The sequence below is a fragment of the Aquirufa lenticrescens genome (assembly GCF_019916085.1).
GTDB lineage: Bacteria > Bacteroidota > Bacteroidia > Cytophagales > Spirosomataceae > Aquirufa > Aquirufa lenticrescens.
In genome coordinates, this window is sequence record NZ_CP049834.1 from 1 (window position 1) to 115,343 (window position 115,343).

At 41.1% G+C, this 115,343-nt stretch carries 101 protein-coding genes, 1 tRNA gene and 1 other RNA gene (1 of these 103 running past the window's edge); 46 read left to right on the top strand and 57 right to left on the bottom strand.

The window, feature by feature from the left end; genetic code table 11:
- The first annotated feature begins 40 nt into the window (after positions 1-40).
- Entirely contained in the window at positions 41-1,471 is a 1,431-nt protein-coding gene (gene dnaA, locus G9X62_RS00005) for a chromosomal replication initiator protein DnaA (RefSeq protein ID WP_223130795.1), read from the top strand.
- A gap of 52 nt (positions 1,472-1,523) precedes the next feature.
- Here dnaA and recA read toward each other — a convergent pair whose 3' ends face one another.
- A complete protein-coding gene (gene recA / locus G9X62_RS00010; protein WP_223130796.1) occupies positions 1,524-2,582 on the bottom strand; it encodes a recombinase RecA in 1,059 nt (352 codons plus the stop codon).
- A gap of 126 nt (positions 2,583-2,708) precedes the next feature.
- Between recA and G9X62_RS00015 the strand changes: the two genes are divergently transcribed.
- Positions 2,709-3,500, top strand: coding sequence for a DUF3108 domain-containing protein (locus G9X62_RS00015; protein ID WP_223130797.1), 792 nt, complete (start codon positions 2,709-2,711; stop codon positions 3,498-3,500).
- Here the strand turns inward: G9X62_RS00015 and G9X62_RS00020 are convergent.
- Positions 3,476-4,765 carry a cryptochrome/photolyase family protein gene (locus tag G9X62_RS00020; protein ID WP_223130798.1) on the bottom strand — a complete coding sequence of 430 codons (1,290 nt, stop codon included), beginning with the start codon at positions 4,763-4,765 and terminating at the stop codon, positions 3,476-3,478. The genes G9X62_RS00015 and G9X62_RS00020 overlap by 25 nt on opposite strands.
- 120 nt (positions 4,766-4,885) lie before the next feature.
- Between G9X62_RS00020 and queA the strand changes: the two genes are divergently transcribed.
- The 6 genes from queA to G9X62_RS00050 all read left to right on the top strand — a co-directional run bounded on the left by queA (position 4,886) and on the right by G9X62_RS00050 (position 12,108).
- Positions 4,886-5,938, top strand: coding sequence for a tRNA preQ1(34) S-adenosylmethionine ribosyltransferase-isomerase QueA (gene queA / locus G9X62_RS00025; protein WP_223130799.1), 1,053 nt, complete (start codon positions 4,886-4,888; stop codon positions 5,936-5,938).
- A gap of 20 nt (positions 5,939-5,958) precedes the next feature.
- Positions 5,959-6,624: a 2-C-methyl-D-erythritol 4-phosphate cytidylyltransferase gene (locus G9X62_RS00030; protein WP_223130800.1), complete on the top strand. Its 666-nt coding sequence runs from the start codon at positions 5,959-5,961 to the stop codon at positions 6,622-6,624.
- A gap of 3 nt (positions 6,625-6,627) precedes the next feature.
- Positions 6,628-9,003, top strand: a complete 2,376-nt coding sequence (locus G9X62_RS00035; protein ID WP_223130801.1) for an efflux RND transporter permease subunit — start codon at positions 6,628-6,630, stop codon at positions 9,001-9,003.
- On the top strand, positions 9,004-10,185 hold the full coding sequence (locus tag G9X62_RS00040) for an MFS transporter (protein WP_223130802.1): 1,182 nt from the start codon (positions 9,004-9,006) through the stop codon (positions 10,183-10,185).
- On the top strand, positions 10,175-10,357 hold the full coding sequence (locus G9X62_RS00045; RefSeq protein WP_223130803.1) for a hypothetical protein: 183 nt from the start codon (positions 10,175-10,177) through the stop codon (positions 10,355-10,357). Before G9X62_RS00040 ends, G9X62_RS00045 begins: the two co-directional genes overlap by 11 nt.
- 128 nt (positions 10,358-10,485) lie before the next feature.
- Positions 10,486-12,108 (top strand): NADP-dependent glyceraldehyde-3-phosphate dehydrogenase, encoded by a 1,623-nt coding sequence (locus G9X62_RS00050; protein ID WP_223130804.1) that lies wholly within the window; start codon positions 10,486-10,488, stop codon positions 12,106-12,108.
- A 55-nt stretch (positions 12,109-12,163) separates the two neighbouring features.
- Here the strand turns inward: G9X62_RS00050 and G9X62_RS00055 are convergent, their stop codons facing one another.
- Positions 12,164-13,780: an ABC-F family ATP-binding cassette domain-containing protein gene (locus G9X62_RS00055; RefSeq protein WP_223130805.1), complete on the bottom strand. Its 1,617-nt coding sequence runs from the start codon at positions 13,778-13,780 to the stop codon at positions 12,164-12,166.
- 87 nt (positions 13,781-13,867) lie between these two features.
- On the opposite strand from G9X62_RS00055, the gene G9X62_RS00060 reads away from it, so the two are divergent.
- Both G9X62_RS00060 and coaD read left to right on the top strand, forming a co-directional pair.
- Positions 13,868-14,473: a DUF3822 family protein gene (locus G9X62_RS00060; protein WP_223130806.1), complete on the top strand. Its 606-nt coding sequence runs from the start codon at positions 13,868-13,870 to the stop codon at positions 14,471-14,473.
- On the top strand, positions 14,460-14,918 hold the full coding sequence (gene coaD / locus G9X62_RS00065) for a pantetheine-phosphate adenylyltransferase (RefSeq protein ID WP_223130807.1): 459 nt from the start codon (positions 14,460-14,462) through the stop codon (positions 14,916-14,918). Before G9X62_RS00060 ends, coaD begins: the two co-directional genes overlap by 14 nt.
- Here the strand turns inward: coaD and G9X62_RS00070 are convergent.
- On the bottom strand, positions 14,910-15,590 hold the full coding sequence (locus G9X62_RS00070; protein ID WP_223130808.1) for an NUDIX hydrolase: 681 nt from the start codon (positions 15,588-15,590) through the stop codon (positions 14,910-14,912). The two genes, coaD and G9X62_RS00070, sit on opposite strands and share 9 nt — an antisense overlap.
- A 92-nt stretch (positions 15,591-15,682) precedes the next feature.
- Here G9X62_RS00070 and pyrE point away from each other — a divergent pair, with 92 nt between their 5' ends.
- Positions 15,683-16,321, top strand: coding sequence for an orotate phosphoribosyltransferase (pyrE, locus tag G9X62_RS00075; RefSeq protein WP_315857619.1), 639 nt, complete (start codon positions 15,683-15,685; stop codon positions 16,319-16,321).
- Here the strand turns inward: pyrE and dprA are convergent, their stop codons facing one another.
- Both dprA and G9X62_RS00085 read right to left on the bottom strand, forming a co-directional pair.
- Entirely contained in the window at positions 16,322-17,389 is a 1,068-nt protein-coding gene (dprA, locus tag G9X62_RS00080) for a DNA-processing protein DprA (protein ID WP_223130809.1), read from the bottom strand. It abuts the gene before it with no gap.
- 25 nt (positions 17,390-17,414) lie between these two features.
- Positions 17,415-17,777, bottom strand: coding sequence for a MerR family transcriptional regulator (locus tag G9X62_RS00085; RefSeq protein WP_130896854.1), 363 nt, complete (start codon positions 17,775-17,777; stop codon positions 17,415-17,417).
- Positions 17,778-17,861: 84 nt separating this feature from the next.
- Between G9X62_RS00085 and alaS the strand changes: the two genes are divergently transcribed.
- The 4 genes from alaS to G9X62_RS00105 are packed head-to-tail and all read left to right on the top strand — an operon-like array spanning position 17,862 to position 23,500.
- Positions 17,862-20,486 carry an alanine--tRNA ligase gene (alaS, locus tag G9X62_RS00090; RefSeq protein WP_223130810.1) on the top strand — a complete coding sequence of 875 codons (2,625 nt, stop codon included), beginning with the start codon at positions 17,862-17,864 and terminating at the stop codon, positions 20,484-20,486.
- Between the two features lie 5 nt (positions 20,487-20,491).
- On the top strand, positions 20,492-21,460 hold the full coding sequence (locus G9X62_RS00095) for an aminodeoxychorismate synthase component I (protein WP_223130811.1): 969 nt from the start codon (positions 20,492-20,494) through the stop codon (positions 21,458-21,460).
- A 1-nt stretch (position 21,461) separates the two neighbouring features.
- The gene (locus tag G9X62_RS00100; RefSeq protein ID WP_223130812.1) at positions 21,462-22,061 is read left to right on the top strand and encodes an aminotransferase class IV; all 600 of its coding nucleotides are present in this window, start codon (positions 21,462-21,464) and stop codon (positions 22,059-22,061) included.
- 8 nt (positions 22,062-22,069) lie between these two features.
- The gene (locus tag G9X62_RS00105) at positions 22,070-23,500 is read left to right on the top strand and encodes an ATP-dependent DNA helicase (protein ID WP_223130813.1); all 1,431 of its coding nucleotides are present in this window, start codon (positions 22,070-22,072) and stop codon (positions 23,498-23,500) included.
- Here the strand turns inward: G9X62_RS00105 and G9X62_RS00110 are convergent.
- On the bottom strand, positions 23,497-23,988 hold the full coding sequence (locus G9X62_RS00110; RefSeq protein WP_223130814.1) for a MarR family winged helix-turn-helix transcriptional regulator: 492 nt from the start codon (positions 23,986-23,988) through the stop codon (positions 23,497-23,499). The two genes, G9X62_RS00105 and G9X62_RS00110, sit on opposite strands and share 4 nt — an antisense overlap.
- An 83-nt stretch (positions 23,989-24,071) precedes the next feature.
- Here G9X62_RS00110 and G9X62_RS00115 point away from each other — a divergent pair, with 83 nt between their 5' ends.
- From G9X62_RS00115 to G9X62_RS00125, 3 genes are read left to right on the top strand one after another with little or no spacing between them, the layout of a single operon-like run.
- Positions 24,072-25,109 carry an HlyD family secretion protein gene (locus tag G9X62_RS00115; protein ID WP_223130815.1) on the top strand — a complete coding sequence of 346 codons (1,038 nt, stop codon included), beginning with the start codon at positions 24,072-24,074 and terminating at the stop codon, positions 25,107-25,109.
- 4 nt (positions 25,110-25,113) lie between these two features.
- The gene (locus G9X62_RS00120) at positions 25,114-26,697 is read left to right on the top strand and encodes a DHA2 family efflux MFS transporter permease subunit (RefSeq protein WP_223130816.1); all 1,584 of its coding nucleotides are present in this window, start codon (positions 25,114-25,116) and stop codon (positions 26,695-26,697) included.
- A gap of 4 nt (positions 26,698-26,701) precedes the next feature.
- A complete protein-coding gene (locus tag G9X62_RS00125) occupies positions 26,702-27,994 on the top strand; it encodes a TolC family protein (RefSeq protein ID WP_223130817.1) in 1,293 nt (430 codons plus the stop codon).
- Here the strand turns inward: G9X62_RS00125 and ald are convergent.
- Positions 27,989-29,074: an alanine dehydrogenase gene (ald, locus tag G9X62_RS00130; RefSeq protein WP_223130818.1), complete on the bottom strand. Its 1,086-nt coding sequence runs from the start codon at positions 29,072-29,074 to the stop codon at positions 27,989-27,991. The genes G9X62_RS00125 and ald overlap by 6 nt on opposite strands.
- A 204-nt stretch (positions 29,075-29,278) precedes the next feature.
- Between ald and G9X62_RS00135 the strand changes: the two genes are divergently transcribed.
- The 3 genes from G9X62_RS00135 to G9X62_RS00145 all read left to right on the top strand — a co-directional run bounded on the left by G9X62_RS00135 (position 29,279) and on the right by G9X62_RS00145 (position 31,295).
- Positions 29,279-29,749 (top strand): Lrp/AsnC family transcriptional regulator, encoded by a 471-nt coding sequence (locus tag G9X62_RS00135; RefSeq protein WP_223130819.1) that lies wholly within the window; start codon positions 29,279-29,281, stop codon positions 29,747-29,749.
- A gap of 25 nt (positions 29,750-29,774) precedes the next feature.
- Positions 29,775-30,143, top strand: a transfer-messenger RNA (tmRNA) gene (gene ssrA, locus G9X62_RS00140).
- Positions 30,144-30,272: 129 nt separating this feature from the next.
- The gene (locus G9X62_RS00145; RefSeq protein WP_223130820.1) at positions 30,273-31,295 is read left to right on the top strand and encodes a DUF6268 family outer membrane beta-barrel protein; all 1,023 of its coding nucleotides are present in this window, start codon (positions 30,273-30,275) and stop codon (positions 31,293-31,295) included.
- 39 nt (positions 31,296-31,334) lie between these two features.
- On the opposite strand, the gene G9X62_RS00150 is transcribed toward G9X62_RS00145, so the two are convergent.
- From G9X62_RS00150 to G9X62_RS00210, 13 genes are all read right to left on the bottom strand, one after another.
- The gene (locus G9X62_RS00150) at positions 31,335-31,796 is read right to left on the bottom strand and encodes a DUF2147 domain-containing protein (RefSeq protein WP_223130821.1); all 462 of its coding nucleotides are present in this window, start codon (positions 31,794-31,796) and stop codon (positions 31,335-31,337) included.
- Positions 31,797-31,814: 18 nt separating this feature from the next.
- On the bottom strand, positions 31,815-33,200 hold the full coding sequence (locus tag G9X62_RS00155; RefSeq protein WP_223130822.1) for an aminopeptidase P N-terminal domain-containing protein: 1,386 nt from the start codon (positions 33,198-33,200) through the stop codon (positions 31,815-31,817).
- A gap of 60 nt (positions 33,201-33,260) precedes the next feature.
- Positions 33,261-33,809, bottom strand: a complete 549-nt coding sequence (locus G9X62_RS00160) for a hypothetical protein (RefSeq protein ID WP_223130823.1) — start codon at positions 33,807-33,809, stop codon at positions 33,261-33,263.
- 65 nt (positions 33,810-33,874) lie between these two features.
- Entirely contained in the window at positions 33,875-35,956 is a 2,082-nt protein-coding gene (locus tag G9X62_RS00165; protein ID WP_223130824.1) for a hypothetical protein, read from the bottom strand.
- Positions 35,957-37,048: a glycoside hydrolase family 88/105 protein gene (locus G9X62_RS00170; protein ID WP_223130825.1), complete on the bottom strand. Its 1,092-nt coding sequence runs from the start codon at positions 37,046-37,048 to the stop codon at positions 35,957-35,959.
- Positions 37,048-37,362, bottom strand: a complete 315-nt coding sequence (gene rhaM, locus G9X62_RS00175; protein WP_223130826.1) for an L-rhamnose mutarotase — start codon at positions 37,360-37,362, stop codon at positions 37,048-37,050. The genes G9X62_RS00170 and rhaM overlap by 1 nt, the downstream gene beginning before the upstream one ends.
- Before the next feature lie 39 nt (positions 37,363-37,401).
- On the bottom strand, positions 37,402-38,415 hold the full coding sequence (locus G9X62_RS00180; protein WP_223130827.1) for a threonine aldolase family protein: 1,014 nt from the start codon (positions 38,413-38,415) through the stop codon (positions 37,402-37,404).
- A gap of 1 nt (position 38,416) precedes the next feature.
- Positions 38,417-40,609 carry a carbohydrate binding family 9 domain-containing protein gene (locus G9X62_RS00185; RefSeq protein WP_223130828.1) on the bottom strand — a complete coding sequence of 731 codons (2,193 nt, stop codon included), beginning with the start codon at positions 40,607-40,609 and terminating at the stop codon, positions 38,417-38,419.
- Complete coding sequence (locus G9X62_RS00190) at positions 40,610-41,713, bottom strand: Lnb N-terminal periplasmic domain-containing protein (RefSeq protein ID WP_223130829.1); 1,104 nt, start codon at positions 41,711-41,713, stop codon at positions 40,610-40,612. It lies immediately after the preceding gene.
- The gene (rsmI, locus tag G9X62_RS00195; protein WP_223130830.1) at positions 41,714-42,385 is read right to left on the bottom strand and encodes a 16S rRNA (cytidine(1402)-2'-O)-methyltransferase; all 672 of its coding nucleotides are present in this window, start codon (positions 42,383-42,385) and stop codon (positions 41,714-41,716) included.
- A 62-nt stretch (positions 42,386-42,447) separates the two neighbouring features.
- Positions 42,448-42,535 (bottom strand) — tRNA-Ser (locus tag G9X62_RS00200).
- Between the two features lie 65 nt (positions 42,536-42,600).
- Entirely contained in the window at positions 42,601-43,350 is a 750-nt protein-coding gene (locus G9X62_RS00205) for a tRNA (adenosine(37)-N6)-dimethylallyltransferase (RefSeq protein WP_223130831.1), read from the bottom strand.
- The gene (locus tag G9X62_RS00210; protein ID WP_223130832.1) at positions 43,340-44,047 is read right to left on the bottom strand and encodes a hypothetical protein; all 708 of its coding nucleotides are present in this window, start codon (positions 44,045-44,047) and stop codon (positions 43,340-43,342) included. The genes G9X62_RS00205 and G9X62_RS00210 overlap by 11 nt, the downstream gene beginning before the upstream one ends.
- Positions 44,048-44,112: 65 nt before the next feature.
- On the opposite strand from G9X62_RS00210, the gene kduI reads away from it, so the two are divergent.
- Entirely contained in the window at positions 44,113-44,943 is an 831-nt protein-coding gene (kduI, locus tag G9X62_RS00215) for a 5-dehydro-4-deoxy-D-glucuronate isomerase (protein ID WP_223130833.1), read from the top strand.
- A 1-nt stretch (position 44,944) separates the two neighbouring features.
- Positions 44,945-46,810, top strand: a complete 1,866-nt coding sequence (locus G9X62_RS00220; protein WP_261345520.1) for a glycoside hydrolase family 88/105 protein — start codon at positions 44,945-44,947, stop codon at positions 46,808-46,810.
- Here G9X62_RS00220 and G9X62_RS00225 read toward each other — a convergent pair.
- Together G9X62_RS00225 and G9X62_RS00230 are read right to left on the bottom strand one after the other, a co-directional pair.
- A complete protein-coding gene (locus G9X62_RS00225) occupies positions 46,787-47,461 on the bottom strand; it encodes a DNA/RNA non-specific endonuclease (RefSeq protein ID WP_223130834.1) in 675 nt (224 codons plus the stop codon). The genes G9X62_RS00220 and G9X62_RS00225 overlap by 24 nt on opposite strands.
- Positions 47,461-49,350: a beta-N-acetylhexosaminidase gene (locus G9X62_RS00230; protein ID WP_223130835.1), complete on the bottom strand. Its 1,890-nt coding sequence runs from the start codon at positions 49,348-49,350 to the stop codon at positions 47,461-47,463. Before G9X62_RS00230 ends, G9X62_RS00225 begins: the two co-directional genes overlap by 1 nt.
- 103 nt (positions 49,351-49,453) lie before the next feature.
- Between G9X62_RS00230 and G9X62_RS00235 the strand changes: the two genes are divergently transcribed.
- On the top strand, positions 49,454-50,707 hold the full coding sequence (locus G9X62_RS00235; protein WP_223130836.1) for an ammonium transporter: 1,254 nt from the start codon (positions 49,454-49,456) through the stop codon (positions 50,705-50,707).
- Positions 50,708-50,725: 18 nt separating this feature from the next.
- Positions 50,726-51,067 carry a P-II family nitrogen regulator gene (locus tag G9X62_RS00240; RefSeq protein WP_223130837.1) on the top strand — a complete coding sequence of 114 codons (342 nt, stop codon included), beginning with the start codon at positions 50,726-50,728 and terminating at the stop codon, positions 51,065-51,067.
- Between the two features lie 129 nt (positions 51,068-51,196).
- Here G9X62_RS00240 and G9X62_RS00245 read toward each other — a convergent pair whose 3' ends face one another.
- A complete protein-coding gene (locus G9X62_RS00245) occupies positions 51,197-51,865 on the bottom strand; it encodes a hypothetical protein (protein ID WP_223130838.1) in 669 nt (222 codons plus the stop codon).
- Positions 51,866-51,922: 57 nt separating this feature from the next.
- Here G9X62_RS00245 and G9X62_RS00250 point away from each other — a divergent pair, with 57 nt between their 5' ends.
- The gene (locus G9X62_RS00250) at positions 51,923-53,032 is read left to right on the top strand and encodes a vWA domain-containing protein (protein ID WP_223130839.1); all 1,110 of its coding nucleotides are present in this window, start codon (positions 51,923-51,925) and stop codon (positions 53,030-53,032) included.
- 1 nt (position 53,033) lies between these two features.
- Entirely contained in the window at positions 53,034-54,464 is a 1,431-nt protein-coding gene (locus G9X62_RS00255; protein WP_223130840.1) for a sigma 54-interacting transcriptional regulator, read from the top strand.
- 190 nt (positions 54,465-54,654) lie between these two features.
- Here the strand turns inward: G9X62_RS00255 and mnmE are convergent, their stop codons facing one another.
- The 7 genes from mnmE to lpxK are packed head-to-tail and all read right to left on the bottom strand — an operon-like array spanning position 54,655 to position 64,357.
- Entirely contained in the window at positions 54,655-56,016 is a 1,362-nt protein-coding gene (gene mnmE / locus G9X62_RS00260) for a tRNA uridine-5-carboxymethylaminomethyl(34) synthesis GTPase MnmE (protein ID WP_223130841.1), read from the bottom strand.
- 3 nt (positions 56,017-56,019) lie between these two features.
- A complete protein-coding gene (locus G9X62_RS00265; RefSeq protein WP_223130842.1) occupies positions 56,020-56,304 on the bottom strand; it encodes an SCP2 sterol-binding domain-containing protein in 285 nt (94 codons plus the stop codon).
- A gap of 43 nt (positions 56,305-56,347) precedes the next feature.
- Positions 56,348-59,170: a PD-(D/E)XK nuclease family protein gene (locus G9X62_RS00270; RefSeq protein WP_223130843.1), complete on the bottom strand. Its 2,823-nt coding sequence runs from the start codon at positions 59,168-59,170 to the stop codon at positions 56,348-56,350.
- Positions 59,170-60,876 (bottom strand): GMC oxidoreductase, encoded by a 1,707-nt coding sequence (locus G9X62_RS00275; protein ID WP_223130844.1) that lies wholly within the window; start codon positions 60,874-60,876, stop codon positions 59,170-59,172. Before G9X62_RS00275 ends, G9X62_RS00270 begins: the two co-directional genes overlap by 1 nt.
- Positions 60,877-60,884: 8 nt before the next feature.
- Positions 60,885-61,373 carry a gluconate 2-dehydrogenase subunit 3 family protein gene (locus G9X62_RS00280; RefSeq protein ID WP_223130845.1) on the bottom strand — a complete coding sequence of 163 codons (489 nt, stop codon included), beginning with the start codon at positions 61,371-61,373 and terminating at the stop codon, positions 60,885-60,887.
- Positions 61,374-61,396: 23 nt separating this feature from the next.
- The gene (locus tag G9X62_RS00285; RefSeq protein ID WP_223130846.1) at positions 61,397-63,343 is read right to left on the bottom strand and encodes a putative porin; all 1,947 of its coding nucleotides are present in this window, start codon (positions 63,341-63,343) and stop codon (positions 61,397-61,399) included.
- A gap of 9 nt (positions 63,344-63,352) precedes the next feature.
- A complete protein-coding gene (gene lpxK, locus G9X62_RS00290; RefSeq protein WP_223130847.1) occupies positions 63,353-64,357 on the bottom strand; it encodes a tetraacyldisaccharide 4'-kinase in 1,005 nt (334 codons plus the stop codon).
- Positions 64,358-64,425: 68 nt separating this feature from the next.
- Here lpxK and G9X62_RS00295 point away from each other — a divergent pair, with 68 nt between their 5' ends.
- Both G9X62_RS00295 and G9X62_RS00300 read left to right on the top strand, forming a co-directional pair.
- Positions 64,426-65,475 (top strand): o-succinylbenzoate synthase, encoded by a 1,050-nt coding sequence (locus tag G9X62_RS00295; RefSeq protein WP_223130848.1) that lies wholly within the window; start codon positions 64,426-64,428, stop codon positions 65,473-65,475.
- 17 nt (positions 65,476-65,492) lie between these two features.
- Positions 65,493-65,891: a hypothetical protein gene (locus G9X62_RS00300; RefSeq protein ID WP_261345521.1), complete on the top strand. Its 399-nt coding sequence runs from the start codon at positions 65,493-65,495 to the stop codon at positions 65,889-65,891.
- A gap of 29 nt (positions 65,892-65,920) precedes the next feature.
- On the opposite strand, the gene hemF is transcribed toward G9X62_RS00300, so the two are convergent.
- From hemF to G9X62_RS00315, 3 genes are read right to left on the bottom strand one after another with little or no spacing between them, the layout of a single operon-like run.
- Entirely contained in the window at positions 65,921-66,802 is an 882-nt protein-coding gene (hemF, locus tag G9X62_RS00305) for an oxygen-dependent coproporphyrinogen oxidase (protein ID WP_223130849.1), read from the bottom strand.
- A gap of 1 nt (position 66,803) precedes the next feature.
- Positions 66,804-69,416, bottom strand: a complete 2,613-nt coding sequence (locus G9X62_RS00310; RefSeq protein WP_223130850.1) for a transglycosylase domain-containing protein — start codon at positions 69,414-69,416, stop codon at positions 66,804-66,806.
- 1 nt (position 69,417) lies between these two features.
- The gene (locus tag G9X62_RS00315; RefSeq protein ID WP_223130851.1) at positions 69,418-70,005 is read right to left on the bottom strand and encodes a beta/alpha barrel domain-containing protein; all 588 of its coding nucleotides are present in this window, start codon (positions 70,003-70,005) and stop codon (positions 69,418-69,420) included.
- A gap of 107 nt (positions 70,006-70,112) precedes the next feature.
- Here G9X62_RS00315 and mnmA point away from each other — a divergent pair, with 107 nt between their 5' ends.
- On the top strand, positions 70,113-71,255 hold the full coding sequence (mnmA, locus tag G9X62_RS00320) for a tRNA 2-thiouridine(34) synthase MnmA (RefSeq protein ID WP_223130852.1): 1,143 nt from the start codon (positions 70,113-70,115) through the stop codon (positions 71,253-71,255).
- Here mnmA and G9X62_RS00325 read toward each other — a convergent pair.
- The 3 genes from G9X62_RS00325 to G9X62_RS00335 are packed head-to-tail and all read right to left on the bottom strand — an operon-like array spanning position 71,248 to position 76,770.
- The gene (locus tag G9X62_RS00325) at positions 71,248-71,763 is read right to left on the bottom strand and encodes a metallophosphoesterase family protein (protein ID WP_223130853.1); all 516 of its coding nucleotides are present in this window, start codon (positions 71,761-71,763) and stop codon (positions 71,248-71,250) included. The genes mnmA and G9X62_RS00325 overlap by 8 nt on opposite strands.
- On the bottom strand, positions 71,763-72,728 hold the full coding sequence (locus G9X62_RS00330; protein WP_223130854.1) for a zinc dependent phospholipase C family protein: 966 nt from the start codon (positions 72,726-72,728) through the stop codon (positions 71,763-71,765). Before G9X62_RS00330 ends, G9X62_RS00325 begins: the two co-directional genes overlap by 1 nt.
- Position 72,729: 1 nt before the next feature.
- Positions 72,730-76,770 carry a hybrid sensor histidine kinase/response regulator transcription factor gene (locus G9X62_RS00335; protein WP_223130855.1) on the bottom strand — a complete coding sequence of 1,347 codons (4,041 nt, stop codon included), beginning with the start codon at positions 76,768-76,770 and terminating at the stop codon, positions 72,730-72,732.
- A 150-nt stretch (positions 76,771-76,920) separates the two neighbouring features.
- On the opposite strand from G9X62_RS00335, the gene G9X62_RS00340 reads away from it, so the two are divergent.
- A complete protein-coding gene (locus G9X62_RS00340; protein ID WP_223130856.1) occupies positions 76,921-77,943 on the top strand; it encodes a GntR family transcriptional regulator in 1,023 nt (340 codons plus the stop codon).
- A 31-nt stretch (positions 77,944-77,974) separates the two neighbouring features.
- On the opposite strand, the gene queG is transcribed toward G9X62_RS00340, so the two are convergent.
- Positions 77,975-78,892 carry a tRNA epoxyqueuosine(34) reductase QueG gene (gene queG, locus G9X62_RS00345; RefSeq protein ID WP_223130857.1) on the bottom strand — a complete coding sequence of 306 codons (918 nt, stop codon included), beginning with the start codon at positions 78,890-78,892 and terminating at the stop codon, positions 77,975-77,977.
- 102 nt (positions 78,893-78,994) lie between these two features.
- On the opposite strand from queG, the gene G9X62_RS00350 reads away from it, so the two are divergent.
- Entirely contained in the window at positions 78,995-79,504 is a 510-nt protein-coding gene (locus tag G9X62_RS00350; protein WP_223130858.1) for a nucleotide exchange factor GrpE, read from the top strand.
- A gap of 6 nt (positions 79,505-79,510) precedes the next feature.
- Positions 79,511-80,671: a molecular chaperone DnaJ gene (dnaJ, locus tag G9X62_RS00355; RefSeq protein ID WP_223130859.1), complete on the top strand. Its 1,161-nt coding sequence runs from the start codon at positions 79,511-79,513 to the stop codon at positions 80,669-80,671.
- A 122-nt stretch (positions 80,672-80,793) separates the two neighbouring features.
- On the opposite strand, the gene G9X62_RS00360 is transcribed toward dnaJ, so the two are convergent.
- From G9X62_RS00360 to G9X62_RS00370, 3 genes are read right to left on the bottom strand one after another with little or no spacing between them, the layout of a single operon-like run.
- The gene (locus tag G9X62_RS00360; protein ID WP_223130860.1) at positions 80,794-83,772 is read right to left on the bottom strand and encodes a DUF2723 domain-containing protein; all 2,979 of its coding nucleotides are present in this window, start codon (positions 83,770-83,772) and stop codon (positions 80,794-80,796) included.
- An 8-nt stretch (positions 83,773-83,780) separates the two neighbouring features.
- A complete protein-coding gene (gene pheS, locus G9X62_RS00365; RefSeq protein WP_223130861.1) occupies positions 83,781-84,806 on the bottom strand; it encodes a phenylalanine--tRNA ligase subunit alpha in 1,026 nt (341 codons plus the stop codon).
- A gap of 8 nt (positions 84,807-84,814) precedes the next feature.
- Complete coding sequence (locus tag G9X62_RS00370; RefSeq protein ID WP_223130862.1) at positions 84,815-85,453, bottom strand: porin family protein; 639 nt, start codon at positions 85,451-85,453, stop codon at positions 84,815-84,817.
- Between the two features lie 103 nt (positions 85,454-85,556).
- Here G9X62_RS00370 and radA point away from each other — a divergent pair, with 103 nt between their 5' ends.
- Positions 85,557-86,936: a DNA repair protein RadA gene (radA, locus tag G9X62_RS00375; RefSeq protein ID WP_223130863.1), complete on the top strand. Its 1,380-nt coding sequence runs from the start codon at positions 85,557-85,559 to the stop codon at positions 86,934-86,936.
- On the opposite strand, the gene truA is transcribed toward radA, so the two are convergent.
- The 3 genes from truA to G9X62_RS00390 all read right to left on the bottom strand — a co-directional run bounded on the left by truA (position 86,908) and on the right by G9X62_RS00390 (position 90,626).
- On the bottom strand, positions 86,908-87,672 hold the full coding sequence (gene truA / locus G9X62_RS00380; protein ID WP_223130864.1) for a tRNA pseudouridine(38-40) synthase TruA: 765 nt from the start codon (positions 87,670-87,672) through the stop codon (positions 86,908-86,910). The two genes, radA and truA, sit on opposite strands and share 29 nt — an antisense overlap.
- Positions 87,673-87,676: 4 nt before the next feature.
- A complete protein-coding gene (gene purL, locus G9X62_RS00385) occupies positions 87,677-89,908 on the bottom strand; it encodes a phosphoribosylformylglycinamidine synthase subunit PurL (RefSeq protein WP_223130865.1) in 2,232 nt (743 codons plus the stop codon).
- A 145-nt stretch (positions 89,909-90,053) separates the two neighbouring features.
- The gene (locus G9X62_RS00390; protein WP_223130866.1) at positions 90,054-90,626 is read right to left on the bottom strand and encodes a nucleotidyltransferase family protein; all 573 of its coding nucleotides are present in this window, start codon (positions 90,624-90,626) and stop codon (positions 90,054-90,056) included.
- A 64-nt stretch (positions 90,627-90,690) separates the two neighbouring features.
- Here G9X62_RS00390 and G9X62_RS00395 point away from each other — a divergent pair, with 64 nt between their 5' ends.
- The 5 genes from G9X62_RS00395 to G9X62_RS00415 are packed head-to-tail and all read left to right on the top strand — an operon-like array spanning position 90,691 to position 94,508.
- A complete protein-coding gene (locus tag G9X62_RS00395) occupies positions 90,691-91,854 on the top strand; it encodes a class I SAM-dependent methyltransferase (RefSeq protein ID WP_223130867.1) in 1,164 nt (387 codons plus the stop codon).
- 21 nt (positions 91,855-91,875) lie between these two features.
- Complete coding sequence (locus G9X62_RS00400) at positions 91,876-92,547, top strand: coiled-coil domain-containing protein (protein WP_223130868.1); 672 nt, start codon at positions 91,876-91,878, stop codon at positions 92,545-92,547.
- Positions 92,544-92,816 carry a hypothetical protein gene (locus tag G9X62_RS00405; RefSeq protein WP_223130869.1) on the top strand — a complete coding sequence of 91 codons (273 nt, stop codon included), beginning with the start codon at positions 92,544-92,546 and terminating at the stop codon, positions 92,814-92,816. The genes G9X62_RS00400 and G9X62_RS00405 overlap by 4 nt, the downstream gene beginning before the upstream one ends.
- A gap of 1 nt (position 92,817) precedes the next feature.
- The gene (locus tag G9X62_RS00410; RefSeq protein WP_223130870.1) at positions 92,818-93,273 is read left to right on the top strand and encodes a hypothetical protein; all 456 of its coding nucleotides are present in this window, start codon (positions 92,818-92,820) and stop codon (positions 93,271-93,273) included.
- Complete coding sequence (locus G9X62_RS00415; RefSeq protein ID WP_223130871.1) at positions 93,270-94,508, top strand: dicarboxylate/amino acid:cation symporter; 1,239 nt, start codon at positions 93,270-93,272, stop codon at positions 94,506-94,508. The genes G9X62_RS00410 and G9X62_RS00415 overlap by 4 nt, the downstream gene beginning before the upstream one ends.
- Here the strand turns inward: G9X62_RS00415 and G9X62_RS00420 are convergent.
- Together G9X62_RS00420 and rbfA are read right to left on the bottom strand one after the other, a co-directional pair.
- Positions 94,486-95,733, bottom strand: a complete 1,248-nt coding sequence (locus G9X62_RS00420; RefSeq protein WP_223130872.1) for an ABC transporter permease — start codon at positions 95,731-95,733, stop codon at positions 94,486-94,488. The two genes, G9X62_RS00415 and G9X62_RS00420, sit on opposite strands and share 23 nt — an antisense overlap.
- Before the next feature lie 5 nt (positions 95,734-95,738).
- A complete protein-coding gene (gene rbfA, locus G9X62_RS00425) occupies positions 95,739-96,134 on the bottom strand; it encodes a 30S ribosome-binding factor RbfA (protein WP_223130873.1) in 396 nt (131 codons plus the stop codon).
- A gap of 101 nt (positions 96,135-96,235) precedes the next feature.
- On the opposite strand from rbfA, the gene G9X62_RS00430 reads away from it, so the two are divergent.
- Positions 96,236-97,591 (top strand): DUF6427 family protein, encoded by a 1,356-nt coding sequence (locus G9X62_RS00430; RefSeq protein WP_223130874.1) that lies wholly within the window; start codon positions 96,236-96,238, stop codon positions 97,589-97,591.
- Between the two features lies 1 nt (position 97,592).
- Here G9X62_RS00430 and rpiB read toward each other — a convergent pair whose 3' ends face one another.
- Complete coding sequence (gene rpiB / locus G9X62_RS00435; protein WP_223130875.1) at positions 97,593-98,036, bottom strand: ribose 5-phosphate isomerase B; 444 nt, start codon at positions 98,034-98,036, stop codon at positions 97,593-97,595.
- A 68-nt stretch (positions 98,037-98,104) separates the two neighbouring features.
- On the opposite strand from rpiB, the gene G9X62_RS00440 reads away from it, so the two are divergent.
- Positions 98,105-98,827, top strand: a complete 723-nt coding sequence (locus G9X62_RS00440) for an LOG family protein (protein WP_223130876.1) — start codon at positions 98,105-98,107, stop codon at positions 98,825-98,827.
- Here the strand turns inward: G9X62_RS00440 and G9X62_RS00445 are convergent.
- Entirely contained in the window at positions 98,824-100,491 is a 1,668-nt protein-coding gene (locus G9X62_RS00445) for a DNA polymerase/3'-5' exonuclease PolX (RefSeq protein WP_223130877.1), read from the bottom strand. The genes G9X62_RS00440 and G9X62_RS00445 overlap by 4 nt on opposite strands.
- An 11-nt stretch (positions 100,492-100,502) precedes the next feature.
- Complete coding sequence (locus G9X62_RS00450) at positions 100,503-100,970, bottom strand: methylated-DNA--[protein]-cysteine S-methyltransferase (RefSeq protein ID WP_223130878.1); 468 nt, start codon at positions 100,968-100,970, stop codon at positions 100,503-100,505.
- A gap of 149 nt (positions 100,971-101,119) precedes the next feature.
- Here G9X62_RS00450 and G9X62_RS00455 point away from each other — a divergent pair, with 149 nt between their 5' ends.
- Positions 101,120-102,550, top strand: coding sequence for a circularly permuted type 2 ATP-grasp protein (locus tag G9X62_RS00455; RefSeq protein WP_223130879.1), 1,431 nt, complete (start codon positions 101,120-101,122; stop codon positions 102,548-102,550).
- Between the two features lie 327 nt (positions 102,551-102,877).
- Here the strand turns inward: G9X62_RS00455 and G9X62_RS00460 are convergent, their stop codons facing one another.
- Complete coding sequence (locus G9X62_RS00460) at positions 102,878-103,384, bottom strand: hypothetical protein (RefSeq protein ID WP_223130880.1); 507 nt, start codon at positions 103,382-103,384, stop codon at positions 102,878-102,880.
- Between the two features lie 162 nt (positions 103,385-103,546).
- Here G9X62_RS00460 and G9X62_RS00465 point away from each other — a divergent pair, with 162 nt between their 5' ends.
- Entirely contained in the window at positions 103,547-104,737 is a 1,191-nt protein-coding gene (locus G9X62_RS00465; protein WP_223130881.1) for a helix-turn-helix domain-containing protein, read from the top strand.
- 78 nt (positions 104,738-104,815) lie between these two features.
- Here G9X62_RS00465 and lysA read toward each other — a convergent pair whose 3' ends face one another.
- Positions 104,816-106,048, bottom strand: coding sequence for a diaminopimelate decarboxylase (gene lysA, locus G9X62_RS00470; RefSeq protein WP_223130882.1), 1,233 nt, complete (start codon positions 106,046-106,048; stop codon positions 104,816-104,818).
- Between the two features lie 40 nt (positions 106,049-106,088).
- Here lysA and G9X62_RS00475 point away from each other — a divergent pair, with 40 nt between their 5' ends.
- From G9X62_RS00475 to G9X62_RS00485, 3 genes are read left to right on the top strand one after another with little or no spacing between them, the layout of a single operon-like run.
- The gene (locus tag G9X62_RS00475) at positions 106,089-107,393 is read left to right on the top strand and encodes an alkaline phosphatase D family protein (RefSeq protein ID WP_223130883.1); all 1,305 of its coding nucleotides are present in this window, start codon (positions 106,089-106,091) and stop codon (positions 107,391-107,393) included.
- Between the two features lie 3 nt (positions 107,394-107,396).
- Entirely contained in the window at positions 107,397-107,834 is a 438-nt protein-coding gene (locus G9X62_RS00480) for an OsmC family protein (RefSeq protein ID WP_223130884.1), read from the top strand.
- A gap of 1 nt (position 107,835) precedes the next feature.
- Positions 107,836-108,630, top strand: a complete 795-nt coding sequence (locus G9X62_RS00485) for a thymidylate synthase (protein ID WP_223130885.1) — start codon at positions 107,836-107,838, stop codon at positions 108,628-108,630.
- A 189-nt stretch (positions 108,631-108,819) separates the two neighbouring features.
- On the opposite strand, the gene G9X62_RS00490 is transcribed toward G9X62_RS00485, so the two are convergent.
- The 6 genes in view from G9X62_RS00490 to nadE are tightly spaced (at most 48 nt apart) and all read right to left on the bottom strand, a layout consistent with a single transcriptional unit that may run on beyond the window.
- A complete protein-coding gene (locus tag G9X62_RS00490; RefSeq protein WP_223130886.1) occupies positions 108,820-110,178 on the bottom strand; it encodes a peptidylprolyl isomerase in 1,359 nt (452 codons plus the stop codon).
- Between the two features lie 7 nt (positions 110,179-110,185).
- Entirely contained in the window at positions 110,186-112,435 is a 2,250-nt protein-coding gene (locus G9X62_RS00495; protein WP_223130887.1) for a peptidylprolyl isomerase, read from the bottom strand.
- A gap of 48 nt (positions 112,436-112,483) precedes the next feature.
- Positions 112,484-113,125, bottom strand: coding sequence for a hypothetical protein (locus tag G9X62_RS00500; protein WP_223130888.1), 642 nt, complete (start codon positions 113,123-113,125; stop codon positions 112,484-112,486).
- Positions 113,116-114,159: an agmatine deiminase family protein gene (locus tag G9X62_RS00505; protein WP_223130889.1), complete on the bottom strand. Its 1,044-nt coding sequence runs from the start codon at positions 114,157-114,159 to the stop codon at positions 113,116-113,118. The genes G9X62_RS00500 and G9X62_RS00505 overlap by 10 nt, the downstream gene beginning before the upstream one ends.
- Before the next feature lie 4 nt (positions 114,160-114,163).
- Positions 114,164-114,931, bottom strand: a complete 768-nt coding sequence (locus tag G9X62_RS00510) for a type III pantothenate kinase (RefSeq protein WP_223130890.1) — start codon at positions 114,929-114,931, stop codon at positions 114,164-114,166.
- A 19-nt stretch (positions 114,932-114,950) separates the two neighbouring features.
- A protein-coding gene (nadE, locus tag G9X62_RS00515; protein ID WP_223130891.1) for an NAD(+) synthase crosses the window boundary here: on the bottom strand, positions 114,951-115,343 show its end. It continues 1,491 nt past the right edge of the window; the window shows 393 of its 1,884 coding nt (coding positions 1,492-1,884); its start codon lies off the right edge, out of view; the stop codon is at positions 114,951-114,953.

Below are 115,343 nucleotides of genomic sequence, written 5' to 3' on the forward strand. Positions count from 1 at the left end.
TTAAAAATTCACCCTAAGAACTGTTTTACCCATAAAATTAATGCAACTCGAAGTAAGAGACTTGTGGAATAAATGTCTGAATATCATCAAAAATGATATCTCAGAGCAAAGTTTCGCTACTTGGTTTGCCCCTATCGTTCCGCTTAAATTCCAAAACAATACATTAACCATCCAAGTCCCTTCACAATTCTTCTATGAATGGTTAGAAGAGAAGCACGTGTCGGACTTAAGAAAGGCAATCGATTTAACGATTGGTCGCCAAGGAATGTTGGAGTATTCAATCGTTGTAGACAAAGGAGATCGCAAGAATCCACCGATCACTTTCAATCTTCCTCCTACTAATCAAGCTCAAAATCAGCAGAATAAGCCTAGCAACTTCCCTAACCCAGCGAAGAGTCCTTTTGAGTTAAAAAACTTAGATTCTTTAGAATTAGATTCTTATTTAATTCCAAAATATACCTTTGATAAATTCATCGAAGGAGATTGCAATCGCTTAGGTCGTGCTGCGGGCATGGCTGTAGCTAACAAACCTGGATTAACAGCCTTCAATCCATTGATGATTTACGGTGGTGTAGGTTTAGGTAAAACGCACTTAATCCAAGCCATTGGTAATCAGATTAAAGATTCCTACCCAGATAAGTTTGTCCTTTACGTTTCAACAGAGAAATTCACTAACCAGTTTGTGAATGCTATTCGGAATAATTCTATCGAAGCCTTCACTAATTTCTACCTACAAGTAGATGTTTTAATTATTGATGATGTTCAGTTCTTGTCTGGTAAAGAGAAAACACAAGAGACTTTCTTTAATATCTTTAATCACCTTCACCAATCAGGCAAGCAAATTATTCTTTCTTCAGACAGGGCTCCTAGAGATCTGGCTGGAATGGAAGATCGTTTGCTATCAAGATTCAAATGGGGACTAACCGCTGATTTACAGCAGCCCGATTTTGAGACCAGAATTGCCATTATTCAAAAGAAATTGCAAGAAGACGGTATTCAAATCGACTTTGATGTGTTAGAATACTTAGCTCATTCGATTCAAACCAACGTTCGTGAATTAGAAGGCGTGATCATTTCATTAATGGCTCAAGCTTCTTTAACGCGTAAGGAGATTGATTTAGAATTAGCTAAATCTACTTTAAAGAGCATCGTTAACGAACAAGAGAAGGAATTAAGTGTTGAAAGTATCTTAGATGTAGTAACAAATCATTTTGATGTGGATTTAGATACCTTACGTGGCAAATGTCGTAAGAAGGAAAATGTATTCCCTCGTCAAATAGCGATGTACATGCTCAAAGAATTAACGAATTTACCTTTGAAATCGATTGGTTACCATTTTGGAGGAAGAGATCATAGCACCGTTATTCACGCAGTGCAGGCGGTTTCTGAAGCAATGGAAACCGATCAAAGTGTCGAAAAGACCATTCGAAATCTTTTCACCCGATTTAATCTCAAAGGAGTTCAATCATAAAAAAAGCGACTAATCTACATTAGCCGCTTTTTTATTGAATTTGGATTATTGCTTATTCAGCCACAGCTTCCATATCTAATAAGGCACTATCATCCACTTTTACTTTATCCTTTATTTTCGCCTCAAGTTCTTCCATTAATTCTGGATTATCCTTAATCAAGTCTTTCACTGCATCGCGACCTTGACCTAAACGATTTCCATTGTAGGAGAACCATGAGCCTGATTTATCGATGACGTTTAAATCCACTCCTAAATCAAGAATTTCGCCAGCTTTCGAAATACCTTCGCCATACATAATGTCGAATTCAACTACTTTAAATGGAGGCGCTAATTTATTCTTCACCACTTTCACACGTGTTCTATTACCTGTGATCGAATCTGCACTTTCCTTGATTTGACCTGCACGACGGATATCCAGACGAACAGAGGCATAGAATTTTAAAGCATTACCACCGGTAGTTGTTTCAGGAGAACCGAACATCACACCAATCTTATCACGTAACTGATTAATGAAAACACAGCAACAGCCTGTTTTATTAATAGTACCTGTTAGTTTACGAAGTGCTTGAGACATCAAACGAGCTTGAAGACCCATCTTCGAATCCCCCATCTCCCCTTCAATCTCCGCTTTAGGAACTAAAGCGGCTACGGAGTCAATGACAATAATGTCAATAGCTCCAGATGAAATCAAATGTTCTGCTATTTCTAAAGCTTGCTCCCCATTGTCTGGTTGAGAGATTAACAGGTTCTCACAGTCGATACCTAATTTCTCTGCATAGGAACGATCAAAAGCGTGCTCCGCATCGACGAAGGCGGCTAAACCACCTGCCTTCTGCGCTTCCGCAATCATATGCAAAGTCAAGGTTGTTTTTCCAGACGATTCTGGGCCATAGATTTCTACTACACGACCTCTAGGTACACCGCCAATTCCTAAGGCTAAGTCTAATCCCAATGAGCCCGTTGAAATAACTGGCACATCCATCACTTTACTATCTGATAAACGCATAACGGTACCTTTCCCGTACGCTTTATCTAATTTCTCTAACGTAGTTTGTAAAGCTTTTAACTTTTCAGCCGCTAGGCCTTGCGCATCACTAGCTTGTTTCGCCATTTTCGTATTTTATCTAAAAATTTATGGGGCAATCGACTATATTTGTTTTATCGTTTGGCCTATACAAAAATAGAAAATTGCCTCTAATTTTTTATACAATCAATTGATAATAAATTGTGCTTTGTCGTGAAAAATCAGACTCTTGTTATTTTTCTATTCTTATGTTCTTACTTGAGCCTTTTCGCTCAAGAAAATAATGCATTAGTCTCTGGCGAAAATCTAAAATACCGAATCCATTTAGGGTTTATTAATGCAGCAGAGGCAACGATTAAAAGCAGCCCAAACACTTTCACCATTGATGATCAAATCGTGCGTAAGGTAGAAATAGAAGGAAAGACTACTGGCGTTTTAGAGTTATTCAGTCCGTTAAGGGATTATTGGTCTGCTCAAATCGATACAAAAACCCTTCTTCCTATAAAGACTGAAATGCGCAAACGTGAAGGGCGCTACCGCAAGGAGGAAACCGTTCTGTATCAAATGGACAAAGGTTTTGCGAAAATAACCTCTCCACAAAACAAACCGGTAACCAGTACGATGGCGGGGCCTAAAGATTTATTAGATCTCATCTCTGCTTATTATTTCTTGCGAAGTAAACCCGTGGCAGACAAGAAACCAGGTTCTAAATGGTCCGCGCAGGTATTAGTAGATAGTAAAATTTATGAACTGGTATTAGTGGTGAAAGCGAAAGAAACCATTGAAACGGAAGCAGGGAAACGATCAAGCATCAAAACCAATATTCTTTTGCCTAAAAATAATTTATTTAAAGAGGAGGATGCGATACGTTTGTGGATCAGTGACGACGAATACCAGGTGCCGTTGAAAGTCCAAGTCAACTTAAAAATCGGTTTTTTAACCATCGACTTAGTCGATTATAGTATTCAAGGCAAGAAAATCTATTTTCCTAAGGCCTCCTTATAAGCGGCTAATACTCGGCCGCGCGCAAACTCGTGATTGACGATAGGTGCAGGATAGGTCAATTCTTGTAATTCAGGGACCCATTTTTTGATGTAGGCCAAAGATTGATCGAATTTTTGCGTCTGTAGAGTGGGATTAAAGACTCTAAAATAAGGAGCCGCATCACAACCCGAACCTGCTGCCCATTGCCATCCCCCATTATTTGCTGCAAAATCAAAATCCAATAATTTCTCTGCAAAATAAGCTTCTCCCCAGCGCCAATCGATTAATAGATGCTTCACTAAAAAGCTCGCCACAATCATTCTCACTCGATTGTGCATAAAACCAGTGGCATTCAATTCTCGCATCCCTGCATCAACAATCGGGTAACCTGTTTTCCCTTCACACCAGGCCTTGAATTCCTCTTCGTTATTGCGCCAGTTCATACGATCGTATTCTTTTCTAAATGAATGTCGTTCAGATATATGTGGAAAATGATGCAGAATATTAAAATAAAAATCACGCCAAATCAATTCATTCAACCAAACTTCGGACTTTCCTAATGCCTGACGAACTAAAGAACGAATTGACACCGTTCCAAAACGCAGATGCACCGAGAGTCTGGATGTTCCTGGTTTGGCAGGAAAATCACGGTCCTGAGCATAGGATTTAATCAACTCATCCGCCACAATGGCCTGAGGGAAAAGTAAACCAGATGGCTGAAAACCAATATCAGATAATGAGGGAATGCTAAACGTCGCAGAAACATAATTTCTACTAGCAGAGGAAGGAAAATTAGGCAGAACAATTTCGGCTAATAAGGCTTTCCACTTGCGGGAATAAGGCGTAAAAACGGTATAGGGCGTACCAGCACCTGACAAAACCTCGTCTTTCTCAAAAACGACTTGATCCTTAAACGTTTTGAATTCTACCCCTTTTTCTTTGGCGAACGAGCTTACTGCTACATCGCGATCCAAACCATACCGTTCGTAATCGTGATTGGTATAGATACGGGCCACATCCCATTCGTTCAATAACTCTTTGAAGATATCAATAGGATTACCGTGTTTGACACAAAGATGACCTCCTATCGCCTCACTTAACTGTGTGATTGATTGATGAATAAACTCCACTCGGCCATCTTTTTTAGAAGGTAGTCGATCTAGGATGTTTGTGTCAAAAATAAAGAGAGGAAGGACGGGATCTTTTTCAGACAAGGCTTGGAATAATCCTGCATTGTCTTCAATTCTTAAATCACGTCTAAACCAAAATATGGAAACTTTTTTCATCCTCTATGTATCTTAAAGGGGTAAACTACGCAGATTCTAGATTGTTTCAAAAATTTACCTTGACAAGCCCCCCTTCAATATGGTATATTTGTAGATTATAAATATTCAAACCCGCTGAGAATGAAATTATCTGAATTCAGATTTGATTTACCCCAAAACTTAATTGCTCTTAACCCTACCGAGAATCGCGAAGATGCGCGTATGATGGTGGTTAATCGTAAGAATAAGACGATTGAACATAAGAAATTCACGGATATCATCGACTATTTTGGCGAAGGTGATGTCTTAGTTACAAACAATACAAAAGTTTTCCCTGCTCGTCTTTACGGTAACAAGGAGAAAACAGGAGCTCAAATCGAGGTCTTTTTATTAAGAGAATTAAATAGAGAACACCGTCTTTGGGACGTATTAGTAGATCCAGCTCGTAAAATCCGTGTGGGTAATAAATTGTATTTCGGTGATTCTGACCTAGTGGCTGAGGTTATCGACAATACCACTTCTCGGGGACGTACGATTCGTTTCCTTTACGATGGAGATCATGATGCATTAATGCAGGCCATCCATGAATTAGGCGAAACACCACTTCCGGACGAGATTCGCTTTAAAAGAGCAGCGACTGAAGATGACCGCGATCGTTTCCAAACTATATATGCAGAGCACGTAGGTGCGGTGGCGGCTCCTACAGCGGGTTTACACTTTTCGAAGATTGTTATGAAGCGTATGGAATTAAACGGCGCTCAGTTCACTCCTATTACTTTGCACGTCGGTTTAGGTACTTTCCGTCAGGTGGATGTAGAGGATTTGACCAAACACAAAACAGATTCAGAACACTTTATGATCGACGATTCGACTTGCAACTTTGTGAACGAAGCAATCGACAATAAAAAACAAGTATTAGCAGTAGGAACAACCGTTATGAAGGCTTTAGAGTCTTCTGTATCAGCTAGCGGCCACTTAAAGCCTATTAATAGCTGGACAGATAAATTCATCTTCCCTCCCTACGAATTTAAAATCCCTACAGCTTTATTAACGAATTTCCACCTTCCAGAATCGATTCTATTAATGATGGCATCGGCATTTGGTGGTCACGAGTTAATCACGGAAGCGTACAAACAAGCCATCAAAGAGAAATACCGTTTCTTCTCGTATGGTGACGTGATGTTAATCATCTAATTGAAATAATCGGGTTTGCTTTGAAAAAATATGCCATTATTGTCGCAGGGGGTTCCGGTCAGCGTATGCAGAGTGCGGTCCCGAAGCAATTTTTGCTTTTGCAGGGCAAACCCGTTTTATACCATACCCTCGCTGCCTTTTACCAGGCAGATGCTACCACAGAAATAATTCTGGTATTACCAGTTGATCAATTTTCCTACTGGGAAACGCTAGTTGCAGGATTACCACCTATTCCACATCGTTTGGTCGCTGGAGGCAATTCCCGGTTCCAAAGTAGTCAACATGCGATTCAAACCTTGACGGAAGACGGAATGGTAGCCATCCACGATGGAGTAAGACCCTTAATTGATCCTGACTTGATTACTGCTAGTTTTAAAGCGGCTTCTGAAAAAGGGAATGCGGTTTTAGCTGTAGCTTCTAAGGATTCTGTTCGGTTTTATTCATCTGATATGGATGCCTTTAAACACTTAAATCGTGAATCAATTCGTTTGATACAAACTCCCCAAATCTTCTCCGTTAAAGACTTACAAGAAGCCTTTCAACAAAGTTATTCGGAGGATTTCACCGATGATGCACGTGTAGTAGAAGCTTTAGGAATACAAATTAACCTAGTAGAAGGATCTTATAAAAATATCAAAATCACCACACCGGAGGATTTGTTATTAGCTGAGGTCTTAATGAAATAATCTATGAAAAACGCTTGGAATTGGATTGGAAAGAGCATCCTACAGTTTAAATTTACCCTATTAGGATTCATTCTTTTACTGACGATTGGCTTAGGATTTAAGGCAAGCCAAATCCAACTTAGCTATGAATTAGCCAAGATCCTTCCTGCTTCAGATGAGCGTTTTCAACTCTACGAAGGATTCAAGAAGAAATATGGAGAGGATGGTGCTGTCATGGTTATCGCAGTCGAAAATCCTCAAATATTTAGCCCAGTCGAATTTAAGGCTTGGCGTGATTTGAGTAATGATGTCAAAAAGCAAGCAGGTATCAAGAATGTACTTTCCCTGGCGACATTGCCAGAATTATACATTGATTCCGTTGAGAAGAAATTCAAAACGCGTCCTTTATTAGATAGTACATTAACTTTAAATGAGAGCAACTTAGTTGCCTTTAAATCAAAATTAGACCAACTACCTATCTACAAAAACTTCCTTTACACGGAAGACCTGAAGACGCATTTACTGTTGATTACCTTAGATCAAAAGGTCATCAATGATAAAGGACGCATTACTTTGGTCAGAAAAATCAAAGCGTTAGGCGAGCAATACCAAGCAAAAATGAAGCATTCGGTGCATATGACAGGTATGCCTTTCATCCGCACCGAATATACATCGCAAGTAACGAAGGAATTAAGCTTGTTTTTGGGTTTAGCCATCCTGGTAACTTCATTAATCTTGTTGTTCTTCTTCCGCTCTTTTCAAGTCGTGTTCTTTGCGAATATCGTGGTCTTGGTGGGCATCGTGGCTTCATTAGCGACTATTGTGTTCTTTGGATTTAAGATCACGCTTCTATCTGGTTTAATACCTCCACTTATTGTCGTGATCGGAATTCCGAATGTGATTTTCTTATTGAATAAGTACCACGAGACCTATTTAGCAGGCAAAAGCAAGGAAGAATCCTTAATCGAAAGTGCATCAAAAGTGGGGAGAACGTTATTCTTAGCTAATTTGACTACTTCGATTGGTTTTGGGGTTTTTGCCTTTACGGGATCAGCTTTGTTAGTTGAGTTTGGGATTGTGGCCGCGTTGAATGTGATGATCACCTTCTTTGTTTCGCTAGTATTGATTCCTATTTTCTTTAGTTTTTTAGCTCCTCCACAGCAGAAAGATTTAGCGCATTTCGAGTCAGTGAGAGTGAACAAATTCTTAAACCGAGTGGATATTTGGGTGCTACATCACCGGAAGTTTATCTATGGGTTCATTTCGATCGTGTTAGTTATCTCTTTCTATGGCCTGAGTAAAATTCAAGCCGTGGGTTATATTGTGGACGATTTGCCACGGGATAATGCCATTTTTACGGATTTAAAGTTTGTAGAAGATCGCTTTAAGGGCGTCATGCCTTTTGAGGTGAATATCGATGCGTTTGAAAAAGGGAGAGCGTTGACGCCGGAGCTTTTGGCCAAAATAAAACGAACTGAAAAATTAGTTGCTAAGTATCCAGAATTCACCCAAGGCCTTTCCATTCTGACGGCCACTAAATACTTGTATCAAGTATACCGCGGCGGAGATCCTAAATACTTCACTTTACCGGGAATCGATGAATTAGCTAAGCTAAAAGACTTTCAATCGAGTCTTGATGGCAAAAACAACAATTTATTTGCTGGGTTCATCGATAAAGACAAACGTTTCACGCGCATCAGTTTCCAAATGCAGGATGCCGGAACGGTACGTACAAAACAATTATTTGATGAGATCCAGCCTAAAATCGACAGTATTTTTAGAACCGATATCGAATCGGGCGAATTACTCCCGAAAGGTGATAAAAGAGGTTACCAAGCCGATGTGACAGGTAATTCTGTGATTTATGCATTCCAAACAGAATACTTGCAAGTCAACCTCATCGAAAGTACCATTACAGCTATCATTTTGATTTGCATCCTGATGGCACTCTTATTCCGTTCATGGAAAATGGTATTAATTTCTACCCTACCGAGCTTAATTCCATTGATTATAACAGCTGGTCTGATGGGGTACTTCGGAATCGCATTAAAGCCTAGCACGATTTTAATTTTCTCCATTGCTTTCGGTATTTCCAGTGATGGTACCATCTATTTCTTGACTCGCTACAAAGAAGAGTGGGGTAAAAACAATCAAAACGTTCAAAGAGCCGTTCAAACGACTATTTTAAAAACAGGGGTTTCGATGTTCTACACAGCCATGATCCTGTTCTTTGGCTTCTTTATATTTACGGCATCTACTTTTAAAGGAACGCAGGCCTTAGGTATTTTGGTTTCAGTCACTCTATTGATGGCGATGATTTGTAACTTGATTTTATTACCAGCCTTCTTATTAGGATTAAATAAAAAAGAGATTTCCACCATTTTAGAGGAGGATTTGTAAATGGCTGAGACTAAACCTTCCTTATATACACTATCCTTCTTTTTGCTTTGCTTGAGCAACTTTTTGTTTTCAGCTAGTTTTTCGATGATAATTCCTGAATTACCGGATTATTTAGCGAGCCTCGGTGGAAAAGAATACATAGGCTATACCATTGCCTTATTCACGCTAGCTGCGGGATTATCTCGTCCCTTTTCAGGTAAATTAACCGATCATATTGGACGTATACCCATCATGGCCTTCGGTTCGCTTGTTTGTTTTATCTGCGGCGGACTTTACCCGCTATTGCATACTGTCCAGGGGTTTTTATTTCTACGTTTTATTCATGGAATGTCTACTGGGACTAAACCCACTGCAACGGCAGCTTATGTAGCAGATGTCATCCCGGAAGACCGCAGAGGAGAAGCTCAAGGTAGTTTAGGCATCTTTACAGCGACTGGAATGTCCATTGGGCCTGCGATAGGCAGTTTCTTAGCCTCAACATATGGTTTAGACCAAATGTTTTACATCTCATCCGTCTTTGCCCTAGCCTCCATCCTCATTTTAAGTCGAATGAAAGAGACGCTGCCAAAGGCTATGAAATCACGATTCAGTCTCTCCCTATTTCGGATTGGTTGGAAAGATGTGTTTGAACCCAAAGTCATTCCCGTTTTTTGGGTAATGCTGTTCGTGTCCTTTTCTGCTGGGGCGATGATTACCTTGATTCCTGATACTTCAAAGGTGGTAGGATGGTCAAATAAAGGCTTATATTTTACGATATACACCATTTCTTCTATTGTAATTCGGTTCTTTTTTTCCAAAGCGTCGGATCAATATGGACGAATTCCGGTGTTGATTTTTGGCTGCTTTATGCTAAGTCTTTCGATGTTCTTACTCGTATTTTCAGCCAATTCTTATCTTCTAATTGCTTCTGCTGTCATTTATGGAATCGCCTGGGGATTCAACACGCCTACTTTAGCAGCCTGGACCAATGACCTAGGCGACAAAAATCACATGGGTCGCGCTATGGCCACGATGTATATCGCCTTAGAGGCAGGAATAGGCATAGGCGCCTATGTTTCAGGCGAAATTTACCAAGGAGTGGCGAGCCAAATTCCTATTCCCTTTTTACTTGCCGCCTTATTATCTTTATTAGCTTTTCTCTTATTGTGGACAAAAAAACGAAATTGGACCTATGGAATTTAGCGAATACTTAATTCAAAAAAACATCTGTTCCGCTAGTTTTTCAGCGGCAGAACCAGCTCTCTTTCAAAACTGGTCAGAGGCATTTAATCTTCTTCACCCTGCTAGCTTCACCGAACAAAATAAGTTCATCATCAATAAAATCAGAAGAAAATATCCATTGAAAAAGGAGTAATTATTAACATTTATTGCCTTTATATTAGTAAATAACCGGAAAAACGTTGTACTATTCAAATAATAGATTCAGTCAAATATTTGAAATGTACTAAATCCGGAAATTTGTAAAAATTAATATCAAAGACAATGCCAGAAAGCAATTTGCAAAACCTATTCCCTGTTGCGGGGGAAATCCCTAAAGAATACGATCTTACGCAACCTATTGAACAAAAAGAATATTTGGTCAATGGCGAGATGCGTCAATGGAAAGGCAAGACGCAAGACGTTTGGTCTCCTATCTACGTGAAAACAGACAAAGGTTTCGAGCAAAAACGTATTGGCTCCTATCCAATCACGGATGCGGCAGATGCGATGGAAGTTTTGTATGCTGGTGTTAAGGCTTATTCCAATGGCCGTGGCGAGTGGCCGTCTATGACGGTAGCACAACGAATCGAATGCGTGGAGAAATTCACTCAAAAAATGATTCAAAAGCGTGACGAGGTAGTCAAATTGTTAATGTGGGAAATCGGTAAATCACTAGGTGACTCTCAAAAAGAATTCGACCGTACGGTTCAATATATTTACGATACGATTGGTGCCTTAAAAGATATCGATCGTACTTCTTCTACTTTCTTAATCGAAGAAGGAATTATCGGGCAAGTAAGACGTTCCCCATTAGGCGTGGTACTTTGTATGGGACCATTTAACTATCCGTTGAATGAAACCTTTACTACGTTGATCCCAGCATTAATTATGGGAAATATCGTCTTATTCAAACCACCGAAACACGGTACTTTATTACATTACCCATTACTTGAGGCGTTTAAAGATTCATTCCCTGCAGGTGTTATCAACACACTTTACGGACGAGGAAATTCGATTATCCCTCAGTTAATGGAATCAGGTAAGATCGATGTATTAACTTTAATTGGTTCTTCTAAAGTAGCGGATAAATTAAAGAAAATGCACCCGAAAGTAAATCGTCTACGTGCTATTTTAGGCCTCGACGCTAAGAATGCGGCGATCGTAACAGAAAGTGCTGATTTAGAATCGGCAATTAACGAATGTTTACTAGGATCACTATCTTTCAATGGACAGCGTTGTACAGCCGTGAAAATCATTTTCGTTCACAAATCGTTAGTTGACAAGTTTAATGAAGGTTTAGCGAAACGAATTAAAGCGCTTAAATTAGGTATGATGTGGGAGTCAGGCGTTCAAATCACTCCACTTCCGGAGCCAAACAAGCCAGCTTATTTAACTGAATTAATTGAAGATGCGAAGTTGCACGGAGCTAAAGTAATCAACGAACATGGTGGAGAAAACTTCAAATCCATCTTCTTCCCTGCGTTGTTGTATCCAGTTAACAGCAAAATGAAGGTATGGCATGAAGAGCAATTTGGCCCAGTGGTACCGGTTGTTCCATTCGAAAGCCTAGATGAGCCAATTGATTATATCCACGAATCCTCTCACGGGCAACAAGTGGCCATTTTTGGAACGGATGTTAATCAAATTTCCGAATTAATCGATGCGACAGTAAACCAAGTTTCGCGCGTGAACATTAACGCTCAATGCCAACGCGGACCAGACTCCTTCCCTTTCACAGGTCGTAAGGATTCTGCTGAAGGAACGCTTTCCGTTACAGCGGCTTTACGTTCATTCTCGATTCGTACTGTGGTCGCTACAAAAGCTACCCAATCGAACAAAGATATCGTAAATGCGATCGTAGAGAACCAACAATCGAATTTCCTATCGACAAGATTTATTTTGTAATCAGGTGATAAGTATGTAAAAAAAGGCCAGTGCTTTCGCGCTGGCCTTTTTTTTGTTATTTTAAAGCTGCTCTTTGTGCCTTCACAGCAGGATCAGTAATGAACTCATCATAGGTCATTAATTTGTCCAAATGACCTTTAGAACCAATTTCAATCACACGATTCGCGACGGTATCTGTCAATTGATGATCATGACACGTGAACAACATTGTTCCTGGGAATTCAATCATCCCATTATTCAAGGCTGTAATCGACTCTAAGTCTAAGTGATTCGTAGGCTCATCAAATAAGAGCACGTTCGCACCCGATAACATCATACGAGAGAACATACAACGTTGTTTCTCTCCCCCTGAGATAACTGTACACTTTTTCAATGCCTCATCACCTGAAAATAACATACGACCTAAGAAACCACGAATGAAACTTTCGTCTTTCTCTGTAGAGTATTGACGTAACCAATCCACTAGATTCATCGAATCATCTTCAAAGTATTTGGCATTGTCATTAGGCAAATAAGTCTGAGTAGTGGTTACTCCCCATTTATACTCACCCGTAAATTTCGTGTTTTCGCCGGCTAGAATATCCAATAAAGCGGTGATTGCCAATGAATCCTTAGCTAATAATGCCACTTTATCTCCTTTATTAATAGTGAAGGAAAGGTTCGTAAACAAAGGTACCCCATCTTCCGTGGTAGCCGATAAATTTTCCACACTCAATAATTGATCCCCTGCCTCTCTTTCTGGTTTGAAATTAATGAAAGGATACTTACGAGAGGACGGCTTAATATCATCCACTTGCAATTTATCCAACATTTTCTGACGAGAGGTAGCTTGTTTAGACTTCGCCACGTTCGCAGAGAATCGACGAATAAACTCTTCTAATTCCTTTCGTTTCTCGTCTGTCTTCTTGTTTTGATCTGTGCGTTGACGCGCAGCTAATTGAGAGGACTCATACCAGAAGGTATAAGTACCACCGTATAATTGAATTTTGCCAAAATCTAAGTCAGCTATGTGTGTACACACATTATCTAAGAAGTGACGATCGTGAGAAACCACAATCACCGTGTTTTTGAAGTTCATCAAATAACCTTCTAACCATAAAATGGAATCAATATCCAAGTTATTGGTAGGTTCATCCAGTAATAAAATATCAGGATTACCAAATAAAGCTTGTGCTAATAACACTTTCACTTTATCAGAACCATTTAAATCCTTCAATAAAGTATAATGTAGATCAGCTGAAATACCTAAACCACCCAATAAAGAACCAGCTTCCGATTCTGCTTCCCAACCATTTAATTCTGCAAATTCAGCTTCTAAATCCGCTGCTTTATTTCCATCCTCCTCGGTGAAGTCTTCTTTTAAGTAAATAGCGTCCTTTTCTAACATAATATCATAAAGACGCTTATTCCCCATAATCACTGTTTGCAATACCTCTACTTCCTCATATTCGAAGTGATTTTGCTTCAAAATCGACATACGCTCACCTGGGTTCATAGAAACAGAACCCGTTTGAGATTCAATTTCGCCCGATAATATTTTCAAGAAGGTCGATTTACCTGCGCCATTCGCGCCAATTAAACCATAACAATTACCTTCTGTAAATTTGATGTTAACTTCTTCAAAAAGGACTCTTTTCCCAAAACGAAGGGACACATTAGATACTTGCAACATAGGAGCTGGATTAAATAGGGTGCAAAATTACTAATTTTGGCACCGATTATCATATTTTTTTTGCAATTTCGAAACGAAATAGAGACTATGGAACCCACAAATTCGGCTGAAACTTTGCATCTGCGCCTAAACGCTGAGAATTTCCGGGAGCAATTATTAGCTCACCCGAAAAAGGATATCCGAATTAAAACGGTACAGATTGAAATCTCTAATGAATATTTCCTTTTAATTCCCAATACCTTTGATTCACCTACGTACCGCTTAGGCTTTCTTGAAAAAGCATTAGGTGAACACGCATTAGTAGGAAAAGAAATACAACAACAAGCCATTTCAGCAGAAGATGCCAACTTAGTCTTTTTAGTTCCTAGTGATTGGAAAGATCATATATCAGCACATTTCCCCTATGCAAAAATTAGCTACACTCACACGTTAGCCACGTGCTTACAACGAAACGATCAACAATTAACGCTTTATATAGAAGGGAAATTTGCTTTTGCTAGCCTTTACCAAGGAAACAAATTACAATTAGCGAATGTATATCCTTTCGAATCAGCCATTGAATTAGCCTTTTACTTGCAATCCATCAGAGATGCATTTTCTTTAAATTGGACCTTATACCCACCCTTATTGGTATCTGGATCAGAGGAAATTGCTGACGCATCACTCTATCAAATACCTTATGTCCAATCCTAAAAAAGCATTTTTTCCAGGTTCTTTTGATCCTTTTACGAAAGGACACGAAGATATTGTACTTAGAGCTTTGGCTTTATTTGATGAAGTGATCATAGGTATAGGCCAAAACTCCTCCAAGTCACGCTATTTTCCATTAGAGAAGATGGAAGATTACATTCGCAAGACATTTGAAGGAAAGCCAGTTTCAGTGGTGACTTATCAAAACCTAACAGCGAATGTGGCCCACGAATATGGTGCCAAATTTATCATCAGAGGATTACGTAATACAACGGATTTCGAGTATGAAAACTCGATATCGCAAGTGAATAGACACATTCACAACGAGTTAGAGACGGTATTCTTAATCACTTCGCCTCATTTAGCACCTATAAGTTCCACCATTATCCGCGATTTGCATCGCTACGGAAGTCCAGTGGATCAATACTTGCCTTATACCTTAGACTAATTTCTTGAATTTTTCGATGACGTAACGAATCGAAGAGTAGGTATTGGTTAAAGCCTGTATTTGCTTCTTCTCATTCAACCACTCTACTTTCTCAATACCTTCTTCCGTTTGCGGGATAAGTTTTCCAGTGAAGTTAGTATTCATCGAATACCAACGTGTTTTCTTTAAAACCAACTTGTTCTTGTGCGTATAAGTATGGTAGGTAGTACAAATTTTATAGCCTAAAATTGCCTTTACATTACACTCTTCTTCTACTTCTCTAACTGCCGCTGTTTCAAATTTCTCATTCTTCTCCAATTTACCTTTAGGCAAATCCCATTTTCCTAAACGATACATCCATAAAACGTCTTGATCCTGATTAACTACCACTCCACCAGCAGCTTCCACTAGCTGATATAGCTTCACAATCTTTTGCTTAAACAGCTTACGGTCTTCCACAATAAGGTATAGCGCGTGAAAATGAATACCCGATTTAGCGTGCAAATTCATCAGAATTTTCTCTACTTGGTCTGTGCTTGCATTGATGATGCAGGTATGACCGCTGAAGTTCTCCACCTTCAAAGGAGATAAACGAGCGTCTAGGACTAGATCAAAATCCTCTTTAGATGGCATTTCTCCCAACTCCTTCTTCTTCACAATTCTGATCGGTCGATCATCAATAAAAATTACCATCTTTTCAATTTTGTGTGGCAAAATTAGAATTAAATAGTGAAAGATAGACTGAATAAATTATTTTTGTAAATATAAATTCAGAAACAACCCTCATGCAAAATTTGACGATTCCTCAAGAAGTAGCCCAACACCTATTAAAGATTCAAGCGATTCAATTACGTCCGGATCAACCTTTCACTTGGGCATCTGGCTGGAATTCTCCCATTTATTGCGATAACCGCGTTTCCTTGTCTTTTCCTGAGGTACGTACTTATATCAAAAATTGCTTGTCCGCAGCTGTAAAAGCCTACTTCCCGCAAGCAGACATCATTGCTGGGGTAGCAACCGCTGGAATTGCGCAAGGTGCTTTAGTAGCTGATTTTTTAGACTTACCCTTTTGTTACGTTCGTCCTGAGCCTAAAAAACATGGAATGGGAAATCAAATCGAAGGTAAAGTGGAAAAAGGCCAAAAAGTCGTTTTAATCGAAGACCTTATCTCCACAGGTGGAAGTTCATTAAAGGCAGCCGATGCTCTGAAAGAAGCCGGTGTTGAAGTATTAGGTATGGTTGCCATCTTCACCTATGGTTTTGAAATTGCTTCAGATAATTTCAAAAATGCAAATATTCCCTTGTATACATTAAGCGACTATAATGCACTAATCGAAGAGGCCGTAAAATTAGATTACGTAACGGAGACTCAATTATTAACCTTACAAGACTGGAGAATTTCACCAAGCACTTGGCGAAAATAATTAAGCAAGCATATAGCCATCGCCATCTGTCGATTGTATCATCCCTTTTAATTCTAAATTCAACAGAATAAGTGCTAGTTCGTCTTGTAGAATTTCGGAGCGTTGCAATAGTTCATTGGAAGATAATTGTCCTTCCCGGTGTAACAAGGAAATGATGGTGGTTTCATTCAACGTGAAAAGCTTTTGACTAAGTTCAGGGTGAAATGCCAAACGATCTTTTGCTTGCTCCCAATTCAACTCCTGCATAAAATCATCCCACGAAGTATAAATCGTAGCTTTATTGTTGCGAATCAGTAGATTACAACCTTTCGAAAATGGTCGATTTAAACTGCCGGGCACAGCGAAAACGGTTCGATGGTAATTAAGCGCATAATCAGCGGTTATGAGTGCCCCTCCTTTTTCTGCCGCTTCCACAATCACAGTGGCATCTGAAAGACCTGCAATAATACGATTTCTAACCGGAAAATGATAGGATGCTGGAGGTATGTGTGGGGCGTATTCTGAAAGTAAAGCACCGGTAGCTAAAATTTGATCTACATACATGGCATTTTCATGCGGGTAAATGTGACGAAAACCGCCAGCTAATACGGCGATAGTAGGAACATCAAATTTCAAACAAGCTTTGTGCAGTGCGATGTCGATACCTCTGGCAAAACCACTCACCAGAATAACCTCATCTTTGATGGCAGACTGTACTAGTTCTTCTGTTACCTTTTTACCAACATCACTCGCGTGACGCGTCCCTACCACTGCCACGATACGGTGTGCATTCAAATCTGTCTTCCCTTTTTTAAAAAGAATTAAAGGGGCATCATAGACATCTTTTATTCTCTGTGGATATTCTGAATCTTCGAAATAAAGAATTTGAATTTGATCTTCTGCACAAATTTGAACCGTCTTTTCAGCTTCTCGCAAGGCTTCCGCTGCAAATGATTGATAGGAAGCTAATCGGAAAATATCGGATAAATCAGGATATAGGGAAGCTAGTTTTTTACCTTTTACAGGTCCAACCTCAGGAAGATAGGTTAAGGCGATTTGGTAAACGGATAAGGAATAAGTGGTTTTCATCGGAGTAATTTTCCGAAACCTACGCTTATTCCATGTCTAAATCGGCCTTCATCCCTTGTAAAAAATCACGAATATCAGTTAGTTGATTAATGATGTTTTGATTAGGATTTTTTTCCTTGCCTTTGAAATTCAATGCTTGCTTAGCTCCTTCAATGGTCAAGCCTCTTTCATCGATCAAACTAACCAAAACCTTGATTTTTTCAATATCTGCAGGGGTATATTTACGGATACCAGAACCTGCGCGTTTGGGTGACAAATGAGGAAATTGAGTCTCCCAATAGCGAATCTTAGAGGTGTTCACCTTGAAAATGGCCGCTACCTCCGAAATTGAATAATATTGCTTGCTTAATTCCATCAATAATTTTAAACCCAAAATGGGCTTCTTCAAAAAATAGACTTAATTTTGTGATTCCATTTATCAGGACTCCTTTAGTAAAAATACAAAGGTTCCATTCATTTTACAATAAAACGCATGACCTCTTCTCAGATACGTCAACAATTTTTGGATTTCTTTCAATCTAAAGGCCATTTAATTGTTCCTTCTGCTCCTTTGGTGGCTAAAAATGACCCTACCCTTTTGTTTAACAACTCGGGGATGGCGCAATTCAAAGATTTCTTTTTAGGCAACGGTACTCCGCCCTCAAAAAGAATCGCGGATACGCAAAAATGCCTTCGAGTGTCAGGAAAGCACAATGACTTAGAGGATGTGGGGTTTGATACCTACCACCACACGATGTTTGAGATGTTAGGTAACTGGTCTTTTGGCGATTATTTTAAACAAGAGGCACTTACTTGGTCATGGGAATTATTAACGGAGGTATTTAAATTACCGAAAGACCGCATCTATGTATCGGTTTTCGAAGGTGATAAAAAAGATGGGGTTCCGTTTGATCAAGAGGCATTCGATATTTGGAAGGCCATTGTGGGCGAGGATCGCATCATTTATGGTAATAAAAAAGATAATTTCTGGGAGATGGGCGAAACAGGACCTTGTGGACCTTGTTCTGAAATCCATATTGACTTAAGAAATCAAGACGAAGTAGATTCGATTCCAGGAAAAAGCCTAGTGAATGCGGACCACCCGCAAGTAGTAGAGATTTGGAATAACGTATTTATGCAGTTTGAAAGAATGGCAGATGGTTCTTTGGTACCGCTTCCGAACAAACACGTAGATACAGGAATGGGCTTTGAACGTCTTTGTATGGCGATTCAAGGAAAGCAATCGAATTATGATACGGATGTTTTCCAAGGTACTATTCAATATATCGCTTCGAAAAGTGGAAAGAAATACGGAGACGAAAAATGGGCTGACATCGCGATGCGCGTTATTGCTGACCATATTCGTGCCATCGCCTTTACGATTGCAGATGGACAATTGCCTTCTAACAATAAAGCAGGCTATGTCATCCGTCGAATCTTACGTCGTGCAGTGCGTTATGGCTATACGTATTTGGACTTCAAAGAGCCTTTCTTGCACTTATTAATCCCTGGATTAGCGAAACAATTCGAAGGAGTCTTTGATGAATTAATCTCACAAGAAGCCTTTGTAGCTAAAGTGATATATGAAGAGGAAGTATCCTTCTTACGCACTTTGTCTTCCGGATTAGTTCGTCTAGACAAATTAATGGAAGATTGTTCTGGCAAAGTATTATCAGGCGATGACGTGTTCGAATTAAATGACACCTACGGTTTTCCAGTTGACTTAACGGCTCTAATTGCTCGTGAGAAAGGTTTGGATATCGATGAGTCTGGATTTAATGCAGCATTGAAGGCTCAAAAAGAGCGTTCGCGCAAAGATGCAGGCGCTAGTGCTGAAGATTGGGTAATCGTGAACGAAGGTGATGAAGTAAGCTTTATCGGATACGATTCAAATGAGACAGATACCCAAGTTTTAAAATACCAAAAGATTCAAAATAAGGCTGGTGTTCAATACAAAGTTGTTTTAGAAACGACTCCTTTCTATGCTGAATCCGGTGGACAAGTGGGCGATACAGGTGTTTTTGTTTTCGCTACATCAGGTATTTCTCTTCCAGTGATTGATACGAAGAAGGAGAATGATTTGATTGTACATATCTTATCAGATGCGCGCATTGAGACTCTAGCGAGCGAACCAGTGAAAGCGAGCATTGCTACGTTACGTCGTCGTGCTATTACACACCACCACAGTTCTACTCACTTGATGCAAGCCGCTTTACAAGAAGTGTTAGGTAAGCACGTGGCGCAAAAAGGTAGCTTAGTGAACGAGGATTTATTGCGATTTGACTTCTCTCACTTCCAAAAAGTAACGGATGAAGAGATTAAGCAAATCGAGCAGATTGTGAATGCCAAAATCGCAGAGAACATTCCTTTGTTAGAAGAACGAAACGTTCCTATTGCAGAAGCGAAAGAAAAAGGGGCTATGGCCTTATTTGGCGAAAAATACGGGGATTTTGTGCGCGTGATTACTTTTGACAAGAACTTCTCGGTTGAGCTTTGTGGAGGAACACACGTTCCGTCTACAGGTGAAATTGGCTTATTTAAAATCACTGCAGAAAGTTCTGTTGCTACGGGCGTTCGTCGTATTGAAGCCATCACTTCTCAAAAGGCTTATGAATTATTAAGCGAGCAAGAAGCTTTATTGAGTGAGATCAACGACTTATTGAAAGCGCCAAAAGATCTGGTTAAGGCGGTGGCTAACTTAATTGAGAGTAATTCTTCACTACAAAAAACGGTTGCAGCTTACCAACAGAAAGAAATTTCAGGTTTAAAAAATAGCCTAGTAAAAGAAATCGTGGCTGGACCTATTAATTCCATCATTAAACAAGTATCTGCTCCTACGGCAGATGCATTGAAGAATTTAGCTTTCGATTTACAAGAAAACCAAGAGAACTTATTCGTGCTATTGGCGGCTGAAATCGAAGGAAAAGCTAGTTTAGCGATTTCCATTTCGAAAGGCTTAGTAGATAGCAAAGGATTAGATGCGGGTAAAATCATTCGTGATTTAGCCAAAGAAGTACAAGGTGGTGGAGGTGGACAGCCATTCTTGGCTACGGCAGGTGGTCAAAATCCAGCAGGTATCCCTAAGTTATTAAGTTTAGCGCCTTCTTATATCGTCTAAACTCCATGAACTCTATCCCCTTTTCTCCCTTTACAGAGGTGGCTAAACAGCTGGACCAATGGGGCGAAAAGGGGATTCCTTTTGTCTTTTTAGTCGATTATTCACTGGAAAATGCCTGGGCAGGATCTGAAGAAGAGGCGAAAGACTTAGGAATACTTTTTGAATTTGATGGATCTGGCATCCTGTCTGAACAGGTATCCTTTCAGAAAACTCCCCTTTCATTCGAATCGTATGCTGAGAAATTCAAACAAGTTCAAGCTGGTTTAAAAAGGGGCGATTCGTTTCTCTTGAATTTAACTGCCGAAACACCCATAGAGACATCTCTTCACCTCTCTGAGATTTTTCAAAGAGCGGACGCTCCCTACAAAATACGGTGTAGAGATCAATTCACTTCTTTTTCTCCGGAGACCTTCGTGCGAGTTCAAGGAAATAAAATTTCTTCTTTTCCGATGAAGGGTACGTTAGAGGTTACTGCGAATTCAGATGCACGTCAACTTCAAAACGATCCTAAAGAAAAGGCGGAGCATGCCACCATCGTGGATTTAATCCGCAATGATTTAAGTAAAGTAGCTTTTCCTATTCGTGTAGAAAAATACCAATACATCGAACGGGTGAAAACAAATTCGGGGGAACTTTGGCAGATGTCCTCTAAAATTAGCGGAGAATTAATACCAGAATTACGCAATAAATATGGTTCCATTTTACTTGAATTATTACCCGCTGGATCCATTACCGGAGCACCTAAAAAAGCGACAATGCAACTTATTAAAGAGGCCGAACAATATGACCGCGGATTTTATACCGGAATTATGGGTAAATTTGATGGAAAATCATTCAATTCTGGCGTGATGATTCGATTTATCGAAAAACAAAATGAGGGACTTGTTTTCAAAAGTGGCGGCGGCATCACCGTATTTTCTGATGTCAAAAAAGAATACGACGAATTAATCCAAAAAGTTTATCTCCCCTTTTAACATGTTCTCTTTCTTAGAAACCATCTGCATACAAGACGGAAAAGCGCAACATCTGGATTTCCACCAGATGCGGGTCAATGAGACTTTTGACCAATTTTTTCCGGAATGGGAACCGTTCGATGTGGAAGACCTTGTCTCAGAACAGTCATTGCCTACAGAAGGAACACATCGACTTCGTATAACGTACCAAGAGGATCCAGAAACCATTGAAATTCTACCTTATACTAAAAAGGATATTAAACGATTCGCTTTAGTGGATACAGGAGAAATCGATTATGGCTTTAAATGGAGCGAGAGAGGTTTTTTTCAAACCTTTTTAGAGGCTCACCCAGAAGCAGATGAGGTGATTTTTGTGAAAGATGGAAAAGTGCAAGATTGCAGTATGGCGAATTTAGCGTTTTTGAAAGAGGGGATTTGGTACACGCCGGAAGATCCTTTGCATTGGGGAACAACAAGAGCACGATTGATTATTGAGGAAGAGATAGAAGAAACTGATATTTTAGTTGAAGAATTATCCTCGTATGAACGCGTTTGTTTAATTAACGTATTTCGACCACTTTCGTTGGAAAATTCCCTTTCGGTAGCCGAATCTATTTTGTAAATTGATCTATGTCTACCGATAAAAGTCCCAGCTTTTTATTGCACCAAAAGTTTCCTTTTGAACCCACGCCCTCTCAGGCGTCCTTGTTCCAAAAGTTAAGCACTTTTGTACTCAATAAAGACGAATGGGCTCCTTTGACCTTCATTATCAAAGGCTATGCCGGTACAGGAAAGACGACTGTTATTTCGACCTTAATTAAAATCTTACCTGCCTTTGGCTATAAGACACAATTAATGGCCCCTACTGGCCGTGCTGCCAAGGTGATGGCTAATTATGCCAAGAAAAAAGCGAGCACTATTCATAAAAAGATTTATCGCCAAGTAAGTAACCCGCATTCTGGGGCACTGAGTTTTCAGCGAATGAATAATTATGCCACGAACACCGTATTTATCGTGGATGAGGCGTCGATGATTACGGATGAATCAGATTTTGGTACCAATAGCTTATTAACCGATTTAATCGAATACGTATTTACGAATCCGGAGAATGGCCATACGGGTAATAAATTAATCTTCGTGGGGGATACAGCTCAATTGCCTCCCGTAGGTAAAAGCCTCTCTCCTGCTCTTTCTAGAGATTATATTTCCTCTGAATTCCACATGGAAGTGCTGGATCATGAGTTAATTGATGTCATGCGTCAAGACCTGGATTCCGGTATTTTATACAATGCAACCGCTTTAAGGCAATTGCTCTTAGCGAATTCGACAGCCATTCAATTTAATACCAAATCCTTCAAAGATATCTTCCGAATGACGGGAGAAAAGATGGAGGATGGGATGCATTATGCTTACAAGAAGTTTGGGAAAGAAGAAACGATTTTACTGACACGATCAAACAAGAGTGCCGTTCAGCTGAATGAATTCGTCCGAAGAACGATTCTGTACCAAGAAGATGAAATATCCAGTGGTGATTTGCTCATGATCGTTCGCAATAATTACCATTGGCTTGATGAGGATTCTCCTGCAGGATTTTTAGCGAATGGGGATTTTGTGGAGATCATGAAGATCAAAAGAGAAGAAGAAATGCATGGACAACGGTTCCTAGATGTTTCTTTGCGACTTTGTGACTATGAAGACCATCCGCCCATTGAGGCTAAAATCTTATTAGAGACCTTGCATTCCACGGAATCTGCACTAGGAAGAGAGGCAAACAAAAAGCTATATGATTCTGTTTGTGAGGATTATGCACATATTCCTAAGAAAAAGGAACGCACCGAGGCCATTCGTAAAGATCCCTATTTGAATGCTTTACAAGTGAAATTCGCCTACGCTTTGACTGTTCACAAATCACAGGGTGGACAATGGGCTGCGGTATTTGTAGATCAGGGCTATCTTAAGGAAGATCAAATTGATGCCGAATACCTACGCTGGCTATATACCGCTATTACCCGTGCGAGTCACGAAATATTCTTGGTCAACTTCCACAAACGCTTCTTCTAGAGTTTCGAGTTTGCAAAAGACTCACTCTCTGAGTCTAAGTAAGCATTCGATTCATAATGAAGCAACATAGATTCCATGGCTGACCTGATTTGGTCTAATTTATCTGTCCCAATCACTTGGGATAATTCTTTATCTACTTTTATCCGACATTCATTTAAGGCCGCTAAAAACTGTTCTCCTGAAACAGTCGTTTGAATTAAAGTCGCCCGTAAATCCTCTGGGTGTTTGAGATTCATCAAAAAGCCTTTCTCCGCTAATTCGTGCACTAATTTGCTAATCGCTTGTTTAGAAACGTGCACCTTTTTGGAAATCTCTGCCGCCGTTATTCCCTCTTCTTTCAAATTCATCATGACCATCACGTGACCTACTTTAAAGTCTTGGTAACCCATTTCAGCTAAATAATGGGCATTCAACGACTTGATAACGCGATAAGACTTCGCAAAAAGTCGAGTTAGAAACAATTCTGATTCCTCGCGGTGTTTATTCATAACACAAACTTAATACAAGTAATTTAGTCAACCAAATTGACTTTATTGAAAAATAAGCTAGCTTTGTAATCAAATCCATTCTTATGACAGATACGCATAAACCTAAAAAGAATTTACCTAAGATCATTCTAGCCCTAGTAGTCCTTTTAGGAGGCTATTATGGAATTAGTAAATACCGATACGCGACCACGCACGAAGACACAGACAACGCACAAATTGAAACCTATTTTGTTCCTGTATTGCCACGCGTTTCTGGTTTTGTGAAATCGGTAAGCGTTCATGATTATGAAATGGTGAAAGCGGGTACCGTTTTAGTCGAAATCGATAAGGAAGAGGCTAAACTTGCCTTATCTGAAATGGAAGTTGATTTAGATCAAGCAAATATCGATGTGACAGCTGCTAAAGCTAATTTGACTAGTCTTCAAAAAGCGATTCAAGCACAACAAGCGCAAGTAAAAACGGCTGAATATTTGAAAAATAAAGCGGAAAGAGATTTGAATCGCAATAGTGAATTAGAAAAAGCGAAGGCGATTACGCACCAACAATGGGTCGATACGAAAGATCAACTAGAGTTAGCTAATATCAAGTATTTTGGCTCGATTGATGAGTTGAATAGTACTAAGTCAAAATTAGCTATCCAAGAATCTGCGGTTAAGCGTGCAGAGAACTTAGTAAAAAACAAAGAGGTGAAGATTGCACAACAAAAATTGAAATTAAATTACTACACCATTTCAGCTCCTGTATCGGGAAGAATCGGAAAGAAATCCATAGAACCAGGTCAATTTATTCAGGTTTCTCAACCCTTAATGACGATTGTGGATAATAATACGTTTTGGGTAGTGGCTAACTTTAAGGAAACACAAGTTCAAAAATTACATGCTGGAATGGAGGCTGAGTTAACCATTGACGCTTTCCCTAAAGAGAAAATCAAAGGTAAAATCGTTTCTATTTCTGAATCAACTGGGGCGAAAACGTCTCTTTTGCCTCCGGATAATTCATCAGGTAACTTCGTTAAAGTAACCCAACGCATTCCTGTTAAAATTGAAATTTCAGATCTAGCTAAGTACAAATCCATGCTTCGCGCAGGTATGTCTTTAGAAGTATCTATCCCCTTGAACTAATTTCATGGAGCGCCCGCAAGGATTTGCCAAATTTATTATTGTTATAACGACCATCACGGCTGCTGTGATGGAGTTATTGGACACGACCATTGTCAATGTGGCCCTGAACCAGATTTCTGGTGCTTTGGGAGCTACGATTGAGGATATCGCGTGGGTTATTACTAGCTATGCCATAGCAAACGTGGTGATTATCCCGATGACAGGATTTTTAGGCGAGTATTTTGGCCGAAAAAATTACTACCTCGGATCGATGATTCTGTTTGGTATTGCGTCCTATTTCTGTGGGATGAGTGAAACGCTATGGGAATTAGTCTTTTGGCGATTTATACAAGGAATTGGTGGAGGAGCCCTCCTATCCACGTCACAAGCCATTTTATTTGATGCCTTTGAACCAGAAGATCGGCCCATGGCCTCTGGATTTTTTGGGATGGGTATCATCTTAGGACCGTCTTTAGGACCCGTTTTGGGTGGATATTTAGTAGATAATTTTCACTGGTCTGATATCTTCTTAGTCAACATTCCTATTTGCGTGATTGCGGTAATCCTAACCCTAGTTTATATCGACCGAAAGGAAGGCGAAGGGGCCAATCGAAAGAATATGGCGATCGATTATCTGGGAATATTGTTGTTAATGGTAACCGTAGGGGGTTTACAGTTCATGTTAGAAAAGGGAGAATCAGAAGACTGGTTTGATTCTCGCTTAATTAATATTTGCGCCTTTTTATTTGTGGGTGGCCTTGCTGCCTTTATTTACCGCGAATTACATACAAAATCTCCGGTCGTCAATATTCGTATTTTCCAAAACCAAACATTCACCATGAGTTCCATCTTCACGTTAGTGGGTGGATTCGGCTTGTTTACCTCTGTTTTCGTGTATCCGATTATGGTACAACGAATAAATGGTTTGACACCTACGGAAACGGGATTATCTTTAATGGTTCCCACCTTTTTAGGGGTCTTTTTGTTCCCAGTTATTGGTCGTGCACTTTCCAAAGGAGCAAAGCCACTTCCCTTCATGGTATTTGGCATTTTGATCTATATTGTATTCGGTTTTATCGGTGGTGAATCAACGAGCGATATGGGCCGTTGGGATTTCTTTCCTATGCAGATGCTTCGCGTCATCGGAGTTTCTTGTCTACAAATGCCCCTAATTAATCAGGCGGTAGCTGGTTTAAAGCCCCAAGAATATGCTTCAGGTATCTCCTTGACCAATATGATTCGTCAGCTGGGTGGTGCTTTTGGTATTGCAGTGGCTAATAATTATGCGACAACTCGTGCTGCACAACATCGTTCCGATTTACTAGCGAATGTAACGGCTGAAAATCCATTATTCCAGCAGCGATTCCAAGGAATTGCGCAATCGATGGCCCAGAAAACAGGCGAGATTGCTCGTGCCGGCGAAATGGCCTACAAGCAGATTGATATGGCGGTAACTAAGCAAGCCTATTACTTAGCTTATTTGGACACATTCCGATTAGTTTCCATCATTTTCATCCTAATATTTCCTTTCGTTTTCTTAATCAGAACTCCCAAGAAGGATAAAAAAGACATCGAGAAAATTTTAAAGGCCAGTGAAGAGGCCCATTAATCATATGAGAAAAATTGCCCTATTAACACTTTTAGCCTTGACAGCTCAAGCTCAGACGAATAGAGAGTTGAATACGCTTGTTCAGCAGGTATTGACCTACTCTCCTTCTATAAAGGCGCAAAAAACACAATTACAAGCGGGAGAAATCAAGACGCAAATACAAGGCTCTTATGCAAAACCAATAGTCGCATATGAGGCGGGCATAACGCGTATTGATCCTGTCTCGAAAGTCACCTTTGCCACTGGAGGAGTACCATCTGTATTGCAATTTCAGCCAAACATGAATTATAATACGAATTTCGTGGCGAGCCAAACGCTATATGATTGGGGAAAGAACAAATCAACCATTGACAAAATTCTTTTAGAGACGCGTCTTTCACAAACGCAGATTGATCAAACGGCTTTTGGATTAGCCTTCCAGATCGCGACAGTATATCACCAAATTCTTTTTTTACAAAACGTTGTCACGATTCAAAAGGCTGAATTAGGCCGAATCAATTCGCACAAAGCGATTGTAGAGAACCAAATCAAATTAGGTGAGGCTTTGGAATTAGATGTGATGGGACTGCGCATTCGCGTGCAAAATCAGGAAACAAAAATCACCGAGACCGAAACGCAAATCGATAAATTGATCGACTTCTTGCAAACGCAAAGCGGTCAAAAAGGGCTCAAAGACCAAATAAAAGCTATATTACTAGCGAATACGGCAAAAGGTGCCATAGATCAACATCCTACTATCCTAAGTTTAGAAGCAGAGAAATCGGTTTTCGAGCAAGAGATTGCTATCCAAAGTAAAGCGAGCACTCCTACCCTGGCGGGTTCAGCCTCACTTGGGGTGCGAAACGGTTATTTGCCCCGCATTAATGGAGAGGTGCCTGCGTTTGAGGATGACTTTAAATTGAATTCTTTGGTAGGCATTAAACTAACTGTACCTATCTATTCAGGAAAAAGGGCGAGCATGCAACAGAGTTTGGCCAAAATCCAACAAGAACGCATCACCTTTCAAAAAGAAGATACACAAACCAAACTTGCCTACGAATTACGTCAAGGACAAGCGAACTTAAGTCTAATTCAGGACAAATTAGCTACGCAGAAAAAAGTGATTGATCAGGCGAAATATGCCTATCAGCTAGGAGAAGCTCGTTATAAAGAGGGAACGATTAAGCAATTGGAATTAGACCAAATCCAAAACTTATTAGAAGAAGCCCAATTGCAGGAGGAGAATTTTAAATTTCAATTCAATCTCCAACAATTGGACTTGTTAAAAACGCAGGGCGTTAAATTTTGGGAACTATAAATTAAAGGTTGCCGCGACACCAGGATGGAAAAGTTTGCCATCATAAATCGTCAATCCTTTATTTAAGGCTTCATTTTGGATACAAGCCTCTGTCCAACCCAAATTAGCTAACAGATGCACATAGGGCAATGTCGCTTGAGTTAAAGCCATTGTAGAGGTTTGTGGAACCGCTCCAGGCATATTTGCCACGCAATAATGAACGATTCCATCGATTTCATATATTGGATTCTCGTGTGTGGTAGGTTTACAAGTCTCAATACATCCACCTTGATCCACCGCAACATCCACTAAAACCGTACCAGGAGCCATCTTCTTTAGGTCATCGCGTTTGATTAAATGAGGCGCTTTGGCCCCATGTAATAAAACGGCTCCTACCACTAAATCTACAGATGGTAAAGCTTCTTGAATCGCATAAGAAGTAGAAAACTGAGTGGAAACATTAGCTGGCATCACTTCATCCAAATAACGAAGACGCGCTAAATTCGTGTCCATAATCGTCACATTCGCGCCTAATCCCGCCGCCATCTTCGCCGCTTGCGTTCCTACTACTCCACCACCAAGTACTAACACATTAGCTGGTTTCACCCCAGGAACACCGCCTAATAACTTTCCTTTACCACCTTGAGGTTTACCTAAATAAAAAGCTCCCACTTGAATCGCCATGCGACCTGCCACTTCTGACATCGGAGTTAATAGCGGTAAACTACGATCCGCTAATTCCACTGTTTCGTACGCAATACATACCGCATCTGAACTTAGCATGGCGGAAGTTAATTCACGAGACGCAGCGAAATGGAAATAGGTAAATAGGATTTGATTCTTTTTAATCAGCGGAAATTCTGCTGCCAAAGGTTCTTTCACTTTCACAATCATATCAGCTATTGCATACACTTCAGCAGCTGTAGCTAAAATATGGGCACCTGCTTCTTTGTATTGCGCATCAGAAAGGCCTGAACCTTCTCCTGCACTGGCTTGGACATATACTTGATGTCCTTTAGCAGTTAAACCTTGAACACCTGCCGGAGTTAAGCCTACCCGAAACTCCTGAATTTTAATTTCTTTAGGTACACCAATGATCATAACATAAATGTTTAAAAAGAAAGGCCACCGAAAAAAATCCGCTGGCCTTTACCTTTGATGAAGTATAATACACTACAAATATAGACAGGACAATAAATTATCTTGCATAATGATAAATAATAAGTAATATTTACTGCACAAATTCAATTATGCAATAAAAAATAAGATTACTGTCGCGTTTCGAACCGGAAAACCGAAAACTTTATGGCAAAAAATACAAACCTCGATGAATTAGATCACAAAATCTTACAAATCATCCAAAACGATAGCCAAAAAACCCTCAAGGAGATCTCTGAGCAAGTGAACTTATCATTGAGCCCTACACACGATCGAATCAAGCGAATGGAATCAGATGGATATATTCAAGGCTATGTGGCGCTTTTAAACAGAAAGAAACTAAACCTGGGCCTACTCGTACACTGCCAGGTTACACTAGAGAAACAAAACCGTAAGAACTTTAGTGAATTTGAAGCAGCCATCTTGAACTTTCCGGAAGTGACCTCTTGCCATTTAGTATCTGGAAACTTTGATTATTATTTAAATGTGGTCAGTGCTGATGTAGAAAGCTACAATCAGTTTTACCAAGAAAAGTTAGCCGTATTGCCTTCTGTCGCTCACATAAGTACTTTATTTGTAATGGATGAAATCAAACAAACTACTGCTTTACCTGTGTAAATTATGTATCTTTGCATTTCTATTTGGGATCGACCGGTTTTGACAGCTTATGTAGTCCGGTTGTAAGCACGTCGGGAGTTGTAGGCATTTCCTGTTAAAAAAACCTTCGAATTATAGCTGGCAATACTTCGTATGCCATGGCTGCTTAGTCTGATAGACTAACCAATTGCCATCGTTCAGCCCTGTCCAAACTCTGCCGACGGGGGATTCTGAGCGTCGACATGCAGAGTCGCTGAATCCGATTTCTCTAACGGTTCAGTAGTATCCAGAGGATAAGTGTTAGGTAAGGTCTGATCTGAACCTATCTAACATCGAAAATTAATCAAATCTAAACGTGTAGAAAGCAGCAGTTCTCTAGGTTTGGACGAGGGTTCGAGTCCCTCCGATTCCACTTATGAACGTTAAGTTCAGTATTTGAAGCATTCATTAGTTCGAAAGAATAAATGAATGCTTTTTTATTTGCCCGTTTAATTTTCATAAAACATTTTGGAATATATTTACGCAATTTTAAAACCCACTCTACATGAAAATTTTATATTCTATTTGTTTCACTCTTATCTCCTTTTTATCTATTTCCCAAACAGATAGCACCGAAGTCCTAGAGGATTACAGCAACTACGGTGAGCCTGAAGGTGTAAAAAGATACACCACGCAGAAAGTGCTTAACCAAACACCTCAAAAAATCATTAGTGTTGGTTATGAATACAACGGTGAATTTCACATGCCGGGCATTCGAATTGCGGAATCCTTTTCTATTCTAGAAGACAAACATGTAAGCCAAGTAAATGTATTTAAGGCGCAAGTGAATGTTCCAGTTGTCGCAACTAACAAAATCATTTGGCAATTGGGAGCTAATTATTGGGGATCAAAATTTGCCGTTGAAAACCCTGGTAGTAATGCATTTGCAAAACAATTAAATCAAACTTCACTCATCAGCGCTGGATTAAATACAACAATATTCAAACCTCTGAATGAGACCAATTTTATGATTTTTCAAGCAAGCGCAGATGTCAATGGCTTATTTAATGAAAATGCTAAGGTTACGTCAAATGCCCTGACCATCAGTGCAACAGCCATTTATGGATGGAAAAAATCAGAGAAAAATATGATTGGTACAGGTATCGCTAGATCATATAGAGCTGGCAGGTTGATGTATTTTCCGGTATTGTTTTGGAACAAAACGTTCAATGATAAATGGGGTATGGAATTATTACTTCCTGCTAAAGGATTTATCAGATATAATATCAACACCTCGAACATGATTCAGGCAGGATTTGAATTAGAAGGAAACCAATTCTCTATGCCAATTCCTTCTACTCAACGAGATTTATTTTATATACAACGAGGGGAGTTAAAACCAAGAATCATGTGGGATAAGAAAATCACTGGATTTTTATGGTTTAGTGCACAAGTCGGATTACGCTATAACTACCGATTTGATGTAATGAATAAATATGACGGAAAAGAAGATAATGACAGCTATTTTTCAAGTAAGCTAGGGAATCCTCTCTACTTTAATATCAGTTTAAACTTAGTTTCTCCCTAACAAAAAAAGGCTCCTGATGGAGCCTTTTTTTTATTAAAGTTATTTAGCCACTTGCCTTGTCCAAGTATCTGTTCGTCCAATAATTGAGACACCGATATATCCACGTACCTCAAGTGAATTATTATTTATCAACTTCATTGTAGAGGAATACGTATTCCCATTCTTAGGGTCATAAATATTGCCATCCTCCCAAACATTTTCACCTTTAGAAACAAATCCCCAAATATTAATTAATCCTAACACCGGTTTTGTTTTAGCGGAAGGATCGGCATTATTCTTATCTAATTTGGGCTTACCTGTTTCTGGATCAATCGGCTCCTTCAACCAAACCACTCTTCCTTGGTATTTATCACCGTTTTTATAAATTTTCACCATGGCATTGCCCTCCCCTGTTTTCCAAACACCTAATATGGCATCTGGATTATCAAGTGCAATGGAATTGAATGATTGAAGGAATAAACCTACAAAGAGAAAAACAAATATTTTTTTAGTCGTTGACATAATTGACAGTGGTTTAGTTTAAAAAATAGATTTCTGTGCTGCCATCTTTTCGATTTCAGCCACTGAACGAGGAGAACCTTGAGAAAGGTTCACATTTCCTTTTTCGGTAATTAAAATATCATCTTCGATACGGATACCAATATTCCACCATTTCTTATCACACTTACTTCCAGCTGGAATATAAATACCTGGTTCAACGGTTACCACCACACCTGCTGCTAAAACGCGAGGTCCTAAATCATGTACATCTAAACCTAAATGATGTGAAGTTCCGTGAGGGAAATACGTACGCGCTTCTTTCTCATTAGCCACAATGCCTAATTTGATTAAACCTGCATTCACTACAGCTCGGGAAGCTGCGTCTATATCACTAAATGGAGCACCAGCTTTACAAGCTGCAATTCCTGCATCCTGAGCAGCAAGAACGATTTCATACAAGGCTTTTTGCGCCTCTGAGAATTTTCCATTCGCTGGAACCGTTCTTGTAACGTCCGCTGAATAACCGTGGTATTCTGCTGCACAATCACTTAATAATAAATCTCCCTCTTTTATCGTCTTCAAATTCGTGATATAATGTAAAACGCAGGCATTTTCTGCTGCACCATTGATACTATTATAACCAGGATATTCCGAACCCTCTTTTTTGAAATGGTATTCCATGATCGCCTGAGCCTGGTATTCTTTCATACCTGGTTTTACTGCACGCATCACGTCATTATGACCTAAAACACTGATGGAAGCTGCTTTTTGAATTAAAGCGATCTCTTCAGGTAATTTAATGCCACGTAGGTTTCTTAGGGTATTTAATGTAGATCTAGATGCCAATGGCTTTGCGTTTGAAATCACTAAACTATCCACTAACGAGGCCATGCGAGTTAAAGGATCTGGCTTTACTTGGTATTTAGCAAAAATACCCTCTGTACGGTACAACGTATAGACAGAATCAACACCTGCCAAAGAAATGGCAGAGCTTGTAAATTGGTCATTGATGAACACATTTTCCATCTTGCTCTTGGCTTTGAAACCGTCCACTCCAAGAATTTTACCTGTCCATAATTCTTTAAATGGATCACGGTTTTGAACAAAGATAAATTCAGTTCCAGTTTTCCCTAAAAGGGTTACTGGCTGCTTAAACAATAATAAAACAGCGTTAGGCTCTTCTAAACCTGTTAAATAGTAAAAATTTTTGTTTTGCGCATATTGAAACTCGGTGTCATTACTACGCTGACGTGTTTGTGATGCGAAAAAGATACCCACGCCTTTGTCAGACATTTTCTCTTTAAAGGCAGCACGACGACCCGCGTGAAATTCTGGACTTAAATAATCCGTTGGATAATCTTGAGCAATAGCAGATTGCAATGACAAAGTCGCGAACAATCCGATGATGAGGTGTTTGATTTTCATTGAATAATAGATATTTGAAATAGCAAGATAAGAAAAAAGGCTCCAGATGGAGCCTTTGAATTAACTTTTTTGGCCAAAATAACGACTTAACCAAAAACCACAAAGCCCCCAAGCGACTATCGCATCAATCAATTGAGCGCGTAAATCATATACTGGGTACCAAATATGCTCCGTGTAAGAGGTACTACAAAAGGCCATAAAACCAATCGCAATCGAAATACCGACAATGGTTGAACGACGTGGAATCTTCAATTTTGAAATAACCCACACTAATAAAAAAACAATCAATATATCCACAGCAAAGCCACGAATCATATTCATCGTCATATCCGTTTTATAAGAAGAGTAATAAATCACCCGAGCCCAAGGTTTACCAGCAATCGACTTAGTAAATCCTTCCAACTCCTCCATTGACTGATTATGACTCATGCGAGGCAAAATATACCCGCCGGGTGCTAATTCTTGTTTATTCAAGAAATGTAGAATCGTGTCTTGTTTAGCGGTATACTGCTGAACAGGCTCATGTAAATTTAACGCTACATGAGACATTGTCTGCCATAGAAAGATAATCAGACCGCCCACTAAGGAACCAATAATGACTTTTTTCATTTTATTATAATTGATTGAACGGTAAAATTAAGAATAAAATGCAAATATAAATGAAAAATGTTCAATTACTTGAAGCCTTCTATCTTTACTTTCCAGCTTTGTGGAAAACCAGAAAAGGAAGGATTCCCTATCTGACCTTGTGCCATCCAAGCTAAAGTGGACAATAATCCACCGTTTCCTGGCATATACAACCTCAAACGCTTATCTTGAAAGTTGTGGCCATTGTTTAAATAAGTATTCTTTTGAACCGATTTCAATAAGTAATCTACCGCCCTTTCTGAATCATGTAAACGTAATGCGGTCATAGCTAATAAAGGGTAATCCCACCCCCAAGTACTTTCCCAATTCCATACTTTATCTATTTTTTGTAAGGTAGCGCGCATTTTAATTGGATCCGTAGAAGGTAGCGGTTCTACCATTCCCATCGCCCCCGCTATTGCGGGATGATCTGAAATAAATTTAGGATTTTTGTAGGTATCACCATATCCTTCTGCTGCTTGGTAGATACCCGCCTGTTCCGGAAGAGCCGGAAAATGACTTAAGATATGAACCCATTTTTTATTAGGTAGTTTTCCTATAGTTTTTCGCCATTCTTGTGCAATTCGCAAACCCTGGTACCAATAAGCTAACTCCAATGGTGCATTATAGGTCGTAGAAAATGGAAGCGATTCCTGGGCTGGAATAAAGCCTGGCCCTAAACGATAAACGTTTCGAAGAGAATCCCAGGACAACAAATCCTCCATCGCAAATGCCGTTTCCTCCACTAAATAGTGGTATTTCTCTTGAAATGATATAGGCTTTCTTTTTGCTATCACATCCAACATATCAATAATATGAGGTTGTTGCCAAAGTAAAAAAGATCCCACAGAAGAGGGCGACTCTCCCCCATCCGGATCCGTCATTTTTTGCCATCTAACACCTCTTAATCCTTGTCTCTGGGCTAACTCTTTCGCGGCCTTGAAATTTCGTTCATACCAAGGCAAGACTTTCTCTAGGTACTCCACCTTATTCCAATAAGCAAAGTGCATTAAATGCCACCAGGTCATTTCCAAATGCGGACGTCCAAACCAGGAATTATACACCAATCCAGTTTCTTGAGGGGGCTCATTGCTGGAAGATTGAACTTTTGCCAAATACATACTAAGCACCATTCGCCGTTCTAATTCTTTGGCTCGTTGATCCTTCACCTGCCCAAAATCAATCATTCCTCCTTTGGTCCAATAATGTTCCCACTCTTTTCTTCCCTTCAAACGCGCAGCCATGAACTTGCTAAATCTAACCTCACCAAATCCAATCGCCATTTCAACCTGAGCTGATTGATTTGCTTTAATCTCAAACATGTGAGCACCTAAATTCCGAACTTGAATGGCCTCATTAGCTTGTATAGTCACAGGGTAAAGTAATGAATCAATTTGATGGTGAAATATCACTTTCTGAAGTAAGGAATCAGAAAGAAAGGATTTGTGTTTTTCCGGAAAAGCATCGGTAACCCCTTCGTCTAAAAATTGCTGTGAGGGAAAAGGAAAATCTAATTGAAAACTTAATCGACCTGAAACAAGTAAGGGCGATTCAACATTCGTATAGATTATATCTTCTTGAGGGTCAGAAAATGTAAACACCTTAACAGGAACCCCTTCCACTGAAAATGAAGATTGAATTTCTCCTCTGTAAGGATTTAAAATTTGTTTTATATCCTTTATATCTTTCAAGGAAGCCAATGATCCATTAGAAAGCATTATACGAAAACCCCAATGACCCAAATGAATTCGATGGGGATTCGCTCTGAAATAATCTGTTGCGGCATCTTTTCGGGCATTTTTATGCGCTTGCAAGGCATAAGTCATGGGTCTACCAGCATAATTTTCAGTGCGGTAAGTTTCGGAACGCTGAAAGTTTTCTGGGTTGGAGAAAGAATGCCAGGACCAAGAACTTTGAGTACCTAAGGGAATACCTTTTGCATAATAAGCAGGAAAGGTTTGCAAACCTGTTGCATCGACTGTGAAGGCAAAATGCCCATTTCCTACTGACAAGGAAGATAAAGTATCTAAAGTATAATTATATACTTTATGCCGTTCTATTACCTCTTTCCGATCTATTTTTTGCGCAAAAACAGCCACGGAAAGAAATAATAGCAGCAGAACCCTCATTTATTTTGCTTTTAAAATTTCCGATCCAGCTAATAAATAACATCCTGCACCAAAATCCTCGAAGTTAGGCACAGATGTCTTAGTCACAGGTTGACCATCTTTAGGTTCCTTACCTGTTCCTTGCACATAAGCTAAAAAACCATTGGGTTGAACACAGGAATCAATGGCTTTCCAACCCTTATCAACTGACTTCTGGTATTTCGATGCAGGCAATAAACCTGAGCGAATTCCCCAAGCCATCCCGTAAACAAATAAAGAAGTACCCGTCAATTCAGGTCCACCATAATTGGATTCATCCATCAAACTGACATTGTAAAAGCCATCTTTACGCTGTAAAGGCAATAAAGCAGCCGCAAGATCTTGGAAATCTTTCACATACTCGGCTCTGTGGGGTGCATTGGCAGGCATTAGATCCAACGTTCTCGCTAATGCCGCAAAAACCCATCCATTACCTCTGGACCAATAACAATTCGTACCATTCGGTTCTTTGTAGGGAGGAATGAAGTCTTTGTCTCTCCACCACAAATGCTCCTGCTGGTTATATAGTTTAGCTTTCGTATCCGCATACAAATCATGCATTTTAGTAAAATACTTATCCTCTTTAAAACGAACGCCTAAACGGGTGTAAACAGGCATACTCATTTGAAGGCAATCAATCCAAGACCAATCATTCGACTTATCAGTCGCAACCATATTATCAATATTCTCTTTAATGGGTTTGATGCGAGCAGAATCAGCTTTCAAGTCGAATAAGTCCAAATAAACCTGCCCACAGGCTTGATCATCCGCATTTCTTGTCTTAAGGCCATTGCGCAAGGACCAATGATGAAATTCACCCCAATCTTCCATATATTTTAAATCAGAGGCACGCGGATCTAGTTTATACAATTCCATTAAGCCCTCATAAAAGACGGCACGCGTCCAAATATTGGAAGGGCGAGTCTTGTCTGGACTCACTATTACTTTCGTCACATCTGGCCAAACACTTTGGAAATACGATTTAGCTACATGCATATGTTGCAAGACCTGAGTGCGATCCGGCTTTGCAGCGAAAATACTGAATGGTAATAATAGAAAGAGTAATTTCTTCATCAGGCGAAATAAAAGACAGGTGTTAAATCGATAGCAACGGGTGAATGATCTGGATTCGTCTCCATAATATCTGCCATATAGGCCCACCACTTTTTCATTACTTCCTGAGCCGGAAGCGAATCGAGTGTAGATAAATCTGGGGCTTCCAAATAGCCAAAAAGCGTACGGGTACTTTCATCCAAGAAGATGGAATAGTTTTGGATACCTACCTGATGCAATAAAACCCCTAATTCAGGCCATATTTCATCATGTCTCTTTTTGTATTCTGCCGAATGACCCGGCAGCAAATACATTTTAAACGCCTTTCGCTGCATAAGAATTGATTTCTTATAGAAGACGGAATCGAGTTAATTTTACTTAGAAATTCGTTCTGTAAATGCTTGCAAAGCTGCATCATCAAAACCTAAATGAGTCACAAAACGAACATAAGTAGGACCAAAGGGAGCACAATAAATACCCAATTCCTTTAATTCAGCCACTTTATCTACTGAAGCTATTCCCGCTTGTAATTCTAAAATGACAATATTAGTTGACACGGGAAGAATGGCTTTCACCCAAGGGAGTTTCTCACAAACGGAGGCAATGACTCTTGCGCGTGCGTGATCTTCTTTCAAACGGTCTACTTGGTTATCTAAGGCGTAAATTCCGGCCGCAGCTAATAATCCCGCTTGTCTCCATCCTCCTCCTAGACGCTTTCTAACACGCCTAGCCTTCTTAATAAAGTCTTTAGAACCGACAAGAATGGAACCGATGGGTGCCCCTAAACCCTTAGACAAACAAATGGAGATCGTATCAAACCAATTGCCAAATTGGGCAGGAGTTTGACCCGTTTCCACAATGGCATTGAAAATACGCGCGCCATCTAAATGCAGAGATAGGTTTATAGAACGACAAAAATCAGAAATTTCCTGTAAAGCTTCTGATGTATAAATACTTCCTCCGCCTTTATTTACGGTATTTTCTAAACTGACTAATCTACTCTCACAGGCATGAATATCATCAGGCGAAATGGCTGAACGGATTTGGGAAACTGTCAAACGACCTAAATCCCCTTTCAATAATTTAACAGAGGCTCCTGCGTTCGCCATAATTCCTCCCCCCTCGTATAAGTAAATATGAGAAAGTTCGTCGCAAATAACCTCTTGACCTTTGGAAACATGAACTGAAATCGCAATCTGGTTTGATTGAGTTCCGGAAACACAGAAAAGTGCGGCTTCCTTATTGAATAATTTCGCCACCTTATGCTCCAAGGTATTTACCGTAGGATCCTCACCAAACACATCATCGCCTAGAGATGCGGAAAACATCGCCTCGCGCATTCCAGGAGTTGGTAAAGTAAAGGTATCGCTACGTAATTCAATCTTCATATTAAAACTGCTTTAAGTAAGACAATTTAGCTAAAAAACTTTGTTGCTTCTGCTGGGTGCTATCCATGCCTTGAAAATTTAAGGTATTAAATACGAGGTAAACATAAGATAAAGGCTGGTATTCCCAGGCCAATCGCATATTCACCGAATTCAAGTTATCTGTTGTATTTTTCTGGTAAAAGCCTATTAATTGCAAACGCGGATTGATGGCCATTCGAGTCTCCAAAATCAATAAGTTGACTTCTTTCGTCTCACGAGCGACACCTACGTTCTCAAATTTGCTCCAGTTCCATGATAAGCCCAAATTCACATGGGGCATTGGCGCTAACCGAAACTTAGAATCAATCATTTGTAATGTTCCATCAAAAAATCCTCCCCAACCATATTCAGTAGAACCAGAATATTTAGCACTTGGATCACTCGCTAAGAAAAATCCTTTTCTAAAATACTGGTAGTTTCCTGGTTGAATGCGAATACCTACCGGGTTAAATTCATCTTCCAAGTTCTGAACGCTGCCATCAATATAAGCGCCAATGATACCCCCATTCTGCAGATTAAACCATAATGGGCCAGATACCAGTTTTTGTTCCACAATATTTCCTGTCTTCAAACTATGGTATACTTCGGTATAAACTCCCGGTTGCCAAAATCGAATAAATTTAGGCAGCCATTTCCCGCGCACATTAAAATCGAATCCTTGAGAATTAGATAATACATTTTTCCTGGAAACAAATCCCATTTCAGGATTGTAATCATCCGAAACTAAAGTATGCGTCCAATATAGGGTGACTAAATTATCTTTGTACAAAAATTGACCATACTCCGCAAATCCCTGTTTACTATTCTGCGAATCCTGCGTCATAGTACCCATTCCACTAAAAGAGAATTTATCATTGAAGCGAATAAAGGCATCTACCGCCCCAGTTGTGGCGACGTTTGAGGGGGAAGATTTAGTCGTAACAATCGCTCCTACCCTATTTTGTTTGCCAAAATTCTCGGAATAACGACCCACCAAAAAATTAGTAAATGGATCACCATCTCCCTCGCCTTGCCGCATATAAATTCCTCCAAAATTTCTTTTCTCAGAACGATAAACAAACCGAGTTCCTGCAGTAATGGCAATGGGATTTACATTTTGATCTAAACCTATCGTACGACTAAAGAAGGGCTGAATGTACATCGAACCGCCTACCACTTCACTAACAGGGGCTAAACCTGCTGAAAAAAGCGAGGCATTCTCTAAGAAAAACTGACGACGCTCCGGGAAGAATACAGAAAAACGAGAGATGTTATTTACCTGTCTATCCACATCTGCTTGCGCAAAATCCGTATTGAAGGTAAAGTCCATCACGGAGGTAGGACTGATTGCCCACTTAATTTCGCCACCTAATTTTAATTCCGAGGTATTGGAATTCCCTATTTCTGTGCCTTCCGAATTCTTCGAAACCTGCAAGAGGTAGGGAACAAATCGAATGTTAGTAGAAGTGGGTGGCGGCGGAATAATCCCCGTTAATTTGCCCGCGTAGTCCATGCGCAATGGAGTCATCGAACGAGGATGTGGCGACCAAACCGATAATTCATTGCTAGAACGTCGCAAACGAAAGAAATTAATTCCCCAATCTTGGGCTTTTATACCATCTGTTTTAGGATAACGTAAGGTCTGCCAAGGTATCGCAAACTCAGCTACCCAGGAAGAATCTGAACGATGTGTTCTCACCCGATACAATCCATCCCAATCCACATCATATTGACGATCATCAAAGGCTAATAAATCACGTTGAGCACCATAGGAATTAGTCTCCAAAACAATGGCATTCCGTTTATCATTAAATCCGTCAATCGAAACACCAAATGTTTCATTTTCATCAAAATCAAAATCGCGCTTCAAATTAGGAGCACGATACGAATTCTTCCCTATGCTATCATGCATGATAGCCGCCACATACAGAAATTGCTGATTGTAAAGTAGTTTAACGGTCGAATTGAAAGACGCCTTTCGTCCTTGAAAAGGTTCTACCTGAAAGTCCAAATTCACCAAAGGAGCCTTTGCCCATTCAGCTTCATCTAAATGTCCATCCGCTTTCAAGAGGCGTTCTATCTTTAACGGCTGAAATTCCTTCCGCTGTTCTAAAGGCTTAAATACCTCTTGGGAGTAGCCGCAAAAGGAGATGAAGAGTAAGAGGTAAAAACGCATTTATTTTTTGATGAAGGATAAATAGCACACGCGAATAAAAATAGGCAATCCGACCAATACCATGGGAGCGAATTGAATACCAGACCAAATAAGCCCGATAAAACACAAAATGCTGATGATTTGCAGGTATTTTTTCCATTTCAACGGATCCTTTGCAAACCAAATCACTAGAGGGAAATTCAATGGAAACAACATCAACGATGCCGGATTCCATGCCATCACCTCATGGTTAGTGGCAGTACCTAAAAAGAAGATGAACCAAGCTAAAATTCCGATTACAGAAAACAAAGCCACATCTGCAGCATATGAAAATCGTTTTTTATAGGTCGTTAACCCTACTAATACGATTAAAACACCTAAAATCACATAAGGTCCAGTGAAATCAAAACCTGCTTTATCTGACACTTCAGCATCAAATAACGTAACTGGGTTAGCCGAAAGTCCTTTGGCCAGATTAGTAGCAGACGCTAAATTATCCGGCAAATAACACGCTTGAGACGCATCAGTTTTAACGTTCGAAGGAATCCCCAAGGCTAAATTCATCCCTACAGTCACATATGAATTAGACTCCAGGTATTTATTCATCCAATCACGGTAAGATTTACCTTCCAGAGATGGGATCTGATTCCAGGTGTATTTCCCAGGTGCATTACGCTCAATCATATCGCGAATCCGCGTAGAGCAATTGTCATAGAAAAATTTATAGGCATACTCCCTATTTTCAGGCAAAAGGTTCTTTTCTAAGGCTTGGAAAATGGCATTTTTCTGAAGGGAATCGAGTTGTAATTTTTGAGCGATCATCCCACGCTTTTCGTATTGGGCATTGTAATTAAACTCATCCTGCATCGAATGAACAGAAATGGTATACGGCAGGGTCCCCATCAAGAATTTCAAATAGAAATTCTCCGTTTTAAAATCGAAAGTACCATAACTATAGGCCCGATCAATTCCATTCATCGGATCATTAACCCAGAGAATGGTATGGCCAAAAGCCGAATGCAATTCCTTGCCTGGTGCGACCGTCACTAAAACCACTTCTGCCTTAGAGCTCAACTGAGCCTTCGTAGCCAAAGAAATCAACAAGAATAAAAGGATCTTTTTCATCTATTTTCCAGCAATAACAATCACAATTTCACCTCTTACTTTATCCGGATGCGCCGTGAAATAAGCTAACACTTCTGTAGCTGTTCCTCGTATCATTTGTTCGTGCAGCTTACTTATCTCACGTCCCACCATAACTAATCGATCAGCCGAGATAAACTCAATTATTTGTTCCAATGCTTTCACTAAGCGATGCGGCGATTCATATAGAACAATCGTTCTATCTTCCTCTGCTAACGCCTTCCAGCGAGTTTGACGCCCTTTTTTATGAGGTAAAAAGCCTTCATAAACGAAACGATCTGTAGGGAAACCGGAGTTCACTAAAGCAGGAACAAAGGCCGTTGCACCGGGTAATGATTCCACCTCAATGCCATTATCTACACATGCTTTCACTAGAAGATAACCTGGATCAGAGATACCTGGTGTTCCCGCATCAGAAATTAAGGCTAATGATTTACCTTCCTTTAACATCTTGATAACCCCCGGAACACCGGTGTGTTCATTGTGGGCGTGGTGGGAATACAAAGGTTTGGAGATATTAAGATGCTTCAGTAATTGACCTGAATTGCGTGTATCTTCCGCTAAAATCCCGTCTACCTCTCCCAGTACCCGAATGGCACGCAGCGTGATATCTTCTAAATTCCCAATGGGGGTAGGTACGAGGTATAATTTCATTCCGAAATTTAATTAAATGACCTGAAACAAAAAAAGCGAAACTTTCGTTTCGCTTTTCGCTCTGGTAGAGAGTGAGGGATTCGAACCCCCGGACCTGTAACAGTCAACAGTTTTCAAGACTGCCGCAATCGACCACTCTGCCAACTCTCTGTCTCCTTAAGAGATTGCAAAAGTAAGGCGTTTTTCCAGATTTTGCAATACTCTTATTCAAAATTTTAGATAAAATTCAAGATATAATCTCTTTTCGCCTGAAAATCAAGGGCATCCGGAATCCAATTAATTTCAATTCCGGCCCGCTCCATTTTCCTAAAATACGTCATTTGGCGTTTAGCAAACTGGTGAATCGCCGTTTCCAAGCCTTTTTCAAATTCCTCTTTGGTAATTATTCCCTCCACATAATTCACGATCCATTTATATTCCAAGCCCATCCAACGCAATTCTTCTGGATGGACCCCATCAAATAAAAGCTGCTGGACTTCTTCTAACATCCCCTCATTCAATCTAGCCTGAAAACGAGTACTTATTTTCTCTCTTCTCGTTTCAGTGGATGGGTTTAGGCCGAAAACGGTATACTTAAATTGAATGTCTAAAGGTTCAGACAAGAAATGAGGCACATGGGAGAATTGGTAATTAGCTAACAAAGATTCTATATACAACCCTGTTCCGCCACAAAGTATGGGTTGTTTTCCTCTCGCAAAAACGTCGTTGATTGCATCGAAAGCGGCCTTTTGGAAATGAGCAACGGAGAAAGCCTCTCCTATTTCATGGCTATCGATTAGATGATATGGGATGAAACCATATTCCTTTAAGTCTTTTCCGGTACCTATATCGAGGCGACGGTAAATTTGGCGGGAGTCTGCAGAAATGATTTCGCCATCTAAGGCGCACGCTAGTTCTACGGCTAATGCCGTTTTACCACTAGCAGTAGGTCCCAATAAAACGATAAGCTTCTGATCAGTAGACATAACGTAATTTTAAATTCCCTTTATTCATTCTGTTACCTAATTGAATGGGGGCCGTCTCTCCTATTTTGGCAAATCCTACAGACAAAAAACCTTTACCCGTATTCCATTCCTTGTCCACGTAGGTCATCACATTGTGTGTTTCTGGATGCAAATCTTTATAGGCTTGCAAGAATTTCGTCAAACCTCCTACGAGACGAATGCTGGATAAAGTGGCAATTTCCACTAATTCTCCTGAATGACATCCCTCAAGTCCGGCTTCTTTCATCTTTATCGATTTCCCAAAAACTGCCACCGCTAGCAGTGGATGACCCTCGTAGGTATAGGTACTTTCAATCCCCCGAAAAACACGATGAGGTGGAACGATACAGCCTAGATAGCTAGAACCTTTTAAAAAACCTTTCACGTGCTCATTGTCTAAAAATTCCCGTGCCGTCTCCGAATCAATCGAAACGATACGGGTGTCGCGGGCAAAAACAGAACGTAAAGACTTCACTCGAGCAATTATATGTTTTTCAATAGAGGAGCGTCGCATGAGCCATTGATCTTCCCCAATACAAATATCACCCTCCTGGCTTTCTCCTGGAATTGCTTTTACGCGTACCTTTGACCCCTCTTGTTGCCATAAGTCACCACCCATCGATTGAAAACCGATTGAAAGGAGGAAATGAGCGAGGGTATGTGGGAACTCTTTTAGCATAAAACGTGTAAATATACAGTAGAATTAGGCGCAAAAGCGCTTTGAAAACAAAAAAACATATTAGAATGGACTATAGATTTGAGGCGAGCCGAAAAGAGGTTTCCACCTTTACAAACCAAGAAATCAGAGATAATTTCTTAATCTCAACCATCTTTCAAGCCGATGAAATTAAATTAACCTACACCATTTATGATCGTATGATCATCGGTGGAGCCATGCCTGTATTGAACACGTTGCACCTACCAAATCCAGAAAAATTACGGGCTAATTTCTTCCTTGAAAGACGTGAATTAGGGATTATCAACGTAGGTGGAAAAGGAACGGTGACTGCGGATGGAGAACAATTTACCATCGATAAATTAGGGGCTGTTTATGTGGGTCGTGGCGTAAAAGAGGTAAGCTTTAGCTCGGAATCTTCGGATAATCCGGCGCAATTCTACCTATTGTCTTCCCCAGCGCACGCAAATTACCCGAATGCGAAATTAGATCGCGAGCAGGTGACGACAGTGGTTTTAGGAAGTTTAGAGACTTCGAATCACCGCACTATCTATAAATACATTCACAACGAGGGCATTCAATCCTGCCAATTAGTGATGGGATTGACGATTTTAGAACCGGGTTCGGTTTGGAATACGATGCCGGCTCACGTACACGATAGAAGAATGGAAGCGTATTTATACTTCGATGTTACACCAGGTCACGCTGTATTGCATTTGATGGGCGAAACAACGGAGACGAAGCACATTTGGGTGCATAACCACCAAGCAATTATTTCTCCACCTTGGTCGATTCACAGTGGATCTGGCACAAAGAACTATTCCTTTATTTGGGGAATGGCGGGTGAAAACAAAGATTATACCGATATGGATTTCGCTGAAATCGCTGATTTACGTTAAGATGAAAAAACTAATCGTTCTTTTTTTAGGTCTAAGCACCGCTGTGACCGCCCAAAATTACTCGGAGCTAATGGCTAAATCCATTATGCACACCCACCCGGATTCGATTACCGTGAAAGTAGGAAAACCTGCAGGTTGGGATTATGAGCAAGGTTTGGTATTGAAAGCTTTAGAGCATGTGTACCAAAGAACTGGTGACGCCACCTACTTTAACTACATTAAAAAGAACATCGACAGTTTCGTAGATGCCAATGGTAACATTCGCACCTACCATTTTGATGAATTCAATTCTGATAACATCACTACGGGACGTATGCTCCTGTATCTGTACCAAGAATTAGGCGACGAGCGCTATAAAAAGGCCGCTGACCTGTTAAGAAAGCAGATTTCAGCGCAACCAAGAGATGCAGATGGCGGATTTTGGCATAAGAAAAGATACCCTAACCAAATGTGGTTAGACGGACTCTATATGTTAGAACCATTCTATGCAGAATATGGTCAAATCACACAACAAGACAATTGGGCTGACATCGTCAAGCAGTTTCAGTTAATGTACAAAGGCGCGATTGATCCGAAAACGGGGCTTTTATTTCACGCCTACGATCAAGCTAAAGCACAGCCTTGGGCTGATAAATCGAACGGACATTCGCCTAATTTTTGGGGTCGTTCGATGGGTTGGTATGTGATGGCCTTAGTTGATGTCCTGGATTATATGCCTAAGAATCACCCATCAAGGGGGATCTTAATCCAACAATTAAATCAATTATCAGCTGCGATCGCAAAGATTCAGGATCCGACTTCGGGTGTTTGGTATCAATTACCGGGTTATCCAGGCAAAAAAGGTAACTATTTCGAGGCCTCTTGTTCGAACATGTTCGTTTATGCCTTCGCTAAGGGCGTTAGAAAAGGATATTTACCTGCTTCATTCCGCAAAAACGCGGAAAAAGGATACGCTGGAATTCTGAAAGAATTCATCACCAAAGACGCGGAGGGTTACCTCCATTTAGAGAAAACGGTGAGCGTAGGTGGATTAGGTGGCGTTCCTTACCGGGATGGATCGTACGACTATTATTTGAGCGAACCCTTACGCAAAGATGATTTGAAAGGTGTAGGTCCATTTATTCTGGCATCTTTAGAGATGGAAATTGCCAAAGAATTACCCATCGGTGCCGGCAAAAAAGTCGTTTTAGATTATTTCTTTAACCACGAGACTAAAAACGGCAATCGCTTCCACTATACCTGGGAGGATCGCAAGGACTCTGGTTTTAATCAATGGGGCATTCAATTCGAGCAAATAGGCGCTTCGTTAGATACCTTGGGAGCATCTCCTACGCGGGAGAACTTGAAAGGCGCTTCTGTTTACATCATTGTGGATCCAGATAGCTACAAGGAAACGGCGAAGCCTAATTTTATGACGGCGAAAGCGGCAGATGAAATAGAAGCTTGGGTAAAAGCAGGTGGAAATTTGATCTTGTTAGCGAACGATACGACAAACTGTGAGATTCCTCAGTTTAATATCTTAGCTAAACGTTTTGGCATCGAATTCGTCGCTCCTAACTTGAATTTCGTTCAAGGTCGCAACTGGGAGCAAGGTGCTGTAATGATACCGGCAGGCAACGAAGTTTTTGACCCAATTAAAAAAGTCTACATTAAAGAAATAACGACATTAAAACTAAGCGGCAATGCGAAGCCACTAGTGAATCACCTAGGTCATGTGGTGATGGCTACGGCGAAAGTGGGAAGAGGTAAAGTATTTGCGCTGGGTGATCCTTGGTTGTATACCGAGTACACAAATAACCGCAGAACGCCATTAGAATATGAGAACTTCTTAGCAGCTAAGAAACTAGCGATGTATATGTTGCGATAATTTGCGCGGAAAATGATAACCCGTCATTTTCTCCAGAGTTTCTAATGGCACCGAATAGGTCTGCCAGTTTTTATTCAAATCACTCGCATTAGGAAAAAGTATGCACCAGATTTTGTCTGGTGCATACACTACTTTCCAGCAATAGGCTGGAACGATAACACCGGAGGCTAATCGATCCCTTGCCCCAATTCCACCGGAATAAATTAAAAGATTCTGTCCTTTTTTAATCGCAAGCTTACGGCAATAGGATTCTAACATTTTGAAAGGACCCCGATTCAACTCACGAGTCTGCGGAATCATATTCGACATTAAGAAAGTCTCCTCATTTAAATAGTAGGAAGAGGTACGATCCTCAGAATTACATAGATGACCTCGATCATAGCCTGAATGGGCGTAATCTTTCTCATCGACAATTTTAAAACCACGGGGAAAAGATTCATCCTGAACAAATCGATCGGTTCTATCTACAGCGCCCACATCACTGGCTGTCAAAGTCCATCCCACCCAATTCGCTCTACCCTCTACCCCATTATACGACATCACATAACCTTTCTTAACCGAAAGATAGTTAGTCGTAGAAGCAGAAGAGGCACCCGAAATATTGGGCACCCCTACTGAAAATAATACACTGAAAATAAGGTTTAATAGCATTATTTAGCTCTTTTTTCTAAATCAGCCCGAGTAATATTCATCGTACGTCCCTTCATTTCTTTTCCACGATAGGAAACGATACGCATCAATTCTGCATCCTTGGGAACAGCCACTAGACCAGATGCAACAGGATAATGGTTATCTGGATACGAATTATCAAAGCTGTAGTGAATCTTTAATCCCGATATTTCATTTTTCAATTCCACGAATAATTCACCTTTCGAATTCTTGGTTACGTTCACAATCGCCTCGTACATAGAAGGCGCATATCTCTTATCAGCTACGTCAAAACGTGCCATATGATCTTCTAAACGGCTGATGAAGTTATCCCAGTTCTTGTTCTCGTTAGGCGACCACAAAGACTCAGAAATGGCTAATGCTCTAGGATACATCATGTACTGCAAATGGCGGTAGTTGAACAATTGCTCTGACCACATATTCGCTTGACCACCTTTGACTAATTTTGCATCCACTCCCGTCGGTACTGGATTAAACGCATAGGAATCAGCCAATCTAACGGTTTTGTATACTGGTGGCTCGATGGCTCTATCTCCTTGCATTAAATCCACATACACATTGTTATTAGGAGTCATCACCACTTCGTGACCTAATTTAGCTGCCTCTACTCCGCCGGCAATACCACGCCAAGACATAACTGCCGTTCCCTTTGGCAATCCTCCGCCCTCTAAAATCTCATCCCAGCCTAACATGCGCTTACCTTTAGACGAAATAATCTTCTCCAAACGACGCACAAAATACGCCTGCACCTCTTGCGAATTCTTCAATCCCTCCCGTGCTCTCAAAGCTAAAATCTCCGGATTCTTATCCCAATAATTCTTAGGGCACTCATCACCTCCCATGTGGATGTATTCATACGGGAAAAGAATAGCTACCTCGCCCATCACCTTGTCTAAGAAAGTATATACTTTTTCATTTGCTGGGCAAAGTGTATTATCTAATAAAGCCTCTGGGTGTCCGTGAGACCAATCGATGAATGGCTCACCCGAAATAACTTCATATTTATCAGCTCCTGGTGTACACGAAAGTTCTGGATAAGAGGCTACTGCAGCCATCGAGTGACCCGGAACATCTATTTCTGGCACGATATTCACAAAGCGATCTTGGCCGTATTTCACCAATTCCTTGATATCTTCCTGAGTGTAGAAACCACCATAATTGCGAGGCTCGTTAGGCTCAGGCTTAGAGAAAGTAGTGAAACGACCCTCTTTCTTTACGTTAAATGCCCCTTTCTTCGTCAAATTAGGATAGGATTTAATTTCGATTCTCCAGCCCTCATCGTCCGTTAGGTGGAAGTGAAGCAAGTTGTATTTGTACTCCACCATCTCGTCGATAAATTGCTTCACCTCTTCTTTAGTGAAGAAGTGGCGCGCCACATCAAACATTTGGCCACGCCAAGCAAAACGAGGAGTGTCTGTAATCTGAGCAAATGGAATGGCCCATTGAACTCCTTTAATGACTGTTTTCGATTCAATTTCCTTAGGCAGTAATTGTACTAGTGTTTGAATTCCGTAGAATAAACCAGCTGATTTGTTCGCCTTAATGCTAACGCCTTTAGCATTTACCTGCAACTCATATCCCTCAGCTCCTAAATTAGCGTTGTTCACGATTTGCATTTGGATAGATGCTGTACCTGACGATTTTAGTGTAACGGAACGTCCTGTGGCACTTTTCAGCTTACTGACCAAAGTCGCATAACCCACCTTCAATTGGGCATCCGCAGGACCTGAAATAGAGATGGAAGATGGTAAAATGAATTTCCCAGCTGGATAAACCGCTTGAGACGGAATGGGGATAATCGATGGTGTTTGGGCCGATGAAACGAAACTTAAGCTAAAACTCAAGCAAACGAGTGCAATGATTCTCTTCATAATATAGGTTTTTGTATCGTGTTAAAGTTCCATCAAAATGCAGAATATTCCAAATCGTTTTGTATTTTTGAAACAAGAAGCATTATATACAAAACACAAAACCATGAATGAAACTGCCACGCTTGCTGCTCAGCAAGTGGAACTCACACACGCTATTGACACGGTTTGGGTGGCCCTATGTGCCGCTCTTATTTTCCAAATGGAAGGAGGCTTTGCCCTTCTAGAAGCTGGATTCGTCCGTTCTAAAAATGCCATCAGTATTATTGCCAAAGTAATGATCGACATTATGTTCGGCGGAGTAGCTTTCTATTTAGTCGGATTCGGGATTGCCTATGGTAAATCGAATGGCTATTGGGCTTTCGACACCGGAATTATGGAAGGAGACCTAGGTTTAGGTTTGACTATTTCTAATTCCCTTTTCTGGTTCATCCAAATGGGCTTTGCCGTGGCTGCTATCTCTATCGTTTCAGGCGGTGTCGCAGAACGCATGAAGATGTGGTCTTATGCCATTTATGTTGCTATTTTTAGTGCGGTATTATATCCCCTTGCAGCTAATTGGGTTTGGAATCCAAACGGCTGGTTAGCCTTACGCGGATTTAATGACTTCGCTGGTTCAGCAGCCATTCACGCGATGGGTGGATTTGCAGCACTAGCTGGCGCGATTGTATTAGGACCACGACTAGGAAAATACAACGAAGACGGAACAGCGAATGCAATTCCGGGACATAACTTAACTTTATCGGCAGTAGGTGCCTTTATCCTTTGGTTCGGTTGGTTCGGATTCAACCCTGGTTCTACATTAGGAGCCGTGGGTAAATGGGATCTAATCGGTTCTGTAGCGACTAATACCTTCCTTGCGTCAGCTGCGGGCGGTATCGCCACAATGTTGTACACGTTTATCCGCTACAAGAAAGTGGATATTACGATGGTGATTAATGGTGTTTTGGCAGGTTTAGTGGCTATCACAGCAGGCTGCAACGTCGTTTCACCGGATTCAGCCTTGATTATTGGTTTCATCGCAGGTACGATTGTCGATATCGCAGTAGTGGTGGTAGACAAAATGAAAGTGGATGATCCCGTGGGTGCAGTAGCGGTACACGGTGTAAACGGTTTCTTTGGAACGATTGCTGTAGGTCTATTCTCCCAAAAGAATGGCTTATTCATCACCGGCGAAAGCACCCAATTCATCACGCAATTAATCGGTGTTTCCGTGATCAGCGTATTCTCCTTTGCTACAACGTATGCTATTTTCATGGCCTTGAAAAAGACGATGGGAATTCGCTTGAGCCACAAAGCAGAATCTGCGGGTATTGATGCCGTTGAATTTGGAGTAGAAGCATACACAACTTTTGAATAATAGCTAACTAAATACGATATGAAAAAGGTAGAAGCCATTGTAAAACCATCGAAATTAAAAGCTATTCAAAAAGGCTTAATCGATGCCAACATACCTTGTATGACCGTTGTTCCCGTTCGTGGAGCTGGTTTACAACAAGGTTATTCAGAAATATACCGCGGTACAGAAAAGTCGATGATCTTATTACCAAAGGTCATGATCATCTGTGTCGTAAGCGATGAAAACCTCGAAAAATGCTTAGATGTCATCCTAGACAACGCCTCCGAAGGCAATGTGGGAGATGGCAAAATCTTCGTTTATGATGTGCAAGATGCGATCAGGATACGGACGAGGACGAGAGGGATTGAAGCTATTCGATAATAAAAAAAGGGCTTAGGCCCTTTTTTAGATTAGAGAGTATAGAGTATAGAGAGGAGATATTAGATTATAGATTATAGAGTATAGATAAGATATAAAAGAGAACCATCTCTACTCTATGCTCTATAATCTCTAATCTAAAACCATAACTACACGAAATCGAGTAAACATCTCCTCCGAATACCACCCAATCGTCCTCGTCTTCTTAATCATGGGGGCGTGTTCTTTACTTTTATAGGCAAAGGAATCTAGGCTTTCTGAAGATTCCCAAAGACTTAGTGTCGCTTGTTCGATGAGGGGGAATTCGCCTACGCCTTTGGCAAATAATAAACCCGCCCGATTTTCTAAATATTTACTGGCGTGAGAGACATAGAACCAGAAAATGGGAGATTTATACCACACAATACTGGCGCGCGTCATCACTAATAGGGGACCATTTCCGGGATCTTCCACAATAGAAAAGGGATTCGAACCGTTCCAAGTTCCGTGGCCTTTAATGGCGACGGCGTCCCAACCTTTCATTTCTGAAGAATGCGAGGACAGTGTTAACCAACGTTTGTTAGTTTTGAAAAAATGATCTGATGCTGCTTGGTTATCAAACACGCCAAAGAAAGCATATGAAGAGAAGTCTGGCCAAATAGAGAAGCCATTGCCCGAGCCTACACCTAAGTGTTTCGCAAAAGAAAGCCCGTCTGATTTCCATTGCTGGACAAATGAACGACCCATTTCAGCAAAGGCAAAGCGCTTATTAGCGAAGCTTTGAAAAGATAAAAATCGAAAAGATATAATTTGGTCACTCATTTTATCAAATTTAGCTGTTTATTTGAACAATTAAAGTGCTAATAGGGTTTAAAAGACATGAATAAAAAGGGTTTTTATTTCAAGGAGTTTGAGGAGAAGAGCATCTCCCCTTTTGATAAGCTTTTCGGGATTTTCAAGGAATTAATCACACATACGTCGGGAGATTTTGATGAGGCAATCGAATGGTTGCGCGAATTAGACAAAGAATATGAGCTGACAGATGAGAATTATACGATTGAAGATTTCATTGAAGATTTAAAGGCCAAAGGCTATATCCGCGAGGAGATTGATGAGAATGGGGGTTCTGGGATGGGAATTACGGCCAAAACAGAGCGAGCGATTCGCCAGACAGCACTAGAGAATATCTTCGGAAACTTAAATAAAAGTGGTGCTGGGAATCACAAAACTAAGGCATCAGGCCAGGGAGATGAAATGACAGGGGAATTTAGATCCTATCATTTTGGCGATAGTCTAGAGAAAATCTCCCTTACGGAGAGTCTGAAAAACGCCCAAATCAATCACGGAATAGGCGAATTCGAGTTAACGGAGGAGGATTTAGTCGTGGAAGACACGCAATTCAAATCTCAGATGAGCACGGTTTTGATGATTGATATCAGCCATTCCATGATTCTGTATGGTGAGGATCGGATTACGCCTGCGAAGAAGGTAGCGATGGCTTTGGCAGAACTCATAACCACCCGTTACCCCAAAGATACCATCGACATTCTGGTCTTCGGAAACGATGCCTGGAGCATTTCCATCAAGGATATTCCCTATTTAAAAGTGGGGCCTTATCATACGAATACGGTGGCTGGACTGCAATTAGCGATGGATATTCTGCGCCGAAAAAGGAATACCAACAAACAGATATTTATGATTACCGACGGAAAGCCGAGCTGTGTTCGGGAAAAAGACGGGACTTATTATATGAATAGTAATGGACTTGACCCTTATGTGACCGAAAAATGTTACACTCAGGCGGCGCAGGCACGTAAATTACATATTCCCATTACCACCTTTATGATTGCGAGGGATTCCTACCTACAGCAATTTGTGGACAAATTCACCGAAGCAAATCAAGGAAAAGCCTTTTACACGGGCTTAAAGGGCTTAGGGGAAATGATTTTCCAAGATTACGAAACGAATAGAAAGAAAAGACTCAAATAAGATGATCAACAATTTAGGCGAATTAAAGGCCTCAGGCTACATAAGCAAATCGATTAAAGACGAATTAAGAGACAACTTGATTAAACACATGGAGGCTGGAACGACCGTTTTCGAGGGCGTTCATGGTTTTGAAAACTCCGTTATACCAGAATTAGAGCGAGCGATTTTGTCTCGCCATAATATCAACTTATTGGGTTTACGCGGTCAGGCGAAAACACGTTTAGCTCGTTTAATGGTTAATCTGTTAGACGAATACATCCCCTACGTGGCTGGTTCGGAGATTAATGATGATCCGTTAGCGCCTATTTCCAGATTTGCGATTGATTTAATTGCATCACAAGGAGATGCGACACCGATTGCGTGGTTGCACCGTTCTGATCGTTTTGCAGAGAAATTAGCTACACCAGATGTGTCAGTGGCCGATTTAATTGGTGATGTGGATCCGATCAAAGCGGCTAATTTGAAATTATCGTATGCAGATGACCGTGTGATTCACTTTGGCATGATTCCTAGAGCTAATCGCTGCATCTTTGTCATCAACGAGATACCTGACTTGCAAGCGCGTATCCAGGTAGCCTTATTCAACATTTTACAAGAGGGCGATATCCAAATCCGCGGTTTCAAATTACGTTTACCGCTTGATCTTCAATTCATCTTCACGGCAAACCCGGAGGATTATACAAATAGAGGAAGTATTGTGACGCCATTGAAGGACCGTATTGGTTCTCAAATTTTGACCCATTATCCTGAAACCATTGCGATTGCGCGCAAGATTTCGTCTCAAGAAGCTCATATTAATGCCACTCAATCGGATCGAGTTTATGTCCCAAATTTAGCCTACGATTTATTAGAGCAAATTATTTTCGAGGCGAGAGAGAGTGAATACATTGATTCCAAAAGTGGTGTCAGCGCTCGTATGAGTATTTCGATGCTCGAGAGTTTAGTGAGCACGGCGGAAAGACGTGCCCTACTAAATCGCGAGAAATCAACAACAGTACGTTTGGCAGACTTCATGGGAATCATCCCAGCCATCACAGGAAAAGTAGAATTAGTGTATGAGGGCGAACAAGAAGGTGCGGCATTCGTAGCCGAACAATTGATCGGTTCAGCCATCAAATCATTCTTTCCCGGTTTATTCCCTAAAATCGAAAAGCTATCTAAGAAAATTGAAGAGAGTCCTTATGCAACCTTAATGGAAGCGGTCTATGCTGAAGGTGGCGTTGTATTGTATGATGAATGTAACGCGGCAGATTATGCTTCGACGTTGAATGAAATTAAGCCTTTAGAGGACTTGATCGTTCGATATCAACCCGATGTTGAGGCAGCGGATAGGTTGTTCTTGAAGGAATTTGTGCTGTGGGCGCTGGCGGAGTATCAGAAATTGGGGAAAGAAAGGTTGACTAACGGTTTTCAGTTTCGTGACTTGTTTTAGAACTATTTTGGTGTCCCATTAGAAAATGGTCTTTGCCATATTTTCTTAAATGGGACACCAAAATAGCTCTAATCTAAAACAAACCAACGAACTAAATCTCTACTCTCCTATCTCTATTCTAAATAGAATCACCGCAGGCGAAACCATCTCTACTTTATACAATCTTATCTCTCCTCTAAATAGCCTTCGGCTATTTACCTATACAAAACTTACCAAAGATATTCTTCAACAGATCGTCATTCGATATCTGCCCAGTAATCTCCCCTAAGTGATGAAGAGCATAGCGAAGGTCTTGTGCGATAAGATCGCCTGTTAGGCCGGTTTGCAAAGCATTAAGAACACCTTCTAAGGTTTCTTGCGTTTGTAATAATTGCTGGTAATGACGAAGATTGGTCACTAACGTTCCATTCGTGCTCACTTGATCTAAACCGACTACGTTTAACAAGGCGGTTTCGAGGTCATTGAGTCCTGAACGGTTTTTGGCAGAAATAGCAATCAAATCCGGAATGGCAGATACAAATGCAGAAAGGTCAGCGATTTGATCCACTTTGTTCAACAATTTAATCACGGGAATCTCTAGTGAACCAAGTGCTTCCACGCCAGCCGCGAGTCCAGAAGGCGTTTCAGAGGTAGCATCAGCCATATAAATGACTACCTGTGCTTTCTTCACCCAGGCTTGTGTTCTCTCCACTCCTAGCGCTTCAATGACGTCTGATGTTTCACGCAAACCTGCCGTATCCACTAAACGGAATTTGATTCCACCTAAAGTCCACTCATCCTCGAGGGAATCACGTGTAGTTCCTGCGATATCAGAAACAATGGCACGATCCTCGTTCAATAAGGCATTTAATAATGTCGATTTACCTGCATTGGGTTTCCCCACAATCACCGTTGCAACTCCGTTCTTCACCGCATTTCCGGCTCTAAAGCTGGAAACCAACGGTCGTATATTCGTCAACAATTGATTCACTAAAGCTTCTAAATCTTTGCGATCCGCGAATTCCACGTCCTCTTCACCGAAGTCTAATTCAAGCTCGATTAGGGAAGCAAAATGGATTAATTCCTCGCGCAATGCGGCTAATTCTTTTGAAAAACCGCCTCTCAATTGATGCAAAGCGGCGTTTTGGGCAGCGGCAGAATCGGCAGCAATTACGTCTGCTACCGCTTCGGCTTGGGCTAGGTCGAAGGCTCCATTTAGGAAAGCGCGCTGGGTAAATTCGCCGGGGCGAGCGAAGCGAGCCCCCTGTTCTACGAACAATTGCAAGATACTCTCTTGGATGAACGGGGAACCATGGCAGGAAATTTCGACCACATTTTCCTTTGTATAGGAACGCGGAGCAATGTATAAACTGGCGACCACTTCGTCGTAGACACGACCAGCAGACTCTATACGACCATAATGGATCGTATGAGTGGGTTGGGTGGAAAGATCTTTGGGCTTAAAAACGGCATTCACGATCTCAATTGCTTGATCTCCTGAAAGACGAATTACGCCGATCGCTCCTACCCCTGCAGGCGTCGCTAAGGCAACAATGGTATCCGTAAAGTTCATCGATTACAATAAATTCGTCAATTTCATCGCGACAGACATATCGCCAGAGATTTTTACTTTTCCGGTCATTACGGCCATCATAGAATTTAATTCGCCGTTTAAGATCGAAGTGAATGTTTCCTCTGTTGTAGAGATGGTGCAATCTGAATCCAAATTTTCATTGGATACAGCTCCATCCGAACCTACGACGATGATTCCGCCTGGGAAAGCGAATTTGAATGAAACACCTTGGCCGCCTTTTTGAGCAGCTAAGGCAATAATACGTTCGTTGATTTCTTGAAATGTCATTTTATATCAATTTATGGGTCAAAATTACGTCATTTTACTGAAACTACACGTTTCGATGGCAAATAGCGGTAAAATCACAAAAGGTGCATTGGTCTAAATTCACCGTTTTCTCAAAGGCCTGATCCGCAGAAACTAGTGATTCAACCCAATACTGTACTAGCTTCTCTGATTCTTGAATAAAATCAGCGAATGACTCCCCCTCCGTAAATTCGAGTGGCGAAGACAAAACCTTTTCATCAAAATTTCGGAAGGAAATAATACCGGGCTGAATGCTGATACGATCCGCTTCCAAACCTTGAAGGAATTCTTTTCTCTCCGCTGGTGCTTTTTGCAACTCTTTCGTCACTAAAAACTTGTACATCCACAACTGAAAAAGTTTGGCTTTCAGTTCCTCTTCTCTCAGTGTTTCGGCTAAACTTTCTCCGGCGTCCACGTCTTTCTTTATTACTTTTCCTGTCTTATAATCGACAATACGCAAGACTGAACCACCTTTCAAATCTAATCGATCGATCCGACCTTTCATTTTCACAGGCCACATTTCAGCGCCTACTGGAACAGAAACCACCGTATTCACTTCTTCCTCTACCGCAAGCAATTGTATTCGTTCCTCATACCAAGCAGCGGATTGATCGAAATAAGTTCCCAGCAAGGTTTTGGCCACTTCCTGCAACACATAATTAAAGCCTTTCTCTACTTCAAAGTTTCCCTCGCGTTCCTTAATCTCTTCCATTGCCTTTGCTAACAAAGGTTCAATTAAGGCCTTCTTTTGTGCCACATTAAGACCATCCTCATAACCACCTGAAGCGATCATTTGTTTATCGAGTAACTCCAGCACCTTGTGTACCCAAGTCCCAAATACATCCGCCCCCATTTCGTCATCGCGTTGTTTTTCTTGTTGCAGATTGACAATTTGGGAGAAATAATACTTTAGCGAACAACTCGCAAACATCGCAACAGATGAGGGAGATAGACCTCGTCTAGCCAATACGTCTTTTATTTCAGCAATTAGCTCCGGCGTTTTCTCAATGCTCAAGGCTATTTCTGGATTTTTCTCGTCATTCGAACTGAATTTGACTATTGGTTCACGCAGGATTAAATGTGGATTCTTTTTGGCCCAATCATAGCGAATCTGGCGAATAAAACGACTAACTTCTGCTGAGGACGAATCATTCTGCACATAGACCAGCATTACCTCCTTAGGCCGCTGCAATAAACGATAGAAGTGATAACTCGTCACGGCATCCGCTTGGGTAAATGTGGGCAGCGAGAAGGCCGCCATATTCGCAATATCGACGGGTATCAAACTTTCACGCTTCCGCGTTCCCGGTAAACTGCCTTCATTCAGCGATAAAACAATCACCCGATCAAAGTCCAGAGTTCGCGTTTCTAACAGCCCCATGACGTGCAAGGTTCGATTCTCCGCCCCTTCAAAGGTCATTTTTTGCTGTTGCACAAGCTGCTTACAAAGCGCCTGGCCACTTTTAACGGTAATAAAGGGATTCGCCTGAGCGATCTCTTCTAACTTATCTAATACCGTCAAGGCCTGCAAAATGGCCTGCGATTCCGCATCCCAATCTTCCTTATCTGTTTTGTATAAAATATTGGTCAGCAGTCGAATAAGCGACTTTAAACAGTCCTGAAAACTCGAATTAGTGGGTATAAAAAGGCTTCCACCTGCAGGAACATCGGACAAATACAAATCAGTCTCTTTCCATTTTGGTAACGAAATAGAGGACATCAGCGGATGCTCTTTCAATGCTTTCAGCTGCGAAACAGGGTATTTTTCCAAAGGCACCAAGGCCCACCACATCTCGATTAGTGAAAACACTTGAGCCTTCTTTAACGAATAGCCCATCGTGATATTCAGGCGGTCTTTAAACTCTCCTAAATAGGGTAATAAAGAATCCAACAGACTCTCATCCCCTAACACGAGGGCTACTTGTTCCAAATCCCCGTGTTCGGTTTGCCATGCACGAATTTGCTCCAAAGCCACAAAAATCTGAGCCGAAGGATTCGCTAAACCCACTGTCTCGACCTCTTTTGGCTTTTCTAACAAATCCCGCCCCATCCAATGAAATGGACCACGAGATAAATAGGCAGAATCACCTGGGTCTGAATAGTGTTTTAGCCAGTTACCTGCCCTGTGATGCTTGCTTTTGGCATAATATTCATCCGCATCCCAAAGCGTCTGTGCCACATTCTCCCGCAATAGCAAACGAATGATGGTCTCCTCCGATTTAGAGAGCGCATTAAAACCGACAAAATAGATCTGCTTAAATCCGAGCGATTTACCCGACTCTAACAGCTCGACTAGTTTGCGATAAGCAAGCCCACGATAGGTAGTTCCCTTCGATTCTAATCTGCTTTTCAGGCGAATATAGACCTCTAAAAGCGAATCATATAACTTGAAATAAGCCTGCGTATTAGCGGTAATCCACTCATCTGCATGTTCTTGACCATATTCTTGGCCCCACCGTTCTATCGATTTAGCTTCGGAAAGAAAGGAAAACAAGGCCGAAGGATCCACTAAATACAGATCCAACGTATCGAAATCCTTCAACATCATCTGTCCCCACGTGACAAAACGATCAAAATCAACTTTCGAATCGACCTCCTTAAAACAGGCATAGGCCTCCATCAATAAGTCAATCGGATCCTCTAAAACCGAATCCGTCATCTGAAGCGCAAATTCCTCAATCGTAAAGAATGAGGGAGACAAAAACGGTCGATCACCCCTGATCGCTAATTCCTTTTTTAAGTAAAGGATGCCCCGTTGCGAGGGCATTACGACGGCAATATCTTTTAGCTCTTCCATACCGTGTGCGTGGAAGAGGTGATCAGCCGTTTTACCTAAAAATGTCTGCATTACAGGTTTCCTTTTTTCATTTCTTTCACCGCATAATCCACCGCACGGGCTGTGAAGGCCATGTAGGTTAATGATGGGTTTTGGGTAGAAGTGGAGGTCATACAAGCCCCGTCCGTCACAAACACGTTCTTGACGTGGTGCATTTGATTCCACTTGTTTAAAAGTGATGTCTTCGGATCTGATCCCATTCTCACTCCGCCCATTTCGTGGATATCTAATCCCGCTGGAGCGTGTGAATCGCGGGTTTTGATGTTCTTGAAGCCGGCCTTTTCGTACATTTCAGTGAATTGATCGATAAAATCTTTGACCATCAGATCATCATTGTTATCGTAACTCACGTCCATATGAAGCAATGGCATTCCCCAGGCATCTTTTTTAGTAGCGTCCAAAGTCACTTTATTACTCTCCTTCGGAATCGTTTCCCCCATCATGTGAGATCCAGCATACCAGTTCGACCATTTTGGATTCAATAAGGAATTCTTCAAGCTTTCACCTACTGAACTTTGGTCTGCGTGCGTTCCTCTTCCACCACTCATTCCCGCCGCATAACCGCGTAAGAAGTTCGTTTCTTGCTTGTATAAGTTTCTAAAACGAGGAATATACCCTGAATTAGGCCGTCCTCCAGCTGTTTTATAATCTAAATATCCTTCGTATTCTGCAGACAAGGAAGCACGGTAATTGTGGAAAGCTATGTGCGTTCCTAATAGACCGCTGTCGTTTCCTAAACCATTCGGGAAGCGAGAGGACTTCGAATTCAATAAGATCAAATTCGTATTAATCGCAGCTGCTGTTACAAAAATCACCTTCGCATAATATTCCACCATCTCTTTCGTGTGTGCATCTACGACACGAACACCTACGGCTTTTTGTTTCTGTTCATCATAGATAATCGAATGAACTACAGAATCCGTTCTTAATGTCATATTACCCGTCTTCGCAGCCCAAGGCAACGTAGACGAATTAGCGCTGAAATAACCACCATATGGGCAACCTCTTTGGCATAAATTACGGCCTAAACACGTTCCGCGTCCCTGTTGAATGTGAATATCGCGAGGCTCTGTTAAGTGTGCGCATCGACCGATGATGACGTGGCGATCTGAATACAAACGTTTCATCTCTTTTTGGAAATGTTTTTCCACGCAAGTCAATTCCATCGGTGGTAAAAAGTCTCCATCTGGCAAGGAATCTAACCCATCCTTATTACCCGAAATACCCGCAAAATGCTCTACATACGAATACCAAGGGTCAATTTCCTTATAGGTTATCGGCCAGGGCACCGCGAATCCATCGCGCGCAGGACCATCAAAATCTAATTGAGACCAACGTTGCGTTTGACGCGCCCACAGCAGTGATTTACCTCCAGTTTGGTATCCGCGGATCCAATCAAATGGCTTATCCTGAATGTAGGGATGTTCTGCATCCTTCACGAAAAAGTGCTTCGCGTCTTCTCTGAAAGCATAACATTTTGAAATGATGGGATTTTCATCAATCTCCTGCTTCGTTAATTGCCCTCTATGTTCCATTTCCCACGGACTCAACAAAGTCGTTGGATAATCTTCATTATGGGTCACTTTACGTCCTCTTTCGAGCACCAAAGTCTTGATTCCTTTATCACAAAATTCCTTAGCAGCCCAGCCTCCAGCCATTCCGGAACCTATCACAATCGCACCATAGGTGCGTTTTTCTGCATTATTTAAAATATTCATCGCTCAGTTTATTTTTTAATAGGTTCACAGCCATTGAAAAATCCAGGTGCCATCATGTAATTAAAGTGATTCACCATGACATATTCTGTCGTGGTATAGCCTTGAATTGTTAATCCTTTTAGCGTCTTCATTGCTTTTTGCGCATCAGACCCCTGTTTACCCTGTTCTATTTGGAAAAACAATTGTTCCTTTTCTGACTCTGTAACCTTCTCAATCGAAGGTAAAGCCGCTAATACCTTCATCAAGGTAGTAGCAGTAGTTGGCTCATAGCAATCGCGAAGCATCACCTTCACATAGGCTGGAACGCCTAAGGAAACGGCGCCAGGAATACTGGATTCAGGAATAATAACTCCCATCCAAGCTTGTAATAATTGGTCTTGATCAGCGCTCCATTGAATGCTGGGCGCATTGGCTGCTTTGAGATCTGTAAAAACAACGCTGCCTAAAGTAGCAAGCGCCATTCCTTTCACCCAATTTCGGCGAGAAATCGATTTCATAATTTATCTAGGTTTACTGTTTTTTAATCAAATAACAACCAACGAACACCATAACCGAAGGAACGAGCCATCGCCGGATGTAAGTAAGCGGTATAGTAATTCGAATTTAACAATCCTTGCGTTACATTCTGCATTTTAAAGAAAAGTCGAACTCGGTTAATACGTAAAGTCACATAGGCATCTGCCTGAACAAAAGCAGGGATTTCGTAGCGATCTTGCAGATGAAATTGCTGCATTGTAGGCATATACGCATCTGCAAAATAAGCTGATTGATGCTGTACATCCACGCCAAACTGCATATACAATAATTTCTTGTATTGCACATTCAGCGCAAAATTCGCATTGGCTACCAAGCTTGGCATTCTGATCACATCGGGTCCCGACTTTGTATTGGCTAAAACCAAAGCAGACCATTCGAAACGCTTAAACGTCCCTCCTGCTGAAAATCCTGTTCTAAATACGCCTATCGCATCAGTTACTTGTTTGGCGGTGGCCAAGGTATCAAAATAGGCATAATTCGCGATGCGTTGAATCGTAGCAGTTGGACGGAAATAAACATTTTTTGTATGTAGATCCAAAGTCCCAATCAATTCATCAAACAGGACATTATCAAATGATTGATTCCAACGAAAAGCAGCATTATAGGCCCAATTTTGAGCAATCGAAGGACTGATTGAGGTGCGACTAGCTTTTACTTGAAAGAAAGGAGATAGAAAGCTGGCCTGCAGGCGGTAATCGGAACCTACTAAATATTCCCCATCCGCTGTAAAGTCAATCTTGTCATTGAATTTTTGCTGCAAAAACAAACCCACATAGTTTTCCAAGCGGTTCTTTTGCAAACCTGCCATCGGGTTATTCACATCCCAATAGCGCTGTTTGAAATACGTTCGATAGGTAAAACCTCGAAATATTCCTTTTATACCTGTCTGATGCGCATAGGATTGCCATTGATTCTCATTATACAAGGAATCCGTTTGCGTTCCGTAATTCTTCGAATAAAATGATTTAGTCAGATTCGTCGCAAAATTCAAGTCCTTAAACTTCGCAGTCCGATTTTCTACGTCTACGCGCTGAAAGAATTGCAGTCCTTTAAAACCGATGAACTCGTGGTAAAAATGGAATTTGATAAAAGAATCATTTGACTGGACTCCTGAAGTGGCAAAAAATGCTCCGTTATCCGTGTAATTTAAAGCCGTAGTCGGATCTAAGCCATTCAACAACTGTAATCCTCCCTGGTCTTGAATTCCTTGATCAAAATAGTTTAAATGGGATAACAATCGATACCGGTTATTGCGCGTTCTGAAATTAGTCTGGAATAATACACCCCATTGCTCTGTCAATGCTTGATTCCCTGATTTGTATTTCGAATCGGTCAAAAATTTATCAGAAACCTGCCTCTGAATCTCAAAACCCATATTCCAAAGCGAATCTACATTTCGCGCGAACGTAAAATTCAGACGCGTTTGCCCTCCAGCCCCTAAATAATATTCAATATCAGAATAGGGAGATTTTGTTTGGTAATACTTTACCTCGTCAGTCGCAAAAGCATAGGGCATATAGGCATTATAGCCTAAATGCGTCCCTATTTGATCCGGTTTATGGATGAAGATATTCCGAACCGCCGTTCCTTCATTCCCTAAATGAGCCGTTAAAAAACCCGATCTCTCCTGAAATAAATAGCGGTGAAACAGGTGTAAACTTGTATCCACTGATTTTTTTGCTCCTCGGCCATTCAACACATCTTCTTCGTTAAAATAAGACATGGTTTGAGGGCCATACATCATTTTAGTGGAGTCGTCCAAAGCCGCACGCCCTGACTTCCCATTTGAAACGGGCTTAGGTGCATTCGGATCCTTGGGTGCCATCGGATCAGGGAAGGAATTCCGATCCCCTCCTGCTGACTGCAAAGTCTGCGCAAAAACGGGCGAAATACCCCATAAAACAAGAAGAACAATCAGTCTATACTTCACGCTACAAATTTAGTTTTTTCCCAACCAGTCCCAAAACTGTTCTTCCTGATCAATGAAATACATTTCCATTGGTAAATAATATAAGTGATTAGCCAGATTAGGCAATTGTGCTAATTCAGCCTTTAAACGCACATAATCCTTGTGAGTAGTCAAAAATCCCTCATCGCCTGCCATCATTTTGGCCTGCTGTTCTAACTCTAACAATTCAATCTCTGTAAACCGGTGGTGATCAGCATACATCACTTCTTCTTGAATTTGACCTAGGCTAGAGGCATACGTAAAAAATGGCTTGGGATCCGCTATACCCGCAAATAATGACCATTTACTCGGCAAGTATTCTCTTGGACCTACCGGTTTGCCATACCTTACACCCGTATAAAAGATCGGTTTCTCCTCCTTCGTATTCCGCAAAACGCCTTGAGCAAAATTCGATTTTTGTTCTTTCGTTAAAATACTTGGACAACGCGTAACAATCACCGCATCTGCTCGTTTTATACCTTTAGCAGACTCCCGTAAACGTCCCTGCGGCAGCAAAGAATCAGTATAAAAAGGCTGAGAGAAGGTAGAACAAACTAAATTTACGGAACCTTTTATCGAGCGATGCTGAAAGGCATCATCTAATAATAGCACATCCACTTCCGGCATCTGCTGAACTCCTTTCACCCGGTTTTCGCAAACCACTACAGACAGCTCGGGAAATACAGACTTATAGGCCAAAGGTTCATCCCCCACCTCTTCTGCTGTCGAATCCACTGTTACGTCCAAATAGCCCTTGGTTTTACGTCCATACCCACGACTTAAAATACCTAATCGATCGTCTCCGCGCCAGTTTTGGACCAAATAGGAAACTAAAGGACTCTTCCCTGTTCCACCTATAGACAGATTACCCACCACAATGATGCGCGGTTTATCAAAGGGGGTAGACGGCAAAATTCCCCAGTCATAGAGTTTATTCCGGACGTAAGTAATCAGGCCAAAAAGCAAGGAAGGAAGAAAGGTAATTATCTGCTTCATATAATAACCTTAAAGCTAAAAATAATACGGGAGGGCACAAAATCGAATAGAAAATAATAAATTGCAGGATGTCCAAAATCAGCCTCCGATTTATTCCGCACGAACTCCTATTTCATTTCGAAGCAGGAACATCGCGTGGCGTTTTAACGAAAAAAAAATCCTACTACGTGGAACTTTCGGACGGCGTTCGATGCGGCATTGGAGAAGCTGGACCCTTATTCGGATTAAGTCCTGAATTTTCGGATGATTGTGCCGCGGCTTTCGAAAAAGCATTAGAGCCTTTTCAAGGTTTGGCATTACCTGCAGACATCCAAGAATGGATTGCTGAAATCCCTTTTGAACAACCCTCCTTTCGTTTCGCCTTAGAAACAGCTTACCACGATTTAACCGCGCCATTTACAAACAAATTTGCCTTAGGTGAAAAATCCTTACCCATAAACGGACTCATCTGGATGGGAAGCGCCGAATTTATGCGTGAGCAAATTGAACAAAAATTAGCTCAAGGATATTCCTGTTTGAAACTCAAAATAGGTGCGATTGATTTTGAAACCGAGCTTTCGCTTTTGAAAAGCATTCGCTCTCGCTTTTCCGCAGAGCAATTAATTTTACGCGTAGACGCAAATGGCGCCTTTTCGCCTACTGAGGCACCCTATAAGCTAGAAAAATTAGCCGCTTACGACCTGCATTCCATCGAGCAACCCATCAAAGCTGGTCAGCCCGAAGAAATGCGAAAGCTCGTTGCTCATCAAATACTCCCCATCGCCTTAGATGAAGAATTGATAGGCATGCAAGATAAATCCATCGCTACATTCATCGACCCAGATTATATCATCTTAAAGCCCAGCTTTTTAGGAGGTATTCAGGCGACCCGGGATTGGATTAATTGGGCTACCGAAAAGGGAAAAGATTGGTGGATTACCTCTGCTTTGGAATCCAACATCGGCTTGCAAGCCATCGCGCAGTTAACGGGGGATTATGAAGTAAAAATTCCACAAGGCTTAGGAACTGGGCAACTCTACACGAATAATTTTGCCTCTGGATTATCGATCAAAAAAGGAAATATTCTTTTTGACCCTACATTTCCAAGGGAATCTCCGTTTCAGCCCCTATCTTTGTGAAAACAAATCCGTTTAGCATGAATACGATTGATGAGGCGATGATCGCCATCTTAGAAAAGCGATTAGAATTGAGCAAATTAAATTACTCAGATGATACTTACGATGATGTAGAGGAAATGCTACACGATTTGGAAGATGATTTCAATGAGAAATATGGAGATCAATTAGAAGACATTTTGGAGAAAGTGCATTTAAAGCACTGCCCAGAATCGGATGTTTTATTACCCACTGCCTATTTAGCGAAGAAATTCGTGGAAACGGCTGATGGAGAAATCGAAATTGGTAAAAAAGAAGGAGTTGAAGTAGAATGGATCGAAGATCCAGTTGCGAACGCTCGCTTGGTCTTGTTACCAGCTCCTACCCGCGTATTATTGATGACACCCAAGGGCATCGATATTGTCTGGGAAGCAGAATAAATTGAAAGGGGCTCAATGAGCCCCTTTTTTTATATCCAGTTGATACCTTTTTTCAATAGATCAAAAGTCTTCTGACCTTCCGGAAACACCTTCGGATCATACATATATTCCCAAGCCGCCATCGGAGGCAAACTCATCAAGATCGATTCCGTTCTTCCGTTCGTCTCTAAGCCAAATTTCGTTCCTCTGTCGTGTACTAGATTAAATTCAACGTAGCGTCCACGGCGAATGTATTGAAACTCTTTTTCCGCTTGCGTATACTCACGCGATGCGTTCAATCGCATCAAATGGCTGTAAATAGGCTCGAAAGATTCAGCCACGGCTTTGACAAACTCAAACACTGTTTCTTTATCTCCTTTGATATAATCAAAGAAAATCCCTCCAATTCCACGTGTCTCTTCGCGGTGTGGACTGTAGAAATAGTCGTCCGCCCAGGTTTTGTATTTCGGATAATAGCTCGAATCAAATTGATCACATACGGCTTTTAATTGCTCGTGAAACCACTTCGCTTGCTCTGGAATGATAATATGCGGCGTCAAATCAATACCACCACCAAACCAAAACTCCCCATTACTCAACTCAAAATACCGCACATTCATGTGAATGATGGGTACCCAGGGATTTTCTGGATGCATGACGATAGAAACTCCGGTGGCAAAGAATTCAACTTCTTCGGTCACGTTTAAGCTTGTTACCATCTTCGGATGCAGTGGTCCTTCGACAGCTGAGAAATTAACCCCTGCTTTTTCTAAAATACCTCCCTTAGCTAAAACACGTGACCTTCCACCACCGCCTTCTGCCCGAGTCCACTTGTCCTCTTGAAAAGATGCCACTCCATCTGTGGCAGCAATTCCGGCACAAATCCTGTCTTGTAAGCCTTGAAAATAGGCCGCAATATCGTGTTTATTCATTTTATTGAGGAGAACCCGTCGAATCTGACGCGGTCGCATTATCATCTAACAAAGCATTCATCGAATCCAATTCAGCATCAGATACTTGAAGCGAATCTGGCAAGGCATAAGAACCGTTTGAACAATCGAAATCCTTCTTCACCACGCGGCGATCCAGTTTTTCAAATGGCTGCGGACGGTATTGAGCTAACATCGGATCTTTGACCACTTTTATCATAAAGCGCTTAAAGATCGGCAAAGCTGTTTTCGAACCCTCCCCTAAAGCACCCGTCCTAAAGTGAATCGAACGATCATCGCCACCTACCCAAACACCAGAAATCAAATTATGTGACATACCTATAAACCAACCATCGGAATGGTTCGAAGTCGTACCTGTTTTACCGGCGAAAACGCGAGCATAGCGATTATCTTTGGGCAATAAAATATCGCCTTCCCCATACAACAAGGAGCTACCGGTTCCACTTTCGTGAATGACTCCCTCTAGCATGTAGCGAACTAATTGCGCTGATTCCTTTCGAATAACTTGTTCCATCGTAGGATCAAATCGCTGCAACACCTTTCCATTTTGATCTTGGATCTCTTGAACGAGCATAGGCTCCACATGCATACCTTCATTCACAAAGGCAGAATAAGCGCCTATCATCTCAAAAAGATTCACATCAAAAGAACCTAAACCAATCGAGGCCACCGCCTTTAAAGGACTCTTAATCCCCATTTTCTTAGCGTAATACATCACGGTATCCGCACCTACCTCATTCGTAAGACGAGCGGTAACCGAGTTAATACTTTGGGCTAATGCTCGCTTAATGGGCATTTCTCTACCAGAGAAACTTCCATTTGCATTACCTGGACGCCACATTTCCTTCTCTCCCTTCGCGTTCTCTACTTCGATTTCGAAAGGCTCATCACGCATCATATAACATGGCGAAAGATCCTTAGGTCCATCAATTGCAGAAGTATACACGAATGGTTTAAACGTCGATCCCGGTTGTCGACGACCTTGTTTAACATGATCGTATTTGAAATATTTAAAGTCCAAGCCACCCACCCAGGCCTTAATATGACCCGTAAATGGATCCATCGTCATCATACCTGCTTGCAAGAATTTCTTGTAATATTGAATAGAATCATAGGCACTCATCGTGCGCTTTTCTTCACCCATCGAGTTACGTGAATATACCCACATATCGCGCTTCACATCCTTCATGTAGTGTTTAACGGAGTCAGGGTTCTTGGGGAAACGGGCCGATAAGTACTTATAATATTCCGTACGTTTCGCTACCGTATCGATGAAACCAGGAATCTCTTGACCATTTTCACCTACCCAAGGGTTCTGGTTTGCCCAGTGATTATCAAAGTTCTTTTGCGTTGCACGCATCCCTTCTTCTACTGATTCTTCTGCATAAATCTGCATTTTGGAATCAATCGTCGTCACAATCTTTAGGCCATCCCGGTACAGATCTAATTCAATATCATTCTTTTCAGCCCACTCATTCAGGTATTTCGCCACAGCAACCTTGAAATAATTTCCCGTGCCATCATAAGGAGATTCCTCGTTTTCGCGCAACTCGATAGGCATGACAGAAAGTGAATCGTAATCAGCTTTGCGCAAGTATCCTGCCTTCACCATTTGGGCTAAAACGACATTACGACGCTTCCAGGCTTTGTTTTCTGCCAAAGGTTTTCCTTTATAACGCTTCGGATTATAGGTCGTCGTCGCTTTTTGCAAACCTACTAAAATAGCCGCTTCCTGTATATTTAAACTATCCGGAGTGGTATTGAAATAGGTCTTCGAAGCTACCTTAATTCCATAGGCATTATTGCCATAATCCACCGTGTTCAGATACCATAAAATGATCTCGTCTTTGGTATAAAATCGCTCTAATTTGATAGCCGTAACCCATTCTTTGGACTTATAGATTAACTTATTTAATCCCGGTATATAGCCCAACAGACCTGTCTTCACAAAGCCCTTCTTAGTTCTCGTTTTAAATAAATTCTTAGCTAATTGCTGTGAAATCGTACTTCCACCCCCACGATCACCTCCTTTGGCAATACCCACTAACACACCTGCCCAAGCTTGAAAATCAATTCCGGTATGCTCGTAAAAACGCGCATCTTCCGTCGCTACTAAGGCTTTCACTAAATAGGGAGAAATCTGATTGAAATCGCGAATAGGTGTTCTGTTTTCTGCAAAAAACTTACCAAGAAGTACCCCATCTGCAGAATAAATCTCAGAGGCTTGAGAAAGTTTAGGGTTCTGTAAGTCATCCACACTAGGCATTTCTCCCGTTAAAAAGAAGAAATTAGTCTCGATGACCAATAAATAAACCAACACAAAGAGAGCAGACTTTGCAAAGAACTTATATCCTTTTACAATGGGTTTGTAATAGGGAGTGGTTTTATCTACTTTGGAATCGTAATAGGCCTGCAATTTGCGTCCTTGCGTTTGAACAAAAACTTGCCCTAAAACTACATAGCCTACACAAATGCTGTAAATACGCTCACCTACTACTTTTTTGAAACCCGCTAACAATAACAAGCATAAAGCGGACACTTTCGCAGAAACGAACGCTTTTCCTTGAGCATATTTCTCTTTGATGTTTGCTAGCATATTAGTCAATTTCTAATTTTTCCAAGATACTCATTAAATCAGAAAAATCGCGAAAACCGGGACGGTCTTCTTTTCCTGCCATTAAACCAATTCCTTGGATCGAAGTTTGTTCCACCCATTCCTCTAAATCCTCTTCTGGAACGTCTAAACCTAAAATAATTGGATACTGTGCCGCCCAAATTTCAATCGAGGATTCCATTCCCTGCAAAGATTCTGGCCCCTCGCCCACTAATAAAAAGTGACTTACATAGGGCGCCGCGGAAGCAAATAAGGCAGGTAAATTATCTGTATCTATGTTTACACGAAGTATTTTGGGTAAAACAATGTCTTGAATAAGCACCAGATTCACTTTCGAATCAATCTCAATTGCGTCTGGTTGATGCGAAGCAACTAAGGCCTTTATTTCCTCCGGTTTCAATCCTGCATACTCGCCTACGATCTGAACACCAGCTAACCAGTTCCTAATCTCTGCAAATTTCTCTAAAGGCATCGCTAAAGGGAAACCCAACCATTCCACTCCCATTCCTGCACAGTAGCGCGCATCGGAGAGATTTTCAATCGAACTGACTTTAACTTTCGTTTTTAACATAGACGGTATTTGAATAATGAGCAAAAATACGCTTTGTACACGTATTTACAAAGATTAGCCGTAACTTGCAGTATAATTTCGTCAGGCATTGAACCTGAGCAGCAAATATGGAGAAAAAAGGACGCGTTTTAGTCGCTATGAGCGGCGGAATTGACAGCTCGGTCGCAGCTGTTTTGCTACACGAACAAGGTTATGAGGTCATCGGAATGACGATGAAAACCTGGGATTATGCCAGCTCTGGTGGCGATAAAAAGGAAACTGGCTGCTGTTCTTTGGATTCTATAAATGACGCACGTCACATCGCCGTTTCCCTCGGATTCCCCCACTACATTTTAGATATTAGAGAAGAATTCGGTGATTCGGTTATCGATTACTTCACGAATGAATACATCGAAGGTCGCACCCCTAATCCTTGCGTGATGTGTAATACGCATATTAAATGGGACGCTTTATTGCGTCGTGCTGATCAATTAGGCTGCGAATTTATTGCGACTGGACACTATGCACAGATTCGTCAAGAGAATGGCCGTCATATTATTTCCAAAGGCGTAGACGTTTTGAAGGACCAGAGTTATGTGCTTTGGGGCGTTTCACAAGAGAGTCTTGCCCGTACAATTTTACCTTTAGGTCATTTAACAAAAGCACGTATTCGTGAGATGGCGACAGAGCGTGGATTTGTGGATTTAGTGAATAAGTCGGAGAGTTACGAGATCTGCTTCGTACCGGATAACGATTACCGCGGATTCTTAAAAAGACGCGTTCCTGAATTAGAGGAGCAAGTAAAGGGCGGAAATTTCATCGATACAGAAGGAAAAATCATTGGTAAACACGAGGGTTATCCTTTTTATACGGTGGGCCAAAGAAAGGGACTCGGAAAGGCTTTCGGCTATCCAGCCTTTGTCATCGAAATTCGAAAAGAGACGAATGAAGTGGTGATTGGCAAAGTAGAGGACTTAAATCGCACGGGGATGTGGGTAGGTCAATTAAACCTACAAAAATACGATTCTATTCCTGCAGAAGGCATTGAAACCATCACCAAAGTGCGCTATAAAGATGCCGGAACCGCTGGACACATTGAACAAGTAGGCGATCGCATTAAAGTAGATTTCGCCTTTGATGTCTCCGGAATTGCTCCAGGTCAAGCTGCCGTATTTTACGAGGGCGATGATGTCGTGGGTGGTGGTTGGATCTTAAAGTCTTACCAAAAAGGTAGCGTCTTTGAAAACATCCAATCTTTCCAGACTACTTAATTTTCGTGTGAATGCGGGGCATTTGAATCAGCTCCATATCAAAAATCCGTTTGCCATCAATCTTGAATTGTAGCGCCGTTTGCTCGGAATGAAATCCGTGTTGTCCGGCAGCACCTGGATTTAAAAAGAGCATTTGATTGCGGTTTTGATCCCTTTTTACCTGTAATATGTGGGAATGACCACAGACAAAGATCATCGGTATTCCCATCGAAAAAGTCTCCAATGCATCGGGTTTATAGGACGAAGGCGCACCCGCAATATGCGTCATAGCGACCGTTACTTCCTCGCACGTAAATCGAGCGATTTTGGGAAACATATTACGAATTGTTCGATCATCGATATTCCCATACACGCCATACACAGGCTTCCCAAAACCCATGAGTGTATCCGCCACCGCAACAGAACCCCAATCTCCCCCATGCCAAATCTGATCACAAGCTTCCACGTGTGGAATCAAGCGCGGATCGAGGTAAGAATGGGTATCTGAAAGGACTAAAATCTGCTGCATTACTTATGTAAAGAAATCAATTTACCCGTTGAAATCAATGCTTCAGATTTCCACTGTGCCTTTTCAGCTTCAAATGCCGCTTTCTTATCTGTTGAAATATCCTTTGAAACCCAGGCAGGTGAACCTGCATCTCTCCAAGCAGAATACCAAAAGGACGCCACTCGATGAGAGGATTGAATCATGCGTGCATGTATCGAAGAACCTAACTTAGCACCATAGGCTTGAATAAATTCATCCGTGTAATAACGCTGTGTTTTACCATAACGCTCCACCATTTTGAATGACTTCTCCTCCCCCAAGGCCTGACGAACTTGCGTTTCTGCTTTAAACATATCCGGCAGCAACGCGTGTGACTCTAATAACACTTGGAAGATAAAATCCTGAGGTTTGGCAATATAAGATGCCGCTTGCGGTTGATACAAGGCATAATTCTTTAGCTGAGCTTCTGGAACAAGAGATTCCCACAGCACGTGCATCCCTTTTTGATTCGTTAATTGACCATCGTGATTCTTCGTGGTATGCAACGGAACGTGTGCATCTGATACATAATGGCCTAAATCAGCCGCATAAAATAAGACAGAATCACGCATCTCCTGCTTAAATGCATTGACTAAACGACCATAAACCCGATTTACCTCCCAAGGCACTAAACCTTCTTTACGTAAACTGTCAAAAGAATATTTCGCCACAGCTTGTTTAAAATCATGGGGGATGTCCGTCCGGTAATTAGGACCAAAAACGTTTGCATCCATATCCAAATAATGCTTCGAATCCTCGGTCTTGTCATCTTTACGGCGCACATCTGGGCGAATGGATTGCTGTACGATGTAGTCCTGATTGGCATAGAAAAACAAACCTAAATCTGCCGGCAAAGGGTAAATAGCGATCTGCTGAAGAGTTTTGTGAGCTAAAAAGCCCCAAGAAACCAAGAAACCACAGACAAGAACAAGGGATAATTTGCGCATATTATTTTTTAGTAAGGAATGTTTTAGGAGCGAATCCATATTGTTTTTTAAAGGCACGCGTGAAATAAGCTGGGTCATTAAATCCTACTTGGTAGGCAATTTCAGACACATTCAATTGACCTTTTTCTAATAGAAATCGAGCTTGTTGTAAACGAATCGAGCGAATAAATTCGTTTCCAGCCAGCGAAGTTAACATTTTCAATTTACGATACAGCTGCATTTTGCTCATATCCATTGCCTGCTCTAAATGCTCCACATCAAAATCTGCTTCTTCCAAATGGGAAATGACAACCTGTGTAGCTTTCGCTAAGAATTCATCTTCAAATACGACTTCCTTTTGCAAATCTTGATTCAGAACAGATTCCTGCCAGCTTTTGCGCAGACGCTCTTTCGCTTCTAGTAATTTAGCCACTCTTAATTCCAAAATATCCGCGTGGAATGGTTTGGATATAAAATCATCTGCACCAGACTGCATCCCTTCGATTTGGCTTTCTTGAGAGCTTTTAGAGGTCAATATAACGACAGGAATATGACTCGTCTTCGCATTTTTACGAATCGCTTTACACAAATTAACACCTGACATTCCCGGCATCATCCAATCCGTAATCACCACATCAGGCAAATAAGTCAAGGCCATTTCTAAGCCAGTCTCTCCTCTATCCGCCTCTATCACTTGGAAGGTTCCTTCAAAAATCTCGCGTATAAAGGCCCGCATTTCGGTGTGATCTTCTACAATTAATAAAATCTGTTTCTCTTGCTGAATAGTAACCACTCTTTCACTCATTGACTCAGAAGCTACAGGAAAAGCTCCTGATTTTACCCACGCCGGATCAAAGGCCTCCAGCGTAACAGGGAAATGGATTTTAAAGTCAGAACCCGCACCAAGATCACTTTGGACCTCAATTGAACCTCTGTGCACCTCCATCAATTCTTTACAAAGAGAAAGACCTACTCCCGTTCCCACGCGATCCACTTTCTCAGGAATTTGGTAAAAGCGGTCGAAAATATGCTGAATATGTTCCACACTAATTCCCTTTCCCGTATCAGAAACGTGAATCGAAACGCGTTTAATGGAATCTGTTGTGCCTTGGTAAACCTTATGCAATTCCAACCGAATACCAATGATTCCTTCCTCTGGAGTGAATTTAAAGGCATTCGATAATAGATTCGTGACACATTTTTCGATGATATCAGCATCGTAGTACACGAATAAAGATTCCACCGGAGCATCCCACTTCAATTTAATCTGCTTTTGTTGAGCATAGGCATCGAAGCTTTGTTTGATCGAATGCAATTGGCGAATCAAATCGTGCTTCTCCACGACGGGCTGGACGTTTCCGGATTCGATTTTGGACAAATCAAGCAGCTGATTGATGAGTCTTAGTAGTTTTTGGGCATTTTGGTAAATCGAATTAATCTTCGTCTTTTGGTCTTTATTCAGGCTCGCATTCGAAATAAAATATTTTTCTAATGGACTAGTAATAAGGGTCAATGGCGTCCGCAATTCGTGAGAGATGTTCGTAAAGAAATGCGTCTTCACCTGCTCTAATTCCTGAATACGTTCCTTCTCGATCTCCTTTAAACGCAAATCCGTCCTAAAGGCCTCACGCACTCGAACCTCGCGAATAAAGGCATAAATAATCGCCAATAACGTAATTGCATAAAGTAGATAAGCCCACCAGGTGCGGTACCAAGGTGGCAATACGGTGATCTTTAACACATAGGGTTTTTCTGCCCAAATACCATCCGAATTACTCGCCTTCACCTTGAAAGTATAATCCCCCGGACTCAAGTTAGTATAGGTCACAGAACGCTGTGTTCCTACAAGATTCCACTCCTTCTCAAAGCCTTCTAAGTAATAGGCATAGCGGTTGTTTTTAGGCCTCTGGTATTCTAAAGCCACAAAGTCCAAACTAAATACCGATTGATCCGGCTGCAATACGAGGTGTTTCGTGGACAAGATATCGTAGGTCAGTGGAGAATTTTCTTCTCCCGCTTCTACCTCCTTGTTAAAGATTTTGAGTTTCGTAAAATAGACCGGAGGCACATCTAATCGCATTCGCAAACTATCCGATTTCAAGTAATTCAGACCATTTACACCGCCAAAAAACAACCAGTTTTGGCTATTCTTCGCAATCGCATTCGTCATAAATTCCTTTCCTTGCAATCCATCCGCTTCTTCGAAATTGACAAATTGCAATGTCCTTCCATCCATCTTCGATATCCCGCCATTGGTGGTGAACCACAAATCCCCTTTGGCATCCTCCACCATTCCCCGTAACGAATTACTTCCTAACCCATTATTTACTGTATAGACTTTAAACCCTTTATCAGAGCCCAGGTATTGATTCAAACCTCCACCCTGCGTCATCACCCAAATCCGTTTCTGCCGATCTTGGTAAATTTTATTCACGTGATTATAACTCAAAGCTCCCGATTCCACCGATTTCACATAATGCCGTAATTTCCCCGTGTTCAATTCCAACACATACAAGCCAAAACCCACGGTACCCACCCAAACCTCATTTCCATTCAAAACCCGAATAGCCGCAATGGATTTATTCAAGAAATTAACCTTACCTAAATCCACAAAGGGTACCCGGTATTGTTTGGTCAATGGATTAAAAGCGACCACACCCATTCCTGCCGTTCCTAATAGAAACTCCCCATTAAAGGATTCTAATGTATTAAAATTGGCCTCTCTAATTCCGGGTTTGAAAGGGAAATCCTTCAGCTGGTGGTCTTTGGTAAATAAATTAATCCCCTTACCCCATAAACCTACCCAAACCCCACCATCACCTGAAGGATGGATAAAGTTCACATCGTAAGTCTCTGTGGAGTTCAACTTGTTACTGGAAGCACTTTGGAGATAATGTGTTACCTGACCTGATTTATGATTGAAATAGGATAAACCCACATTGCTTCCTACCCAAACCCCTTTGTTGCCATCTGCTAGCAACGTACTTACCTTATTACTGAGTAATCCTTGCAGGGTATTGGGTTTATAGCGGAGGACGGCGAAGCGCGGCTTTTGGAAAAAAGAAATATTTAATCCTGCTTCCCAAGTACCCACCCAGGTGTTTTGATTCGCATCCGTAAAAAGACTCATCACGGAATTAGAAGATAGCCCTAATTCTGGATCGGGATTTGAAGGGATATTGGTGTAGGATTTAAAATCTTCTTCATTCAGCTTATAAACCCCATTATCCGTCCCTATCCAGAGATTTTGTAGCGCGTCTTTGGCAATTGAAGTCACAATATTTTGACGGGACAAAGGGTCAGAAGCTTGGTAGAAAACGACCTTGAATTGCTGGGTCTTTGGCGTGAATCGATAAATACCCCGACCATCCGTTCCTACTAAAATATCCCCATTTTTCGTTTCAAAAAGTGCGCGCACCCGGTAATTATTCGCCCCAAATTGATAGGGAATATAACTGTGTGCATTCAACTGAGATACTAAATACCCTGTCCGCGTTCCCATCCAAACCGTACCCGAAGAATGCTTGTACAGACGAGCTACTTCCTTCACTAGCGGATTATTCCACTCAGATTCAGCCTTGATGAGTTGATTCGTACGAATATCATAGACCAAATAACCCAGCCCTAAAACAGCCACACCCATTCTGCCTTTACCGATATTGAGAATACTTGGGATATTGGAATTGGACAAATCTTGCCCGGTTGGACCTTTCGTGAAGCGCGTTATTTTACCCGTGGCTAATTCGATCTTATTCAATCCTGAATTACGTGTTCCCACCCATAAATTACCTTCATCGTCTTCGGCTACCGTAAAGATTTCACTCCCGCTCAGGGTTTTGGGATCACTCGGATCATTGCGGTAAATCTTGAAATTATGGCCATCGTAGCGATTCAAACCGTCGCCCGTCGCAAACCAAAGAAAGCCTTTCTTGTCTTGGATGATTTTATAAACCGAACTTTGGGATAATCCTGAGGCCGTACTTAATCGTTCATAACGCGTCTGCTTTTGAGCCTGAAGACTCAAAACGCTGCACAAGGCCAAGAAGAAAAATAGTCTTTTCATTTGAATCTTAAAATTAGGGAATATTACCAGGAAATTGGACGGATTTATCCTGAAATACGTATTTGCAAGAATTGTCCTCGAATTTGAAAGATTCGTCCTATGCAACACCATGCCATCACTGTAATTTTGGAATAAGAATTTTTCTTCGATATGAATAAAACATTTGTTTCATTTAACGTAAAGAATTCAGGAAATAAACTTCCTAAATACCAGCAATTAGTGAATTCACTTTTGCAGGATATTGAGATGGGAGAATTAAAACCTGGCGAGCGATTGCCTTCCATTAATGAGGCTTCGGAAGAATGCTACCTTTCCCGCGACACCGTGGAAAGAGCCTACACCGAATTACATAAAATGGGTGCGATCACGTCCATTTTCCGCAAAGGTTATTTCATCTCTGAATCGAGCTTGAAGGTAAAGACGAAAGTCCTTTTCCTGATCGGTCGGATGACAGAAACAAACCAAACCTTGTACAATGCGTTTCTCGATCATTTTGGCAAAAATGTGATGGTGGATATTTATACCTACCAATACAAGCCGAGAGAGTTTAAAGAAATCATTGGCCAACAATTAGGCAATTACCATTACTACCTGATTCAACCCCATTTAATCGATGAGGATGAAGAAACGGTGAAGATTTTACAGAAAATAGCGGGGGATCGCTTGATTTTATTGGACCAAAACTTCGGAACCATCCGTCACTCCAGTCTCATCTGTCCACCTAACCCATCGCTAAAAAAGATTTTTAATACCCAACTAAACCTGTTTAATAAGTACCGCAGTCTTAATTTAGTTTTGAGCGAAGACGAATACTTCGATCCTGAATTAATCAATGCGTGTAGTGAATTCTGCGAAGCGAATTCATTGAAATTCCAAGTATTAGATGGCCTAGAAGAGGACGATTTTCAACAAAAGGAAATTTATTTCACTTTGTCAGATACCGATCTTTTCCAGGCTATCAAATACGCGGAGAAAAAGAACTGGACTTTAGGTAAAGATATTGGCATCATTTCCTTGAATGATCATCCCTTTAAGGAAATAATAGCCGGAGGAATCACGGTGGTGAGTACTCATCCGGAGAAGTTAGGCCAAAAAGCGGCCGAAATGATCCTCAACAATCAAAAGACGGTAGAGGTCATCGAACCTAGCCTGATTATACGACTATCACTTTAGGGTTTTATTTTGCTTGAAAAGGGCCGTGGATTCACGGCCACTTTTTTTTCACGTAATCGATGTTTCGTTGAAGGCCATTCAACTTCGTTCGCTTGATCGCAGAATACTGAAAAAGGGTTTGAAATACTTCCTCAGACAAGCCTTCCCAATCCACATCTTGTAGATTCGAATCAAATCTCGGTTCATTATGTGGCTTAGAGAATCGATTCCAAGGACACACATCTTGGCAAATATCACAGCCAAAAATCCAGTTTTGAAAATCCCCTTGCAAACTTGCCGGCATTTGGTCTTTTAACTCGATCGTAAAATAGGAAATACATTTGCTTCCATCCACCACATAAGGTGTAATAGCCTCTGTAGGACAAGCGTCAATGCAACGCGTACAGGTGCCACAAAAATCCTTTATAGGACCATCTGGAATTGCCTTCAAATCAATTAGGAGCTCTGCTAGGAAATAAAAACTCCCCTTCTTGGGAATAATCAAATTCGCATTCTTCCCTATCCAACCCAAACCAGACTTCTTCGCCCACGCTTTTTCTAACACAGGTGCAGAATCGACAAACATCCTCCCCGAAAACTCCCCTACCTCATTCTGCAAAGCATCCCATAACTCTTGCATCTTGTCTTTGATGACCCGGTGGTAATCTTCCCCATAGGCATACTTAGAAATCTTAAATGGATTGGCTCGAATTTCTTCCGCCGGAAAATAATTGTAGACTAGAGAAACGACGGTTTGGCAACCGTCCACCAGCTTTCTAGGATCAAGACGTTTATCGAAATGATTCGCCATATAGGCCATTTCTCCGTGTTGATTTGAGTTCAACCAAGCTTCTAAACGCGGCGCTTCTTCCTCCAAGAATCCTGCTTCAGAAATTCCACAAAAGGCAAAACCATACTGCTGTGCTTTGGCCTTAATTAAACGAGAAATTTCTGCTGGACTTTTTGACATTTGTTTAAAATTACGAAGGTCATTTCATTTATGCCAAAGTGTCAGAAAATTGTTTTTGGTATTGAATTTGTAAAGGGAAGAACGCAATCGTAATTTTGTACCATGAAAAAGAAAGAAAACGAACAAACGCCTGAGGAAGAAATTATCAATCAAACAGAAGAAACAAGCCCTGAAACGGAAGAAACAGCTCCCATCGATGAATTAGCGGAGATGAAGGAGAAATACCTTCGCCTGTATTCAGACTTCGAAAATTTCCGTAAACGTACGGCTAAAGAGAAAATAGAACTCATCCAAACCGCATCGGAACGTTTAATCGTTGACTTATTACCTGTCATAGATGACTATGAGCGTGCTTTGGCTAACGCACCCGAAGGAGAAATCTCCGAAGGAACGCAATTAATCTTCACTAAAATTGGTAACATTTTACAATCCAAAGGGTTGAAAGAATTACCGGCTAAAGGCGAAGTATTCGACGCAGAAATCCATGATTGCATTACGCAATTCCCAGCCCCATCTGAAGAGGAAAAAGGCAAAGTGGTCGAAGTTGTTGAGAAAGGATATACATTGAATGAAAAGGTCATCCGCTTTGCGAAAGTGGTGGTTGGAAATTAATAGATAATGGCGCAAAAAAGAGATTATTACGAGATATTAGGAGTTTCTAAATCCGCATCGGAAGACGAGATCAAGAAGGCATACCGCAAAATGGCGGTGAAATACCATCCAGATAAGAATCCTGATAATAAGGAGGCAGAGGAGAAATTCAAAGAAGCAGCGGAAGCCTATGAAGTGTTAAGCAATTCCCAAAAGAAAGCGCAATACGACCGTTTCGGTCACGCTGGAATGGGTGGCGCAGCTGGCGGTGGTTTTGGCGGTGGCGGAATGAACATGGAGGATATCTTCTCGCAATTTGGAGATATTTTCGGTGGTGGAGATGATAGCCCATTCGGTAGCTTCTTTAACCAAGGTCGTGGCGGCGGAAGACGTCAGCGCAAAGGAACCGACCTGCGTATCAAACTCAAATTGAATTTAGAGGAGATCGCAAACGGTGTTGAAAAGAAAATCAAGGTAAAGCGCCACGTCGCTTGTAAATCATGCTCCGGTAACGGATCTAAAAACGGAACAGACTTAAAAACCTGTGGCACTTGCCAAGGTTCAGGTCAAGTACGTCAAGTACAACAAACGATGCTAGGCCAAATGGTCACTTCTTCTACCTGCCCTCATTGTAATGGTGAAGGTAAATCCGTAGGAGCAAAATGTGGCGATTGCTTTGGTGAAGGACGCGTATTAGAAGAAGAAATCATCCCGATCAAAATCCCAGCTGGCGTTTCAAACGATATGCAGCTGTCGATGTCTGGAAAAGGAAACGTTCCCCCTCGTGGTGGCGTAGCCGGTGATTTGTTAATCGTCATTGAAGAAGAAGCACACGATCTATTGCACCGCGACGGAAACAACGTGATCTACGATCTTTACGTCAACTTTGTGGATGCTGCCTTAGGTACCTCCGTAGAAGTTCCTACCATCAGTGGAAAAGCAAAGATCACCTTAGACGCTGGAACCCAAAGTGGTAAAATTCTCCGCTTAAAAGGCAAAGGGATCAAAGAACTAAACGGATACTCGATCGGCGATCAATTAGTGCACGTGAACATTTGGACACCTAAGCAAGTGAGCAAAGAGGAAACCGAATTATTAGAAAAATTACGTGACTCCCCTAACTTCGCCCCACAACCTGGGAAATCGGAGAAAGGATTCTTTCATAAGGTGAGGGATATGTTTTCGTAGAGTATAGATAATAGAGTAGAGAGATGAGATTTATTACTTCGGACTCATTTCCTCCGGACTTACCTATCTGATACTAACAAAAAAGGGGCGAATGCCCCTTTTTTGTTATCCATATCTACACTCTACTGCAACCTACCTAACTGCTTATTAAACTTCGCCTCTAGGGCCTGGTATTTCGCAGGGCTCACTTTCGAAGCTTTCAAAGCAGAAACGACTAAGTTCATTTCGTAGATAGCTATTTGTACATCTCGTTCATGAGATGAATAGCGACCATCTAAATAGTAATCTAATAATTGATCATCGCGATCTACTATTCTTTTAGCGATTTTAAGGGCAGATTGAGCATCGCCAACAGCTACATATAATTCCACCATAGAAGCAGAGAATTGATCGTAAGGAATGACCTTATCAGGCATTTTTTGGTCTAGATAATCCAAGACCTTTTTCGCATTTGCGTAATTTCCTTCGCGGACTAATTGATCCGCTAAACGATACACACTTAAGCGAGCTGTTACTGATGGAATTCCTAAGTAGAAATCACCATGGTAATAGATCTTGTCGTTATCCAAACCTCTCCAATACATCTTTTTCAAAATGTTGTCAGACATAATCTGTGTATTTACATAACCATCATTCGCGCCAGGAATCTTGAAAGGCATCAAACGATAAGCGTAGCCTTCTAGTTGCATTGATTCCTTTAAACCTAAATATTGGTCATTCGGCAACGTGGACGCAAAATAGATCGGACGTTTCCAGCCTGAGACTGCGTTGTTTGAGATAATCTCTAATTGAATCAATTCCCCTTTGTAGATGTTGTGTGATGGTAATTTCCAACCCAGCGCTGGTGACATATAAGGAACAAATTGTTTAGGGAACCAATTTGTTTTAGCCACAGCAGCAATATCTACTGGAATCACCACCGAATCCGTTGGCAAGGTGTTGATCGTTTCACCTAATTGTGTTTGCTCCTGGATAGATGGGCTGTCTTTGTGCAATAGGTCCAAATAGTCCGGTAAAGACATCGCAGTCAAACCTTCTTTTGGATTGAATAAAATCTGGTCATTTACCCCTTCCATTAACTGATCCTTCGATAAAAGAATCGGTAAAGGCTGAGATTCATACGTCTTGCGCTTCATTTGATCGATGTACCAGTCTGTTCCTAATAGAGACAAGTTACACACGCGAACGTCCGTTCTGAATCCTTCGACTTCTTGTACGTACCAAAGTGGGAACGTATCATTGTCCCCTCCCGTAAATAGAATGGCGTTAGGAGCGCAGGAATTCAAGAGATTTTTGGCAAAATCGATTTGGTGCACACGACCGCTTCTATCGTGGTCATCCCAGTTTTGTTGGGCCAAAATCGCAGGAGCCGTTAAACCTAATAGAGCAGCAATCGCCCATTTGGCCTTATCTGCTTTCACAAACTTCTGAATAAACTCTAGTATTTGCATCACCGCAAATCCCGCCCAAATCGACATAAAGTAGAATGAACCTACGAAGATGTAATCACGCTCACGCGGTTCTGTAGGCGGTGAATTCAGGTAAACCGTTAACGCCACACCTGTTAAAACAAACATCAAAATCGTCACCAAAAGGTCCTTATCGTTCTTGCGAAGCATATAGAAGAATCCTAATAACACGAAGATGATCGGTAGGAAGAAGTAATTATTGCGGGCCTTATTGTTGCGTAAAATGTCCGGTAATTTCGACGTATCCTCAAATGTATTGATCGCCCAAGCATCTTGGAAATCGCTTTCGCGACCCACGAAATTCCACAGTAAATAGCGCATGTACATATGCCCTAATTGATGCGTAAATAGGAATTCTAGGTTCTTGCCAAAGCTTGGCTTCTCCCCTGCAGGAATTCCTAACATTTCCTGGTATAATTTCACGTGATTCGCTTGATTTGAATAGACACGTGGTAATAACATCATTTGGGTCTTGTCGTATTCATACACCGGTTTCTTCGTGTATTCTACGTATTTCCCATCCTTCATTTTATAGATAGGCGTCTCAGCACCCTCTTTGTAACCCGTTACTTCAGCGGTATAAACAGGTCCGTAAATCAACGATCGCTCGCCATATTGCTCACGTTTCAAGTACTTCAAGAAGTTCAAGATGTTGCTCGGATCATTCTCATTAATAGGCGTGTTATAACCTGAACGCACTAAAGCAACCGTGTAAGTTGAATAACCGATTAACAAGAAGACGAATGAGAATAGGGCTACGTTGAGTACTTCCTTTCCTTTGGCATACGAATAACGAATCCCAAAAACCACCGCAGCAATCAGTAGAATCAAGAAAACGATCGCACCAGAGCCATAAGAGAAGCCCAAGGTATTCACGAAAGTCAACTCAAATTGGAAAGCCAAACTAGGCAAACCTGGAATGATTCCCGCATTAATAATACCTAAAATGAAGAGCGCAGCTAAGATCGAAATCACTCCACCCGTTAACGTAGGTTTCTCATAGCGTTTGAAATAATACAATAAACCTAACGCCGGAAGCGTCACTAAATTCAATAAGTGGACCCCAATCGATAATCCCACTAAATAGGCAATGAATAAAATCCAACGATTCGATTCCGCTCTATCCTCTACTAATTCCCACTTAAACGCCGCCCAAACCACGATTGCAGTAAAGAAAGACGACATCGCATATACTTCGGCTTCCACTGCTGAGAACCAAAAAGTATCAGAAAACGTGTAAATCAACGATCCTACCACGCCTGACGCCAATAAACCAAAGCGCTCATTCGAGTTAAGATCTTCAAACGACTTATTAATCATCTTGCGACCAATCATCACAATCGTCCAATGCAAGAATAAAATAGTCAATGCACTACTGACAACGGACATCATATTTACCCAATAAGCCACTTTCGTCACATCGCCTAAAGCTAGCAAAGAGAACATACGCCCTAATAAAAGGAATAAAGGCGCCCCTGGAGGGTGAGGTACTTGTAATTTGTAGGCACAGGCGATAAACTCACCACAGTCCCAAAAAGAGGCCGTAGGTTCCACCGTCAAGGTATACGTAATCAAGGCAATGAAGAAAACTCCCCAGCCTGTCCAATTATTTACTTTTTTAAAACTCCACATAGGTCAGATTAATTAAACTGTTTTAAGAAACGAACGTCATTCTCCGTGAATAAACGTAAGTCTTTGATCTGGTATTTTAACATCGTAATCCGCTCGATACCCATTCCAAAGGCAAAGCCATTGTACTTCTTCGAGTCAATTCCCACATTTTCCAAAACGTTCGGATCTACCATTCCGGCTCCGGCAATTTCCACCCAACCGGCTCCTTTGCACACATTACAACCATCACCTTTGCACAATAGACAGGTGATGTCCATTTCAGCACTAGGCTCCGTAAAAGGGAAGTAAGATGGACGGAAACGAACTTTCGTGTCTTTACCGAACATCTCTTTGGCAAAATGATACAAGGTATCTTTCAAATCCTTGAAACTCACTTGCTCGTCCACATAAAGTCCTTCTACTTGGTGGAAAAGACAATGGGCACGCGCTGAAATCGCTTCGTTCCGATACACACGTCCTGGCATCACCGAGCGAATCGGTGGCTTTTGGTGTTGCATCAAGCGAATCTGTACATTAGACGTGTGAGTACGCAATAAAACATCGTCTTGAATCTCTCCAGCCCCTTTTTCGATGAAGAAGGTATCCTGCATTTCGCGTGCTGGGTGATTCGCTGGGAAGTTCAACGCCGTAAAATTATAGAAATCGGTTTCGATCTCCGGTCCATCAGAAACCGAGAAACCCATCCGGTTAAATATCTCCAAAATACGCGCTCTCACCTTCGTCAAAGGATGAAGACTGCCTTGCGAGATCGGATTATACAATGTTAAATCAGAGGGAACCTCGAAGCCAGCCGCATTCCCTGCGAATGATTCTTGCGCTTCTGCAAACTTCGCCTCTGCGGAATTCTTCAAGCCATTCAAGGCCTGTCCCACCTCCCGGCGATTCTCAGCTGGCACATTTTTCAATTCATCAAAAAGCGATGCTAAGCGGCTCTTACGTCCAACAAATTGATTTCTAAAAGAGTCTAACTCGCCCTCATTTGAAATGACAAAAGCGTCGATTTCGGCCTGAAGAGCCTTTATTTGTTCATTCATTTGTGTAATTATAAAATGCGGAAACCAATAGTCGCCTGGTAATAACTCGGTTTTTGGGAATAATTAAAACCGCTAGGGACGGCTACTGTATTCTTCAATTCTGACATCGCGCCTTCGTAACGTAGATCAAGCGATAAGTTTAAGATATCAAATCCAATACCCGCTTGATAAGAGAAGCTAGAGCGATTAATAATTTCTTGAGAAGTGCCTGAAAAATACGATTTAACGGCTGCATCAGGACTTGTCGAAGCTGAAAGAGCATAAGAGGCTACAGGACCGGCTAATACACGCAAGGGACCTAATTTAATCCCAGCTAACAAAGGCACATCTAACGATTTTTGAGAGAAACCCACGACACCTTGATTCGTTGTTAATGAGTTAAGCACATCTACGTTGACTTCTTTCGCTGTAAAATAGACTTCTGGTTGTATAAAAATTGTCCGACCTATGCGGGCAAATGCACCTAATTGATAGCCCGTCTTGTTTTCTAAATTCGTACTCAGGCTAGCTACTTTAACAGAAGAAAGATTAACCCCTCCCTTAATTCCAATTCTGAAATAATCAGCGCGTGAGTGCTTTTGAGCTGTGGCTACAGATAAGATGCCCATTACAAGGGCCATTGTCAATACTGATTTTAAGGCTTTCATCACTATAGTGTTTTATTAACTTGTAAAATTATCCTTTTTCATCCGAAAAAAAAGAAAAAACGAAATCAAAGCGTAAATTTGGGTATAAATATTCCTCCCCAAAATGGCCAAAGCTAAAACGTCTTTTTTCTGTCAATCGTGTGGTCACTCCGCTCCGAAGTGGTTAGGTAAGTGTCCCTCATGCGGAGAATGGAATACGTTCGTGGAGGAATTAGTGGAAGCGACTAATCATCCGGCAGAAGTTTGGAAAACAAAAGGTAGTCCGAAATCTGCTGCGAAGCCTAAGCTATTAAATGAAGTAAGCTTCGAAAACCTTCCTAAACTAACCTGTTCTGACCCCGAATTCAACCGGGTTTTAGGTGGTGGAATCGTTCCTGGCTCCTTAGTATTAATCGGTGGAGAACCAGGCATCGGAAAATCAACCCTTTTATTGCAAGTAGCCCTTTCCTTAACCCAGACGCGTGTTTTATACGTCACTGGAGAGGAATCGGAACAACAAATTAAACTGAGAGCGGATCGTTTAGCTGCGAAATCTGACTCCTTATATATCCTTACGGAGACCAATACACAATCCATTTTTAGGCATTTAGTGGATTTAGAGCCTGAATTAATCATTGTGGATTCAATACAAACGCTGTTTTCTGATCAAATCGAATCCGGCCCGGGTTCCGTATCACAGATTCGGGAATGTGCATTGGAATTAATGCGATTCGCGAAGGAAAGTGGCACTCCTATCTTCTTAGTAGGTCACATTACCAAAGAAGGTTCCATCGCCGGACCTAAAGTCCTAGAGCACCTGGTGGACACCGTTTTACAATTCGAAGGAGATCGTCACATGATCTACCGCATTTTGCGCACAACGAAGAACCGTTTTGGATCGACTTCCGAATTAGGCATCTACGAAATGCTAGGAAGCGGATTACGACCTGTCACTAATCCATCTGAAATCCTCTTATCGCAACGCGATGAACCGTCATCAGGTATCGCCATTGGTACACTGATGGAAGGAAATCGTCCGCTTTTAGTAGAAATCCAATCTTTAGTGAGTGCGTCCTCTTATGGGAATGCCCAAAGAACAGCGAACGGATACGATGGAAAACGATTAAGTATGTTAATCGCCGTTTTAGAAAAAAGAGGGGGCTATAAATTAGCGACGCAAGACGTTTTCTTGAACATTACGGGCGGAATACGGGTAGATGACCCCGCACTCGATTTAGCGACTTGCCTATCCTTAGTCTCTTCTTATGAGGATAAAATCATCGATTCTTCTATCTGTTTTGCGGCAGAGGTAGGCTTAGGAGGAGAATTACGTTCCGTAACGCGAATAGATCAGCGCATCGCTGAGGCAGAGAAATTAGGCTTTAAGGAAATCTGGATCAGCAAGTACAATCTGAAGGGCTTGAATTATAAGCCGAATAAAATCAAGGTACAATCAGCGGCGACCTTGTTGGATGTTATCCTGCACATTTGGCGTCAAAAATAGCCGCCGGATATTCCACTTCTAAGAGATGTAATCCGTGAGCAGGTACGGCACGACCGGCTTTGCAGCGGTCTTTCGAGTCTAAAATTTCTTGCAATTGCGTTTTATTCAAGCGCCCCTGCCCTACTTCTAATAGCGTACCTACCACCGCTCTTACCATTCCACGCAAGAATCGATTGCCTTGAATCGTAAACACCAGTTCTTCCCCTCTCCATGCCCAAGAAGCCTGCATAATGGTACATTCAAAGGTGGCTACTTCCGTTTTTACTTTGGAAAAACATTGGTAATCCGTGTGCTGAAAAAACAGAGCAGCTGCCTCATTCATCGCGTCTACATCTAGTTCAACACCGAAACGATAGGCATAAGCTGAATTAAATGGGCTTTTCGAAGGACTAATACGGTATTCATAAGTTCGCGACAATGCTGCGAATCGCGCATGAAAATCATCTGCCACCTGGTATATTCCTTGAACCGCTAAAGATTCAGGCAACATTCGATTCAAACGAAATACCCAGTTTTCCTTGACTTTTTTGACATCAGGCAAATCGAAATGAGCAAATTGTTGATGCGCATGAACGCCCGTGTCTGTGCGAGAACTTCCGACAATTTCAAGCTGTGAACCGAGCAATAAACTTAATTTATCTTGCAAAACCGACTGAACCGTCGTTGCGTTAGGCTGAATTTGGTAGCCATGAAAAGAGCCGCCATCGTACGAAAAAGCGAGTAGATAGCGGCTCATTTTACTATTTCATTAAAGCAGTTTCTAGAGCTGTATCAAATGATTGATACGCAGCAGCGACAGAGCTCAATACAGCTCCATCCGCCACCATATCCGTTCCTTGAACAGATCCTAGCGCGGAGAATTTAACTCCATGTGCCTGTAAAGCAGATTCAAAGGCCACTTTCTTAGCAGCATCAACTGAAACGACCACACGTGATTGAGCTTCCCCGAACCAAAACGCATCCTGACGAATAGCTGAATCCGAAGTCACTTTAAATCCTAATCCACGAGGGAATGACGATTCCGCTAATGTCACTAACAAACCACCATCGGATACGTCGTGAGCAGATTCAATTAATTTTTCTGTAATTAAAGCCGAAATCGCCTTTTGTACCTTTTGTTCCGTCGCTAATTCAAAATGGGGTGCTGGAGTTGCTTTGATCCCTTTGTATGAATACACATATTCAGAAGAAGCAATATCATTTACCGATTCACCTACTAAATAGATCGCATCACCTTCTTTTTTGAAGTCTAAAGTCATCTTATTCGCGGGATCCTCTAAAATACCCAACATACCGATCGTAGGCGTCGGGAATACTGGACCTTCGTCAGAAGATTGGTTGTAGAAGGAAACGTTTCCACCAGTTACTGGCGTTTCGAATGCCTCACAAGATTTCTTCATCCCTTTGATCGCACCCACAAATTGCCAATAAACTTCTGGAACGTATGGATTACCAAAGTTCAAGCAGTTCGTAATCGCCACCGGCACACCACCCGAACATACGATGTTACGAGCCGCTTCCGCTACCGCCATTGCACATCCTTCTTCCGGATCTGCGTTAACATAACGCGAATTACAATCTACCGTAATAACAATGGATTTTTGAGAACCGTGTACTTTCACTACCGCCGCATCCGAAGGCGCATTCGTGTTGCGATTCGCACGGCCGATTGATGAATCATACTGTTGCGCTACCCACTTCTTTGAAGCGATATTCGGGTGATTCATCATGAAGTTCAAAGCCTTAGGCAATTCTTCTTTAGGCAAATCAGCAACTGAATCTATCTTAAATTTCTTGAATTCTTGGAAGTATGCAGGCTCTTTGTACTCACGGTGGTAAACTGGAGCACCACCACCTAACACTAAATCATCCGCTGGAACGTCAGCTACTAAAACCCCATCTTGATAGAACTCAAGGCGTTTAGTATCTGTAACCGTACCAATTTGCTCGCAATTTAGATCCCACTTATCAAAAATACGTTTCGCTTCTTCCTCACGACCCTTCTCCACTACGATTAACATACGCTCTTGAGACTCAGATAACAAGATCTCAAATGGTTGCATGTTGGGTTGACGTGTAGGAACTTTGGAAAGATCAATAATCATCCCATGCTCTCCTTTCGCAGACATTTCAGACGTCGAGCAAATAATACCCGCCGCACCCATATCTTGAATACCAATCACGCATCCTGCCTCGATGATTTCTAAAGAAGCCTCTAACAACAATTTCTCTTGGAATGGATCCCCTACTTGAACCGCAGGTAATTTCTCCGATGATTTCGCCGTAATATCTTCTGATGCAAAACTTGCACCGCCAATTCCGTCTTTTCCAGTCGCAGATCCCACAATAAACACCGGGTTACCCACGCCGTAAGAAATAGCAGATGCCTGCGTTCCTACTTTTAAAATACCCGCTGAAAACGCATTAACTAGCGGATTTACATTGTAACAATCATCGAATTGAACCTCACCTCCCACGGTAGGAATTCCAAATGCATTACCATAATCCCCAATCCCCTTCACGACACCTTTCACTAACCACTTCGTTTTAGCTAAATCAATATTACCAAAACGTAAGGAATTCAATTGCGCAATCGGACGCGCACCCATCGTGAAAATATCACGGTTGATACCACCCACACCTGTCGCCGCACCTTGGTAAGGCTCTAGTGCAGATGGGTGATTATGTGATTCAATCTTAAAAGCACAACCTAAACCGTCACCTAAATCAACCAAACCGGCATTTTCCTCACCCGCTTTCGCTAACATACGTGGAGAGTCTTTAGGCAAAGTCTTCAACCAAACGATTGAATTCTTGTAGCTACAGTGCTCAGACCACATAACTGAGAAAATCGACAATTCGGTAAAATTAGGCTTGCGACCTAAAATCTCCTGAATGCGATCATACTCTTCGGGCAATAATCCTAATTTTTTGGCTGTTTCGACGGTGGGAAGGGTTCCGATTGATTCCACTTAATTGAGTTTAAAATTGAAATGCAAAGATAGGAAACTTAGCTTAGAGAGCAAAGATTATAGAGTAGAGAGTATAGAGAAAATCATCTAAAATATCTCCTCTATCATCTATAATCTCTACTCTATACTCTATAATCTAAAGTCTTTAAATCCCCCAATACTCCCGATCCTCCGGCACGTCAACATCTCGGAATTTATCAGAAAAGTGAATGATTTCGCAGAGCATCGGATTTTGGCGCCAAAATTTCCCCAATCCCTGGTCTCCACTCCAACGGTTAAACAAAGGACGCAATGCAGATGGTATTAATACCGGTGGAGAATTCACCCCTTGAAATGAGGCGACTATGGCTCTTTCAGGATTAGCCAGCGACGTTAAATTCTTAATGTGGCTAGAGGTCAAAAAAGGCAAATCACATAAGAGCACTAAGACATCTTTGGAGAAATCAATCGTTTTCAAGCCCACTGCCAATGACTCCCCCATACCTTTGTCCCAATGTTCAACCTGAACAAAAGATAAAGTAGGAAACTCCTTTTGTAAATTCTCGATGATACGAATGGATTGATCCACTTCAGCACCTAAACAAACTTGAACTTCTTTACAGACACTAAATGCAAGTCGAATAGACCGCTCTAAAAGGCTTTGGCCTTGGTACACTAATAATTGTTTTGCTTCTCCTAAACGGGACGATGCGCCCGCCGCTAAAATTAATCCGGTCATCTGCTCTATTGAATTTCACTAATTTAAATAAAAATTATTAAAGCAGAGGTGCTAATTTTAGGGAATGCTTCGAGAAAACGAAATCCAATTTATTCAAGAAAACCTCCACAGGGATCCGGTTGCGATTGCCCTGGAAGCAGCAAAATACCCTAATTTAGACATTCCTCAATTAGTGGGCCAAATAAAAGCCAGACAAAAACTCAAGGACAAAATGCCTCATTGGGTGGCGAATGGAAAGGTATTTTTTCCTCCTGCTTTGGCATTAGAGCAATCATCCTCCGAAGAAACGGCAAACTTTAAGGCTTCCCTAATTCACGGAAAAGTCGTGGACCTAACGGGTGGAATGGGTTTAGATAGCTTCGCATTCGCACAAGCAGGCTGCGAGGTGGATTACATCGAAAGACAGGAAGAACTCGCGAAAATCACCACCCTAAATCACTCCGTATTAAAAGCAGGAAACATCCAGCACCACATAGGCGATAGTTTAAAATGGCTTTCAGATTGTGTGGAATTATTCGACTTCCTTTATGTAGATCCAGCCAGAAGAGATGGCGACGGAAACAAAGTCGTCCTATTACAAGATTGTGAACCCAATGCGCTTGAATTAATCCCCTACATAAACGAAAAAACCAGTTTATTGATAAAAACGAGTCCTCTATTGGATTTAGATCGGGCCACAAAAGAATTAGGTGGGGTAGAAAAGATCTATATTGTCTGCTTAAAAAACGAGGTGAAAGAATTGCTCTTTTTAAAGAGGTCTCAATCTTCTGAAGATCCTTCTGTCGAAGTCATTGAATTAAGTCAAGCTGATTCACTATTATTTAAAGGGAATAAATCAATTGAATCTGCAAGCATTTGCGACTTCGGCCCTGTTTCAAACTTCCTCTATGAACCTCATGCAGGTGTACTGAAGGCTGGATTCTTTAAAATGGTAGGTAAAGGATTGAAGAAAATTGCTCCAAACACGCACCTATATACTTCTGAAGACCTACAAACTAATTTTGCAGGAAGAACGTTTGAAGTTTTAGCAGAGGGACCTCTGGAAAAAAAATGGATTCAGGCGGTGTTACCAGCAGGAAAAGCGAATATATCAACCCGAAATTTCCCTATCAAAGCGGATGAAATTCGGAAGAAATTCCAATTGAAAGATGGCGGGGACTTTACGCTTTTTGCATTCAGAGATCATACAAACAAAAACAAGGTTGTCCTAGCTAAAAAAATCTCCTAACTTTAATAAAAATTTCACCTTATGAAAAAGATCGCTATCCTACTTTTCCTTTCTGCTTTTGCCTTCCATGCGTCGGCTCAGGTTTTCTCTGGCATGTCTGAAGTAGATAAATCGAAGAAAGAAGGAGTTTACACTTTCGTTAATACGCAAGAAAAATACGCGAGAGCAAGCTGGAAAGCTTATTTAAGCAAATTTGGTAAGGTAATCGAAGGGAAAAACGGAACATACTCTAGCTCCGATATCAAGATTACTGGAATCTCGGATAGTCCTTTAGTACTAGTTTCTAAAGTTTCCGAAGAAAATAAGAAAGTGAAATTATTCGTCTCTATTGCCACAGGGACTGACGAATACATCCAAACAGGTCACGCAAAATTAAGTGAAACGAGCACTTGGATGGAGGATTTTATCAAAATCGTAGATCTAGAGGAAGCGGTAAGAATCGAGGAAAATAAATTAGCGGAATTAGTCTCAGCTCAAGCGAAGAATAGCAAACAAGCGGAACGTTTAATCCGTGAATTGGACTCTAATGCACGCCAAATAAACAATTTAGAAGAGCGTTTAAAAGAAGCAAAAATCGAAAAAGAAAAGATTTTAACGAATCAGGTACAGAATAAAGTCGATCAAAAAACGAAAGAAGAGGAAATTGCTGCTCAAAAAGCAGCTGTTGAATCTGCGAAACAAAAAATCAAATGAAGAAACTGATCATCGCCTTTTTCACGATTTCCTTATTCTGCAACTTTGGAAGAGTGGAGTATTCCGCGCTCAATCCGAAGGCGAAAACGATTCAAACAGATTCGACGGCCAGAATAGCTGCCTTGAATCCCTCTAAGGCAACGCGTAGCGAGTTACCTTCAGAGCAAGAATCACCGGAAGCTTCTGAAGAAAGTACAGGCTGGGCAAAATATGTTGCATTAGGCATTAAAACCTTTTTTGCGACTTTATTAAAACTCTTGGTAGCTTAATATGCTATCCTACTCAATCTCCACACCTATTCAAGCTCCCATTAGCCACGTAAAAAAACTTTTTACGGCTGATTTGCTGCTTAAATTATCGCCCCCTTTTCCTAGAGTCACCTTGCAGCGATTTGATGGATGTAAAAAAGACGATAACGTCGTTCTCGTTATCAATCTGATTTTCCTACAAGTTACCTGGAGTTCCCTTATTACAGAAGACTTAGAAACAGGGAATGAATGGTACTTTATTGACCAAGGAGTTAAAATGCCTTTCGGACTTCAATATTGGCAGCATAAGCATAGAGTGAAGAAAACCACCGAAGATGCTTGTGAAATTATCGATGAAATTTCATTCGATACCCGCAACGCATTTTTGAATTACCTTCTTTTCCCCTTTCTTTGGGGAATGATTTTCTATAGAAAACCATTTTACAAAAAGTATTTATCCCTCGTCAACCCACTATGAAATTAACCTTAACGAATAAAATTATCATTGGATTTATCCTGGGCCTCGTGCTAGGGGAGTTCTTTTTCCTTTATTTTGAACCAGAAGTTAGCCACGATTTAGGAGCTAAAGTCCAAATCGTTTCCAAGATTTTCCTTCGACTGATCAAAATGATCGTTGGGCCATTAGTATTCTGTACACTCGTTGTAGGTATCGCGAAACTAGGCGACTTCAAGGCAGTTGGACGTATTGGAGCGAAAACCATTGGTTACTTCTATTTTGCGACTATTTTATCATTAGTAACGGGCCTTGTGGTGGTAAACATCACTCAACCGGGTAGTTTGCAAAGTTGGCCTAAACCGGCCTCTGGCACAGAAACAGGTATTGATGCTTCCAAAGCTAAAACAATGGAAGATTTCATCTTGCATATCTTCCCAGATAGCTTTTTCAAGGCTTTGGCTGAAAATGAAATTCTTCAAATCGTCATCTTCTCCCTTTTCTTCGGCGTCGCTTTAGGCTCCATCGGTGAGGTAGGGAAACGCTTAATTCATGTCATTGAAAACTTAGCGGAGGTCATCTTCAAGATGGTGAACTACGTGATGGAAGTGGCACCATACGCGGTATTTGCAGCCATGACAACCGTTGTGGCAAACAAAGGATTAAGCATTTTAATCAGCTACGGCTATTTGATGATCTGCTTTATGGGTGGTCTTTTATTCTTTACTGTGGTTATATTATGGATCATCTGCTTAGCAAACGGCATTCCTTATTGGAAGCTTTTGAAAGAGTTAAAAGAGGCCTTATTGATCTCCTTCTCTACAGCGAGTTCGGAGGCGTCCTTTCCTCAAACAATCGCAGCTTTGGAGAAATTCGGTTGTAGCAGACGTATTGTGGGCTTTGTATTGCCTTTAGGATACAGCTTTAACCTCGATGGGTCGATGTTGTATATGACCTTCGCGACCGGTTTTATTGCGCAGGCTTACGGAGTTCATTTAAGTTTAGAGCAACAAATCACGATGCTATTGACTTTAATGATTACGTCCAAAGGTATTGCCGGCGTACCTCGCGCCTCACTTGTGATTATCGCGGGAACCTTAACGATGTTCAATTTACCAGCGGAAGGAATTGCCTTATTATTAGGGGTGGATCCATTCTTAGATATGGGTAGAACGGTCACTTCAGTAGCAGGAAACGGCGTGGCGACTTGTGTGGTTTCGAAATGGGAAGGAGAATTTAATCCGCCTTTGGCAGATTAATTTTCTGATCAAAGGTTAATTGAACGGCTTTACGAGCTGGGATAATCGAAGCTAAAAAGGTGATCACCATCACCACTAAAGCAGTCATCAAAAAGTCAAACCATTCCATTTGAATGGGATAAGCATCAATCAAAGCGTTCGGGATTCCTAAAGGGATAATTCCGAACGTTTGTTGTATCCAGCCCAAAGCAAAACCAAGTATCATACCCACTAACGCCCCTGAAAAACTAATAAATAGTCCTACGGATAGAAAAATACGCAACAATTGTTGCTGTGTAATGCCCATCGCTAATAAGGTTCGGAGGTCTTTCCGCTTTTCAATAACTAAAAGGGAAAGAGCATAAAAAAGGGTAAAAGACGCAATTCCCATGATGAAGGCCATCAAAATAAACACGAAAAGTTTCTCGATCTTAATGGCACGTAAAAGGATGGCGTGTTGTTGATCTCGCGTTTGAACTTGGAAATTTCCGCCTACAATTTTTTGTATGGCAGACTGAACATCCTGTTCCTGAACACCTTCGGCTAACATTAGCTCGAAACGAGATACTGAGGTAGAATCAGCTAGCGTTAAATCACGCATCCAGCTCAAGGGAACAAGAATCATTTGGTTATCGAAAGTCTGTTCGACCTGCAACACTCCGGAAGGGAAAAAGCCCTTCTGATTTGCCGCTTCTTGAGTCACTTGGAATTTTGCTAATGCCTTTTGATTAGGATACCATGCCTCAATAGGATGGTAAATATCCTCAAAATTCATGCCCATCGCCATAAATACCCCAGCCCCCACCATCCCGAAAGGATGACCATCGTATTCTACGAGGTAATCGCCGTCGACTATTTGGTTTTTCAAACGTTTAGAGCCAATAAAGGTAGAATCAACTCCTTTTAAAGTAACAACTAATTGCTTTCCATTATACCGAATAAGCGCCTGATCTTCTAAAATGGGTTGAACAGATTTCACGCCTGAAACGGAAGCAATCTGTTGAATTTGATTTGGACTTAATGAAAAACGCGTTTCAGAAGTTGATACGATGCTTAAATCGGGATCGAAGGTTTTGAAAAGGCCTTTTTGAAAATCTTCTAATCCATTAAAAACAGATAAGATAAGGACCAAAGCCATGACTTCCACCCCCACCCCTATCATCGAAATACGGGAAATTAAGGTGATAAAACTCGCCTTAAATGGGGAAAAAAAATACCTTTTCGCAACAAATAAGGAAACGCTCATCTTAATTAATCAATTTCGTCAGCCACACGATTAGGAACATCTCCCTCAGCTGGAGGAATCACTAAACCTTCGAACAAGGCTTCAATTTTAGCCGCATAAGCCGCGGTGTCATCTAGGAAGAAAACTAGGTTAGGAATGATCCGCACCTGCTTGCGAATACGATTCGCTAAGGCATTGCGAATGGCTTTGTTTTGAAGCTCGATTTGATCCATCACCGCTTCGCGATCATCAATCAATAAAAAGCTCAAATAACAACGAGCTACCGAAAGATCTGGACTAATTTTCACCTCGGTCACCGTCACCATACCATTTCCAAAAAGCATTTTAAATTCTTTTTGAAAAATATCACTTAAATCTTTCTGTATTTGACGGCCAAATTTTTGCTGACGCTTCGTTTCCATGCTTGCTCTCTATTTTCTAGGTCTTTTTATCTCAAAAAACACCTACAAATTTCATAATAATAATTGGAATCACCGTAATTTAGGGCTTCGTTTAGCCAAATATGTTACAATTTATTAAATCCAACAGCTTAATCTCGATGCTATTCTTTATGGTGGCAGGCGGATTAGCAGCTTTTCTGTATACTCAGCAAGGATTTACCTATTTCCCGTGGGAAATTAAGAACTATTTGATTGGACAAAAACTAAACCAAGGATTTCGTCTATACAAGGACATTCGCGATAATTCCGGTCCATTTGCAACTGGATTTTATCAGTTTCTTGATTTATTGACTATTCCACTTTCCTACAATCCTTTCATCGCCTTTGGACTAATTTCCTTTCAAGCCTTCATTTTCCACCAAACGATTACGACATTTGATTTAATGCCCAAATTAGGTGGATTAGCCTTCTGTACCTACCTTTTACTGTTCCATCTATGTACGGAGTTTCATGTACCTGACCCAGCGCTTATAGGACTAACCTTCCTATTGTTAGCCTGGAAAGAGATCATTCAGCAGCAAAAAACGTTACTAGTAAATGATCGTGTGTTCTTAGTGGGAATCTATTTAGCCACAGCAACCCTATTTTTCCCAGCCTATTTTTGGCTCTTGCCGTGGGCTTTAGTCAGTTTATTATTCTTCTCTGGTATCTCAATTCGCCAGATCATACTTATCATTATCGGTTATCTGATTGTGATGACCATCACTTCCATTGTATTTTCATTCCGTGGAAACCTATCAGATTTAATCCAAGTTTTCCAAAATTCGGCTTTTGAATTCCAATTAATTTCAGCTGAAGAGGCTAAAAAAGTCGTGTTATTTTATTCGCCAGCCATCGTTTTTGGACTGTTTGGGCTTTACAAAGTGGTAGGAAATCCTAAAATCAGGGCGCACGCACAGAAAGCACAACAAACGACGCTTATTTGGTTGTTTTTCAGTCTGATATCGGTGACGAATTTCCCTGCTTATCATCGAATTAACTTCGTTTTCTTACTGCCTCCATTCGCCTATCTGGGGCTTAACCTCTTTTATGTGATCAAAAAGAATTGGCAGCGAGAACTAATATTATGGACCTTAGTGGGTGCAGTAGCGTTAACCTACCAGTTAGACGAACCTAATATCGCTAAACCGAGACGTCTTTCGATTAACCAGGAGAAATTACTCATTTTAGGACCGGAAATGGAGGAGTATTTATACAATCAAATGGCTGGCCCTTTTGTGAACTGGGAATTAGCTAAACCCCTTTTAAGCCAATTGAACACCTATAAAAATGTCATCATTGTACAGGAATATTTCAACAAGGATCAACCTACCTATATCTATGATTCAGAAGGTTACTTTGCCAAAATTGGGCAACACCTTCCCTCTCTCACCCAGCAATATGTGCTCGTGAGTCCTAAATTATACAAAAAGAAATAGCTTAGCAGCAAGAAATTTTGTTCACACGACCTTGGTGACGACCACCCTCAAAAGGTGTATCTAAAAACACCTGTAAACAAGCTTTCGCTTCCTCTAAAGAGATAAAACGCACGGGAAGACAAAGCACGTTCGCGTCATTGTGTTGGCGAACTAATGCGGCTACTTCAGTATTCCAGGCTAGACCAGCGCGAATACTTTGGTGTTTATTGGCTGTAATCGCCACACCATTCGCACTTCCACACAATAATAAACCAAAACTCACCTCCCCTTTTTCAACCGCATCAGCAACAGGATGTGCAAAATCTGGATAATCCACAGAATCAGCAGAATAGGTACCACAATCTTTTACAGAGATACCTTTGGCCTCTAAAAAATCGATCAAATCATTCTTGTAATCAAAACCAGCGTGGTCACCACCTACCGCAAAACTTAAAGGAGCATTCATGAAATTGTGATTTATTTTTTGCAAAGGTAAAAGGAATAGTCCTACATTTAGGAAAGAAATTTAAAAATATGACGGAGAATAACTGGAAAGAGGAAGAAGAGAAAATCAAACAGGCTTTTGGAGATAAGACCTGGGCTCAGATTAAATCAGAGGAATCTTGGCGTATTTTCAAGATTATGAGTGAGTTTGTGGAAGGCATTGATAAATTATCCAAAATTGGTCCCTGTGTTTCCATTTTTGGATCTGCTAGAACAAGCCCAGAAAGTCCTTATTACAAGATAGCAGAAGAAATTGCGGCGAAACTAGTGCGCCACGGTTATGGTGTCATCACCGGAGGTGGACCAGGAATTATGGAAGCTGGAAATAAAGGTGCTGCGAGCGAAAGAGGCCGTAGTGTGGGTTTAAACATCGAATTACCTTTCGAACAGACGCCTAATCCCTATATCGATTCAGATAAAAATATGAACTTTGACTTCTTCTTTGTGCGCAAAGTGATGTTCGTGAAGTATTCCCAAGGTTTTATTATTATGCCGGGTGGATTTGGGACATTAGATGAAATGTTTGAATCATTGACCCTCATTCAAACCCATAAAATAGGGCGTTTCCCGGTTGTTTTGGTGGGAAAAGACTATTGGAGCGGCCTAATCGACTGGATGAAAAAGACAATGGTTGCCGCTGGCAATATCCACGAAGAAGATTTGGAATTATTTGCCTTAGTGGATACACCTACAGAGGCTGTGCGCGTAATTGACGAATTCTATGCGAAGTATTTACTGAAACCGAATTTCTAGTTTTTAGTGAAAAAGTTTTTGATATCGGCCAAAGACAAAGCATTCAAAGTCAACTCTTTTAAAAGGCCCCCTTTGCGACCCACTTTGACACCCCATTCCATATCCTGTAAACCGGCAATTGAGTGGGCATCCGGATTAATAGAGACAAATAAGCCCTTATCCATCGCCTCATAGATATAACGCCAGTCTAAGTCCAAACGATAAGGACTGGCATTTAATTCAATACTCACTCCATTCGCCTTGCAAGCATCTAAGATCTTCGACATTTGTAAGGAAAAGCCAGGTCTTGCTAGTAATAAACGTCCCGTCGGATGACCTAAAATAGACGTATACGGATTTTCAATGGCCTTCAACACGCGAGGCATAGCCTTCTCTAAATCCATCGTTAATCCAGCATGAACGGATGCCACTACATAATCAAAAGAGGCCAACACTGAGGCATCATAATCCAGATTACCATCCGGCAAAATATCCGCTTCGATCCCTTTTAAAATTTGAAAATCGGTCCATTGCGAATTCAAACGATCTATTTCTTCGTGTTGACGAATGACATCCTCCTCCTTCAATCCTCCTGCATAGGCAGCATATTTAGAGTGATCAGCAATTCCGAAATAACGCAAACCTAAAGTTCGACAGGCTTCCGCCATCTCACTAAGTGTATTCTTACCATCTGAATAAGTGGAATGATTGTGTAAACATCCTTGCAAATCAGCGTATTGAATTAAAGCCTTATCTCCGTGTTTAGCATACCAGTCAAATTCCTGTAAACCCTCCCTCATTTCAGGAACGATATACGGCAATTGTTGAGCTGTGTAGATCTCAAACTCTCCTTTCAACTCCTTACCGTCAAATCGCTCATAAAATTGAACCTGAGCTAAGTGATCTGGCGCCGCTGATAAAGCATATAATTTAGATACAAATTCACTAGCAGAGGCAAAGTGAATTTCAATGGGAATCAAATGATCTTTCGCAAAGCCTCTCCACGTAAATGGTGAGGACTCTTTCATATCTTCCTCTAAACCTTCTACTGATTGCAACAATCCAGACGCTCCAAACAAGTCGTTTGTTTCCACTAAAAAAACTAAGGAATTAATCACCTCACAATGACGGCGCAATTCGCCAGCAATGGAGACATGAGAGAAAAGGCCAGTTAATGCTTGGGCAATTTCATCGGCTAAATCCTGCGCCTTATTAATACGCAATTTGCTGGAATTTGATTTGATAAAACGGATATTCAGTGTCACACTTTCCACTACTGCCCCACCAAATCCTTTGAGATTCGCTAGACGACCATCCTCACAAGCCGCTAAAAGGTCATCAATTTTGGTAATTTGTAATTCCTGCCAAATCGTCCTAACCTTTTTAGGACCTAAGCCCTTTATCTTCAACAAGGTTAATAAACCAGCTGGTGTTTGTTCTATAATCTGATCTAAATCAGGACAAGTTCCTGTAGCGGCCACATCTTGCACGATTTTGACAACCACTTTTCCTACTCCGGGAATCCCTAACAATTGCTCTTCTGACAACGACGAGATTAAACCAGGGAATTTATCAAGGCCACGCGCTGCAAAAGCGAGATTCTTACTTTTGAATTCATTTACACCATGTAAATCCCAAAGCTTAACTAAAAGTTCAAGTGCGTCGACGATTTGATCATTATCCATAGACAAATATACTAAAATAGCGTAGCTCCTTCCTTCGCAAGTAACCATTCCTTCCGCCACAATCCTCCACTATACCCTACCAGATTTCCAGTAGAACCTATCACGCGGTGACAAGGATGGAAGAGTAAAATGGGGTTTTGGCCATTTGCATTACCTACTGCCTGCGCTCCTTTAGGCATTTCTAAGCGTTTCGCAATTTCCGCATAGGTAGTGGTGGAACCAGCAGGAATTCCTTTCAAGGCCGACCAAACTTTTTGTTGAAAGGGAGTCCCAATAGTTGGATCAATGGGAAAATCTTGTAAAATGCCTGTATCAAAGAACGATTGCAAAATGTCTTTAATCCGCTGAATATCAACAGGATGATTTTCGGTAGTTGTTCCTTCCTCCTCTACAAAAGTACAAGAGCGCAAACCAGCATCTGCTAATTCCAAACGTAAAATGCCAATAGGGCTGATGAAATAAAATTCTGAGTGTAACATAAGAACTCAATTTCTCACAAAAAATGGTAAATTTCCAATAATTAAGAGGCTAAAATTGGAAATTTTGAAATTTAAGTCTGTTTTGGAAAATCAAAACAAAAATAAAATTCTAAATTATCTTCATATCAAGCATTTTAACATATCATACCATGAATTTCTCCTTTAACAACTATGATCCGGAAGGCTTTTTCGATGAAATGTTCGAAGCGGACGGAAGTGTACGCATTGGATACGAACACTTTAAAGAACGCGTGGAACAACTCAGCAAAGAGGAATTTTTAAGCCGTCAACAATCCGCAGAAAGAGCCTTAATGGCCATGGGAATCACGTTTAATGTCTATTCAGAAAACGAAGGAACCGAGCGCATCATGCCGGTGGACATTATTCCGCGCATTGTTGAAGCAAAAGAATGGGAGAAAATCGAAAAAGGATTAATTCAACGAATCACTGCCTTGAATTTATTTTTAAATGATATTTATTCAGACCAAAAAATCATCAAAGACGGGATCATTCCCGCTGAAGTGATTAACTCTTCTAAAGATTTTCTAAAAGCTTGTATCGGCATAAAGCCTGCCAAAAACATCTACATCCACATTACTGGAACCGATTTAATTCGAGGTAGCGATGGGGAATACATGATTTTAGAGGACAACTTACGCTGCCCTTCAGGTGTATCCTACATGATGGAAAACAGAGAGCTATTAAAGCAAACCTTTCCGGAAGTAGTAGCCAAAACCCAAATCAGACCCATTTCTGATTATCCTAATAAGTTATTAGAAATGCTGCGTTTCATCAGCGATCGACCAGATCCGACCGTCGTAGTTTTAACGCCAGGAATCTATAATTCTGCCTATTTTGAACATTCCTACCTAGCTCAACAAATGGGGGTGGAATTAGTCGATGCGCGTGATTTAGTCGTACACGAGGGGTATGTCAAAATGCGCACTACTAAAGGTTTCCAAATCGTCGATGTTATCTACCGCCGGATTGATGACACATTTTTAGACCCTAACGTCTTTAATCCAGACTCAATGATAGGTATCCCAGGCATATTCGAAGTCTATAAAAATGGCAAAGTGGCGATAGCTAATGCGCCCGGAACCGGTGTTGCTGATGACAAAGTGATTTATGCCTATGTTCCTCGAATAATTAAGTATTATCTAAACGAGGAACCAATTATTCAAAATGTCAAAACCTACATTTGCGCGGAAGAAGAAGATCGCAATTATGTCTTAGCCAATATTGAGAAATTAGTGGTGAAAGAAGCGAATGAGGCTGGAGGTTATGGCATGTTAATAGGGCCAAAATCAACCAAGGAAGAACAAGAAAAATTCAAAGCCCTCATCCTCAGCAATCCAAGAAATTATATCGCACAACCGACCATCTCTTTATCCCGAGTACCTTGTTTAATCGAGGACCATGCGGAAGGTCGCCACGTGGATTTAAGACCCTATATTCTGTATGGAGATGGGGTAAATGTGATGCCAGGAGGTTTAACGCGAGTGGCGTTGAGAAAAGGTTCGCTAGTCGTTAACTCTTCGCAAGGGGGTGGGTCGAAGGATACGTGGGTTATGTATTAGGAATTCGGGTTCTGAATCGTCGACAGGTCAAATGATTCAGAACCCGAATTCCTATTACATATCTGGAACAAAATAAGAATCAAATGAATTCGCCCCTACATTTTTAATACATATCAAGGGAAATGAAAGATCAAATGATTCAGAACCCGAATTCCTATTACATATCTGGAACAAAATAAGAATCAAATGAATTCGCCCCTACATTTTTAATACATACCAAGGGAAAGTCGACAGTAGCTAGTAGTCAGTGGACAGTATTTGTGAATAGATACTGATTACTGACTACTACCCACTGGATACTGTCCACAAAAAACTGCCTACTGATTACTACTTGAATAAGCTCATAATTCCGGCAGTGTCATAGGCTAACCACTCCTGCACGATCTTCCCGTTTTTAATCAGGTCTACCGCACTTATAACCACTTTTACCGTTTTATCCCCTTTGGTTAATGCAGCATATTGATATGAAATCACATAATTGTTTGCCTCTTTCATATTTTTATTTTTGTGTACGTATTCCCAAATAGGAGCTACTTTCTCAAATTTCACAGAAATCCCATTTGCTTTTAAGGCTTTGAGAAAAGCCACATTCTGAGTTAAATTCTTTTCCTCGAGATTATCGTGGAATTTCACCTTTTCCGCATAAAAAGATTTGTAAGTGACTGTATCCAACGCTTCTAAGGCTTTAATTGAATTTAAAACCCATTTTGTGTTGGGTGATTGCTCCAAGCTATACCCAGAATTAAAACCGGTTTCGGCATTACCTTCATGAGAAACGGATTGACCAGATGCAAAAGCTGAAATGGTCAAAAATACAAAGACTAATTTTTTCATTAGAATTAAGATTATATGTTTAACAATGACGCAATTTGGAAAGAGGAAAGAAAAGTGACATCTAAAAATGAATCATTTATGTTCCACTTTGCGAGGATGGAACAAAATGAATTACTAATTTTTTATTTATCTTGGAAATGATTAGACAAAAACGCTTGCATTATGGGCATTATTTTTCCCTTATTTGGCATATTTACCTCCTTTATACTGATCTATTACTTAAGTTCATTAAATAGATCTAATGCTTTTTTAGCGCTATTTTTCTTGTGCTGCAATTGGGTGGTTCTTGTTTATTATGGGTTGCATTATACCCAAGATCTATTCTGGGAAGGTATTTGTTTTGTCCACTTCTTACCTCTCTCCTATTTATTAGGTCCGTTTTTATTTTATTACGTAAAAACGCTCGTGACTGATAAGCGAAAACTAGAAAAAATCGATTTAATTCACCTTATTCCTGCTGTATTTATAGCTTTCAATTGCCTACCATTTACCACTTTACCCTTTGAGCAAAAAGCTAAAATTGCCCACGAAATCATTAATATAACGGAGAAATACACACTTGATTTCCAATTTGTTTCGTTTGAATTTATTCTTGTATCTAGATCATTACATTTACTTGCCTATTGCCTTTTCTCATTGGTCTATTTTACTGTTCATTCCCAAAGAACAAAGACTAAATTGGGACAGTTGTCAACGAATCACGGGATTTTAAAAAGATGGATATATTTATTATGTGCTATTCAATTCATCATATCAAGCAATAGTGTCTTGCATATGTTAACGGTAGTGGGTATTCATTTTGACTTTCAAAGTGATGCCTACACACAAATTTTCACTTCAAAAAAACATTATTTTGCCGTGGCCGGAGGAGGTTTTTTTCTTCAAAATTTATTCTTGTTTTTATTTCCCAAAATTCTCTACGGTAACGTATCATTTATTCCAGACAAAGTCAGTACTAATTTGATTCGTGATATCAAATATAATCTTCCTAAGAAAAGAGATTTTGTAGAGACCAACCAGGAATTCAAAGAAGAAATAGCTACTTATTTGCTTTCCCTTCCTTTCACAAAAAAGGAATTCTCTATAGCACAAATGTCATTTGATTTAAAAATTCCCGAAAGAACGCTTTCTCTCTATTTCAACACGTCACTAGGTTTATCATTTAGCGAATGGAGAAAAAAAATACGCATTGACTATGCAATTCAAATGATTGATTCAGGTGATTCTAAAAAAATCACCATTGAAGGCATTTCCTCTAATGCCGGTTTTGCCTCCAGATCAAAATTTATCGATGCCTTCAAGGAACAGACAGGTATAACTCCATCTGCGTATATTAAATCATTAGAAAAATAGTAATTACTCTAGCAGCTTAAGTCTATAGCCATCATATTCATCAAAAAAGGGGCTAATGCCCCCTTTTTTGATGAATCTCTACTCTTGATTACGTAGTATATCCTCCAGCGTCTCTCTCTTCCGAACCACCCGTGCAACACCGCCATCTACTAACACTTCTGCTGGCAGGAAACGGGAATTATAATGAGAAGCCATAGTAAATCCATAGGCCCCTGCATTCGCTAAGGCAATGATATCGCCTTCCTTTACTTCATTTAATAAACGCTCGTTTTGTTTGCCATGGAAGTCAAAAGAAAAGGTATCCGTTTCACAGATATAGCCAGTCACACGGTAATCTATTTGCTTCGAAGTATCTTGATTCGAAGCATTAAATATATAGTGATAAGAACCGTACATCATGGGGCGTATCAGGTGATTCAAACCGGAATTGATTCCAACAAATGTTTTAACTGGATCGCGTTTTACTACATTGGTTTCTGCTAGGAAAGTTCCTGATTCGCTTACTAAAAACTTGCCTGGTTCTACCCAAAGGCGCAATTCCCGGCCATATTTAGCACAGAAAGCGCGGAAAGCGTCGCTCATGATTTGGCCTACTTCTTGCATATTTACTCCTGGATCTTCTGGAGAATAAGGAACTTTGAATCCACCACCTAGATCGATGATTTGCAAGTCCTTGAAGTCATAAGCAAAATCAAAAAGGGCCGATGCAGCTTGCTCAAACGTCTTTCCGTCTTTAATATCAGAACCGGTATGCTGGTGCAAACCGATTACATGGATTTTATATTTTTCTACAATAGCTAGGATTTCGGCTTTTTGGTGGATCGAAATACCAAATTTCGATTCTGGATGGGCCGTCATAATCTTCTCATTTCCCCCACCAAAAACGTGTGGCTTGATTCGAATTAAGCAGGGCTGAGTCGAACCGTAGGTTTGGCCAAATTTTTCTAAGACCGATAAATTATCGAGGTTGACGATGGCACCTTTGGAAACCGCATATTCAATCTCTGAAAAATGAACTCCAGAGGGTGTAAAGGTAATATTAGAACCTTCATAGCCGGCAATTAAACCTAGCTCTAATTCTTGTGGTGATACGACATCCATATCGACTCCATTCTCGCGCATTAGGCGTAAAATGGATAAATTCGTGTTCGCCTTCGCAGCATATTTTATGGTCAAGTCAATTCCTTCAAAAGCACTCCTCAAAACCGAGATTTTTTCCCTAATTTTGTCAGCATCGTATACATAGAGTGGAGTACCAAATTCTTTGGCCAAATCTGTTAAAGGAATGTTCTGAATTGAATAATATGCCATAGCGAAATTTGTAAGCCACAAAGATACTAATCTAACGAATATGAAAAGAATATTAATCGCCTTATTCCTTGCAGCGCCACTTTTAGCGAGTGCGCAAATCAAGAGTGGACCGATGTTAGGCTATTCTGAAATGAAGGAAGTTTTGGTTTGGGTACAGACCGAGAAACCAGCGGATGTTAGCATTCAATACTGGGAGAAGGGTGATAAAACGATACATAAGACGGATCCCGTACATACCGAGAAAACAACAGCATTCATCGCACGAATCATCGCTGATGAGGTAACAATGGGCAAAAAATACGAATACGAAGTACTCGTGAATGGCAAAAAAATGGCATTTAATTATCCATTGGAGTTCCAAACACAGGAACTTTGGCAATACCGTAAAGATCCACCTGCCTTCTCTTTCCTTTTTGGAACGTGTAACTATGTAAACGAAGAAGCAACCGATCGCCCTGGACGTCCTTATGGTGGTGCAGATGAGGTCTATGCATCGATGTACTTGAAGAAACCTGATTTCATGTTATGGGGAGGTGATAATTTTTATTACCGCGAACCGGATTATACGAGAACGGGAATGATACACCGGAATGATCATGCGCGTGCCGTAAAGTCAATACAACCCTTATTAGGAAGTGTACATCAATACGCGATTTGGGACGATCACGATTACGGCCCAAATGATGCAGATCGCTCATTTCCTTTGAAATACACTTCTTTAGAGATGTTCAAAATGTATTGGGGAAATCCGAATTATGCCTTTCCAAACGAAGGTATTACCGGGAAATTCCAATGGGCTGATGTGGAATTCTTTTTGATGGATGACCGGTGGAATAAAGCTCCAAACGAGCTAAATGACCCAAATAAAGATTACTGGGGTGCTAAGCAAATGACTTGGTTATTGGATCAGTTGTCCACTTCTAGAGCTAGTTTCAAAATAATCGTCAACGGAGGTCAGGTCGTAAGCCCTGCCAAAGTATTCGAAAACATGGCGAACTACGAGGCAGAGAGAACGTATTTATTGAAAGAATTAAAGAACAGAAAAATCCCGGGAGTGCTCTTTTTCACAGGCGATCGACATATTTCAGATCTTAATAAATTAGAGCGCGAAGGCACCTATCCTTTGTATGACTTGACGGTTTCTCCAATGACAGCAGGAAAGGCCGATGCGGTGAAGCTAGATTATAACGAGACCTTGGTTCCTGGGACTTTGGTTCAGGAAAGAGCCTTCTCTAAAATTGAAGTGACTGGTCCATTGAAGGATCGCACGTTAACCATTACCCTTTTCAATGTTAAAGGAGAGGTGTTATGGACCAAAGAACTGAAATCCAATTTATTAAAATAAGCCATGGAAGTAGTATTAAATCGCTTAGATCAAGATTTTCATTTTGAGGCCAAAGGCTCCTCTCCCATCCCCGTGCACATCGATGCGGCGGAAGGTATTGGCGGACACAATGCGGGCGCACGTCCCATGGAACTACTTTTAATGGGCTTAGGTGGTTGCACGGCCATTGATGTTATTCTTATTTTAAAGAAGCAACGTCAAATCGTAGAGGACTTCCAAATCCGTGTTTCAGGCGATCGCGAAAAGATCGAAGGAACGGAGAAAACCCCCTTCCGTCAGATCAACATACAATTTGAATTAAAAGGCCAAATCGACGGCTCAAAAGCCCTAAAAGCGATTCAAATGTCTATGGACAAATACTGTTCAGCTACCGCTCAATTAGAGCCTAGCTCAACCATTACTCATACCTTAGTTTTAAACGGAGAAAAATTCGACGCCTAATATGCAAGCCTACTTAGATTTATTAACCCACATTAAAGAAAACGGCACCTTCAAATCTGATCGCACAGGTACGGGTACGACGAGCGTTTTTGGCTACCAAATGCGCTTTAACCTAGAAGAAGGTTTCCCTTTAGTTACAACGAAGAAAACGCACTTAAAATCGATCATTCATGAATTATTGTGGTTCTTAAATGGCGAAACAAATATTGGTTATTTGACTGAGAATGGTGTGCGTATTTGGGATGAATGGGCAGACGAAAACGGAGATCTAGGTCCTGTTTACGGAAAGCAATGGAGAAGCTGGGAAGGTGCAAATGGTGTGGTGATTGACCAAATCAAAGAGGCCGTTCACACACTTAAAACAAACCCTGACTCCCGTCGCATCATTGTGAGTGCCTGGAACGTAGCAGACCTGCCTAAAATGGCACTAATGCCTTGCCATGCCTTCTTTCAGTTCTATGTGGCGAACGGAAAGCTTTCTTGTCAATTATACCAACGCTCTGCAGACGTATTCTTGGGAGTTCCCTTCAACATCGCTTCTTATGCCTTATTGACGATGATGATGGCGCAAGTATGTGATTTAGGTCTAGGTGATTTTATTTGGACGGGTGGAGACACTCACCTATACAGCAATCATATGGAGCAAGTGGATCTGCAATTAACGCGCACTCCACGTGCCTTACCTACGATGAAGATCAATCCCGAGGTGAAGGATATTTTGGATTTCAAATACGAAGACTTTACGCTGGAAGGATACGATCCTTATCCGGGGATTAAGGCGCCTGTCGCCGTGTAGTTTTCATTCCATTCAAAATTGTGCTTCGCAATAATTTAGAGAATTTCACCAAAGAAAAAACAACTCTGAAGACAGTAAACAATCAAAAAAAGCGGCCTATGCCGTTTTTTTTGATTCCAAATTTATGCTTTGTGCTTTATGCTCTATGCTTTACATCTATACTCTCTACTCAATTATCTCTAATCTAGATTACTCTCTTTGCTGCACATCCTCTAAGATCTTACAATCCTTATACTCGTCATCAATAAAGATAAACACATCGTCTTTCGCCTTCATAAACCACTTTTCGATGGCGTTGTTCTTTTTACGAGACAACGTGATTTGAGATAGCTTTTGGTAATCATCCTTTAGGTTAGCAAAGTGCGGAGGGTGTTTTGCTTTGAAAAACAAAATACGTACGGCTGAGCGGCCATCGTCTGTACGGAAAGGAATCGGCGCGGAAATGGTTCCCACCTTCATTGAATCCAAGGCAAAGAATAAGGCTGGATCCATTGTTCCATCATAGGCTAAACGATTAGCGCCATTACTAGGATCCATCAATACGCCACCAGCATCTTGGGTAGCTTTGTCTTCTGAGAATTCTTTTGCTGCCTTTTCAAACGTAGTTGAATCGCGCTGAACTAGTACGCGAATACTATCTAGGAATTTAGTAGGCTCAGTTAAATCAAGTTTCTGGTAATCGGGACGCAATAAGATATGGCGTGCGTGGTATTCTTGACCTCTGATTTCCAATAATTGGATTAAGTGGAAACCAAATTCTGACTCTACTACATCCGACATTTGATTCGGCTTTAAGCGCAAGGCGGCTGCCTCGAAGGGAGCAACCATGGCACCACGTTTGGCAAATCCTAAATCTCCACCACGTTTTCCTGAACCTAAATCTTCTGAATGTACTTTGGCCAAATCCTCAAAACTCTCCCCTTTTTCTACCCGACGACGGAAATCCAATAACTTCGCATACAACTCTTCCTTCTGATTCTTATTCGGCTTTGCGACGCGAATGATGTGGCTAATCTCGACCTCTGCAGGCAAATAGGGTAATGAATCACGAGGAATCTCATTGAAAAATGCGGCAACCTCCTTAGGCGTAATTTTCACGTCATCCGTGATTTTATCCTGCATTTTACGGCCCGTCAATTGTTCTTTTAAAGAAGAACGTAAATCCTCTTTTAAGGTAGCAATAGATTTCCCATAGGCCTCAACGATGTTCTTTGCTGATCCATATTGACCCTCCATTTGCTCCATACGACTTGTTAGTTCAGCCTCGATTCGCTTATCTTCCACGATTACGGAATCAATCTCTGCTTTTGCGAGCATTAATTTGTTAACAACTAATCCTTCCAAAATTTGGCAGCGATTAGGTGTATTTGCTTGTCCGCTTGTCAGGTATTGCTGGTACTGATTCTCTACCTCAGATTTCAAAATGAAGTAATTATCTACCTTCACTATGATGCGATCTAACACATTCTTGTTTGCTTCCTCTTGCGCAAACGCAGATAAACTCCCTAACACTAAACACCAACCTAAAACCCAACGAGTCAATTTCATATTTCTATTATTTCAGTAATTTTTCTAATTCCACCTGGTTAATCTCTACCGGGTATTGTTGCTTTAATTTCGCAACCCATTCTTTTTCTAAACGCTCCTGAAGGGCACGAATAACTAAACCTCTCGCCTCTTCAAAAGAGCGTGAACGCTCAGGCTCCACTTTCTTCACCTCTACAAAGGCGAATTTACCCGCAGCTTCATAGTTTTTAGCACCTATCGTCCATTCAATAGCATCGATCACAGGAGAAACGCCTTTTTTGAAATACCCTTCTTTCGCTTCCAAACTCTCAGGTTTCAAGGCATTAAAACGTTTCACCACATCGTCCATACTCGAGGAGAAGAAACGGAAGGAAACGCGGGCATTTTTAGTTTTCACTGTTTTGGAAGCCGCCTTTAAGTTCGCTTCATCCTTTTGAATGATGCGGTGGGAAGAAATTCCTTTGGCATTTAAATAAGAAACGACCTTATTAATACGCGCTTCTGACAAACTATCTTCTTCTGAGGCATCGCGGTGTCCTGAAATTTCAACGACATAGTCCACGTTCTTCGCCATGGTCAAGAATAGTTCCGCTAATAATTTTGTTGATGACTCCTCTAACTTTGATTCCTTTAAACCAAAAGAAAGATCCGCAAACTTCTTATTCATCGGATAAGGCGACTTTTTTAATAAGTCCAAAGCCTCTTTCAACGTTTTCTGGGTATCTGCCACCACTAGTTTTGCTTCCACACGAGCCGGCATGACAAATTGTGCCTTGTTGGCCTGATAGAATTTGGCCTGAGTTAACGAGTCTAATGACTTTTCGAAAATCTCCCGATCCGTCATCTTGCTAAACAAACTTCCCTCTAAGAAATCAGCCATCTGCTCTTTAAACGCAGGGTACTTACTTTCCAAATTCGCTTCTTCCACATTCAGTGTCTCTTTCTCAATCAACTCATCTAAATACGATTGCTCTGAAACGACAGGCAAATAACCTAACGATTTAATGCGTCTCTTTTGCTGAGACTGAACGTGTGAATAAAAATCACCTACCGTGTATGTTTTATCTAAGACCGAAAATATAGGCTCTTGCAAGAAAGGCTCAGATCCCGTTCTTTCCACGTTCATCCGTTCAAACGCCGCTTTCTTAGTCGCTTCTTGCACAATCACCTTATTCTCCACGCGAACACGCTTCATAAAAGCTTGTTTGATCAAACCTTGGCGATCCGCATCTGTCAGTACTTTTTGTTTGATAAACTCTGACATATCTTCGAATGTCAAGAGCGGTTTCTTATCTAACAACTTAAATAATTGCCAGCCTAAATTCGTTCGAATTGGCTTGGAAAGATCTCCTAAACGCTCTAATCCAAACAAGGCATCTTGCAATTCCTCACTCAAATCAGAAGAAAAATACCAACGTCTAATCTCTCCACCACGCCCTCTTGAATAAGGATCTTCTGAATAATTCTTACAAACTAATTCAAAACTTTCTCCCGCCTTTAAATAGGCTTCCACTTGTTCAATTTTCTTTTTTGCTTCTACTTGTAAAGCTGTAGGCGCATCTACCGCAGCAGACACAATAATATGGGCTAAACGAATCTTACCTGAATTAGGGCGTTGATTCAAGATCTTCACAATATGGTAGCCGCTAGCTGTACGGAAAGGTTTTGAATATTCCCCTATTCCGATGGAATAGATGGCATTTTCGAAATCATACGCCGTTTGAAGTGAAGTGATGTAGCCTAAAACTCCACCTTTTGCAGCTGACATCTCATCTTCTGAAAAGCGAGTAGCTAAAGCAGCGAAATCTTCACCCGCTTTTAACTTTTGGTAGATATTCTCGATTTTCTGAAAAGCGACTAAGGTATCCGAAGGGCTTGCGTTTTCCCCTAACTTCACTAAGATTTGGCTCACCTTTTTCTCCTCTTTCATTCGCTGATAAGCCTGCTTTACGAGCATATCCAACGTAGGTAAGTCCACCAAATAAGGTGTAGCTAATTCCTTTCTAAAACTTGCATACTCTTCCTTAAAGTCTGGTTGATCAGCTAATTTCTCTTGTTCCGCTGCTACGATTTTCAATTGGTAATCGATGTAATCAGATAAAAAAGCCGCTTGATTGTCTTTCGTGATACTATCAGACTCAACTAATGGCTTGTACACTTGCAGAAAACTCTCTGCCGATATCTTCTTAGGACCAATCTGAATAGGCGATGCACTCTGCGCAAAAATCGCGAAAGGCAAATACAAGACTAATCCAATAAATAATTTTAAATCCTTCATTCTTAAAAATAAGCTAACAAAATTACGAATAATCCCCGACAAAAACGGTTAATCTACGTTAATTTGAATCTGGTACCGGTATTCATAGGCATCGATGAATTTTCGACCACCCACCCATTTTCCAGTTCGAGTAGTGGACACTCCGGATTCGTAATCCCATTGGGTCTCTGAGACACCTAAAAGGTCTTTTACATCTAATTCACTCACCCAATCCAGTCCTAGAGATCCTGCTTTCATTCCCCATAAAAACCAGGCTACTGGATTTTCGGCAGAGCTTAAGGCCAAAGGCAAAGCCAATACCCCACTCACCGAATTAAACCGATTCACCCATTTCTTTGTGGGCTGGTAGTCTTCGATTTCGAAGAGGGAAAGTTGGAAGCTGGCTTTTTGGCCAGCATGTAAACGTATTTCCAACGCTTTAATTGTATCTAAGCGAATGACTTGTCCCTTCTTTACTTTCCCTAAATACGATGAGAATACCTGAATTGGCTTCACCTTATCATTCTCTATGATACCTACGGCACCTACTAACAATAACTCATCCCCTAACATCTCCTGCGTCTTTACCACTGACAATGTTTTCAATGATACCCGCGTATTTTTATCATCCGGAGTTGAAACCGGTTGAACAACAGGTTTTCGAGCACAAGAAAACAAGGTAATCAAGAAAAGAAAAGGGATTATACGCACGGCGCTGGTTCTTGCTGAGTCAAACAATGAAAACTACCTTGTCCCCAAATAATCTCCCGTGCCGACAATCCTATCACCGGACGATCCGTAAATAATTGACGCAATATTCCTAAGGCAATTTCGTCTTGTGTACAATCGAAAATAGGCACTAAAACTCCTGCATTACAGATATAAAAGTTCGCATACGAACCAGGAGCCCTAAAACCATCAATTACCACGGCATCCGGCATGGGAATCTCCACTATTTGTAAAGGCGAGCCGTCTAGCAGCGTCATTTGCTTTAATTCTGCCAAATTAGCCGCTAACACCGCGTGATTTTCATCCTCCACATTCGGTTCCACCATCGTGATCACCGTATTTGCATTCACAAATCTCACCGTATCATCAATATGACCATCCGTATCATCCCCCACAATTCCATCAGATACCCAAAGCACCTGTGAAACGCCGTAATAATTTTTCAAATAGTCTTCGATCTGCTCTTGACTTAGGTGAGGATTTCGATTTGGATTCAATAAACAAGAACGACTCGTTAAAACCGTACCTGCTCCATTAAAGTCTACCGATCCTCCCTCCATAATGATACCAGGAGAAACAGAAGGAAGAGTTAAACGGGTCGCTATCGTAGCCGGCAACGCATTATCATCCGAAAATGGCGGATATTTACCACCCCAGGCATTGTATTCCCAATTTACCACTAAACGTTCTGTACTTCCTTCTTTGACTAAAAAGGCTGGCCCATGGTCACGGCACCACGCATCATTTGTGGGTTGAATATTGAATTCAATTTTAGCTGGATCAATGCCATAAACAGGCAATTGGCTTTCCACAAAAGCCTGCAAAGCAGCGGAATTCACATTTATTCGCACTTGTTCTCCTTCAGAAATTGCCTTAATTAAGGCAAAATATTCCGGGTACATCTGGTCTAATTTCTCCTCTTGCCACGAATGATCGTTATGCGGAAAAGTGATCCAGGTAGCTACATGTTTATGCCATTCGGCGGGGAAAAAATATCCTTGTTCTTTCGGAAACATCGGCTTAGGCTTTTAAACGTTCGGCAATCAGGCGCAAACCTTCTAACGTAATTAATTTATTTACCTCATCGAAATACGAGGCTAATGGGGTCAAAATCGAGGACAATCCGCCCGTCGCTACTACTTTCAAATCCCCATTTTTGTCTTCCTTTACGCGGCTAATCATCTCTTTCACCATTCCCACATAACCCCATAAAATCCCAGCTTGAATCGCCGAAACCGTATCGGTTCCTAGATTAAATTCAGGCATTTCGAGTGGAACTTCTGGTAATTGCGCTGTTTGAGAGAACAAAGATTTAACGGCCGTTTTAAGACCAGGCGCTATGGAAACGCCTTCCATTTTACCATCTGCATTCACTAGCGTAAAGGTTAAGGCAGTTCCAAAATCCACAATCAACACATTCGATTTATAGTTTTCGTGCGCATACACGGCGTTAGCGACTAAATCTGAGCCTATTTCTTCCGGAACAATAACCTGAATTGCTAAGGTCTCATATAGTTTAGGCCGCATGACAGCTGGTGTATAACCTAGCCATAAAGCTAGGCCTCGTTGAATTTGAGGCGAAATAGAAGGTACTACAGAGGAAATTAAGGCTAAAGAAGGCAAAGTATCCCCTAAGTCTTTTGATGCCCATTCCTTCTTAATCCAATTCACCACCCCGTTGGCGCTCCATGGCTGGTGCGTAGGCGTTCTCAAAACTGCTTTCCAGGTTTGATCTTCATAAAAACCAAACACGATATCCGTGTTCCCCACATCCACAACTAATAACATCTGCTTGTTCGTGTTTTGTTTATATATCTTTTTCTAATCCCGCTGATAAAATCGGGAAGCGTAACCAACTCTTCGGATCTAAACTATAATCATCCACATGGAATCCAGGCGCATAACGCTCTCTTTTCCACTGATTTCGAGCCCAAAGACGGAAGAATCGGCGAACGAATTCTTCGAGCTTTTCTTTGGCAAAAACAGCACCATAGCGCTTATTCACCTCTTCTAAACAGTCATGCGGCGACATTAAATCATAAAATACTAATCGTTCAATCGTATTTAAAATCGGATATGGCATCAAATCCTCCTCATCCACCTGCTTTTCAGACAATGGACGCAATTCCGCACTCGGTTCTAGACTATTCACTAAATGCAATCCTTTAAAGCCCTGAGCCTCTAACCAAAGCAACCAAGT

What these genes read in the sequence shown, in the direction of transcription:
- dnaA (WP_223130795.1), top strand. Translation starts at nt 41, where the DNA reads ATGCAACTCGAAGTAAGAGACTTGTGGAATAAATGTCTGAATATCATC.
- recA (WP_223130796.1), bottom strand. Translation starts at nt 2,582, where the DNA reads ATGGCGAAACAAGCTAGTGATGCGCAAGGCCTAGCGGCTGAAAAGTTA.
- G9X62_RS00020 (WP_223130798.1), bottom strand. Translation starts at nt 4,765, where the DNA reads ATGAAAAAAGTTTCCATATTTTGGTTTAGACGTGATTTAAGAATTGAA.
- queA (WP_223130799.1), top strand. Translation starts at nt 4,886, where the DNA reads ATGAAATTATCTGAATTCAGATTTGATTTACCCCAAAACTTAATTGCT.
- G9X62_RS00035 (WP_223130801.1), top strand. Translation starts at nt 6,628, where the DNA reads ATGAAAAACGCTTGGAATTGGATTGGAAAGAGCATCCTACAGTTTAAA.
- G9X62_RS00040 (WP_223130802.1), top strand. Translation starts at nt 9,004, where the DNA reads ATGGCTGAGACTAAACCTTCCTTATATACACTATCCTTCTTTTTGCTT.
- G9X62_RS00045 (WP_223130803.1), top strand. Translation starts at nt 10,175, where the DNA reads ATGGAATTTAGCGAATACTTAATTCAAAAAAACATCTGTTCCGCTAGT.
- G9X62_RS00050 (WP_223130804.1), top strand. Translation starts at nt 10,486, where the DNA reads ATGCCAGAAAGCAATTTGCAAAACCTATTCCCTGTTGCGGGGGAAATC.
- G9X62_RS00055 (WP_223130805.1), bottom strand. Translation starts at nt 13,780, where the DNA reads ATGTTGCAAGTATCTAATGTGTCCCTTCGTTTTGGGAAAAGAGTCCTT.
- G9X62_RS00060 (WP_223130806.1), top strand. Translation starts at nt 13,868, where the DNA reads ATGGAACCCACAAATTCGGCTGAAACTTTGCATCTGCGCCTAAACGCT.
- coaD (WP_223130807.1), top strand. Translation starts at nt 14,460, where the DNA reads ATGTCCAATCCTAAAAAAGCATTTTTTCCAGGTTCTTTTGATCCTTTT.
- G9X62_RS00070 (WP_223130808.1), bottom strand. Translation starts at nt 15,590, where the DNA reads ATGGTAATTTTTATTGATGATCGACCGATCAGAATTGTGAAGAAGAAG.
- pyrE (WP_315857619.1), top strand. Translation starts at nt 15,683, where the DNA reads ATGCAAAATTTGACGATTCCTCAAGAAGTAGCCCAACACCTATTAAAG.
- dprA (WP_223130809.1), bottom strand. Translation starts at nt 17,389, where the DNA reads ATGAAAACCACTTATTCCTTATCCGTTTACCAAATCGCCTTAACCTAT.
- alaS (WP_223130810.1), top strand. Translation starts at nt 17,862, where the DNA reads ATGACCTCTTCTCAGATACGTCAACAATTTTTGGATTTCTTTCAATCT.
- G9X62_RS00095 (WP_223130811.1), top strand. Translation starts at nt 20,492, where the DNA reads ATGAACTCTATCCCCTTTTCTCCCTTTACAGAGGTGGCTAAACAGCTG.
- G9X62_RS00100 (WP_223130812.1), top strand. Translation starts at nt 21,462, where the DNA reads ATGTTCTCTTTCTTAGAAACCATCTGCATACAAGACGGAAAAGCGCAA.
- G9X62_RS00105 (WP_223130813.1), top strand. Translation starts at nt 22,070, where the DNA reads ATGTCTACCGATAAAAGTCCCAGCTTTTTATTGCACCAAAAGTTTCCT.
- G9X62_RS00110 (WP_223130814.1), bottom strand. Translation starts at nt 23,988, where the DNA reads ATGAATAAACACCGCGAGGAATCAGAATTGTTTCTAACTCGACTTTTT.
- G9X62_RS00115 (WP_223130815.1), top strand. Translation starts at nt 24,072, where the DNA reads ATGACAGATACGCATAAACCTAAAAAGAATTTACCTAAGATCATTCTA.
- G9X62_RS00120 (WP_223130816.1), top strand. Translation starts at nt 25,114, where the DNA reads ATGGAGCGCCCGCAAGGATTTGCCAAATTTATTATTGTTATAACGACC.
- G9X62_RS00125 (WP_223130817.1), top strand. Translation starts at nt 26,702, where the DNA reads ATGAGAAAAATTGCCCTATTAACACTTTTAGCCTTGACAGCTCAAGCT.
- ald (WP_223130818.1), bottom strand. Translation starts at nt 29,074, where the DNA reads ATGATCATTGGTGTACCTAAAGAAATTAAAATTCAGGAGTTTCGGGTA.
- G9X62_RS00135 (WP_223130819.1), top strand. Translation starts at nt 29,279, where the DNA reads ATGGCAAAAAATACAAACCTCGATGAATTAGATCACAAAATCTTACAA.
- G9X62_RS00145 (WP_223130820.1), top strand. Translation starts at nt 30,273, where the DNA reads ATGAAAATTTTATATTCTATTTGTTTCACTCTTATCTCCTTTTTATCT.
- G9X62_RS00150 (WP_223130821.1), bottom strand. Translation starts at nt 31,796, where the DNA reads ATGTCAACGACTAAAAAAATATTTGTTTTTCTCTTTGTAGGTTTATTC.
- G9X62_RS00155 (WP_223130822.1), bottom strand. Translation starts at nt 33,200, where the DNA reads ATGAAAATCAAACACCTCATCATCGGATTGTTCGCGACTTTGTCATTG.
- G9X62_RS00160 (WP_223130823.1), bottom strand. Translation starts at nt 33,809, where the DNA reads ATGAAAAAAGTCATTATTGGTTCCTTAGTGGGCGGTCTGATTATCTTT.
- G9X62_RS00165 (WP_223130824.1), bottom strand. Translation starts at nt 35,956, where the DNA reads ATGAGGGTTCTGCTGCTATTATTTCTTTCCGTGGCTGTTTTTGCGCAA.
- G9X62_RS00170 (WP_223130825.1), bottom strand. Translation starts at nt 37,048, where the DNA reads ATGAAGAAATTACTCTTTCTATTATTACCATTCAGTATTTTCGCTGCA.
- rhaM (WP_223130826.1), bottom strand. Translation starts at nt 37,362, where the DNA reads ATGCAGCGAAAGGCGTTTAAAATGTATTTGCTGCCGGGTCATTCGGCA.
- G9X62_RS00180 (WP_223130827.1), bottom strand. Translation starts at nt 38,415, where the DNA reads ATGAAGATTGAATTACGTAGCGATACCTTTACTTTACCAACTCCTGGA.
- G9X62_RS00185 (WP_223130828.1), bottom strand. Translation starts at nt 40,609, where the DNA reads ATGCGTTTTTACCTCTTACTCTTCATCTCCTTTTGCGGCTACTCCCAA.
- G9X62_RS00190 (WP_223130829.1), bottom strand. Translation starts at nt 41,713, where the DNA reads ATGAAAAAGATCCTTTTATTCTTGTTGATTTCTTTGGCTACGAAGGCT.
- rsmI (WP_223130830.1), bottom strand. Translation starts at nt 42,385, where the DNA reads ATGAAATTATACCTCGTACCTACCCCCATTGGGAATTTAGAAGATATC.
- G9X62_RS00205 (WP_223130831.1), bottom strand. Translation starts at nt 43,350, where the DNA reads ATGTCTACTGATCAGAAGCTTATCGTTTTATTGGGACCTACTGCTAGT.
- G9X62_RS00210 (WP_223130832.1), bottom strand. Translation starts at nt 44,047, where the DNA reads ATGCTAAAAGAGTTCCCACATACCCTCGCTCATTTCCTCCTTTCAATC.
- kduI (WP_223130833.1), top strand. Translation starts at nt 44,113, where the DNA reads ATGGACTATAGATTTGAGGCGAGCCGAAAAGAGGTTTCCACCTTTACA.
- G9X62_RS00220 (WP_261345520.1), top strand. Translation starts at nt 44,945, where the DNA reads ATGAAAAAACTAATCGTTCTTTTTTTAGGTCTAAGCACCGCTGTGACC.
- G9X62_RS00225 (WP_223130834.1), bottom strand. Translation starts at nt 47,461, where the DNA reads ATGCTATTAAACCTTATTTTCAGTGTATTATTTTCAGTAGGGGTGCCC.
- G9X62_RS00230 (WP_223130835.1), bottom strand. Translation starts at nt 49,350, where the DNA reads ATGAAGAGAATCATTGCACTCGTTTGCTTGAGTTTTAGCTTAAGTTTC.
- G9X62_RS00235 (WP_223130836.1), top strand. Translation starts at nt 49,454, where the DNA reads ATGAATGAAACTGCCACGCTTGCTGCTCAGCAAGTGGAACTCACACAC.
- G9X62_RS00240 (WP_223130837.1), top strand. Translation starts at nt 50,726, where the DNA reads ATGAAAAAGGTAGAAGCCATTGTAAAACCATCGAAATTAAAAGCTATT.
- G9X62_RS00245 (WP_223130838.1), bottom strand. Translation starts at nt 51,865, where the DNA reads ATGAGTGACCAAATTATATCTTTTCGATTTTTATCTTTTCAAAGCTTC.
- G9X62_RS00250 (WP_223130839.1), top strand. Translation starts at nt 51,923, where the DNA reads ATGAATAAAAAGGGTTTTTATTTCAAGGAGTTTGAGGAGAAGAGCATC.
- G9X62_RS00255 (WP_223130840.1), top strand. Translation starts at nt 53,034, where the DNA reads ATGATCAACAATTTAGGCGAATTAAAGGCCTCAGGCTACATAAGCAAA.
- mnmE (WP_223130841.1), bottom strand. Translation starts at nt 56,016, where the DNA reads ATGAACTTTACGGATACCATTGTTGCCTTAGCGACGCCTGCAGGGGTA.
- G9X62_RS00265 (WP_223130842.1), bottom strand. Translation starts at nt 56,304, where the DNA reads ATGACATTTCAAGAAATCAACGAACGTATTATTGCCTTAGCTGCTCAA.
- G9X62_RS00270 (WP_223130843.1), bottom strand. Translation starts at nt 59,170, where the DNA reads ATGCAGACATTTTTAGGTAAAACGGCTGATCACCTCTTCCACGCACAC.
- G9X62_RS00275 (WP_223130844.1), bottom strand. Translation starts at nt 60,876, where the DNA reads ATGAATATTTTAAATAATGCAGAAAAACGCACCTATGGTGCGATTGTG.
- G9X62_RS00280 (WP_223130845.1), bottom strand. Translation starts at nt 61,373, where the DNA reads ATGAAATCGATTTCTCGCCGAAATTGGGTGAAAGGAATGGCGCTTGCT.
- lpxK (WP_223130847.1), bottom strand. Translation starts at nt 64,357, where the DNA reads ATGAAGCAGATAATTACCTTTCTTCCTTCCTTGCTTTTTGGCCTGATT.
- G9X62_RS00295 (WP_223130848.1), top strand. Translation starts at nt 64,426, where the DNA reads ATGTCCAAAATCAGCCTCCGATTTATTCCGCACGAACTCCTATTTCAT.
- G9X62_RS00300 (WP_261345521.1), top strand. Translation starts at nt 65,493, where the DNA reads ATGAATACGATTGATGAGGCGATGATCGCCATCTTAGAAAAGCGATTA.
- hemF (WP_223130849.1), bottom strand. Translation starts at nt 66,802, where the DNA reads ATGAATAAACACGATATTGCGGCCTATTTTCAAGGCTTACAAGACAGG.
- G9X62_RS00310 (WP_223130850.1), bottom strand. Translation starts at nt 69,416, where the DNA reads ATGCTAGCAAACATCAAAGAGAAATATGCTCAAGGAAAAGCGTTCGTT.
- G9X62_RS00315 (WP_223130851.1), bottom strand. Translation starts at nt 70,005, where the DNA reads ATGTTAAAAACGAAAGTTAAAGTCAGTTCGATTGAAAATCTCTCCGAT.
- mnmA (WP_223130852.1), top strand. Translation starts at nt 70,113, where the DNA reads ATGGAGAAAAAAGGACGCGTTTTAGTCGCTATGAGCGGCGGAATTGAC.
- G9X62_RS00325 (WP_223130853.1), bottom strand. Translation starts at nt 71,763, where the DNA reads ATGCAGCAGATTTTAGTCCTTTCAGATACCCATTCTTACCTCGATCCG.
- G9X62_RS00330 (WP_223130854.1), bottom strand. Translation starts at nt 72,728, where the DNA reads ATGCGCAAATTATCCCTTGTTCTTGTCTGTGGTTTCTTGGTTTCTTGG.
- G9X62_RS00335 (WP_223130855.1), bottom strand. Translation starts at nt 76,770, where the DNA reads ATGAAAAGACTATTTTTCTTCTTGGCCTTGTGCAGCGTTTTGAGTCTT.
- G9X62_RS00340 (WP_223130856.1), top strand. Translation starts at nt 76,921, where the DNA reads ATGAATAAAACATTTGTTTCATTTAACGTAAAGAATTCAGGAAATAAA.
- queG (WP_223130857.1), bottom strand. Translation starts at nt 78,892, where the DNA reads ATGTCAAAAAGTCCAGCAGAAATTTCTCGTTTAATTAAGGCCAAAGCA.
- G9X62_RS00350 (WP_223130858.1), top strand. Translation starts at nt 78,995, where the DNA reads ATGAAAAAGAAAGAAAACGAACAAACGCCTGAGGAAGAAATTATCAAT.
- dnaJ (WP_223130859.1), top strand. Translation starts at nt 79,511, where the DNA reads ATGGCGCAAAAAAGAGATTATTACGAGATATTAGGAGTTTCTAAATCC.
- G9X62_RS00360 (WP_223130860.1), bottom strand. Translation starts at nt 83,772, where the DNA reads ATGTGGAGTTTTAAAAAAGTAAATAATTGGACAGGCTGGGGAGTTTTC.
- pheS (WP_223130861.1), bottom strand. Translation starts at nt 84,806, where the DNA reads ATGAATGAACAAATAAAGGCTCTTCAGGCCGAAATCGACGCTTTTGTC.
- G9X62_RS00370 (WP_223130862.1), bottom strand. Translation starts at nt 85,453, where the DNA reads ATGAAAGCCTTAAAATCAGTATTGACAATGGCCCTTGTAATGGGCATC.
- radA (WP_223130863.1), top strand. Translation starts at nt 85,557, where the DNA reads ATGGCCAAAGCTAAAACGTCTTTTTTCTGTCAATCGTGTGGTCACTCC.
- truA (WP_223130864.1), bottom strand. Translation starts at nt 87,672, where the DNA reads ATGAGCCGCTATCTACTCGCTTTTTCGTACGATGGCGGCTCTTTTCAT.
- G9X62_RS00390 (WP_223130866.1), bottom strand. Translation starts at nt 90,626, where the DNA reads ATGACCGGATTAATTTTAGCGGCGGGCGCATCGTCCCGTTTAGGAGAA.
- G9X62_RS00395 (WP_223130867.1), top strand. Translation starts at nt 90,691, where the DNA reads ATGCTTCGAGAAAACGAAATCCAATTTATTCAAGAAAACCTCCACAGG.
- G9X62_RS00400 (WP_223130868.1), top strand. Translation starts at nt 91,876, where the DNA reads ATGAAAAAGATCGCTATCCTACTTTTCCTTTCTGCTTTTGCCTTCCAT.
- G9X62_RS00405 (WP_223130869.1), top strand. Translation starts at nt 92,544, where the DNA reads ATGAAGAAACTGATCATCGCCTTTTTCACGATTTCCTTATTCTGCAAC.
- G9X62_RS00410 (WP_223130870.1), top strand. Translation starts at nt 92,818, where the DNA reads ATGCTATCCTACTCAATCTCCACACCTATTCAAGCTCCCATTAGCCAC.
- G9X62_RS00415 (WP_223130871.1), top strand. Translation starts at nt 93,270, where the DNA reads ATGAAATTAACCTTAACGAATAAAATTATCATTGGATTTATCCTGGGC.
- G9X62_RS00420 (WP_223130872.1), bottom strand. Translation starts at nt 95,733, where the DNA reads ATGAGCGTTTCCTTATTTGTTGCGAAAAGGTATTTTTTTTCCCCATTT.
- rbfA (WP_223130873.1), bottom strand. Translation starts at nt 96,134, where the DNA reads ATGGAAACGAAGCGTCAGCAAAAATTTGGCCGTCAAATACAGAAAGAT.
- G9X62_RS00430 (WP_223130874.1), top strand. Translation starts at nt 96,236, where the DNA reads ATGTTACAATTTATTAAATCCAACAGCTTAATCTCGATGCTATTCTTT.
- rpiB (WP_223130875.1), bottom strand. Translation starts at nt 98,036, where the DNA reads ATGAATGCTCCTTTAAGTTTTGCGGTAGGTGGTGACCACGCTGGTTTT.
- G9X62_RS00440 (WP_223130876.1), top strand. Translation starts at nt 98,105, where the DNA reads ATGACGGAGAATAACTGGAAAGAGGAAGAAGAGAAAATCAAACAGGCT.
- G9X62_RS00445 (WP_223130877.1), bottom strand. Translation starts at nt 100,491, where the DNA reads ATGGATAATGATCAAATCGTCGACGCACTTGAACTTTTAGTTAAGCTT.
- G9X62_RS00450 (WP_223130878.1), bottom strand. Translation starts at nt 100,970, where the DNA reads ATGTTACACTCAGAATTTTATTTCATCAGCCCTATTGGCATTTTACGT.
- G9X62_RS00455 (WP_223130879.1), top strand. Translation starts at nt 101,120, where the DNA reads ATGAATTTCTCCTTTAACAACTATGATCCGGAAGGCTTTTTCGATGAA.
- G9X62_RS00460 (WP_223130880.1), bottom strand. Translation starts at nt 103,384, where the DNA reads ATGAAAAAATTAGTCTTTGTATTTTTGACCATTTCAGCTTTTGCATCT.
- G9X62_RS00465 (WP_223130881.1), top strand. Translation starts at nt 103,547, where the DNA reads ATGGGCATTATTTTTCCCTTATTTGGCATATTTACCTCCTTTATACTG.
- lysA (WP_223130882.1), bottom strand. Translation starts at nt 106,048, where the DNA reads ATGGCATATTATTCAATTCAGAACATTCCTTTAACAGATTTGGCCAAA.
- G9X62_RS00475 (WP_223130883.1), top strand. Translation starts at nt 106,089, where the DNA reads ATGAAAAGAATATTAATCGCCTTATTCCTTGCAGCGCCACTTTTAGCG.
- G9X62_RS00480 (WP_223130884.1), top strand. Translation starts at nt 107,397, where the DNA reads ATGGAAGTAGTATTAAATCGCTTAGATCAAGATTTTCATTTTGAGGCC.
- G9X62_RS00485 (WP_223130885.1), top strand. Translation starts at nt 107,836, where the DNA reads ATGCAAGCCTACTTAGATTTATTAACCCACATTAAAGAAAACGGCACC.
- G9X62_RS00490 (WP_223130886.1), bottom strand. Translation starts at nt 110,178, where the DNA reads ATGAAATTGACTCGTTGGGTTTTAGGTTGGTGTTTAGTGTTAGGGAGT.
- G9X62_RS00495 (WP_223130887.1), bottom strand. Translation starts at nt 112,435, where the DNA reads ATGAAGGATTTAAAATTATTTATTGGATTAGTCTTGTATTTGCCTTTC.
- G9X62_RS00505 (WP_223130889.1), bottom strand. Translation starts at nt 114,159, where the DNA reads ATGTTTCCGAAAGAACAAGGATATTTTTTCCCCGCCGAATGGCATAAA.
- G9X62_RS00510 (WP_223130890.1), bottom strand. Translation starts at nt 114,931, where the DNA reads ATGTTATTAGTTGTGGATGTGGGGAACACGGATATCGTGTTTGGTTTT.